This is a genomic window from Nitrospirota bacterium (assembly GCA_016219645.1).
Taxonomy (GTDB): Bacteria; Nitrospirota; Nitrospiria; order Nitrospirales; family Nitrospiraceae; genus Palsa-1315.
The window spans coordinates 1-115,343 of record JACRLR010000021.1 but is presented as its reverse complement, the minus strand read 5'-3'; the positions used below and the strand labels follow the sequence as shown (position 1 = coordinate 115,343).

General features: G+C 56.3%; 109 protein-coding genes and 3 tRNA genes (1 of these 112 running past the window's edge). 50 read left to right on the top strand and 62 right to left on the bottom strand.

Annotated elements, in window-relative coordinates; all coding sequences use genetic code 11:
* From HZB34_10820 to der, 8 genes are all read right to left on the bottom strand, one after another.
* Nucleotides 1-120: the 5' end (the start) of a leucyl/phenylalanyl-tRNA--protein transferase gene (locus HZB34_10820; GenBank protein ID MBI5316453.1), read on the bottom strand. It extends 576 nt beyond the left edge of the window; only the first 120 of its 696 coding nucleotides appear in the window; it begins with the start codon at nt 118-120; its stop codon lies off the left edge, out of view.
* 423 nt (nt 121-543) lie between these two features.
* The gene (locus HZB34_10815) at nt 544-2,256 is read right to left on the bottom strand and encodes a hypothetical protein (protein ID MBI5316452.1); all 1,713 of its coding nucleotides are present in this window, start codon (nt 2,254-2,256) and stop codon (nt 544-546) included.
* 204 nt (nt 2,257-2,460) lie between these two features.
* Nucleotides 2,461-2,826 (bottom strand): cupredoxin domain-containing protein, encoded by a 366-nt coding sequence (locus HZB34_10810; GenBank protein MBI5316451.1) that lies wholly within the window; start codon nt 2,824-2,826, stop codon nt 2,461-2,463.
* A gap of 32 nt (nt 2,827-2,858) precedes the next feature.
* The gene (locus HZB34_10805) at nt 2,859-3,164 is read right to left on the bottom strand and encodes a zf-HC2 domain-containing protein (protein ID MBI5316450.1); all 306 of its coding nucleotides are present in this window, start codon (nt 3,162-3,164) and stop codon (nt 2,859-2,861) included.
* Nucleotides 3,161-3,781, bottom strand: coding sequence for an RNA polymerase sigma factor (locus tag HZB34_10800; GenBank protein ID MBI5316449.1), 621 nt, complete (start codon nt 3,779-3,781; stop codon nt 3,161-3,163). Before HZB34_10800 ends, HZB34_10805 begins: the two co-directional genes overlap by 4 nt.
* A gap of 105 nt (nt 3,782-3,886) precedes the next feature.
* Nucleotides 3,887-4,723 carry a hypothetical protein gene (locus HZB34_10795; protein ID MBI5316448.1) on the bottom strand — a complete coding sequence of 279 codons (837 nt, stop codon included), beginning with the start codon at nt 4,721-4,723 and terminating at the stop codon, nt 3,887-3,889.
* Between the two features lie 145 nt (nt 4,724-4,868).
* Nucleotides 4,869-5,333, bottom strand: a complete 465-nt coding sequence (locus tag HZB34_10790) for a hypothetical protein (protein ID MBI5316447.1) — start codon at nt 5,331-5,333, stop codon at nt 4,869-4,871.
* Between the two features lie 162 nt (nt 5,334-5,495).
* Nucleotides 5,496-6,851, bottom strand: a complete 1,356-nt coding sequence (der, locus tag HZB34_10785; protein ID MBI5316446.1) for a ribosome biogenesis GTPase Der — start codon at nt 6,849-6,851, stop codon at nt 5,496-5,498.
* Between the two features lie 33 nt (nt 6,852-6,884).
* Here der and HZB34_10780 point away from each other — a divergent pair, with 33 nt between their 5' ends.
* The 4 genes from HZB34_10780 to holA all read left to right on the top strand — a co-directional run bounded on the left by HZB34_10780 (nt 6,885) and on the right by holA (nt 12,105).
* Entirely contained in the window at nt 6,885-7,661 is a 777-nt protein-coding gene (locus tag HZB34_10780; GenBank protein MBI5316445.1) for an HAD hydrolase-like protein, read from the top strand.
* 201 nt (nt 7,662-7,862) lie between these two features.
* The gene (locus tag HZB34_10775) at nt 7,863-10,298 is read left to right on the top strand and encodes a leucine--tRNA ligase (protein ID MBI5316444.1); all 2,436 of its coding nucleotides are present in this window, start codon (nt 7,863-7,865) and stop codon (nt 10,296-10,298) included.
* A 24-nt stretch (nt 10,299-10,322) separates the two neighbouring features.
* Nucleotides 10,323-10,976, top strand: a complete 654-nt coding sequence (locus HZB34_10770; protein MBI5316443.1) for a hypothetical protein — start codon at nt 10,323-10,325, stop codon at nt 10,974-10,976.
* Between the two features lie 13 nt (nt 10,977-10,989).
* Nucleotides 10,990-12,105 carry a DNA polymerase III subunit delta gene (gene holA, locus HZB34_10765; protein ID MBI5316442.1) on the top strand — a complete coding sequence of 372 codons (1,116 nt, stop codon included), beginning with the start codon at nt 10,990-10,992 and terminating at the stop codon, nt 12,103-12,105.
* Here the strand turns inward: holA and rpsT are convergent.
* Entirely contained in the window at nt 12,077-12,355 is a 279-nt protein-coding gene (gene rpsT / locus HZB34_10760) for a 30S ribosomal protein S20 (protein ID MBI5316441.1), read from the bottom strand. The genes holA and rpsT overlap by 29 nt on opposite strands.
* Before the next feature lie 85 nt (nt 12,356-12,440).
* Here rpsT and pyrF point away from each other — a divergent pair, with 85 nt between their 5' ends.
* Both pyrF and HZB34_10750 read left to right on the top strand, forming a co-directional pair.
* Nucleotides 12,441-13,154 carry an orotidine-5'-phosphate decarboxylase gene (pyrF, locus tag HZB34_10755; protein ID MBI5316440.1) on the top strand — a complete coding sequence of 238 codons (714 nt, stop codon included), beginning with the start codon at nt 12,441-12,443 and terminating at the stop codon, nt 13,152-13,154.
* Nucleotides 13,155-13,292: 138 nt separating this feature from the next.
* Nucleotides 13,293-13,369: transfer RNA gene (locus HZB34_10750), tRNA-His, on the top strand.
* Between the two features lie 259 nt (nt 13,370-13,628).
* On the opposite strand, the gene HZB34_10745 is transcribed toward HZB34_10750, so the two are convergent.
* Nucleotides 13,629-15,173, bottom strand: coding sequence for a hypothetical protein (locus tag HZB34_10745; protein MBI5316439.1), 1,545 nt, complete (start codon nt 15,171-15,173; stop codon nt 13,629-13,631).
* A gap of 508 nt (nt 15,174-15,681) precedes the next feature.
* On the opposite strand from HZB34_10745, the gene HZB34_10740 reads away from it, so the two are divergent.
* The 10 genes from HZB34_10740 (at nt 15,682) to HZB34_10695 (ending at nt 27,116) form a co-directional block, all read left to right on the top strand.
* Entirely contained in the window at nt 15,682-19,497 is a 3,816-nt protein-coding gene (locus HZB34_10740) for a hypothetical protein (protein ID MBI5316438.1), read from the top strand.
* A 206-nt stretch (nt 19,498-19,703) separates the two neighbouring features.
* Nucleotides 19,704-21,188 carry an amidohydrolase family protein gene (locus HZB34_10735; protein MBI5316437.1) on the top strand — a complete coding sequence of 495 codons (1,485 nt, stop codon included), beginning with the start codon at nt 19,704-19,706 and terminating at the stop codon, nt 21,186-21,188.
* A 57-nt stretch (nt 21,189-21,245) separates the two neighbouring features.
* Complete coding sequence (locus HZB34_10730) at nt 21,246-21,617, top strand: four helix bundle protein (GenBank protein MBI5316436.1); 372 nt, start codon at nt 21,246-21,248, stop codon at nt 21,615-21,617.
* Between the two features lie 75 nt (nt 21,618-21,692).
* Nucleotides 21,693-22,376, top strand: a complete 684-nt coding sequence (locus tag HZB34_10725) for a TIGR00266 family protein (GenBank protein MBI5316435.1) — start codon at nt 21,693-21,695, stop codon at nt 22,374-22,376.
* A gap of 126 nt (nt 22,377-22,502) precedes the next feature.
* Nucleotides 22,503-23,636 carry a M48 family metallopeptidase gene (locus tag HZB34_10720; protein ID MBI5316434.1) on the top strand — a complete coding sequence of 378 codons (1,134 nt, stop codon included), beginning with the start codon at nt 22,503-22,505 and terminating at the stop codon, nt 23,634-23,636.
* 14 nt (nt 23,637-23,650) lie between these two features.
* Nucleotides 23,651-24,133 carry a metallophosphoesterase family protein gene (locus tag HZB34_10715; protein ID MBI5316433.1) on the top strand — a complete coding sequence of 161 codons (483 nt, stop codon included), beginning with the start codon at nt 23,651-23,653 and terminating at the stop codon, nt 24,131-24,133.
* Nucleotides 24,134-24,261: 128 nt separating this feature from the next.
* Nucleotides 24,262-24,696 carry a DUF2384 domain-containing protein gene (locus tag HZB34_10710; protein MBI5316432.1) on the top strand — a complete coding sequence of 145 codons (435 nt, stop codon included), beginning with the start codon at nt 24,262-24,264 and terminating at the stop codon, nt 24,694-24,696.
* An 8-nt stretch (nt 24,697-24,704) separates the two neighbouring features.
* Nucleotides 24,705-25,166, top strand: a complete 462-nt coding sequence (locus tag HZB34_10705) for an RES domain-containing protein (protein MBI5316431.1) — start codon at nt 24,705-24,707, stop codon at nt 25,164-25,166.
* A gap of 170 nt (nt 25,167-25,336) precedes the next feature.
* The gene (locus HZB34_10700; protein ID MBI5316430.1) at nt 25,337-26,212 is read left to right on the top strand and encodes a hypothetical protein; all 876 of its coding nucleotides are present in this window, start codon (nt 25,337-25,339) and stop codon (nt 26,210-26,212) included.
* Between the two features lie 325 nt (nt 26,213-26,537).
* Nucleotides 26,538-27,116, top strand: a complete 579-nt coding sequence (locus tag HZB34_10695) for a DUF3332 family protein (GenBank protein MBI5316429.1) — start codon at nt 26,538-26,540, stop codon at nt 27,114-27,116.
* An 88-nt stretch (nt 27,117-27,204) separates the two neighbouring features.
* Here HZB34_10695 and HZB34_10690 read toward each other — a convergent pair whose 3' ends face one another.
* Nucleotides 27,205-28,119, bottom strand: a complete 915-nt coding sequence (locus tag HZB34_10690; GenBank protein ID MBI5316428.1) for a hypothetical protein — start codon at nt 28,117-28,119, stop codon at nt 27,205-27,207.
* Nucleotides 28,120-28,559: 440 nt separating this feature from the next.
* Between HZB34_10690 and HZB34_10685 the strand changes: the two genes are divergently transcribed.
* From HZB34_10685 to HZB34_10655, 7 genes are all read left to right on the top strand, one after another.
* Nucleotides 28,560-29,012: a PEGA domain-containing protein gene (locus HZB34_10685; GenBank protein ID MBI5316427.1), complete on the top strand. Its 453-nt coding sequence runs from the start codon at nt 28,560-28,562 to the stop codon at nt 29,010-29,012.
* A gap of 229 nt (nt 29,013-29,241) precedes the next feature.
* Complete coding sequence (locus HZB34_10680) at nt 29,242-29,751, top strand: DUF3015 domain-containing protein (GenBank protein ID MBI5316426.1); 510 nt, start codon at nt 29,242-29,244, stop codon at nt 29,749-29,751.
* 22 nt (nt 29,752-29,773) lie between these two features.
* On the top strand, nt 29,774-31,717 hold the full coding sequence (locus HZB34_10675; protein MBI5316425.1) for a DUF4105 domain-containing protein: 1,944 nt from the start codon (nt 29,774-29,776) through the stop codon (nt 31,715-31,717).
* 155 nt (nt 31,718-31,872) lie between these two features.
* Nucleotides 31,873-32,199, top strand: coding sequence for a TRL-like protein family (locus HZB34_10670; protein ID MBI5316424.1), 327 nt, complete (start codon nt 31,873-31,875; stop codon nt 32,197-32,199).
* A 103-nt stretch (nt 32,200-32,302) separates the two neighbouring features.
* Nucleotides 32,303-32,956: a hypothetical protein gene (locus HZB34_10665; protein ID MBI5316423.1), complete on the top strand. Its 654-nt coding sequence runs from the start codon at nt 32,303-32,305 to the stop codon at nt 32,954-32,956.
* Between the two features lie 229 nt (nt 32,957-33,185).
* Entirely contained in the window at nt 33,186-33,947 is a 762-nt protein-coding gene (locus HZB34_10660; protein MBI5316422.1) for an alpha/beta hydrolase, read from the top strand.
* Between the two features lie 308 nt (nt 33,948-34,255).
* Entirely contained in the window at nt 34,256-35,131 is an 876-nt protein-coding gene (locus HZB34_10655) for a VacJ family lipoprotein (protein ID MBI5316421.1), read from the top strand.
* 103 nt (nt 35,132-35,234) lie between these two features.
* On the opposite strand, the gene HZB34_10650 is transcribed toward HZB34_10655, so the two are convergent.
* Together HZB34_10650 and tdh are read right to left on the bottom strand one after the other, a co-directional pair.
* Nucleotides 35,235-36,425 (bottom strand): glycine C-acetyltransferase, encoded by a 1,191-nt coding sequence (locus HZB34_10650; GenBank protein MBI5316420.1) that lies wholly within the window; start codon nt 36,423-36,425, stop codon nt 35,235-35,237.
* Between the two features lie 103 nt (nt 36,426-36,528).
* Entirely contained in the window at nt 36,529-37,563 is a 1,035-nt protein-coding gene (gene tdh, locus HZB34_10645; GenBank protein ID MBI5316419.1) for an L-threonine 3-dehydrogenase, read from the bottom strand.
* Between the two features lie 315 nt (nt 37,564-37,878).
* On the opposite strand from tdh, the gene HZB34_10640 reads away from it, so the two are divergent.
* From HZB34_10640 to HZB34_10620, 5 genes are all read left to right on the top strand, one after another.
* Complete coding sequence (locus HZB34_10640; protein MBI5316418.1) at nt 37,879-38,847, top strand: energy transducer TonB; 969 nt, start codon at nt 37,879-37,881, stop codon at nt 38,845-38,847.
* Between the two features lie 11 nt (nt 38,848-38,858).
* Nucleotides 38,859-39,458 (top strand): polyisoprenoid-binding protein, encoded by a 600-nt coding sequence (locus HZB34_10635; protein MBI5316417.1) that lies wholly within the window; start codon nt 38,859-38,861, stop codon nt 39,456-39,458.
* A 160-nt stretch (nt 39,459-39,618) separates the two neighbouring features.
* Nucleotides 39,619-40,623, top strand: a complete 1,005-nt coding sequence (locus HZB34_10630; GenBank protein ID MBI5316416.1) for a zinc-dependent alcohol dehydrogenase family protein — start codon at nt 39,619-39,621, stop codon at nt 40,621-40,623.
* 203 nt (nt 40,624-40,826) lie between these two features.
* Nucleotides 40,827-41,642 carry a 3'(2'),5'-bisphosphate nucleotidase CysQ gene (locus tag HZB34_10625; protein MBI5316415.1) on the top strand — a complete coding sequence of 272 codons (816 nt, stop codon included), beginning with the start codon at nt 40,827-40,829 and terminating at the stop codon, nt 41,640-41,642.
* Between the two features lie 330 nt (nt 41,643-41,972).
* The gene (locus HZB34_10620) at nt 41,973-43,724 is read left to right on the top strand and encodes a type II/IV secretion system protein (protein MBI5316414.1); all 1,752 of its coding nucleotides are present in this window, start codon (nt 41,973-41,975) and stop codon (nt 43,722-43,724) included.
* A 29-nt stretch (nt 43,725-43,753) separates the two neighbouring features.
* Here HZB34_10620 and HZB34_10615 read toward each other — a convergent pair whose 3' ends face one another.
* The 9 genes from HZB34_10615 to HZB34_10575 form a co-directional block, all read right to left on the bottom strand.
* On the bottom strand, nt 43,754-44,068 hold the full coding sequence (locus HZB34_10615) for a PilZ domain-containing protein (GenBank protein MBI5316413.1): 315 nt from the start codon (nt 44,066-44,068) through the stop codon (nt 43,754-43,756).
* Nucleotides 44,069-44,091: 23 nt separating this feature from the next.
* Nucleotides 44,092-44,586, bottom strand: coding sequence for a hypothetical protein (locus tag HZB34_10610; protein MBI5316412.1), 495 nt, complete (start codon nt 44,584-44,586; stop codon nt 44,092-44,094).
* Between the two features lie 182 nt (nt 44,587-44,768).
* The gene (locus HZB34_10605) at nt 44,769-45,926 is read right to left on the bottom strand and encodes a pyridoxal phosphate-dependent aminotransferase (protein ID MBI5316411.1); all 1,158 of its coding nucleotides are present in this window, start codon (nt 45,924-45,926) and stop codon (nt 44,769-44,771) included.
* 110 nt (nt 45,927-46,036) lie between these two features.
* Nucleotides 46,037-46,600, bottom strand: coding sequence for a lytic transglycosylase domain-containing protein (locus HZB34_10600; GenBank protein ID MBI5316410.1), 564 nt, complete (start codon nt 46,598-46,600; stop codon nt 46,037-46,039).
* A gap of 335 nt (nt 46,601-46,935) precedes the next feature.
* Complete coding sequence (locus HZB34_10595; GenBank protein MBI5316409.1) at nt 46,936-47,397, bottom strand: LOG family protein; 462 nt, start codon at nt 47,395-47,397, stop codon at nt 46,936-46,938.
* Between the two features lie 441 nt (nt 47,398-47,838).
* Nucleotides 47,839-48,459, bottom strand: coding sequence for a peptide-methionine (S)-S-oxide reductase MsrA (gene msrA, locus HZB34_10590; protein ID MBI5316408.1), 621 nt, complete (start codon nt 48,457-48,459; stop codon nt 47,839-47,841).
* A 131-nt stretch (nt 48,460-48,590) separates the two neighbouring features.
* On the bottom strand, nt 48,591-50,228 hold the full coding sequence (locus HZB34_10585; protein ID MBI5316407.1) for a hypothetical protein: 1,638 nt from the start codon (nt 50,226-50,228) through the stop codon (nt 48,591-48,593).
* A gap of 134 nt (nt 50,229-50,362) precedes the next feature.
* Nucleotides 50,363-51,706 carry a TldD/PmbA family protein gene (locus tag HZB34_10580; GenBank protein ID MBI5316406.1) on the bottom strand — a complete coding sequence of 448 codons (1,344 nt, stop codon included), beginning with the start codon at nt 51,704-51,706 and terminating at the stop codon, nt 50,363-50,365.
* The gene (locus HZB34_10575; GenBank protein ID MBI5316405.1) at nt 51,703-53,169 is read right to left on the bottom strand and encodes a TldD/PmbA family protein; all 1,467 of its coding nucleotides are present in this window, start codon (nt 53,167-53,169) and stop codon (nt 51,703-51,705) included. Before HZB34_10575 ends, HZB34_10580 begins: the two co-directional genes overlap by 4 nt.
* Before the next feature lie 79 nt (nt 53,170-53,248).
* Here HZB34_10575 and HZB34_10570 point away from each other — a divergent pair, with 79 nt between their 5' ends.
* Together HZB34_10570 and HZB34_10565 are read left to right on the top strand one after the other, a co-directional pair.
* Entirely contained in the window at nt 53,249-53,557 is a 309-nt protein-coding gene (locus HZB34_10570) for a transcriptional regulator (GenBank protein MBI5316404.1), read from the top strand.
* A 134-nt stretch (nt 53,558-53,691) separates the two neighbouring features.
* Complete coding sequence (locus tag HZB34_10565; GenBank protein MBI5316403.1) at nt 53,692-53,907, top strand: hypothetical protein; 216 nt, start codon at nt 53,692-53,694, stop codon at nt 53,905-53,907.
* A gap of 64 nt (nt 53,908-53,971) precedes the next feature.
* Here HZB34_10565 and HZB34_10560 read toward each other — a convergent pair whose 3' ends face one another.
* The 14 genes from HZB34_10560 to HZB34_10495 form a co-directional block, all read right to left on the bottom strand.
* Nucleotides 53,972-54,874, bottom strand: a complete 903-nt coding sequence (locus HZB34_10560; GenBank protein ID MBI5316402.1) for an NAD(P)-dependent oxidoreductase — start codon at nt 54,872-54,874, stop codon at nt 53,972-53,974.
* Nucleotides 54,875-55,068: 194 nt separating this feature from the next.
* Nucleotides 55,069-56,748 carry an energy-dependent translational throttle protein EttA gene (ettA, locus tag HZB34_10555; protein MBI5316401.1) on the bottom strand — a complete coding sequence of 560 codons (1,680 nt, stop codon included), beginning with the start codon at nt 56,746-56,748 and terminating at the stop codon, nt 55,069-55,071.
* A 114-nt stretch (nt 56,749-56,862) separates the two neighbouring features.
* Nucleotides 56,863-57,030: a hypothetical protein gene (locus HZB34_10550; GenBank protein MBI5316400.1), complete on the bottom strand. Its 168-nt coding sequence runs from the start codon at nt 57,028-57,030 to the stop codon at nt 56,863-56,865.
* Nucleotides 57,030-57,785: an alpha/beta fold hydrolase gene (locus HZB34_10545; GenBank protein ID MBI5316399.1), complete on the bottom strand. Its 756-nt coding sequence runs from the start codon at nt 57,783-57,785 to the stop codon at nt 57,030-57,032. Before HZB34_10545 ends, HZB34_10550 begins: the two co-directional genes overlap by 1 nt.
* On the bottom strand, nt 57,782-58,501 hold the full coding sequence (locus tag HZB34_10540) for a hypothetical protein (GenBank protein MBI5316398.1): 720 nt from the start codon (nt 58,499-58,501) through the stop codon (nt 57,782-57,784). The genes HZB34_10545 and HZB34_10540 overlap by 4 nt, the downstream gene beginning before the upstream one ends.
* A gap of 10 nt (nt 58,502-58,511) precedes the next feature.
* Entirely contained in the window at nt 58,512-61,751 is a 3,240-nt protein-coding gene (locus tag HZB34_10535; protein MBI5316397.1) for a hypothetical protein, read from the bottom strand.
* 785 nt (nt 61,752-62,536) lie between these two features.
* Nucleotides 62,537-64,012, bottom strand: a complete 1,476-nt coding sequence (locus HZB34_10530) for a YdiU family protein (protein ID MBI5316396.1) — start codon at nt 64,010-64,012, stop codon at nt 62,537-62,539.
* A 45-nt stretch (nt 64,013-64,057) separates the two neighbouring features.
* Entirely contained in the window at nt 64,058-64,402 is a 345-nt protein-coding gene (locus HZB34_10525) for a DUF2294 domain-containing protein (GenBank protein MBI5316395.1), read from the bottom strand.
* Between the two features lie 318 nt (nt 64,403-64,720).
* A complete protein-coding gene (locus HZB34_10520; protein MBI5316394.1) occupies nt 64,721-65,548 on the bottom strand; it encodes a universal stress protein in 828 nt (275 codons plus the stop codon).
* A gap of 99 nt (nt 65,549-65,647) precedes the next feature.
* The gene (locus HZB34_10515) at nt 65,648-67,240 is read right to left on the bottom strand and encodes a SulP family inorganic anion transporter (protein ID MBI5316393.1); all 1,593 of its coding nucleotides are present in this window, start codon (nt 67,238-67,240) and stop codon (nt 65,648-65,650) included.
* A 63-nt stretch (nt 67,241-67,303) separates the two neighbouring features.
* Nucleotides 67,304-68,203, bottom strand: coding sequence for a universal stress protein (locus tag HZB34_10510; protein MBI5316392.1), 900 nt, complete (start codon nt 68,201-68,203; stop codon nt 67,304-67,306).
* A 115-nt stretch (nt 68,204-68,318) separates the two neighbouring features.
* Nucleotides 68,319-69,827, bottom strand: a complete 1,509-nt coding sequence (locus HZB34_10505; GenBank protein MBI5316391.1) for an NADH-quinone oxidoreductase subunit M — start codon at nt 69,825-69,827, stop codon at nt 68,319-68,321.
* Nucleotides 69,828-69,829: 2 nt separating this feature from the next.
* Nucleotides 69,830-71,845 carry an NADH-quinone oxidoreductase subunit L gene (locus HZB34_10500; GenBank protein MBI5316390.1) on the bottom strand — a complete coding sequence of 672 codons (2,016 nt, stop codon included), beginning with the start codon at nt 71,843-71,845 and terminating at the stop codon, nt 69,830-69,832.
* Complete coding sequence (locus HZB34_10495) at nt 71,842-75,105, bottom strand: DUF2309 domain-containing protein (GenBank protein MBI5316389.1); 3,264 nt, start codon at nt 75,103-75,105, stop codon at nt 71,842-71,844. Before HZB34_10495 ends, HZB34_10500 begins: the two co-directional genes overlap by 4 nt.
* Nucleotides 75,106-75,867: 762 nt before the next feature.
* Between HZB34_10495 and HZB34_10490 the strand changes: the two genes are divergently transcribed.
* The 6 genes from HZB34_10490 (at nt 75,868) to HZB34_10465 (ending at nt 82,209) form a co-directional block, all read left to right on the top strand.
* Nucleotides 75,868-76,929, top strand: a complete 1,062-nt coding sequence (locus HZB34_10490) for a hypothetical protein (protein MBI5316388.1) — start codon at nt 75,868-75,870, stop codon at nt 76,927-76,929.
* Nucleotides 76,930-77,347: 418 nt separating this feature from the next.
* On the top strand, nt 77,348-79,042 hold the full coding sequence (locus HZB34_10485) for a glutamine--tRNA ligase/YqeY domain fusion protein (protein MBI5316387.1): 1,695 nt from the start codon (nt 77,348-77,350) through the stop codon (nt 79,040-79,042).
* 142 nt (nt 79,043-79,184) lie between these two features.
* A complete protein-coding gene (locus HZB34_10480) occupies nt 79,185-79,859 on the top strand; it encodes an ABC transporter substrate-binding protein (GenBank protein ID MBI5316386.1) in 675 nt (224 codons plus the stop codon).
* 99 nt (nt 79,860-79,958) lie between these two features.
* On the top strand, nt 79,959-80,162 hold the full coding sequence (locus HZB34_10475) for a DNA gyrase inhibitor YacG (protein ID MBI5316385.1): 204 nt from the start codon (nt 79,959-79,961) through the stop codon (nt 80,160-80,162).
* Nucleotides 80,163-80,356: 194 nt separating this feature from the next.
* A complete protein-coding gene (locus HZB34_10470; GenBank protein ID MBI5316384.1) occupies nt 80,357-81,400 on the top strand; it encodes an NAD(P)-dependent alcohol dehydrogenase in 1,044 nt (347 codons plus the stop codon).
* An 89-nt stretch (nt 81,401-81,489) separates the two neighbouring features.
* Nucleotides 81,490-82,209: a DUF433 domain-containing protein gene (locus tag HZB34_10465; protein ID MBI5316383.1), complete on the top strand. Its 720-nt coding sequence runs from the start codon at nt 81,490-81,492 to the stop codon at nt 82,207-82,209.
* Nucleotides 82,210-82,275: 66 nt separating this feature from the next.
* Here the strand turns inward: HZB34_10465 and HZB34_10460 are convergent, their stop codons facing one another.
* Both HZB34_10460 and HZB34_10455 read right to left on the bottom strand, forming a co-directional pair.
* Nucleotides 82,276-83,076, bottom strand: a complete 801-nt coding sequence (locus tag HZB34_10460; protein MBI5316382.1) for a hypothetical protein — start codon at nt 83,074-83,076, stop codon at nt 82,276-82,278.
* On the bottom strand, nt 83,063-84,151 hold the full coding sequence (locus HZB34_10455) for a hypothetical protein (protein ID MBI5316381.1): 1,089 nt from the start codon (nt 84,149-84,151) through the stop codon (nt 83,063-83,065). The genes HZB34_10460 and HZB34_10455 overlap by 14 nt, the downstream gene beginning before the upstream one ends.
* A 152-nt stretch (nt 84,152-84,303) precedes the next feature.
* Here HZB34_10455 and HZB34_10450 point away from each other — a divergent pair, with 152 nt between their 5' ends.
* Nucleotides 84,304-84,477, top strand: coding sequence for a hypothetical protein (locus tag HZB34_10450; GenBank protein MBI5316380.1), 174 nt, complete (start codon nt 84,304-84,306; stop codon nt 84,475-84,477).
* 296 nt (nt 84,478-84,773) lie between these two features.
* Here the strand turns inward: HZB34_10450 and HZB34_10445 are convergent, their stop codons facing one another.
* The 8 genes from HZB34_10445 to gltX all read right to left on the bottom strand — a co-directional run bounded on the left by HZB34_10445 (nt 84,774) and on the right by gltX (nt 94,449).
* Nucleotides 84,774-85,664 carry a hypothetical protein gene (locus HZB34_10445; GenBank protein MBI5316379.1) on the bottom strand — a complete coding sequence of 297 codons (891 nt, stop codon included), beginning with the start codon at nt 85,662-85,664 and terminating at the stop codon, nt 84,774-84,776.
* An 11-nt stretch (nt 85,665-85,675) separates the two neighbouring features.
* Nucleotides 85,676-86,851 carry a restriction endonuclease subunit S gene (locus tag HZB34_10440; GenBank protein MBI5316378.1) on the bottom strand — a complete coding sequence of 392 codons (1,176 nt, stop codon included), beginning with the start codon at nt 86,849-86,851 and terminating at the stop codon, nt 85,676-85,678.
* 789 nt (nt 86,852-87,640) lie between these two features.
* Entirely contained in the window at nt 87,641-88,384 is a 744-nt protein-coding gene (locus tag HZB34_10435) for an SAM-dependent DNA methyltransferase (protein ID MBI5316377.1), read from the bottom strand.
* 92 nt (nt 88,385-88,476) lie between these two features.
* Entirely contained in the window at nt 88,477-89,988 is a 1,512-nt protein-coding gene (locus tag HZB34_10430) for a putative DNA binding domain-containing protein (GenBank protein MBI5316376.1), read from the bottom strand.
* A gap of 26 nt (nt 89,989-90,014) precedes the next feature.
* Nucleotides 90,015-92,432 (bottom strand): DEAD/DEAH box helicase family protein, encoded by a 2,418-nt coding sequence (locus tag HZB34_10425; GenBank protein MBI5316375.1) that lies wholly within the window; start codon nt 92,430-92,432, stop codon nt 90,015-90,017.
* A gap of 358 nt (nt 92,433-92,790) precedes the next feature.
* Nucleotides 92,791-92,864: transfer RNA gene (locus tag HZB34_10420), tRNA-Gln, on the bottom strand.
* 53 nt (nt 92,865-92,917) lie between these two features.
* Nucleotides 92,918-92,991, bottom strand: a tRNA-Gln gene (locus HZB34_10415).
* 36 nt (nt 92,992-93,027) lie between these two features.
* Nucleotides 93,028-94,449, bottom strand: a complete 1,422-nt coding sequence (gltX, locus tag HZB34_10410; GenBank protein MBI5316374.1) for a glutamate--tRNA ligase — start codon at nt 94,447-94,449, stop codon at nt 93,028-93,030.
* 125 nt (nt 94,450-94,574) lie between these two features.
* Between gltX and HZB34_10405 the strand changes: the two genes are divergently transcribed.
* Nucleotides 94,575-95,279, top strand: coding sequence for an FAD-dependent oxidoreductase (locus HZB34_10405; protein ID MBI5316373.1), 705 nt, complete (start codon nt 94,575-94,577; stop codon nt 95,277-95,279).
* A 6-nt stretch (nt 95,280-95,285) separates the two neighbouring features.
* On the opposite strand, the gene HZB34_10400 is transcribed toward HZB34_10405, so the two are convergent.
* Entirely contained in the window at nt 95,286-95,702 is a 417-nt protein-coding gene (locus HZB34_10400; protein ID MBI5316372.1) for a 2Fe-2S iron-sulfur cluster binding domain-containing protein, read from the bottom strand.
* Nucleotides 95,703-95,866: 164 nt separating this feature from the next.
* Here HZB34_10400 and HZB34_10395 point away from each other — a divergent pair, with 164 nt between their 5' ends.
* From HZB34_10395 to arfB, 9 genes are all read left to right on the top strand, one after another.
* Nucleotides 95,867-96,301 (top strand): Rrf2 family transcriptional regulator, encoded by a 435-nt coding sequence (locus tag HZB34_10395; protein ID MBI5316371.1) that lies wholly within the window; start codon nt 95,867-95,869, stop codon nt 96,299-96,301.
* Nucleotides 96,301-97,518, top strand: coding sequence for an IscS subfamily cysteine desulfurase (locus HZB34_10390; GenBank protein MBI5316370.1), 1,218 nt, complete (start codon nt 96,301-96,303; stop codon nt 97,516-97,518). The genes HZB34_10395 and HZB34_10390 overlap by 1 nt, the downstream gene beginning before the upstream one ends.
* A gap of 48 nt (nt 97,519-97,566) precedes the next feature.
* The gene (gene iscU / locus HZB34_10385) at nt 97,567-97,965 is read left to right on the top strand and encodes a Fe-S cluster assembly scaffold IscU (GenBank protein MBI5316369.1); all 399 of its coding nucleotides are present in this window, start codon (nt 97,567-97,569) and stop codon (nt 97,963-97,965) included.
* A gap of 22 nt (nt 97,966-97,987) precedes the next feature.
* Nucleotides 97,988-98,344 carry an iron-sulfur cluster assembly accessory protein gene (locus HZB34_10380; protein MBI5316368.1) on the top strand — a complete coding sequence of 119 codons (357 nt, stop codon included), beginning with the start codon at nt 97,988-97,990 and terminating at the stop codon, nt 98,342-98,344.
* Nucleotides 98,345-98,606: 262 nt separating this feature from the next.
* Nucleotides 98,607-99,323 (top strand): Fe-S protein assembly co-chaperone HscB, encoded by a 717-nt coding sequence (gene hscB, locus HZB34_10375; GenBank protein ID MBI5316367.1) that lies wholly within the window; start codon nt 98,607-98,609, stop codon nt 99,321-99,323.
* 8 nt (nt 99,324-99,331) lie between these two features.
* Nucleotides 99,332-101,152, top strand: coding sequence for a molecular chaperone DnaK (dnaK, locus tag HZB34_10370; protein ID MBI5316366.1), 1,821 nt, complete (start codon nt 99,332-99,334; stop codon nt 101,150-101,152).
* Nucleotides 101,153-101,208: 56 nt separating this feature from the next.
* Nucleotides 101,209-101,421 carry a Fe-S cluster assembly protein IscX gene (iscX, locus tag HZB34_10365; GenBank protein ID MBI5316365.1) on the top strand — a complete coding sequence of 71 codons (213 nt, stop codon included), beginning with the start codon at nt 101,209-101,211 and terminating at the stop codon, nt 101,419-101,421.
* Nucleotides 101,422-101,779: 358 nt separating this feature from the next.
* On the top strand, nt 101,780-102,004 hold the full coding sequence (locus HZB34_10360) for a hypothetical protein (protein ID MBI5316364.1): 225 nt from the start codon (nt 101,780-101,782) through the stop codon (nt 102,002-102,004).
* A gap of 124 nt (nt 102,005-102,128) precedes the next feature.
* Nucleotides 102,129-102,539 carry an aminoacyl-tRNA hydrolase gene (arfB, locus tag HZB34_10355; protein ID MBI5316363.1) on the top strand — a complete coding sequence of 137 codons (411 nt, stop codon included), beginning with the start codon at nt 102,129-102,131 and terminating at the stop codon, nt 102,537-102,539.
* A gap of 82 nt (nt 102,540-102,621) precedes the next feature.
* Here the strand turns inward: arfB and HZB34_10350 are convergent, their stop codons facing one another.
* Nucleotides 102,622-103,401, bottom strand: a complete 780-nt coding sequence (locus HZB34_10350) for an enoyl-ACP reductase (protein MBI5316362.1) — start codon at nt 103,399-103,401, stop codon at nt 102,622-102,624.
* Nucleotides 103,402-103,810: 409 nt separating this feature from the next.
* Between HZB34_10350 and HZB34_10345 the strand changes: the two genes are divergently transcribed.
* Entirely contained in the window at nt 103,811-104,017 is a 207-nt protein-coding gene (locus HZB34_10345) for a hypothetical protein (GenBank protein MBI5316361.1), read from the top strand.
* 73 nt (nt 104,018-104,090) lie between these two features.
* Here the strand turns inward: HZB34_10345 and HZB34_10340 are convergent, their stop codons facing one another.
* The 12 genes from HZB34_10340 to HZB34_10285 form a co-directional block, all read right to left on the bottom strand.
* Nucleotides 104,091-104,606, bottom strand: a complete 516-nt coding sequence (locus tag HZB34_10340) for an NUDIX hydrolase (GenBank protein MBI5316360.1) — start codon at nt 104,604-104,606, stop codon at nt 104,091-104,093.
* Nucleotides 104,607-104,696: 90 nt separating this feature from the next.
* Nucleotides 104,697-105,797, bottom strand: coding sequence for a glycine cleavage system aminomethyltransferase GcvT (gcvT, locus tag HZB34_10335; GenBank protein MBI5316359.1), 1,101 nt, complete (start codon nt 105,795-105,797; stop codon nt 104,697-104,699).
* A gap of 8 nt (nt 105,798-105,805) precedes the next feature.
* Complete coding sequence (locus HZB34_10330) at nt 105,806-106,174, bottom strand: FKBP-type peptidyl-prolyl cis-trans isomerase (GenBank protein MBI5316358.1); 369 nt, start codon at nt 106,172-106,174, stop codon at nt 105,806-105,808.
* Nucleotides 106,175-106,211: 37 nt separating this feature from the next.
* Nucleotides 106,212-107,414, bottom strand: coding sequence for an FIST C-terminal domain-containing protein (locus HZB34_10325; protein MBI5316357.1), 1,203 nt, complete (start codon nt 107,412-107,414; stop codon nt 106,212-106,214).
* A gap of 56 nt (nt 107,415-107,470) precedes the next feature.
* The gene (locus HZB34_10320) at nt 107,471-107,698 is read right to left on the bottom strand and encodes a hypothetical protein (GenBank protein MBI5316356.1); all 228 of its coding nucleotides are present in this window, start codon (nt 107,696-107,698) and stop codon (nt 107,471-107,473) included.
* A gap of 104 nt (nt 107,699-107,802) precedes the next feature.
* A complete protein-coding gene (locus HZB34_10315) occupies nt 107,803-108,969 on the bottom strand; it encodes a P1 family peptidase (GenBank protein MBI5316355.1) in 1,167 nt (388 codons plus the stop codon).
* A 22-nt stretch (nt 108,970-108,991) separates the two neighbouring features.
* Nucleotides 108,992-110,389 carry an MBL fold metallo-hydrolase gene (locus HZB34_10310; protein MBI5316354.1) on the bottom strand — a complete coding sequence of 466 codons (1,398 nt, stop codon included), beginning with the start codon at nt 110,387-110,389 and terminating at the stop codon, nt 108,992-108,994.
* Complete coding sequence (locus tag HZB34_10305; GenBank protein ID MBI5316353.1) at nt 110,386-111,234, bottom strand: TIGR00730 family Rossman fold protein; 849 nt, start codon at nt 111,232-111,234, stop codon at nt 110,386-110,388. The genes HZB34_10310 and HZB34_10305 overlap by 4 nt, the downstream gene beginning before the upstream one ends.
* A 56-nt stretch (nt 111,235-111,290) precedes the next feature.
* Nucleotides 111,291-111,728: a hypothetical protein gene (locus tag HZB34_10300; GenBank protein ID MBI5316352.1), complete on the bottom strand. Its 438-nt coding sequence runs from the start codon at nt 111,726-111,728 to the stop codon at nt 111,291-111,293.
* 1 nt (nt 111,729) lies between these two features.
* Nucleotides 111,730-112,122 (bottom strand): outer membrane protein assembly factor BamE, encoded by a 393-nt coding sequence (gene bamE / locus HZB34_10295; protein MBI5316351.1) that lies wholly within the window; start codon nt 112,120-112,122, stop codon nt 111,730-111,732.
* A 14-nt stretch (nt 112,123-112,136) separates the two neighbouring features.
* A complete protein-coding gene (locus tag HZB34_10290; GenBank protein MBI5316350.1) occupies nt 112,137-112,658 on the bottom strand; it encodes a GNAT family N-acetyltransferase in 522 nt (173 codons plus the stop codon).
* Nucleotides 112,659-112,663: 5 nt separating this feature from the next.
* Nucleotides 112,664-113,281 carry a DUF502 domain-containing protein gene (locus HZB34_10285; protein ID MBI5316349.1) on the bottom strand — a complete coding sequence of 206 codons (618 nt, stop codon included), beginning with the start codon at nt 113,279-113,281 and terminating at the stop codon, nt 112,664-112,666.
* Between the two features lie 158 nt (nt 113,282-113,439).
* Between HZB34_10285 and HZB34_10280 the strand changes: the two genes are divergently transcribed.
* Complete coding sequence (locus HZB34_10280) at nt 113,440-113,730, top strand: hypothetical protein (GenBank protein ID MBI5316348.1); 291 nt, start codon at nt 113,440-113,442, stop codon at nt 113,728-113,730.
* A gap of 451 nt (nt 113,731-114,181) precedes the next feature.
* Here HZB34_10280 and HZB34_10275 read toward each other — a convergent pair whose 3' ends face one another.
* Entirely contained in the window at nt 114,182-114,553 is a 372-nt protein-coding gene (locus HZB34_10275; GenBank protein ID MBI5316347.1) for a hypothetical protein, read from the bottom strand.
* A 93-nt stretch (nt 114,554-114,646) separates the two neighbouring features.
* On the opposite strand from HZB34_10275, the gene HZB34_10270 reads away from it, so the two are divergent.
* Nucleotides 114,647-114,889 (top strand): hypothetical protein, encoded by a 243-nt coding sequence (locus tag HZB34_10270; protein ID MBI5316346.1) that lies wholly within the window; start codon nt 114,647-114,649, stop codon nt 114,887-114,889.
* A 279-nt stretch (nt 114,890-115,168) separates the two neighbouring features.
* On the opposite strand, the gene HZB34_10265 is transcribed toward HZB34_10270, so the two are convergent.
* Nucleotides 115,169-115,343 (bottom strand): nitrate oxidoreductase subunit beta (locus tag HZB34_10265; protein MBI5316345.1); only part of this gene is annotated, 175 nt, incomplete at its 5' end.

The window sequence follows — 115,343 nt, the reverse complement described above, 5'->3', positions numbered from 1 at the left end:
GTAGGCTTCGAGCAATCGCTCTGGCCTTAGATCTCCCCCGACTGCGAGCAGACCCTCAGGGGTGGACAGATCAACGGGCGGGAAGCGCAGATCAGACGGGTTTGCACTGAGCCTGAACATGGCTCAACAAGTTACGCGACACGACGTCAAAAGGCTACGGTTTCTAGCAGGCTGCGGAAAAACTCGGTTCACACACACAACGCCGATAGAATCCTCCAAGGGCGCTGATGTCAAAACCGTTGCGGGATGGTCAAAAAGGCTCGTTTTCTCTCTAGGGATGGGGGCTGATTGATCTTCCACTGCGCGCGGCTTTCTCACCCGCCCACCCACTGGCAGATATTTTTCACCCCCCCAACCCTCCGATTGCTTCGCAATCGATTTCCCGGGACGTGCCATTAGCCCTGGCGAGGGCCTTCCAAATCTCTAAACTTCGATTTAGGGAGTGGCCAAGGCTGCCCTTTACTGCGCGCATCGAACGAGCACCGTTTCATCGTGCGCGTTCTGCGAGCAAGAAGGGCACCTGGCCGCTCCCTCCCCATCCCCTCACCCTTTCTTTTCTTCTGCCTGTGCCAGCAACGGACGGAAGATGGGATCTGCATCCAGCACCGCCTTCAATGACTCCGCCCCGATGAAGAATTGCCAGATCTCCGGAGTCTGCCCGGGAACTTCAGCAAACCAACGTTTGGCTTCTGTCAATCGCTCCAGAAGCGCCCGATTGTCCCGGTCCGGAGTGAAGAGCAAGCTGTAGGCTTTGCTGTATTCGGCCAAAAACTTATCGAGCGGCAGGTCGGCGAGCGCGAGCGCCTCGTCGGCATCCTGATAGGCAACCCGAATGTCCGGGTCGTCGAGAATACGGTTCCAGGCCACTTTGCTGATGCGGGACCAGGCTAGCTGGAGTAGCGCTTCAGCTCTGCCGGCTCTTTGCTCCACAGGGATGGCCTTGACCAAAGACTCATGGGTCTCGATCGAGGCTGTTTGATCGTTGTTCCAGCGATAGGCTACACCTAACTGAAACCGGTTATCGAGTCGTTCCGGCCGTACTGCAGCCAAGGTCTTCATGGCCGAGAGCATACGGTACAGGTAGTCGGCGGTCGTCGGTTTGTCGAATCCTCCCATCTCCATCCCCAAGGAGAGGTCCATGCGCACTGATTGGGCATAGATATTCCAAAAATGCTCGTTCACAACCAACGCAAGCGCTGGATCGCCCACCGTGAGCTTGTGAAACGGAATGGCCTCGCGCAGAACGACAGCATAGAGGTGTCGGCTCAATACTGTGAGGGCGTCGGCCTGATTCGGGTCAATGATGAGCACACGATTCAATAGGGCCACTTGGTCACGCAGTTCGGGAAGGGTGGCGGCGTGAGCGACTCCGGCGGTCAAGATACCCGGGACGTCGGTCGGCCCCCACCAAACCAGTGAGTCGGAGAGGGCACGACTGGTTTCCGTCACAAACGGGATCTTCTCCCGGTCGCCACTGCCGAACAATGCCCCGCTGGTGACGGGAAGGTTTACGACCGCCCTGTCACCCGCGAAGCCGTGTTTCTTGAGCCCGGAGAGGACAACCCACTGGATGGTGATCTCTTTCAGCGCACGCCTGGTCCGCTTAATCGTATTGGTCCATTTGACCGAGCCGGCAGCATAGGTCAACGGAGCCGTGAGGGGATCCTGGTAACTGATGGACAATTTCACCAAGGTCGTCGGCACCGATACGATCGGGCCATTCGGTCGAAGACGGAATGAAGCAGAGGGAAGCGGCTTACTTCCGACAATGCGAACATGGAATCCAGTTCCAGGTGGCTTAAGACCCAGCGAGTCTGCTACGAAGGCTGATGCGGGATAGCTACTCACGTCTTCGCTGAAAAAGACCAATTCGCCACTACTGGGCCACACAACCTCCATACCGACATCGCTTCGGGCCAGTGTGGGGGCGTGTACGCCTTTCAGGCCCTGCCAGCAGGAGTCATACATCGAGTCAGCGTCTGACGGATAGGTCTTGATGCCATGCGGGGAGGTAGTGACAAAGGGATATTGGCAGGCAAAGTCGAGCTGGCCGACGACAACCTTATTTCCCGCTCCCATCGCTTCTGCATAACGCAACGCAGTCGCTTCAGCTGAGGTGACGACCTGCTTAGACTTCTTGGTGGCGGCCGATGCCGATGACGTGTCGATCAAGGTCGTTGCAGTAACCATCGATAGAATTCCGGCGAGGAACAGGATACTGAACCAGTCACGTTGGAAGGTATGCAAGCACGGCATGTCAGACAAACTCCTACTAAAATGACGAGAAGAACGCGATACTGTATCACGCTGCTTTGAATACCTGGAAGAGGCCATGGGTGCGCCCGTTCCCATGCATCGCACTCGACACCCGTGAAGCGTGAATCGTGAGGCGTATCTCGCGAGCTAGGAAATCTTCCGCCTACGAACGACGAGGTACGATGAAGGCGACCCCTCTCTTTCTCATTCAACTACGATTGTGGCCTGCATGTTATGACCCGGCATGTCGCACAGGTAGGAGAGAGTTCCAATACGTGCCGGCGTAAACTGAAATTCAATCAGGCCATCAGGCGGGATGATCACTTTCTTGAGCCCTTCCGGGCCGAACTCTGGGGCTCCGTTACCGCTCAGGGTGAGGTCGTCACTGAGGAAGAGCTCCTTGGCTACTACGGTATGGAGTTCTGTGTCGTAGTTGCGGAACCGGAGCAGGGTCTTGCGACTATGATGTAAGTGGATCTGTTGTGGGATGAACACCCGCGAGCGGATCTCCACGGTGACCGATTCCATCTCGGCCTCGGCTGAAAGCGCAGTGATTGGAATGGCCAGCATCCAAACCAGACATATGAGCCCGAACGCTCCTTTCACCGTGCATTAGCCGCGGTGAGGATCGCGCGACGCATCTTCATCCGGTCAACTGACGTCAACTCCGGGGCTGACCGATGTCGACAGAGTGTGACGGTCTGCTGGAGGGACGCGATAAAAACTTCGCAATTCGGACAGGCCCCCAGATGCCGGCGTATCTCCCCGCAAATGTCGGATGGAAGTTCGTCGTCGATATAGGCAGACAACTGCCGGAGAAGATCCACGCACCGGCCTTCGCTATGCGTATGATGGTGAGATAAGGACCTGGAACGTTTCTTTGGCGTCACCGTCTTTTTCTTGTTCATGAGCGCAAGCCTCCCGATCTCTGATTACCGTGCTCGGTAATGCCGCGGGCGCTAAGCTCTCGCCGCACAAACAAGCGTGCTCGATGCAGTCTCGACTTTACGGCGCGCTCATTCACGCCCATGATGGTCCCCACTTCCTTGGCGCTCAATCCTTCCATGTCGCGGAGCACCAGAGCCATGCGATATTTTTTCGGCAGTTTGTCGATCGCCTGGTCGAGGGCCTCCCGGAGTTCCTTGTTCTGGAGTGCTTCTTCGGGACTGAGCCCGCTCATTGGAATCTGGAGACGAAACTCTCCCTCTGAAGTAGGCACGAACTCTTCAAGCGACAGCTCATGCTCCGGCTCTCCTTTACGCTTGCGCCGCATCCGAATGCAGGCCCGCGAGGCGATGGTGTAGAGCCAGGTGGAGACCTTCGCCTCGCCTCGAAAATCTTTCAGCCCCTGATAGGCATTGAGAAAGGTCTCTTGAACGAGATCCTTTGCCGACTCTGTCTCGCCGCACAGGCGGTGTGCGTACCGATAAATCAGATCAACATGGTCTCGATACAGGCTATCAAATCCTTCGAGCCCTTGCCTGACTGGATGTTGGGGAGGCTTTTTTGAAGCAGCTGCGCACATGGCTGGGACGAAGTCTAGGGAGCGAAATGATCCCTGTCAAGCAACCGTCGTGGCTGTATCGCCGTTGGTCTTCCTGCCAAAATCGTGCTGTTGATTGGTTATCGGTTAGTGGGTCAGTGAGGCACCGCGATTGGGGGTCGCGGTCTCAGGGGATCGAACCGTGACTGTCACCTGCTCGCGGTCAATGTGCACCGTCAAGGGCTGTCCCACCTTCACATGAGGAACCCCGATCTTCGAATTAAGCATGACGAGGCCGATAGGTGTGCGGACAAAGACGAAGTTGGATTTGAGCTTGGACACGGTTCCCGAGAGGAGGAGAGATACGTCGGCGCTGGCCTCTGGAGCCTGACTGACTTGAAGATCAAATTGTAGGTCGTGCACTCCGCTGATCGTATTGGTTTCATCGACTTCTATGGTCAGCGGATCTCCCTCGCGATAATCAGCAAGGCGTTCCTCTTGCGTGCCGACATGGACAGTCTGGTCACCGTCAGGCCCCCACCAACGTAACGTTTTCGAGACATCAGCCCCGGACGGCATCGGCCCACTGAGATAGCGGTGGACCAACGATCCGTCGGCCCTCTTTCTGATCTCAACGATGCAATGGCGGTCGTGCAGCCAAAAACGTACTTCTTGCGAGGCTTTGAGATCCTTCAGAGTTGTCTTGGAAGTGAGCGTTAATAATCCTATCGGGGTCTTGAGAAAGACGATACCTGCCTTGGTCCGCCACACAGATCCTTGTAATTTTATAAAGGGATCGACCGGGGCCTGGGCAGTCGCAGCAGGAGACTGAGCAAGAGATTCAATTGCTTGGGGTGAAGCCGTTTCGGCTGGCCCAACTGGTTCCTCGGCATAGATGGGACCGCAGAGAGTGGCGACGGCCACCCCGGCGCAGAGGGCCTCGATGGCACGTCGCTGAAGCCTGCTGGGAAAGGAATCGCGCATCCCCGGACCTCGTTTGTCGTGGCAATCCGCAGGGCGAAGAGTCCCTCTATATCTGAAATCCGTCACCAGATTGAGCGAATACCATGATGTCTCAGAGGGAGTCAAGGTGAAAACCGGTCACGGCAGTGGTTCAGAAGGCGTTGCCCTATGAAAGTGCGTGACTGACTGAAGCGAGTATGTCGGCCGATAATTGGGAATGCCGTGGGTTCTGAGCTGTGCAAGGCATTGATGACAGAGGGGTGAGGGTCAGGATGACCCGAATCTCTCGATTGGTTGCATTGGGCACACCAAATCCCGTGAGCAAGAGCGCTGGTGTGACCATATGGCATATGCGGCGCATTTCGAACTGTGCCCAGTCCTGTGCCTCGACCCGGTGTCGAAGTTGTACCAGGACATCCCCGCAGAATTCCGTGAGGATAGATGGCATAGATTCTGGCGCCATCTGCGGCCAGAGCTCGTGGGACGTACCGAACAACGCCATGAGCGCACGAGCTGATCCATTCATGTGCAGGATACGAGCGGACGAAGAAAATACGATCATGCCTGAGTCAGGGGAAGGAAGCAGGAGTCGCGGAGAGTTACCTTGGTTTTGCAGAGCTGATCGCGGCATAGAGATCCTTTCGGAAAAATGTTCTTCGGGTTGTGCAAGAGTTGCACCCAAACCTGAGATGCAAAAAGGATAACTACCCTGCGAATACCGACCATAACGTGGCACTCAGAGGCCGTTGGCGCACAATTAGGGTCGAAGAGCGGCGGAAATTGGACCACGCCCTTATTTCTTTCGAACCAGTATGCGAATCGGGGTGCCCTCGAATCCATACTCCTCGCGGAGTTGATTCTCGAGAAAGCGCAGGTAGGCGGGTGTGATATTGTCCGGGTGCCCGACAAACAACGCAAAGACCGGCGGTTGTGTCGTAACCTGGGTCATGAAGGCTGATTTGGTGATCTTCGTCGGCTTGCCTTTTCGCACCGGCAGCGGGTGGGTGGTGAGAATGTCCTGGAGAAACTTGTTCAAGGCTCCGGTCGGGATCCGTTTTGAGAAAGCTGCGACTACCCTGTCAATGGTAGGAAAGAGCTGGTCAAGCGAGTCGGGATGAGCTGCCGAGGCGAAGAGGACCGGGGCCCAGGTCAAAAAAGGAAATCGACGACGAAGTTCCAGCTCGACCTCCTGCCGGGCCTGGTTATCGCCTTCCCGAAGGTCCCATTTATTGACCAGGAGGATGCAGGCCCTTCCCTGCTTAATGATGATCCCGGCGATTTTGGTATCCTGCTCAGTCACGCCTTCCGTAGCATCGAGCAACAAGATCCCGAGGTCGGACCGACCGATCGCCAGGTGCGATCGGACCACACTATAGCCTTCGATCCCTCTGTCGATCTTTCCACGCCGACGAATTCCAGCCGTATCGGTGAAGACATACCGCCGTCCCCGATGGAGTGCGATGGAGTCAATCGAATCCCGAGTCGTTCCCGGCACATCGCTGACTACGACTCGATCTTCCCCGAGTACGGCATTGACCAGGGTGGATTTGCCGACATTCGGGCGCCCCACGACAGCTATGCGAGGCATGGCCGTCTGTTCAGGGTTCTCATCTGGGGCCGGGAGGAACGGGTAGATCGCATCCAGCAGTTCGGAGACACCGATACCATGCTCCGCAGAGATGGGATAGAGCGTCTCTGTGCCCAATTGATAGAAGTCCGCCACAAGCATTTCAACCTTGGGCTGGTCGATCTTGTTAACCACGACAAATAACGGCTTCGGTGTCCCGCGCAAGAGACGGACCACTTCCTGGTCCGGAGTCGTCAACCCAGTGCGACCATCCATGAGCAGGATCAGAATGTCCGCTTCCGCTATAGCAAGCTCGGATTGACGCTTGATGAGAACCAACATGCCTTCAGAGGCAGACGGGTCCAGGCCCCCTGTATCAACCAGGCGGAACGGCCGATTCCGATAGGTGGCATCGGCATAGTTACGATCCCGCGTGACACCAGGGACATCGTCCACGATAGCCGTTCGCTTGCCGAGAATACGATTGAAGAGGGTCGACTTGCCGACGTTGGGGCGGCCGATAATGGCCACAATCGGAATGCGTAAGGGGTAAGGGGTAAGGGGTAAGGGGTTGGAAGTCATGGTGAAACCGGAGAAACGAAGAACTGAAAACTCGTGTTGGACCGTAACACAGGAGTTTCGACAAAGACAACGGCTCTCGTGTTCGTCCCTGGCATTCGCTATACTCTGCTCGTGACCCCTTACCCCTTACCCCTTACCCCTCACGTCGTCGACTGGAGCCAGATCGACGATGTCCTGCTCGACATGGACGGGACTCTGCTCGACCGGCATTTCGACAACTTTTTTTTCGAAGAGGAGCTGCCCCGTCGTTATGCCGCACTTCATGATCTACAGCTTGAGGAATCTCGCGACACACTACTGGAAATGTACCGCTCAGTCGAAGGCGAGTTAGCCTGGACTGATCTGCATTATTGGACCAGGCGTGTGGGGATCGATGTCGTCGCCTTGCATCGGGAATTGGATCACATGATCGGATTTCTTTCGGGTGCGGAAGAATTTCTGCAACACCTACACCAGCTGGGAAAGAGGGTGACGATCGTGACGAATGCCCATGAATCGGGCGTAGCCATCAAAGTCGCCAAGACCGGGCTGGACCGGCATGTCGATCGAATTGTGAACGCGTTTGAAGTCGGGTATCTGAAAATGCGTCCGGAGTACTGGCCCAGTTGCCAGCGGTTACTGGGATTCGACGTGGCAAGATCCTTCTTCATGGACGATGATGAGCATTGCCTGACTGCAGCAAAAGAATTTGGCGTCGCCCATCTCATTCATAGTGCCAAGTCGAGTTCTCAACTGCCCCCCACCCCGCTCACCCAGTTCGTCTCGGTCACAGATTTTTCACCGCTATTCAGCAGACGGCCCGTGGTCTAGCAGGATGCTGAAGAATCCCGTTATTTGGTTTGTCTCGTTTGTTTGGTTAAACAAGACCAACTACATGAACAAAACGAACCAAATGAACCGGATAAACCGGGCCTGTGCCGTGTGAGCCCGACCCCTCCTCGATTCTTGTTGCTCCCGTAGGTCTATGTTAGAGTCCTCCCTCTTTTCTATGGATCGGCAGCCGGTTGCTGTATGAGCAAAACCTACAATCACCAAGCCCTCGAAGAGAAATGGCAGGCCTATTGGGAGCAGCACCGGACTTTCCGTGTGGCGGAAGACCAGACCAAGCCAAAATTCTACTGCCTTGATATGTTCCCCTATCCCTCAGGGTCGGGACTCCATGTGGGTCATTTGGAAGGCTATACTGCGACAGACATCGTGTCCCGCTACAAGCGGATGAAGGGATTCAACGTGCTGCACCCGATGGGGTGGGACGCGTTCGGACTGCCAGCAGAGCAATACGCCGTAAAGACCGGGGTCCATCCTGCCATCACGACAGCCCAGAACATCGAGACGTTCAAACGCCAGATGAAACGTATCGGCCTTTCTTACGACTGGGAGCGTGAGATCAGCACCATCGATCCCGATTATTATCGCTGGACTCAGTGGATCTTCTTGAAATTGTTCGAACGGGGGCTGGCCTACGTGGCGGAAGTGCCGGTGAATTGGTGTCCGGCACTGGGGACGGTGCTCGCAAATGAAGAAATCATCGATGGCAAGAGTGAAGTCGGTGGGTTCGATGTGGTCCGCAAGCCAATGCGTCAATGGGTATTGAAAATCACGGCCTATGCCGACCGACTCCTCGAAGATTTGAAGCTGGTCGAATGGCCTGCCAGCACGCTGGAAATGCAGAAAAATTGGATCGGCCGATCAATCGGGGCAGAAGTCGAGTTCGATTTGGCTGGCGCCACCGGAACAGTTCGGGTCTATACGACAAGGCCCGATACCCTATTCGGTGCAACCTATATGGTGTTGGCACCAGAACATCCGTTAGTGAAGGTCGTCACGACTGCCGAATGTCTCACCCTGGTCACCGCCTACTGCGAGGCGGCGTCCAGAAAAAGCGATCTCCAACGGCAGGAACTCGAAAAGGAAAAGACCGGGGTCTTCACCGGCGGGTATGCGGTGAATCCGGTGAACAATGAGCCGCTACCCATTTGGATTGCCGACTATGTATTAATGGGCTATGGGACCGGGGCCATCATGGCTGTACCAGCGCACGACGAGCGCGACTGGGCCTTTGCAAAAACCTATGATCTGCCGATCCGTGAAGTCATCGCCGGCGGTCAGGTAGAACAGGCGGCCTTTGTCGCAACCGACAAGGGGACTGTCGTCAACTCCACAACGCCGGATGGAAGCTTTACCATCGATGGACTGGCGCCGAGTGACGCGATCCCGAAAATTACGTCCTGGTTAGAGTCACGTGGGAAGGGCCGCAAGGCAGTAAACTACAGGTTACGGGATTGGCTCTTTGCCCGTCAGCGGTATTGGGGCGAACCCTTTCCGATTGTGTGGGTAGATGGCCAAGCCCTTCCGCTTCCGGAAGAGCAGCTGCCGGTGCTATTACCCGAAACCAGCAATTTCAAACCGTCCGGAAGCGGCGAAAGTCCGCTTGCAAATCTCACCGACTGGCTGACGACCACTGACCCGGTCAGCGGGGTGCCGGCACGTCGCGAAACCAACACCATGCCTCAGTGGGCCGGCTCCTGCTGGTACTACCTCCGATTTATCGATCCGAGGAATCAAGGTTCGTTGATCGATCCGACCAAAGAACGCTATTGGATGCCGGTGGATCTCTACATCGGCGGGAGCGAACATGCAGTGTTGCATTTGCTCTATGCGCGGTTTTGGCACAAGATTTTGTTCGACATCGGGGTGGTCAGTACACCGGAGCCGTTCAAGAAATTGGTGCATCAGGGGATCGTGCTGGGAGAAGACAACCAGAAGATGTCGAAATCACGCGGCAACGTAGTCAATCCAGACGAGATGATGGATCACTTTGGAGCCGACGCGGTGCGGCTCTATGAAATGTTCATGGGCCCGCTGGAAGCCGTGAAGCCCTGGAGTACGAGGGGCGTAGAAGGAGTGACACGGTTTCTCGAACGGGCCTGGCGGCTCATGGTGAATGAAGAGGGGCATGTCTCAAGTAGTGTGGTGGAGACAGTTCCTACCCTCGAACAGCAACGGTTGCTCCATCAGACGATCAAAAAGGTGACGGAGGATATAGAAGCGTTGCGGTTCAATACCGCCATCTCCCAGATGATGGTATTTACCAATGAGATGACGAAGGCCGAGCAGCGTTCCCGTGGCTTGCTCGAACCATTCGTCTTGATCCTGGCGCCTTTCGCCCCCCACCTGGCGGAAGAATTATGGGAAGTGCTCGGTCACCAACCAAGCGTTTCTCAGCAACCTTGGCCGATCTTCGATCCAACCCTGACGGTAAGTGATCGGTTGACCATTCCGATCCAGGTGAATGGAAAGTTGCGGGCCAAACTCGACGTGGAGACCGATGCGACGAGGGAGCAGGTCGAAGGGCTGGCTCTCGGGCAGATTGCGGAGTGGCTGCAGGGCAAAGAACCGAAAAAGATTATCTATGTCGAAAAAAAACTGATGAACTTCGTCGTTTAGGCGACGACGCGAGAAGAGCGCGAAATGCGAGACGTGGACAAACAACGTGCCCCGCGGGATCTGATTCTTGCTTGTCGAGCAAGTCTCGCTAGTCTCGCATGTCTCGCGCTCTTGGTCGGCTGCGGCTACCAATTCCGTGTAGAGGGAGCGGGACCCACAATCGGAAGCACAACGGCGGTATCATCTTCCACGTCACCGCCACCCCGGCTGATAGTTCAGACCTTGGAAAACAAGAGTTTTGAGCCAAACCTGGAAACCCGCTACACGAACTACCTGCGGCATGAATTTTCTTCCGGCAGTGGGGCTCAGATTGTTGCGGATAGTGAGGCGGCTGATCTCGTACTCTCCGGGCAAATTCTCTCAGTGATCATGCCGACGCTCAGCTTCAGCCGGACCACTACGCTCGAAAGCCGAACAGAGGTCGTGGTGGTGGTCAAGGTGGAGGAGACGAGGACAAAACGTGTCGTGTGGACACAAACGGCGAAGGGCGCCTCGGAGTTCTTCGTGACAACCGACCTAAATTTCAACCGAGCCTTACAGAACCGGGCGTTGGAACAGGCCGGCCGTTTTATCGCCGAGGACTTGGCGTCCCGTTTTCTGCTCCTGTTGGAATCGGGACAGCTGACGAAGCCTGCCCTGCACCCAGCGTCGGACAACGAGGACGCCACCGCCAAGTAAACTGGATATTCCTATGGGTTCTGCCATTTCTCATGCCCAACTCAACGCACAGCTTGCGCAAGGAACGGTGGTGCCGTTGTATGCGGTGGTCGGTGAAGAAGATTTGCTGCGCGACATGGCTCTGGGTGCGCTGAAGACCGCGCTATTAGGGGAAGGCGAGAGTGATTTCAACTGCGATCTGTTCTATGGGGATGACTCGAGCGGGACAGAAATTGTCACCTGTGCCTCGGAAGTCGCGGTGTTCTCGGCTCGGCGAGTGGTAGTGGTACGGGCAGCAGATAAACTCCCAGCCCGGGAGTGTGAGGCGCTCCTTCCCTATTTGAAGGAGCCGAATGATACCACTGCCATGATTTTCGCTGCACCGAAACTCGATGGACGGCTCAAGTTCACGCAAGCCCTCACACGGACTGCGGTGATGGTTGACTGCTCACCCCTCAGAGAGGCGCAGTGGCTTCCTTGGCTGAAACAGGAGGCTGAAAGGGTCGGGATCAGACTTCATGAGGACGCGATCGAGCTACTGAAAGAAGCCTGTGGCGGCTCACTCTACTCCGTTCGTCGCGAACTGGAAAAGCTGGCTGCGTATGTCTCCCCAGGCCAGGCTGTCACCGCGGTCGATGTCGCCGCCCTTCGGGGAACGGAGCCCGGCGCGTCGGTATTTGATCTGACGTTGGCCATCGGGGAAAGCAATCGTGGGCGGGTGTTGGCGATTCTGGCTAGGAATCTTGAAGCAGGGGAGGCTCCACTGAGAATCCTTGGCTCACTCGCCTGGCAATATCGGAGACTGTGGAAGGCCAAGGAAGTCCTCCAGCAAGGAGGTCGTGAGGGGGAAGTTGCGAGGACCCTGCGCATGGATCCTTCCAAGGTGCGCGCCTTTCTCGAACAGTTCCCTGACCTTCATTTACATGAGGCACTTCGGTTATTTCTGGATGCCGACGCCAAGCTGAAGGGTGGAAGTGCTGGGCGCCCTGTACGAATTCTTGAGGACCTATTGTTGCACTTATGCGATCGTATGAGGCCGAACGCACCCCCACCCTCGTCGAGACGTGGCTCTGATGCACCGCAACCGGTGAGGGCAAGAACGATCTCGAATGTGCGTACGATTACGAAGGGGAGGACGACAAGGAATTGACGTGGAGCGTAAGACGGGCAATCCGGCGCGATGCTGTGTTCGGCTTTATCACACCTTTCGTCACAGCCTTGCCGAGGGCCGACGTGGCTTGGCGCAGAGATACCTTCGCATCCTCGACTTTCTTTTCGGCCACCGCCGCTTGGACTTTCTTGACGAGGCTCTTGAGGGCACCCAGCGTTGCCCGGTTCCGGGCCTGCCGCTTCACGGACTGGCGAGCTCGACGAATCGTCGATTTGTGTACAACCGGCATAGTAGACTCCTCTAGGAAAGAACGCACTTGTACCACACGGTTCTCCGACGCGTCAAGGTGAACCATTCCTCAAAAGGACAAACCTGTGTCAACCATCATAGCCCGTGACCGTTTAATCTTGGCCCTCGACGTTCCCTCACGCGACGAAGCGGACCGGCTTCTCAATCGCGTGCAGGATCAGATCGTGTTTGTGAAGGTCGGTCTCGAACTCTACACAGCCGCCGGACCGGAGATGGTGCAACGCCTGATCGCACAAGGTAAGCGGGTGTTCCTGGATCTCAAATTTTTAGACATTGAGGAAACAGTTCGTCGAGCCACAGCTCGGGTTGCGGCGATGGGAGTGGAATTCTTGACGGTTCATGCAAACCGGAAAGCGCTGGCTGCAGCCGTCCAAGGCCGTGGAGACTCTCGGCTGAAACTATTGGCGGTGACGGTACTGACCAACTTTGACAGCCAGGATCTCCGTGAGATGGGAATTCAACGGACTGTCCAGGACTTGGTTACCGCGCGCGCCCTGTTGGCGTCCGAGATGGGCTGTGACGGGGTTGTGGCCTCGGGCGAAGAGCCGGCGATCCTCCGCCCCAAAGTCGGTCCACGATTTCTGATCGTCACGCCCGGTGTCCGTCCGATCGGCAAGGATGTCGACGACCACGCGCGAGCCACCACGCCGACCCAGGCAATATCAGCGGGAGCTGACTACCTGGTGGTGGGGCGACCTATCAGGGATGCCTCGGATCCTGCTGCCGCCGCCGCCGCAATCCTCTCAGAGATGCAGGTGGCTTTTGATGCGCGGGGGTGATGAAAGTCAGTGGCAACTGGTCAACAGTCAATTATGCGCCAATGACAAATGACCCTTGATCAATGACTGCTCCCGGATGCGGTTGCGGCGGCGATTCCTCCTTTGTTATGATCGCTCCTCTTCAGTCACTCCTGCATGGTGGGTGTAGCTCAGTTGGTTAGAGCGCCGGATTGTGGATCCGGAGGTCGCGGGTTCGAAACCCGTCATCCACCCCATACAACCGGTTACTGATCCCCATAATTGTTACTGTGGTTTGTTAACGCCACACGGTGTTGCGACCGCCCACGCTACATCGCTCAGGAGCGTTTCTGGTCCTGCCAAGACCCGCTTCACTGGGAACGGTACGTTGCGACGTTTCGCGTCGAATCCTTTAATAATGTGGATTGTAGACTTCTGCCTTTGAAGAAAGTATGGACGATCCAATTGTGAGATTCTGCGACCAAGACGGCGATTGTCGACGCTATTGACCGGAGATTACTCAGGGCGCACGGGCGGATGGAGCGGAGCAGATGGATCTATCGTATTCGGAAGGGGGCGGGAAGTTCCATTCGGGCGTTCGAGTTTTTCAAGAACCTCTTGTTTGAGCCTCGTGGGTTCTTCAACATGGCTCTCGCGCTGAAGAACGTTGAGGTCTTTTCCCTTCCGGGCATTCAGTTCGACGACATCCGTATCATCCCGGACGATTTGAGGCGTCAAGAAAACGAGGAGATTGAATTTGTTTGTCTGACGGCTCTGGGATCGAAACAGCCAGCCCAACAAGGGAATGTCTCCAAAAAAGGGAATCTTATTTTCAACTAACACAATGTTGTCCCGCACGAGCCCGCCAATCACAAGAGTCTGCATGTCCTTTGCGATGGTAGTGGTTTCCATGGACCGCTTCGTGGTGGTGGGACCTACCGGTACAGAAGATGTGCCGACCCCGATAGTTTGGGGTCCGGGCTGAACGGCTGTGAGCTCTTGCTTAATCTCGAGCCGGACCAGGTCATCTTCCAGCACTTGCGGAGTGATTTCCAGTGTGACGCCGACATCTTTCCGCTCGATCGTGACAAGGGTGCCGCCCGTGATTCCTTGGGCCTGCCCGGTTGGGAATGGAACATTCTCGCCAACGACAATCTTGGCTTTCTGATTATCTGCCGCAAGAACTTGCGGGGTCGAGAGAATGTTTGTATCAGTGAGACTCATCAGCAGGTGCATAAACGCGCGTATGTTGATGGTATTCAGGACGGACACTCCGCCACTCGCACCCCCGGCTATTCCAAGTATGGTCTGGGCGACGGAGGCCAAATCTTCCGGTGCGCGATTTAATCCCCCGATTGCCCGAGTGGAGCCGCTCTGCCCGGCTGCAAGAACCTGAAGCGGATCGGTCCCGATTTCTCTCAGCCGGTCCACTTGGACTTCCAGGATGACGGCTTCGACAAAGACCTGTTTGCGTTTGGTATCCAGATCTCGAATCACGGACTGCAACCTGGTATAGGCGCTTTTGGTCGAACTGATGATGATCGCGTTCGTGGCCTTGTCCGCAAAGACCTGGACGGGGGCTTCGAATTCGCTCAAGGGTCTGAACAATGGTCGTGCGCCCGGTGCCGTTTGTGCCACGGTCTGAGATCGAGCGACGAGATTGGTCAGGATGGCGGCAAGGTCCGTCGCGTTGGCGTTTTTGAGCTTGTACACGAACGTCCCGCGTTCCGGAGGAAGGTCCCCCATCGCCACGATCTGATAGACACTCCCTTTCGGAACGACAGCCAGACGGCTGACTTCGAGCGCTGCCACGAACATGCTGTACGCTTGGTCGGGCGTGACTTTGGTAGGGGAATACACGCTGATTTTTCCCCCGGCCTTTTTCACAACCTCGTCTAAGACAAAGTTCTTGCCGGTCAACTCGCTAATAAATCGAACAAAAACCGATAGTTCGACATCGTTGAAATCAAGAGAGACCCGCCCTGATGAGCTCCCTCCAGACTGAGCCCGCAGGGGGAAGGGCAGCAGAAACCCACTCACCACAACCAGCAGACAGATCATGAAGATCCGGCTGCTCCGCCTCAAGTTTCTGAAAAGTGAAAGGTCCATACTTCTTAGAGCAATGTTTATTGAGAAACCGATCCCTCCACAACGTCGAGCATGAACAAGGGACTCGTGGACGGTACCACAAGGCCTGTATCGACACAACAAGCCTTCCGTACTGGTTGCAAGAGGGCCCGGATGCTTCTCGCACCGGCACTCTTCCCGTACCGTTGCTCAGAAGCTCCGACAAATCGTCCCACGGGAACTTTCTTTCGGCAGCAATTTCTTGGATCGCATGTCCATTTTTGACAGATAACCAAGAAGCCGAGGAGGCGCCTAGTTCCTAACACATGAATAATGAAGGACATTCAAATTGATTTCCAAAACTACTATGGCACCGGGATTGCACTTGCCCATCCAGTTTGCCCCCCCCTCACGACCGTGAGAAACACAACAGATGGCAATCTTGTGAGAAATGGGATGGGGAAACACTTCGCATCCTTCGATGATCTGCTAAGGTTGTAACGTGCGGACCGATAAGAAACCCCTCCAAAAATCTGATAAAAAGCCTCTATCCCGGGTACACAATCGGGGTGTTGTCGGTTACAGCAAGAAAAGCGCGCTCCTCGAAGAAGCCATCACCCACATGAATACCGGCAAGTACGGCCGGTCGTCTGCGGCGCTAAAACAGCTGCTCGCACTTGATCCTCATAACACAGAAGCTCGACGACTCTTTGCCACATTGCATCTACGACTAGGCAGTCTTGTCCCAGCTCGACAAGAGTTTGAGTCTCTTGCCAAAGAAGCAATCGAACGGCAGGACTTCTGGTTAGCTGAATCCTTGTTGCGTGAATACTTGGCTGCCGGACCTCGATGCATTCCGTTCCTTGAGCTATTGGCCCATGTGCATGAGGGAAAAGGGGACGCCGTTGCTGCAGTGACGGAATTGGGCAAGGCAATTGAGATTCTCCTAGAGGATCCGGACTCAGAAAACCCCGGGAAGCCTTCCCAGCTCTATACAAAAGTGAGAGAACTGGCACCAGCCAGCTCTGTTGCCTGCCAGTTTGCTTCTCTCTTCGACATACAAACAGGCGAACTTCTTGTTCCCCGTCCGCTGACTTCTGTCACAGTGAAATCCTTGGAGGTAGATGTTTCGCAGCCCAAGGACACCTCACCCACCGCTGAAGAACCCAGAGCCGTCGATGTGATGCCGTGGGAACAGCTGGATGGGGTTCCTCTGAGCCATGAGATCCTGCCATCCATTCCGTCGAATTCCGTTATCGAATCACTGCCGGATGCTCCGGACACTCTCATAGCCACAGCGCCAACCGGTTTGGCTCCCCAGGAAACGGTTGTCTCGCCATCCGAATCTTCTGGGCCAATCCAGGAGGCCAATGGCTCTAATCAGGATACGGTTACATCGACTTTATCCGAACCACCTCCTCCATCGAATGGAGATCGGCATAGTGGGATGGGAGAGACGATCATCGAACCTTCGATCTTGGTGGACGAGGGCCTTCCCCCTAGCACCCTAGAGAAGCATGCAGTGGAAGATGGGAGCGGGAATGTCGTTTCCGCCAATTCATCGGGGCTATCTTCTCCTATGCCCTGGGAGCAGATTGAGAACTCCACCATCAAGATTGAGGAGGGAGCAGCCCTTACCCCTCAGCCTGAATCTGTCTCAGATCAGTTGGCGGATCGAGCACCGGCCCCAGACCTGACGGAGCCGAGCGAATCGATCTTTGCCGCAGAGCCGTCAACCACACCCGCAGAGCTTCCTGAACCCGAATCCCTGACTCCACCCGTTATCCCTCAACCCGAATCTGTCTCAGATCAGTTGTCGGATCGAGCACCGGCCCCAGATCTGACGGAGCCGAGCGAATCGATCTTTGCCGCAGAGCCGTCAACCACACCCGCAGAGCTTCCTGAACCCGAATCCCTGACTCCACCCGCCTCTGACTCTTCGTCCAGTGCACCACCTTCATGGTACACCGCCTTCGATGCCACAGAGCCATTCTCCGCAGGAACTTTGTCGTCGAGTTCGCCTGCCACACCATCCAAGCCGGATGCAAAACTACCGGATACGAGAGAAACGGAATCAACCTCTGAACCGCCCGTTTCGCTCAGCGATTCCGAGTCATTGCCATCGACTCATCCTTCGACTGTAAGTGAAGCAAGTGAACCGCTTGATAGAACAGAGGCAAGCCCGGAAGAACCCTCACGGGCAAAGGAGCCGCCGGTTGTTTTGAGCGAGACCTCGAGCTCCTTCATGGTGGACCTTCCAGCGTCGCCTCAGTCAGCGTCCGTCGAACCAGCTCGTGTATCTGAACCGGTTTCCACAGAGAACCAAGAAATACCCGATAGAGACTTCCGCAAGGCTGCGGTCCCGCCGCTCTCTCCAGCACCAAGTGATTCGCCATCGGCTTCCACTGCCTCAACGGATACATTGACCCAATGGAGCACTGGGGAAGTTGCGGTTCAGCTCCATCGTCTGTCCGAGAAGAAACGAAACTGGGACAAGGAGACTGGAGAGGAGGCCCCGGTCGTTCAGCCGGCTCCCTTACATCTGGTTGAAGAATCCTCTGAACCGGTCGCTGAGCTGTTGCGAAGTGGTGGATGGGCGTTGGCTCCTTCAGAGGCTGTAACCCCTGCCGTTGAAGCAGCGGCCCCCATTGTGGAAAAGGTTATTCCTCAAGAAGATACGCGACCTGATTGGGTTCGGGCGAGTGAATCGATCACCTTTGTGGATCCTCTTCCATCACCTTCCACAGCGTGGCAGGATTCGAGTAGCGAATCCTCTCACGTGACAGGAGGGACTGATCTCTCAGTCGCTGCATCGGCCGTTGATGTGCTATTTAATTCAACTGGAGAGAATAGCCGGATACTCGCGGATAATCATGTCGCATCGCCAAGGCCGCGCCCGAGGCGTGCCGGGCGGGTGGCTCGGATCCGAATCGGTATTTCGTCATTTATCGGAACCTGTTTTTCGACGACGCGATCAATCGTCTTGCTGTGCGTGGGGTTGACGCTCTCCTCTGCTCTACTGGTGGCAATTGGCATCGGAGCGATTGGATTGGCTTGGATCGTGATGGAGACTCCCCCCTCGTCGGTCTATCACGACCTGACACTGAGTCCTCCACAGGCGAGCACTGATTCAAGAAAAAACGGATACTTCTTGCTCCTAGGCTTTGAGGCTCCTGCGGAACAGAATCCTCTCCAAGCGGGTTACGAACGCAAGGCTGAAAGGAACGATCTCCAAGCGGCGAACGCCTGTATGCGGGGTGATGAGGGTAAAGGGACGGCAACCACCGGAGCCTCGCCCAACATAGTCCGTGGCTGGTTCACCACTGCCGACCCAGCGGCACAGCTAGCGCTGCAGACTACAGCAATACGATCAGCGGCAGCTCAAGAATCGCTTGCCCTTAGGCGCTATCGACAATGGCTTTCGATGCCGTTTGAAGATATCGGATATGGGCAGATCTTGAGCCCGAACTGTGCCCTTATACTGCTGGCCCATCGGCTCTATCTCGCAGAGGGATTTGCGCAGGACACCAACACCGGTCTCGAACGACTTGAAACCGATATGAGATCTTGGCGCGTCGTGCTGGAACAGTCGAAGACTCTGATGATAAAAATGCTCGCAGCGACAGCAGTCGAAGACAATATTGCCATCGCATCCGGACTCTTGATCCGGCAGAATCTCGATGGGGAAGCCATCGGTCGTCTCGACAAGATCGTCCGTCCCCTCGATCCGGTTGAGTTGTCGCTCCGCTGGCCGATGCAGAGCCATCTCGCGTGGGCGACGAAGGCCGTGACGACAAGGTTGAAGCACGACAAGACCGACGAGCGCCCCCTACACGTTGCGCTTGCCGCGGCGATGCCCCTTCCCATACAGCGGCGATCCAATGCCTATGCGGACTACTACGAGGCGGCGAGCAAGTCGGTAGCTGAAGGGCGTTACACCAACCTGCCGAAACCGTCCAGCTTTATTCGGACTCCCGCTGTCAGCACGTTGGACTACTTGGCAAACCCGATCGAACACATCATCGGAATTGAACCGCTCCCCTCATGGGATCCCTATGTCGGGCGTATGGTGGAGATCGACGCACGGCTCCGTTTGGCAAGCCTGCAAGTCTGGATCAGACGAGGGGCGCAAGAGGAAAGCGTGCTTACGCGTCTCGCAAAGGCAGGACAGGCCTACTATGATCCCTTTACCGGTCTTCCCATGCTGCTCGATCAGGAGAGGGGCGTGATGTATAGTATCGGACAAGACGGCAAGGATCAGGAAGGCGACTCCCTGCACGATGTCGTCGCAACAATTCCCAAGTTCAATCGATCGTAAACGAGAGCGCTGCTCCCTGTTCCCGCCCCGGTCCAAATAATCCACTACACCCTTTCGAAGCCGGAGATTTCTGATTTCCCCCTCGTCATGGATTGATTTCTACGTCAAAGAGCCGGATGGGATGGGCTATCTGGTTAGGAGATGCTTGACACTGACGGTAGTATTTCACAGAATCGCGCACAGGCCAGTGCAGAGGATAATCCGCCATGGCGCCTCTCCAACATCCCGCTTGGAAAAGCCTCGTAGTACAACAAGGCAAAACCCTTCGTTCTGCGGTACCGACTCAGAGCGTCTCAAACGGGGAGTTTGCGCCCTTTGGCCAGACCGCAGACCAAGCTCGCGTTGAACAGATCGCAGCAGCGATAATTGAACAATCCGCCGCACGACAGGGCCTTACCCGCAGAGACTTTCTCAAAACGACGAGCGGAGTGGCCGGTGCGTTGCTGGCGATGAATTCGGTCTTCGGACGGTTCTTCGACATAGGAGAAATCGAGTTATTCGAGTCTGCCGCCTTTGCAGAACAACAGGGAGACCCCTACTTCATCTTTGACGTACAGACCCATTATGTGGGATCTCATTACGACCCCACGGAGGCGGAGAGCCATCGCAGAGGAGGAGTGTCCAAACAGGCATTGCTATCTCTGCGCCGCAGGATCCGCGAAGCGGGACTTAACCCCAAGCTGGCAGGCGATACAGGTACACTTGACGACCTCTCCTGGCGCAACTTTGTGAAAGAAGTCTTTCTCGACAGTGAGACAAATATCGGACTGATCAGTACGCCACCAGGACCCTATCCGCAAGAGGCCGTTGTACCGCCGCAGGAGATGGCGCATATTCGCGATGAGGTGAATCGTGTTGCCGGTTCCCAGCGCATGTTGGCCCATGGACTCGTCACACCACAGCTTGGCACAGCAGATCTCGACTTCATGGCCCTACAGGCGGAAACTCTCAAGGTCGAGGCCTGGAAGTGCTATACCGGATCCTGTCCAAAGGGATTCGATCGGGGCTGGTGGATGGATGATGAGCGGATTGCCTATCCCATGTTGGAGCAGGCACGCAAGCTCAACGTAAAGAGGGTCTGTGTCCACAAGGGATTGCCGCTTGGCCCCGTGCCGGACTACAACCACCCAAGGGATTTGATCAAAGCCGCGAAGGATTTCCCCGACATCGACTTTTTAGTCTATCACTCGGGGCTCAAGAGCACGGCAAATATGAACGAGGGCGCGCTAAGGACGGGCGAGATTCCCTGGACGACCGAGTTTTGCCGCATGAAACAGCAAGAGCCGGGAATCAGCAATATCTATATGGAACTCGGCTCGACCTTCGGCCAGCTTGTGACAACTCAGCCGTCAGCCTGCGCGCATCTGCTGGGGCAGATTATTCAAACATTCGGTGCCGATCATGTGCTATGGGGAACTGACTCGATTTGGTACGGGACGCCGCAATGGCAAATTGAGGCATTCAGACGATTTCAGATTCCCGACCAACTGCTCGACAGGCATCGCTATCAACCTCTCACACGACGGGTGAAGGAGCAGATCTTTGGACTCAACGCGGCCAGAATTTTTGGAATCGATGTGAAGGCAAAACGGCATGAAGTGCCCAAGGATGCGCTAGGCCAAATCAGGATGAGTTACCTCGATGAAGGACCGGAACCGAGTCACCGAGTGTATGGATGGGTAGCGGGGTAGATGCCGTGAGGCGTTAGGCGTAAGGTGTGAGGCGATATCTCAGAAAGCGGCCAAGACATGGACAAGCCGCATAAAAAACTAGACCTGTGGAATACAGCTCTGGAACTGGCGGTCGACCTTTATCGTGCTACAGAAGGCTTTCCCAAGGACGAACGCTATAGTCTCACCGACCAAATCCGAAGGGCTGCTTTGAGTGTTCCGAGCAATGTTGCCGAGGGAGCAGGTCGTCAAACCCGAAAAGAGTTCATCAACTACCTACACATGGCGCAAGGGTCGCTGAGCGAATTAGATACTCAACTCGAACTTGCAAAAAGGCTTGGGTACGTTGAGCACGACAATTGGCTGATCTTTGATCAGCAAGTTGAGCGAATTGACAAGATGCTTAGCGGGCTCATTCGTCATCAGAAGGCTAACAGCGGTAAGCACTAATGGCGGACATTGGTCGGGAGTATTTTGCGCCTTACGCCTGACGCCTAACCCCTTACGAATCGGGAGGATCGATGCATGAAGTCTGAAATTCTATATCCAGGGGCATTTCCCATGGTGCGGGTGGAATTGGCAGCGGGTGAGAACATCAAAGCTGAGTCGGGCGCGATGGTAGCCTGTTCCCCGACCATCGACATTGAAAGCAAGATGGAAGGTGGTTTTCTTGGAGCCCTGTCTCGAAAGTTCCTGACAGGAGAAAAATTCTTTTTCCAGACCCTACGCGCCAGCCGCGGCCCTGGTGAAGCCTTGCTGGCGCCGACCGTGCCGGGGGAAATTGCCATCTTGGAACTCGATGGTGTGAACGAGTACATGGTGCAAAAAGACGGATTCCTCGCCGGCGCCGACGGGATCGTCATCGAAAGCCAAATGCAGAGCATGAGCCGTGGATTGCTGGGCGGCGAGGGCTTCTTCATTCTGAAAATCAGCGGGAAGGGGATGCTCGTTCTGAACAGCTTCGGGGCCATTCACAAAATCGAACTGAAGCCCAACCAGGAATACATTGTCGACAACAGCCACCTGGTGGCCTGGTCCACGACGACCTCCTACAATATCGAAAAGGCCACCTCCGGTTGGGTGGCCAGCTTCACCTCGGGCGAGGGGTTTGTCTGCCGGTTCCGAGGGCCAGGACTCGTCTATATTCAAAGCCGGAATCCGGGAAGTTTTGGGGCGTGGATACGGCAATTCATCCCAGTAAGTGAGTAGTGAGTAGAAAGTGGGAAGTAGAGGAATCGAGGGGGAAACGGAATATGGGGTGTAAGGGGATAGAGGAATGAGTGACAAGACAAGCACCGCGTTACCCCGCTGTCCCCTTACCCCGGTTCCCCCGCTATGAGTCCCAACGCCCTCTGTTTCGGCGACGAGTTTCCCGCTGCCGGCGTGCCATGTCTTGTTCAAATCGAGGGACATGGACTCACCGTCACTTTTGAGCCTGATACTGCCGACGGCCATCAGGAGCCCGTTCTTTTTTCAAGCCTCACTGTCTCGGCAGGGGGCCTGGACCACGACCAACTTGTCGTGAAGTGGGCCGGGCAGAAAGGGGAGCGGACGCTCTATTTAAAGAACCCTGATGTGATTCGCGCATTCCGCCAAGCGGCGCCTGATCATTTGAGTCACTCCTTTGCGCAGGCTGCGGAGCAGGTGCGTCAGGTGCGTCACCGGCGCCGGCTCGTCTGGAGCATAGTTGGCGGGGCAATCCTGTCTTCGGTGCTGGGACTTTGGTTCGGGGCCGATATTTTGGTCGATATCGCCGTGAGCCGGATTCCCGTGGAGTGGGAACAAAAACTTGGCGAATCAGCCTATCGAGATTTTCTCAGCCATCAGGAGGTCGTCAAAGAGGGGCCGGGGGTTGCGGCAGTTGAGGAAATGACCCATCGCCTGACCGAGCAGATTCTGAACAATCCCTACAAGTTTCAAGTGACTGTGGTAAGGAGCGACATCATCAATGCATTCGCTTTACCTGGCGGGTTTGTGGTGGTCTTCACCGGGCTCATGAAAAAGGCGGAGAGCGGTGAAGAAGTGGCGGGTGTGCTGAGCCATGAGTTGAACCACGTGCTGCAGCGGCATGGGCTCGAACGGACCGTCAAAAATCTTGGGCTGTTGACAGTGGTGGCCATTGTGTTCGGCAATCAACAGGGACTCGTCGGAATGATGAAGCAGCTCGGACTTGAACTACTCACGCTCAAGTTCGGCCGGGAGCAGGAGACCGAAGCCGATCTAACGGGATTGCAGCTACTCCAGCGGGCGAAGATCGATCCCTCCGGCATGATCCGGTTTTTCGAACGCCTCTCGGAAAAAGACGAAGGACGGATGGAATGGCTCTCGACACATCCGATGAGCGCCGCCAGGGCCGAACGATTGAAAGCGGAGCTTGCTGCCCTGCCGAAAACATCACCGGCGCCTTTTACGTTTGACTGGAAACAGATACAGGCCTCCCTCGGATCCCAGCCAGTCGCCGCTCCATGAACCGGCGGAAAACCATTCGGATCGGGGTGATCGCCGATACCCATGGATTATTCGACCTGGCAGTTCAACGACATTTCAAAGGCGTCGATCACATTCTCCACGCCGGAGATATCGGTGATCGGTCCGTAATCGAACAGCTGGAGCAGATCGCACCCGTCACCGCTGTTTTTGGCAATGTCGATGACGACCAGTGCGGGCTGCCGTCCGAGGCCGTGATCAAACTGGCTGGTCGCCGGATCGCCATCCGTCACATTCTGTACGAAAGCGGGAAGCTCACGAAGGACGGGCGAGCGTTTCTTCAGTGTGAACAACCGGACATTTGCGTGTTCGGCCATACCCACCAAGCAAAAACAGGCTGGCACGGGTCGACTTTCCTGTTCAACCCTGGTTCTGCGGGGCCGAAGCGATTCAAACTGCCTCGGGGGCTTGGCATCCTCACGATTGAGGACGGTCGTATCAAGCCCGCCCTGATCATACTGGGCGATCGCGTGGAGTGAAACCAGGCGTCCATTTATACCGCCTCCCGGTGCCGAAAGAAAAGGGGATGCCGATTCTGTATTGCCTTGATTCAAGATGCCATGTGGCAGTACCATAAGTGCAATTTGGCTGACATTGGAGGGATGGCATGCTGCGTACAGCGGACATCGTCGAGGCGCTCGGAGGCCGAAAGGTTTTGAGGCGGCATATCTCGAACTTGAATGAGCTGCGGCAAACCGTGGACGCAGGATTGCCCTATGCGTCGCTCGAAGCGGTGATGGTGAAATTCGGGCTCGCCCGTGGGGAGGCGGCATCTGCCCTGCATTTGCCGCAGCGGACCTTCGCGCGCCGCAAAAAAGAACGCAAGCTTCGTGCCGGCGAATCGGATCGACTGCTCCGGCTTGCCCGTCTTGGCGCGCAGGCTGCGTATGTTTTGGGAAGCGAGGAGAAAGCCGCCAGATGGCTGCGAAGGCCCAACCGTGCCTTGGGCAACGAGGTTCCCTTGGAGCTTCTCGAAAGCGATATCGGGGCCAGGCAGGTCGAGGAAGTCTTGGGGCGAATTGAGTACGGTGTGTATAGTTAGTCCCGGCCATGCGCGTCTGGCGAATCATTCCCAAGCTTCATCTGTCGCAAGCGTTTGATGGCGAGGGGGCTCGACAGTTTGGAGGGCGCTGGAACCGTATCGGTACGCGGGTTGTCTATACTTCTGCGACGTTGTCTCTTGCCGCCCTCGAATTCTTTGTGAACCTGGACCGGGATACGGAGCCCGATCAACTCGTTGCCATCTCCGCCGACATCCCGGATGATTTGCGCATTGGACACATTGAAGTCTCGGACCTTCCGAAGAACTGGCGCAGCTATCCTGTGCCGGAAGAGTTGCAGGATTTTGGAACGGCTTGGGTGGCAAGTGCTTCCACGGCGATGCTGGTCGTCCCATCAGCCGTGATTCCCGATGAGCGCAATTACCTTTTGAACCCCGCCCATCCCGATTTCAAGCGGCTTCGCCTCAACAGGCCCGAGGCATTCCACTTCGATCCACGTATGTGGAAATGAAAGCCGAGCTTCCAATCTCCCTCGCTCTTCCAGGGGTCTAGAAAAGACTCCCTCGTGATGTTTCCGGGTGTTCAGGCTGAAGGTCGACGGCCGAAGGCTAAAAGCCTTCAGCCTATCTACCTGAGTAGTTAGCATAGACGGTGTGAGTATCTTTGAAGACCGAGGCGACTGTGGAAAAGCATTTGACAGAAGAGCAGCACTGGGATCTGTTTCAGCGTCTTTTCCCGAACGGGCTTCATGATCCGTCTCTGGTACAGAAACTGGCGCCCAAGGGATGGGAGCGGTCTCCGCTGGTGCTCGTATATCACCCGACGGCGGAGCAGGTGTATGAAGAAACGTTGCGGCTTCGTGACAATCTCAGGCGGTTGAGGAGGAGGACGTCGCCGCCTGAAGAGGAACCGCAGATCATGCTCGACGCTCTCCGCCGAGAGATGCCGGTTGATGCGCCGAAACCAACCAAGGAGTGCGCTGACCTGCTGGGCTGCTGCTTGTGGGATGTGTTCGCCGACAACCATGATGTGTGCACCGACAAGGGTGCGCTCGTCGATCTGGGATCTTTCCGCGCCGCGGCCGGCTTCATTGCGGACTTTCGACATCGCCGGAGCCACTCCGAGGCACGGCTCACCGAGCGCAGAGATTACATCGAATTCTACCTTGGCACCTGGATGGTCCGGCACCGCGCAGATCTGACGCCGGTCTACGAACTGATCTTTCGTCGTATGCAGCAACTCGGCTTGGATTGGCGGTATGTCCACCCGCGGCTCATGCTTGTGGACCTTCGTCCGCTCCATGAGGCGTTGGAGAGCGAGAACGTTCCAGAAGCGGTCAGGTACGATCCAACGGAGAACTACTGGCGCGAGCGAAGAGAAGCGGCGCGTGATGCCGAGGTGGCCGATCTCCAGCGGAACCTGGATGAGGCCTACAAGGAATCCGTGGAGGAAGCCCGACACGATCTGCCTCCGGCCACGGTGCGTGCGTATCAGCAGGTGTACGGTCGCTTCCCTGCCGGCTGGCCTCCTGAAGGCGAGGGCGAGAATAGCAGTTAACCCCAAGGCGACACGGGAGAGGAAGATGGGGTCAGCTTCTTGACCTTGCATTCAAAGGGTATCAGTGCTTGGCAGAAAAGTGCGAGGTCAAGAACTGACCCCTCTGGCTCCTCTCTTGGCGTCTCGGCGGTTTCGTCGCGAACCCTCGTGAATAATGCGGGCTAGGGTCCGCCGGCCCTAAGCGGTTCTCACTCCCACGCGGGATCGGCCTTCTGACCATTCGGAAGGGAAAGGTCCTACCCAAGCTGATTCGCTTGAGCGATAATGCGAATCAGCAAAATAGATCCACAGATGTGAAGTTGCCCAAGAAGAAAGGAGAGACGGCATGAAGGGAAACACGTTGAGTAAGAGGATTGTCGCGACGATAGTGGTGGGAAGTTTCCTGACGGTCACGACGGGCTGTTACGGATCGTTCAATCTGACCAGAGGGGTCTACCACTGGAACAGCAGCATCAGAGGCAGCAGCGAAGTGAGCGAGAAGTGGATGAAGGAATTCGTCTTCTTCGGCATGATCATCATTCCGGTGTATATGTTCTCAGCGCTGCTCGACGCCTTTATCTTCAATTCCATTCAGTTCTGGACCGGGAGCAATCCCGTCAAGGCCGACGATGCGGGAGGCGATGGAGGGACCCGCATCGTCCGGCTGGGTGGGCTCACTGTGACGATGGCCGAGAGTGATCGAGGCACGGCGGTGACCTATGAACGAAACGGAATCGTCGAACGGCGGGCCATAATCGAAACGAGCGAGACTGGCTATCGTTTGATCGATGAGACCGGAGCCTCGCTCGCGGAGGCGGAAAAGGGACAGGATGGGAGCGTCACTCTCCTCGATCACGACTGCCAGGTGGTCAAACAATGGACCAGTGATCAACTGGTGGCACTGGCGGGAGAGGCCAAGTACTGAGAAGAATCTCATGGTTCAGGGAGGCGGTTTCAGGAATGCTGGTTAGGGGGATTCTTGCGGCGGAAACGTTTGCCATGCAGGCTCCTGTTCATCGTATTAACTTCTCAACTGAAGCTCTGGGAATTAGAATTGATCCTACCCCAACAACTTCTGCCGTCTCTACCGCCACACTTCTGACGTTCACTTCTATAGAATCCAGGCCCATCTCTGCATACGTGCCCATAATCACCGCATCAACACCGAGAAGACTTCCAATTCTCTTTACCGATGCATCATCGAACATGGCCCTCAAAGATAAATGTTGCTCATCCATGACCCTTTGCAACTGTGGACGTTCAATCACTTTCGCCGAGGAGGTCATGTAGACTTGGTTCGTAAGCTTGTCTGTCAGATAGTTGCCAAGGGGTGTGTTCGCATTCTGGGCAGCGTCAGCCAGAGGCAAGATGGCAAGCCGAGAAATAGGATGCCTCTTCATGCCAATTGAAAGCTGGTCTGCCAAGTCTTTGAACTGTGCCTGCATAGGTCCGAGATTAACTGCATGAAGCCTTGTCTCAATAGGCGTCACCGGCATCTCTGGAGCAATCTCATTGATTCCTGCCACACGTCCGTCTACTCCATAGTAGATAGGGAGACGTTTCTTCTCACCAGTCATCAGTTCTGCCGGAGTGAGAATGATCTCAGCGATTCCCAACGTCACCAAGTCATAGATTAGATACATACCAGCTCGAGCTGAACTGGGTTCATTATTGACTTCGTACTCGTAAATGTCAGTCCGCGCTCCATAGCTGGTCGGGTGCGACTCTTTAGGCTGACCCAATTCCAGTTCGACCTCTCCCCTGGTTGAGCCAACGTGCAGGCTTTGCAGATTCGGATCCCTATGCCCACTGAGCGCCATGCCGATCGAACATCCGCTTAGAGTACTTGTCAGCGCAAGACCGGCCATGAGTCTCACGACATACTTGTAGGGACGGTATTCCATCATGCTCTCAGGTGTGGTCTTCACCAGGGGGTCAAAGATGCATTGATCGCACAGGGGATCGCGGTGGGGACGAACCGAGAAGAGCATAGGAGCCTCGTAGGGAGGCGTATTGTAGGAAGGCGTCACGGAAAAGTGCAAGGACCAAGAGAGGAAATGCTGGTATCCGAAGGGAAGTGGTGGTGTTCAAGCTTATTATAGTTGACACTGTTGTTTATGGAAGACTGGGGAGCATGAAGAACAGGATTGAGTGAGGTTCACAGTTGATCGGAGGACGTTGACAATTCAAGAATCTATCCATAAGTTGTTAACCTCTTGCAATCACGCATTTTAGAAGTCCCCTTAGCAGGAACGAAAATAAGAGGAGAAGCATGAGAGGCCTATTGTGCCTGACCGTAATGGGAATAGTCTTTGCTGGTTGCACGAGCGCAGTCTCCCCGGCTAACAAAGGGGGGATGGACCAGAAAATGAGGATTACGTCAGATCCTCCCGGTGCAGAGGTTTTTCTCATGGGCTCCATACCTCTCGGCGAGACTCCACTTCTGGATGTAACGATTGAACGGGCTCAGAATCCGTTCGTGACGCTAAAGAAAGAAGGATATGAAGACCACAATCTCCTCCTGAGACGTCACTATCACGTCGTGCTGAATCCGAGGAAGGCTTCCCCTGAACAAAGAAAGCAGTTTGCACGATTTAAGACAGTGAGGAATCTCACAGTGATGGGTTATCCAGAGGTTCAACAAAATTTGGCCGTTGGGCAGGGAGAATATCTCGCGAGTCTATTGATAACGTTGAGGGTGCCAGAACCTGAGCAAGGCAATGCGATACGTCAGTTACGGGAGTTGATAGCGGATTCAGCGGACCCATTAGATTTTTCGGATAAGGTTCTCGATCGTTTTCATGTGGCACGGTTCTGGTGAAACAGGCCGGACTTAGCGCCTTGAAATGTTGAGGCGGAGCCCCACGGCTTCATAGCCGTAGCTTCCTGCGTAGACGGGTGAAGAAATACGTTGCGTGAGGATCCATTCGTAGAAGCGTGGGAAAGCGACGGGTATTTTTTCTCACCAGAACGTTCTGTTTCGGCTATAATGCGCCCGTCGCATCTTACGAGCAACGGGGAACTATCCACTCACACAAGGAGGAGGGCTTATGGTCAAGAAAGTAATCATGCTATCGGTCGCGGCACTCTTTGGTATGCAGGCAGGCCTCGCAATGGCGGCCAATCCAGACACTGGCCCTGGCTGCGGGCTGGGCAAGCTCGCGTGGGCTGATTATGCGCACCAAAAAAACATCGCGCCGCAGGTGATGATGGCCACTACGAATGGTACGTTCGGGAGTGCGACTTTTGGGATCAGCAGCGGAACATCAGGCTGTACGAACGACGGAAAGGTGATGGCTGAGCACAAGACGACATTGTTCGCTGAGCTCAATTTTGAAAACCTGTCCCAGGAAATGGCACAAGGCCAGGGCGAGCATCTCGCATCACTCGCTACCTTAATGGGTGTGCCGGTTGAGCAACAGACCGCGTTCTTTGCTATGACTCAGGAGCGGTACACCTACTTGGTCAAGGCGGGGGAAGCTTCACCAGTCGCAATGGTGAAAGCAATCAACGACGCAATTGCCGCGCATCCAGTCCTTGCCCAGGCTTCAGCTCGCTAATAATCGACACAGGGCTTCGACCATGAGGTCGAAGCCCTGTGTCTTTCCGGCCCGCTGCTTGTATATCGCTCTACTGTTGTTCACTTTGCTTCTCGCCCCAGTCTTGCCGGTTGATGCTGGTGTGTCTCCCGATAATGCATACCTTGTCGAATTGATCGACAAGGGTCTGCAGGCCAAGCTCGCCAGCGAGCGAGAGTGGCATCTTCTGCTCCACTATAGAGAAAATCTTTTCGGGGGCCATACCAGTGAGCAGGACGACCCGGGATTTTTCATGTCGCCCGATGGGAAAACCGATCCACAGGCAGAACTCGTCGCGACGCTGAGGCAATTCTTCTCCGAGGAACTCATTGGGCGCTCGAAGCAGACGGCTCAATGCGCCTTTATCGCCCGGTACCACTGGTTGCGGGAACGGTTGCAATTCGACGATTCCCGTTTGCCGAAGATGGCATGCGAACGGTTTGACCGCTGGTTCAATGACTTTGAGGCCCAATCGATCACGCTCATTTTCCCCTCTGCCTACTTGAACAATCCCGCATCCATGTTCGGTCACACTTTTCTTCGAATTGATCAGAGGGGCCAGACCGAACAGACCAGAATTCTGGCCTATACGATCAATTATGCGGCGTACGTACCTCCTGACGCTGGAATAGCCTATCCGATCCGTGGCATTTTCGGCGGGTACAGCGGATACTTCTCGACGTATCCTTACTATTTGAAGGTACAGGAATATCGGGACATCGAAAATCGGGATATCTGGGAATATCGCCTCAATTTCTCGGAACATCAAGTACGGCGGCTGCTGATGCACTCGTGGGAAATGGGGAATGCCTCCTTTGACTATTTTTTCTTCAAAGAGAACTGCTCCTACCATCTCCTGGCGCTTCTCGATTATGCCGATCCCACCCTACATCTCACCGACGAATTTCTTGTGTGGACCGTTCCTGCCGACACAGTCCGGCTGATTGCCTCGAAGCCCGGGTTGGTTTCTGACATCGCCTATCGGCCCTCCCGCAGCAACGTGATCCGTCGGAAGCGTGAATCTTTGCCGGGAAGTGAACGAGAACTGGCGCATCGGATCACGCAAGATCTCGGTGAACTCACCACACCCACGTTTGCCCAATTGGGTCTGGCGAAGCAGGCGTTTCTGCTTGATCTTGCGTCGGACTATCTCCGGTATCGGGTCGAGACGACCGATTCCCCGCCGCCCGAGTTGAAGGAGCGAAACCGGGCAATCCTGACTGCCCGCAGCCAACTCCGAATTCCATCTCCGGAGTTCAAGGTGGTGCCCTTTGCGAAACAACCGGAGTTGGGGCACAAGACGTCCCGCACCACGGTGGGCGCCGGCTGGCGGAATGACGATACCTTCGAGGAAATCTCGGTGCGGGCCGGCTATCACGATCTACTCGATCCGGAGGTCGGGTATACGCCGGATGCGCAGATTGAGCTGGCTTCAATAAGCTTGCGTCACTACAACCGCGTCGATCAGACGAGGGTTGAACGGGCGACACTGGCCAATGTCATGTCCCTCTCACCGATTGACTCGGTCTTTCATGCACCATCGTGGAAGATCAATATGGGCATGAATACGATTCGTTTCGGCGACTGTCAGCTCTGCAGCAACGGTGTGGTCAATGGCGGCATCGGAGCGGCGGTGGAATCTCACTGGCTGAAACGGGAAGTCTTCTTCGCCTTTGCAGAAGCAGAAGCGAACTACAGCAATGCGTATGATGAACGACATCGAATCGGTGGTGGAAGTACCGTGGGTATGTTGACGGATCTGACAGATCGATGGAAACTCATGGCGACCGGTTCGTACTTGGGATATGTACTTGGAGACAAGTCCGATGACATCAGGTGGTTTGTCGGGTCGCGTTATACGTTGAGTCAGAACTGGGCGCTCAGGCTCGACTACAACCACCGCGACCGCGACAACGATGTGGTCTTCAGCATGCAGGCGTTCTTCTGAGCGCCTCGACCTCGCCGTCTCGGAAGTCATCGTTTTATCGTTGACATCTTTCCAATACTGTATATACTCGCGCCCATAGTACTGCTACGTACTGAGATGGATACTCAGATTGCTCGCTAACAAGCTCCGGACTCTAACCATCACAAGGAGGATTCATGAAGCAGATAAAAGTTGCGTTGGCACTCGTAGGAATTACGGCGGCAGCGTTTAGCCTGGCTGCCTGTCAGATCGTCGCCTCACCGATGGCTGGTACAACTTTCAACGAGACGAAGTACGGAAACATCGCCACGGCTGAAACCGCTACCACCAAGGAGGGTAAAGCCTGCGGTACGTCGATTCTGGGGGCGTTTGCCCAGGGTGATGCGAGTATCGTTGCTGCCAAAGCCAATGGTGGAATCACGAAAGTCACGTCAGTGGATCATTACGCCAAGAACATCTTGGGGATCTACGGCGAATGGTGCACGATCGTCAAGGGCAACTGATTCTCGAACATCCGCAATCGAAGGGGCCTTTGGGGTAGAAGCCCCAGAGGCCCTTTTATTTTGGCCGGCGCTGCTGACCAAAGTGCGGTAGGGTAGGCTCGAGATGTGGTCATTCCCATTGGCGCTCCCTGTTTTCTTCTCGTTGTCGCTTGCCCTCATGATTGTATTGCTGCAACCCGGCTGGGTTGCAGCCGCTGAGACCGCCGACGTAGATGTTGGCCTGTACGCACTGGGGGCATTTCCATCAGATCAAGGCCTCGTTGCCCAGGGGGGCAACTCCTCGGATGCCAGGATTGCCGATGGGGCTGGAGCCGGTATCAAAGCCGCGGTGTTCCCGCACTATTTTGGAAACATCGTCGGGGTCGGATTGGAGTTTTTCGGTCACGGGAGTGAGATTACATTTTCTTCGTCGGCGCCCACAGGGCCTACTGCTAGTACAAACCTCTGGGTCTTCAATTCGACGGTGAATTTGACTCTTCGCTACCCCGGGAAGGCGTTTGTCCCTTACATCGGGGTCGGGGGTGGTTATTCGAGCGGAGTGCTCACCCATGCCAACATTCCTGGTCGTTCGGACCGTGACTTTGAAGGTTCATGGACGTTGAGCTATCAATTCTTTGGCGGACTGCAAGGCAATCTGACTGAAAAGGTGTTTCTGTTCAGCGAGTACAAATACCTCTCGGCCGACTACCACTGGAAGGAACTCGCGCTGGATTTCCGCTCCCAGTATGCCTTGTTCGGCATCGGGCTGCGTTTCTAGCAGGATGCTGAAAAAGTCCGCCAGCATCGTTCTCGCTTCTCTCAGAGGCTCAACGTACCGAAGCGTACGCCTCGCCTCTTCGCTCGCTGCGGCCTTGCTGGACAGCCTTTTTGAGCATCCTGAGGCTTTTGTGGCATCAACGCCATTCCGTGATGTTCCAACGGTGTGTTATGTATGAACCGAGTGTTTCAGCAGCCTGCTAAATCGGCGTTCTCCAAAGTAAGGCACGATGGGCATCCTTGACCAATTCTTCGTCTATCACCCAGACCCCTGGAAGGATCAGGATTGGAAGGTCCGCAGCAGCTTGCCTCTGGAAGAGGTCTGGTTTCAGTCGGGGGACGGGACGAAGCTGTTCGGCTGGTATGTGGAGGCGCAGGCAGATCGTCCGATCATACTCTGGTGTCATGGCAACGCGGGGAACATCATCAATCGGCTGGAGAATTTGCGCGAACTCTACCGGATCGGATTGTCTGTCTTCATTTTCGACTATCGCGGGTATGGGCGCAGCCAAGGGTCTCCTTCTGAAGAGGGGCTCTATCAGGATGCGATCGGGGCGCATGATTATCTCACGCGAACCAGAATGATTCGTCCGGAGCGCGTCATCATCTTCGGACGTTCACTCGGCGCGGCTGTTGCAGGGGAACTTGCCACGCAGAAGCCTGCCGCTGGATTGATTCTCGAATCGGCGTTTGCGTCCATCGAAGCGGTGGCCAAGTTCCATTACGGGGGACTGCCGGTCCATTGGCTGCTCGGGGCAGGCTTCAAATTAATCGATCGCCTTCCGTATCTCTCGTTGCCGAAGCTGATTATTCACGGCGACAAGGACGACATCATCCCCATCGAGTTGGGCCGGCAGGTCTTCGAGGCAGCCAAGCCACCCAAATTCTTCTACGTCATTGCCGGCGCGGACCATAACAACACCTACCAGGTCGGAGGCGCGGCCTATTTCAAACGGTGGTCTGAATTTGTCCAGACCGCCCTCCAATCCTAGTCTGCGGTCGCGCAGGCGCGCTTCACGCGCCCCTTGTGCATGATGTCTCAAAAAGTGATTGGCGAGCGCACGCGCCATTTGGTAGAGTGCCCGACGGCTAAATTTGCGCGAGACTTGCGAGAAGAGCGAGACGGGCGAAGCGCGCAGAGAGTGACGCGTATCTCGTGAAGCGTGAAGCGTTGGAAGTAGGCGCAAAACATGGAGCGATCGATTCCGAAACGAAATACGCTTCACGCGCGAGAGCAAAGGGTCGTCGATTGCAGCAAGCGCGTTCATGAGGAAAGCAGGTTACTAAGGAGGCCGGGCTGATGATTCTCTGTCGTCTACTAGCGTTCGGTCTGCTGGGTTTCGTGATCGCGCTTGCCAGTGGTTGTGCCGGGAAATCCGGCACAGTGCTGCCACAGGGATTGAGTGACACGACGCTGGTGGCGGGCCAGGCTGCTGCGCCGGCCCCCTCGCCGCCGCCAGGCACCCAATCGGATGAACCGTTCGATCCCTTTGCCAGGGCCGGTGAGGGAGCTGGCGAGGAATATGATCCCTGGGAGCCAGTGAACTCCAACATCTTCGAGTTCAACCTCAAGCTCGATCGCTATGTGCTCAAGCCGGTGGCAAAGGGCTACAATTTTATTATGCCGGATCTGGCTCAGGTCGGGGTCAGCAACTTCTTCTATAACGTTCGCTTTGTCCCTCGTTTCCTGAACAATATCTTCCAGGGGAAGATGAAAGGCGCCGGTATCGAGTTGGGGCGGTTTGTGATCAACAGCACCGTCGGCATTGCAGGATTTATCGACGTTGCGAAAAAGATCGATCTGGTAACGCCGGAAGAGGATTTGGGACAGACACTGGGTTTCTACGGAGTCAAGCCGGGCCCCTACCTCGTGTTGCCGTTCCTGCCACCCTTCACCGTTCGGGATTTTGTGGGATTTGTCGGCGACGTGTTTCTCAACCCGATCAACTGGTTGGTCTTACCGATCATTGAAGTCGAGGGTGTACCCTCCGCAATCGACCACGAGGATCGTATGACGACGAGCATCATCCAGACCGGGTCCCGCGTGGGTGAGGTGATTAATGACCGGTCTCGGAATCTCGAAAAGTTTCAGGGAGTTGAGGAAGCGACGTTGGACCTCTATACAGCCGTCCGCAACGCCTATCTGCAGAAACGCTCCCAGGCAATCGCGGAATAACGAAGCCCGGTTTGTTTAGTTCATCTTGTTGGTCTGGTTTGTTTGGTTGTGAACGAGAGAAACCAGATGAACCAAATAGACCAAATAAACTAAACAAACATTTTTACCGTATCAGGCCCAGTTCCCGACCGACTGTGGCAAAGGCCGCGACGGCTCGCTCTAGCTGTGCCTGCGTATGGGCCGCCGACATCTGGACACGAATCCTTGCCTGACCTTCCGGCACAACCGGGTAACTGAACCCCACGACATAGATCCCTTCCTGCAATAGTCGATCTGCCATTTTGGTAGCGAGTGAGGCGTCACCCAGCAAAATCGGAATGATGGGATGCTCGCCGGGAATCAGTCGAAATCCCAGTGCAGTGAGTTGTGCGCGGAAAAAGGCCGCATTCTCTCGCAACCTGATCCGTAACTGGTCTCCTTGAGCCACGAGGACCACGGCCCGTCGGGCCGCTGCGGCAATGACCGGCGGGAGTGAGTTCGAAAACAAGTAGGGTCGCGACCTCTGCCGCAGCAGCTCGATGACTTCCTTCCGTCCGGTCGTAAACCCGCCTGTCGCGCCGCCCAATGTTTTTCCCAGCGTACTGGTGACGATCTCGATCCGATCGGCGACGCCGAAATGGTCCGGGGTGCCTCGCCCGTTGCGCCCGAGCACACCGGTCGCGTGACTGTCGTCCACGATCACCGCTGCATCATACCGATCCGCCAGCTCGACGATTCGATCGAGTTTCGCGAGATCGCCGTCCATGGAGAAGACTCCGTCCGTCGCAATCAAGCGAAGGCGACACGATACCGCCTCGCGCAGCTTGGTCTCCAGATCCTCCATATCGGAGTGCGTATAGCGGAGCCTGGTGGCCTTGCAGAGCCTGATGCCATCGATGAGGCTGGCGTGGTTCAAAGAGTCGCTGATGACGGCGTCTTGCTCCCCGAGAAGTACTTCAAAAAGTCCGCCGTTGGCGTCGAAGCAGGAACTATAGAGAATTGTGTCCTCGGTACCCAAAAAGGTGCTGAGTGCTTGTTCAAGTTGTATATGAAGATCCTGCGTGCCGCAGATGAACCGGACCGAGGCCATACCGTAGCCATGCTCTTGCAGTCCGGCAGCAGCGGCCTGTCTGATGTCGGAGTGGTTGGCGAGTCCCAGATAGTTGTTGGCGCAAAGATTGAGGACCTCACCTTGAGCCACACGAATCTCAGCCCCCTGCGGGCCAAGGATCTGTCGCTCGGATTTGTAGAGCCCCGCCGCGCGGATTTCTGCGAGTCGTTCTGAAATAGTTTGCTTGAGCGAGTGATACGCCATCTTTTTCGTGAAGCGTTAGGCGTCAGGGGTAAGGCGTGAAACGTGAAGCGCTGGCAAGAACGGAGCACGGGTTTCCATCACCTTACGCCTGACGCCTAACCCCTTACGGAATCAAGACCACTTTCCCGCATTGGCCTGAATTGATCAATTCGAATCCGCGCGCAAAGTCTCTCATCGGAAACGTATGGGTGATCACCGGCTTGATATTGAGTCCTGCCTGGAAGAGACCGGCCAAGCGATACCAGGTTTTGAAGAGCCGGCGGCCTGTCACCCCATACACGCGGATGCCTTTAAAAATAATTTCGTTTGGCAGGTCAAAACACACGGACCCGGTTGGAATACCAAAAAGCGTGACGCGACCTCCGTTCTTCACGGCATTGAAAGCCTGGTGTAGTGCGGTGGGGTTCCCCGACATTTCGAGCGAGGCGTCGACGCCCTCACCGCCGGTGATGTCACGAATGGCGGCGGCGATGCGGTCCGCCGTCTCGGTCTTGGCGTTGAGCGCATGATCGACGCCGACCTGGCGGGCAAGGTCCAGGCGATACGCGCTGGCATCCGTGGCAATGATCATGGCAGCCCCGGCTGTTCGTGCGACGGCAGCAGCGAAGAGTCCGGTCGGACCGCATCCAGTGATCAAGACCGTCTGTCCGGTGAGGTCTTCGACTAAGGCTGCGTCGACTGCGTTGCCGAGCGGTTCTTGAAGGCAGGCGAGTTCCGGTGGGAGGGTAGGCGAAGACTTCCAGAGCACCGTTTCGGGCAGGACCAGGTACTCTGCGAATGACCCGTCTCTATCGACCCCGAGAATACGGTAATTCTTACACACATGCGCCTGTCCGGTTCGACATTGGAAGCAGTGACCACATGTGAGATGCGACTCGGCGGCGACGTAATCTCCCGTCTTGACGAGCGTCACATCCGAGCCGACTTCCACGACTTCACCACACATTTCATGGCCGATGATGCGCGGCGGGTGGATACGGCTGTGCGCCCACGGATCCCAATTGTAGATATGGGCATCCGTCCCGCAGAGAGAGGTGGCCTTGACGCGAACGACCGCATCGGTGGGGCCTGGTTTCGGATCCGGCCTATCGGAGGCGGTCAACCCCGGTCCTGTCGATGTCTTCACGAGGGCTTGCATTATGTCATTGTATACCACTCGCTCGATCCCGCCTACCCTTCCTGGGGGTTGCGCCGGAATGAGCGAGATCGGTAGGATGCTGCCTATCAGGATGCTGAAAAAGTCCGCCAGCATCGTTCTCGCATCGCTCAGAGGCTCAACGTACCACAAGGGTACGCCTCGCCTCTTCGCTCGCTGCGGCCTTGCTGGACGGCCATTTTGAGCATCCTGCATGGGGTACCACTGTTATCCAAGACGCGCAGACCAGTGAAATTTACACGTACCCACAGAGTATTTCCACAGCCTGCTATCCATGCACTGCACTACCGAAATGTTATGTTGTTGGCAGGGGTCTGTTGTGCGGCGGTCGCCTGGCCTGGCCCCATCCTACCAGCACATGCCCAATCATCGTCGCAGACGGCTTCTTCATCCGGTCCCACGAAGCGGTGGGTTCAGTTCGAGTTGAGCCAGGCGGAGTCCATAGGGGACCCGCAACCGGGCAAGCCCGTCACGCTGACAATTTTCCTGAGAGGCGTGACTTCGAGCACAACTCCAGTGGTCGCGATCTGTGAATCGATTGCGTTTCGAGGTCAAACGGTCACTCTTGAGCCAGATGCAGAGTCGATGGCATTGAAAGGAACCGTCATGCTCGAACCAATTCTAATGAGTCGGACTACTGTCCCGCCCAGAGCGGCGCGAGTCCAAGTGACGTTTGCTCGGTCCCGCCAGGAGAAACTCGAACGGTTCATGCAACGGGTCGTGTATCTGACAATGGATCGCTCGGAGCCGGTGAATGAGAGTCATGAGTCGTCGCCTGTTCACCAGGAGGAGTCGCAAAGCGACATCGTCATCTTGCAAGAAGTACAATCGGACGTGGAGCCGGTAGCAACGGGTACTTTAGCCGAGGAGGATCTCGTCCCGTTTCCCTCATCAGGAGAGGGGGAAGCCTACTGGCAGTATGTGAGCCATCTCATCAGCCGAAGTTGGGCCCGCCAGGTCCGTGGAGTCAGGCATAGGCCAACCAGTGAAACGGTGAAGGTCCGTTTCAAATTGTTTCCCAACGGCCGCGCCCAGCTGATCGAGATTGAGAAAGGCTCCGGTGTGCGCGAAATCGATGAGGCTGGAATCTATGCGGTGGTCAATGCTCAACCGTTCCTGCCGTTCTCCAGCGAGCTGGGGGAGGGTGCAGTGGACGTGCACATCCGGATGCGAACCGGTAGTCGGGGACAGTCGCGCGACGTGCAGTCCGTCGGGATTCGGTCAACTGGCAAGTCTCATGCATTGGACCAGCCTTTGAAGAAGTAAGAGGAGGATTCATGCCGAAGATGTGGCTCATGCTTCTATGGCTTGGAGTGCTGGCGTGGTTTCCGCCTGCAGTTTACGCAGAACCGGCTCGTTGGAACCTGGATCATGAACATTCGACGATCGAGTTTCGCATCACCCACATGGTCGTCTCAAAAACTACGGGCCAATTCACAGACTATGCCGGCTACATCGACATGGATGCCGAAGACGGAACGGTGACGGCGATTGAAGCCACGATCAAAGCCGAGTCGGTGAACACCAATCACATAAAGCGGGACGCCCACTTGCGGAATGCCGAATTTTTAGACGTGAAACTGTATCCGACGATCACCTACAAGATGAAAAACTACAAGAAGACCTCAGAAGGCTTTACCGCTATGGGAGACCTGACACTGCACGGGGTGACGAAGGAAGTGCTCCTCACGGGCCGCTATAATGGGTCGACGAAAGACCCCTGGGGCAATACCAGGGCCGGCTTCAGCGCAGAGGGGAAACTCAATCGCAAAGACTTCGGGATGATCTGGAACAAGACATTGGATAATGGCGGGCTTGTTGTGGGCGATGAGGTCCAGATACGACTGGATGTCGAATGCATCAAAGCCAAACCCTAGCAGGCTGTTGAAAAAATCCGCCAGCTTCGTTCTCACTTCGCTCAGAGGCTCAACGTACCACAAGGGTACGCCTCGCCTCTTCGCTCGCTGCGGCCTTGCTGACGGCCTTTTTGAACAGCCTGCATCGTTTTGATCTCCTAGGGAGTCAAAGGCACTGATGATGAACGCGATGGTTCTGGATCATACAGCGGACGTGGGGACCTCCCCGCTACAGTTGCGGGAGATTCCAATACCTGAGCCGGGCCTCGGAGAAATTTTGGTCCGCGTCTCTGTCTGTGGAGTTTGCCGGACGGATCTTCATGTCATCGAAGGTGAGTTGCCAAACCCCGCGCTTCCGCTCATTCCTGGCCACCAGGCAGTCGGGATTGTCAGTCGGGTCGGCGTGGATGTGACTGAACGGAAAGTCGGCGAACGAGTCGGAATCGCCTGGCTGCAGCACACATGCGGCCTGTGCGAATTTTGTGCAGGCGGGCGAGAGAATCTCTGTGAGCATGCCAGATTCACCGGCTATCAGGTCGACGGCGGCTACGCAGAGTATGCGCTCATCCCGGCAGCGTTTGCCTATCCGATTCCGCCGGTGTTCAGTGATGAAGAAGCCGCTCCCCTCCTCTGTGCCGGGATCATTGGCTACCGGGCTCTGCGTCTGAGTGGAATCCAACCAGGCCAACGGCTCGGCCTCTATGGGTTTGGCGCATCCGCGCACATTGCCATTCAGATCGCTCGCCATTGGGGCTGTCAGGTCTATGTCAGTTCCTTGAAACCAGAGCATCAACGTCTGGCGCATAAGTTGGGCGCCGCATGGGTGGGTGGGGCGACGGACAGTCCGCCGGACAAGCTCCACAGCTCGATCATCTTTGCGCCGGCCGGTGAGTTGGTCCCGCCGGCCCTGCGTGCATTGGAACGAGGCGGCACGCTGGCCATTGCCGGTATTCACATGACGCCCATTCCCTCCCTCGACTACGATCGCGAGGTCTTTGGCGAGCGAACCATCCGAAGCGTCACGGCCAATACGAGGCAGGATGGCCTCGATCTGCTTCGGGAGGCTGCTGCGATTCCCATTAAACCCCACAGAGTTCTCTTCCCACTTGAAGAGGCCAACCGGGCATTGCAGGCTCTCAAGTCCGGATCATTTCAAGGCGCGGCGGTCCTTTCGATTTCCGGCTGACGCTGGCAAACCGGTCCCTCTGCTATGGTACAGTGAGCGGCAATGTCACGAGTCCTCGCGATCCGGCTTCTCGCGATAAGCGTTGGGGCCAATGCACCGACCTGGGCGTTGGAATTCACCGCCGATCGCATCACCAACATCGACGGTCGTACCGGCAAAGATGCCTCTTACTCTCTAATGTTCCACTCTATGAGGAGAAGCATATGGAGCGAGAACTGACCCTGCTGGCTGAAACAGTCCGGAAGGCTGGAGCGAAGGTGCGCGAATTGGTCAGGAGTGGATTTGAGGTACAGACGAAATCAGACCACTCGCCGGTCACCACGGTTGACCTCGAGGTCAACCGTATCCTGCATGAGATGCAACGCCGGGAGTTTCCATTGGACGGATGGCTCTCGGAAGAGTCTCCCGACGATTCAGCGCGACTGACTCGTCCACGAGTCTGGATCGTGGACCCCATCGACGGCACAAAGGCGCTGGTGAAGGGAATGCCGGAATTCTGCATTTCTGCCTCGTTGGTCGAACGGGGTGTACCGGTCGTCGCTGCAATCCTGAATCCCTCGACGGACGAGCTCTTCACCGCGGTACGCGGCGGTGGACTGTTCTTGAATGGGGCACGTGTGACGATCTCGGCCGATCAGAAGACTGATCCTGTGATCATGGTCAATGCGTGGGAACTCCGGACCGACCGATGGTCAATGCTCGCCAAGACCGTCCGCTGCCGCCCCATATACTCCATCGCCTACGCGCTGGCCCTAGTCGCCGCCGGTCGCATCCAGGCCGCCTTGACTATCGAGCCGGAAAACGAATGGGATCTCGCGGCAGGAGTGCTGCTGATCGAAGAAAGCGGCGGGACCGTCCGCGACGCAGATGGAAAAGCCTTCGCCTTCAATCAGCCGACACCAAGATTTCGCGGCGTCATCGCTATGGCTACCACAATCGACCGGGATCTACGAGCGCAACTCCAGACCCATGCAGAACATGCCAACGCTCATTCACAGCTACAGCAGCCTGCTCCATAACCAGCGCCTCGCTACCCTCTCCAAACTTGCTGCAGATGCCCTATCTTGAGGGTGCAAAGGCTCGCTCCCATAGTCGATATTGGTTGTGCGCAAGAAAAATGCCTCTATACTTGATCATGCGACGACCAGCCGATCGCGCGCGTGAACAGGTTTTCTAGGCCGGGCACAGGGGGACAAGTGCTCAGCCGGAGGCCTGGGAACACGGAGGCCTATTCGTCGTGATAGGGCTGGGATGGTGTCGGATCGAGCAAGAAACAGACGGCCGTGGGTTGTCAGCCGAGAAGCCAGGCCAATGTCGGTCACGCTCCTGGAACGAACGAAATAGGAACGATGCAAAAGGCAGCCCATAGAGCTATCGAACCACGTGCCTACGATGCCTTGATCCAGGAGGGCCTCATCCGCCAGACGGACCTCGTGAAGGCCATCCAGGAATCCCTGCAGGGAGCGACCGACTTGGAAGGCCTGCTGCTCGAGAAATACCGAATCCCGAAAGCCGCACTCGGCAAAACCCTGAGCGCGTTTTTCGACTGTCCCTATATTCCATACGACGAACGGACCCTGGCTGATCCCCAACTCCTCAATAATCTCAGTAAAGACTATCTCCGAAGGCACCATTGGCTGCCCCTGAAACAGCAGGGTGATATTCTGGATGTCCTGATCGATAACCCCCACGATCTCGATAGAGGTCATGACATCCGGCGCTCATTCCCCGGCATGACGATCCGGTACGCGTTAGGCCTACGGTGCGATATCGAGCGGTTCCTGAGTGACACGATCGGAGACACAGACTGTGGGTCTATTGCGGATACATTGGGCGAGCTGGTCCACGACGCGTACCAGGAACAGTCTCTCGACGTCAATTCCGACGGCATTGACGAGAACGATTCCGCGATCGTACGGCTCGCGAATCAGATCATTGCCGAAGCATTCCGGCATGACGCCTCCGACATCCATATTGAACCCTACTCGGACCGCAAGGAGACGGCCATTCGTTTTCGCGTAGATGGGACGTGCTCCACGTACATGAAGATTCCCGCGATCTATCGGCGAGCTCTGGTGTCTCGTATCAAGATCATGTCCAGTCTCGATATATCCGAACGACGGAAACCGCAGGACGGGAAGATCCGATTCAAGATGAGCCAGGATCGGGAAATTGAGCTGCGCGTAGCGACATTGCCGACCGCCGGCAACAACGAAGACATCGTCATGCGTCTGCTCTCGGCGAAGGATCCGCTCCCGCTCGATGCCATGGAGTTTGCTCCAGCCACCCTTACGAAGCTCCTGGAGATCGCGGAGAAACCGCACGGCATCATCTTGTGCGTCGGCCCCACCGGATCAGGAAAAACGACGACTCTGCATGCTCTGCTTCGCCATCTCAATACAGACGAACGAAAAATCTGGACGGCGGAAGACCCCATCGAGATCACTCAGGAAGGGCTTCGCCAGGTGCAGGTCCATCCCAAGATTGGGTTTACCTTCGCGTCCGCCATGCGATCGTTCTTGCGAGCCGACCCGGATGTCATCATGATCGGTGAGATGCGGGATAGGGAAACTGCTGATGTGGCCATCGAGGCCTCACTGACCGGCCACCTGGTCTTGAGCACGTTACACACAAATGGGGCGGTCGAGACTGTGGTCCGTCTCCTCGACCTGGGCTGCGACTCCTTCAACTTTGCCGATGCCATGCAAGGGGTGCTGGCAAAACGCCTGTGCAAGCGGATCTGTGTCACGTGCAAAGAACTATACCATTTGACGGCGCAGGAGTACGATAAATTGGTGCACGGATACGGTGCGCAGGCCTGGGAAACACTCGGACTGAGTTATGGCGAGAACTTTCAGGTCTACCGAGGGCGTGGGTGTAGCACCTGCAACCAGACAGGCCTCAAAGGTCGGGTTGCCTTGCACGAACTCCTATGCGGATCGGATGAACTACGAAACCTGATCCAGAACCGGGCCAAGACATCGGAAATGCAGAGCCTGGCTGCGAAGGAAGGAATGATTACACTTGTGCAGGACGGGATTCTGAAAGTGCTCGCGGGCCTGACCACCTATGAACAGGTCCGTTCCGTCGCCATGAAATAGCCGGCCATATCTCGCCGTGGTCGACGCCCTCAGGTCGTAGATTCCAGTGCCTTGACAAAGTTCTTCAGCCGTCCCTCTTCTTCAGGACGAATCTTGATAAACTCAACACCGAACCTTGTTGCAGATGACCATCGGACCGCGGCCAGATCGACTTGGATCGGCTCTTCTCCCGCCCGGAGTTGCATCATCATCTGTAGATAGGCAGCAACGTCGGCAATGGTTTCAGCAGTGATGGCACAACCCTCGCCCGACACATTCAAGATCGTACCCTCGCCAGACAGCTGATCTCCCTTGAACGAGACAGGAAATTGTACTGCGAATCGGGTATGTTTACGTCCTTTCATCAGGCTCCCTGCTGGTCATCAGCCTATGGCGTGATATGTTTCCCACGGTTCCGCAGAGTATCGCTGCGATGCGTACGAGAAGCCTTTTTTCGAAGATGAAAGGTTCCGCCCTTGAGCGTCGGTGCCTGATCGGCCCCGATGCGGCTGTACCACCAGCGACCCTCCCCTTCTGAAAAATCAGGCGAGAATTCGACTGCAAACCCTCCGTCCCGGTTATTCTCCTTCTGATACCACTTACCTTGCCAGGTATGACCGACGAACGTATATGTCTCGAAGCGCCCATCCTTCCAGTTATAGCGACCGTTTCCCTCCCCGTCGAGTGTCACTCGATCGACCGCACCATCTGTATCGACATATTCCCATTCACCGGCGAGGACATGGCGGTCACCGGGCTGAGAGCCAGGCGGTGGAGGAGAGAAATCCATGGGAACAGCCTGATGAGCCACCGGCTTGGCGCAAGCAGCGGCGAGCAACGCGGGAACAATAAGGAGAGAGAGTGCGACGTTTCGTAGGAGCATAATGACAAGTCAACATGAATCGCGGCATCCTACTTACCATTTTGATGAAGGTGCAGACAAGCAGTCGAGTGCAACAGGTTAAGGTCGAGGTTAAGGTTAAGCGTCTGTCAGGCTCTGGCTTTCTTGGCCTTAATCTCAACATTGACCTGCCCAAACTCTGCAGGGATATTTCAAACAGACTGTTACCCAAGTCGTGCGATCCGGCTGCAGGCATCGTCGATATCGGCATCGATTTTTGCATAACTGAATCGAATGAACCGACTTCCTCCAGGCCCGGAAAAGAAAGCTTCGCCTGGCACACCGGCCAAGCCGATCGTCTTGAGGAGGAACATCGCCCGCTCTTTGCCCGTTGCGCCGGGCAGACGCGACGTATCGGCCAGCACGTAGTAGGCGCCCTGTGGAATCGACGGGGTCAGGCCTGCCTGAGTCAAGGCCCGGCAGAACCGATCGCGCTTCCGTTGATAGTCGCGGGCCAGGTCGCGGTAGAAGATGTCGGGAAGTTCCTGAATTCCCACTGCGACTGCCGCCTGCAACGGCGTCGGGGCGCAGACATAGAGCAGATCGTTCATCGCTCCGATCGCCTGCGCCCAACGAGCTGCCGCCACACTGTAGCCGATCCTCCAGCCGGTAATGCTGAATGTCTTCGAGTAACCGCCGATGGTGATCGTCCGGTCAGCCATGCCAGGCAGACTTGCCAGGCTCACATGTGTTCGATCGTCGTACAGAAAGTACTCGTAGATTTCGTCGGTGAACAGGAACAGATCATGCTGGAGCGCAACGGCCGCTATGGTTTCCAGTTCTTGCCGGCTGAATATTTTCCCGGATGGGTTCCCCGGCGAGTTCACAATGATCGCCTTCGTTCGGGGAGTGACTGCGCACTCCACATCGGCTGAGGAAAAGATCCAATCGGGAGCCCTCAACTTTACCATCACCGGAACCGCCTCAACCGCCAACAGCGCGCTGATGTGGTACTGGTAGTAGGGCTCAAAGAGGATCACCTCGTCGCCGGGACTGAGCAGCGCCAAGCAGGCACAATGAAACGCTCCGGTCGCTCCGGCACTGATCGTAATGTCTGTTTCGGGGTCAGCCACTATACCGTTGTATTGCGCAAGTTTCTTGGCGACCGCCTGCCGTAGTTCGGGCAATCCGTCGAATCGCGAGTAGATATTCTTTCCTTGCTCCATCGCCTCCGCCGCGGCTCGAATCACCACCGGTGGAACCGGCGTGTCACAAACCCCTTGCGCCATGTTGAGTCCCTTTGCCTGCACACAGGCTTGGGTCATCGCTCGAATCTCCGAATGGGCCAATGTGGCCATTCGTCTGTTGATGTGCCGTTCCATCGTCGCATTCCTCCCTGACCCAAGAACCTCTTTTGTCGCAGAGCTGGTCCGGTTAGGTCAAGGGGGCGGAGCAATCGGCGGGGGAAGTCCAAGGCAGTCAGCAGCCCGTCCTACACGCGCTTATTCTCTTTATTGGGCGAGGGCTTCTGGTGGGAACGGAACATTTCGTAGTTCCGCAATACTTTTTTCACGTAGGTACGGGTTTCCCGAATGCGCGGAACTTTGCGATTTTTGACCCGATGGACCCCTGCATTGTAGGCCGCTAAAGCCAGGGGAAGATCATCTTGGTAGAGATTCAATAGATGTCGCAGTTGCTTGGCGCCTCCTCGGATATTCTGGATGGAATCGTAGGCGTCGCCGACGCGCAACGTCTCTGCGGCAGCCGGGGTCAGTTGCATCAATCCGATTGCGCCCTTGCGAGAGACGGCATGCTGGTGAAAATCAGATTCGGTCTTGATGACCGCACGCAGCAGAGCAGGATCGAGACGGTATTTCTTCGCGTACCAGCTGATGGCCCGGCGGATCTCCGCATTAGAATACCGAGGGTAGGCGCCGTCATAGTCAGGTTTCGTGTGTGTGGGAGTGGCTACGATCAGCAGACAGAACAGAACCAGCGCACAAACTGGGGGTAACAGGCTTGAATAGAGAGGTCTCCTTTCTGTGTTGTTGGCCATGGTGGGCACCTATACCCCATATACAAGAGAACCCACAGAAAGGTCTCAAGATCCATGCCGAACCTGGTCTCCACTAACATGCGGATAGGATAGGGGAAACGACCACTATGCCATCGAGCCAAATGTGGCCCGATCTGGACAATGTGGACGTTTGGGAACTGTCAGCGTGCCCCGCAGGATAGGCGCGCGAGACACGCGAGACTGGCGGGAAAAGCGGGACGGGTGAGATGGGGGCTATGGTTCATCTGGTCTATCTGGTTTATTGTGTTTATCTGGTTAGTTTCGTTCAACCAAACAAACCAGACAGACCGAATAGACCAAATGAACAAGGCTGGCTAGAGCAAATCGCCGATCAGCTTGACCGCCTCTTCCGGAGAGGCAGCGGCATGGACGTGATGCGGCGCGAGGTTCTTGAACAAGTTCACCCCGGCCTTATTGGCTCCCAGAAGAATTACGGTCTTCTTGGCCTTCAACGCCAGTGCGACTTCTGAGACGGTTCCTGTGCCACCGAGCCCACAGGCCACAATGATGTCGCTGGACATCACGTTCACGTTATTGCGGGCCTGGCCCAGGTCCGTCACAATCGCTACATCCACATGCCGAGACACCCCCACCTTGGCATCCGGCAAAATTCCAATCGTCAAGCTGCCGGGCACTGACTTCGCACCCTCGCTGGCCGCATCCATCACACCGCTCGCACGCCCTCCCGTCAATACCACCCACCCTTGGCGTGCAATGAGTTCTCCCAAGACCTTGGCATCAGCCAATTCTCGAATACCGGCCTTAGCCGGACCCATAACGCCAATCACTGGCTTTCTTGTCGATTGTCGGATCGGACGTTTCACGGACCCACCTCCCCGGGCTGGCCCGCATTATTCACGAAGGCTTCTGCTGCAACCGCCGATACGCTGTTCCGACGGGCGCGCTCGCCACTCAGTCGGTCAACATACTGTTCAAGTATGCTTCCCTCCTTCCCGGCTGCGCTTGTCCGTCTCACAATGCGTCTCAGCGGTTTCGTCACGAACCCTCATGAATAATGCGGGCAGAGTATCGGCACAGGTTGCTGGGCTAGAAATATACACCGGGGGAGAAGGAGTTGTCGCGGCGGGACTGGCTCCCTCCGTCGCCTCTGGGCTGAGGAGGGTGCCTGTCCCACCCCTAGGACGGAGACAGGCACCAAAAAGAAGGGTGCCAGTCTCCAACATCGCAGTAGCAGAACCGCGCTTGAATCATGCGGGTTATGGATTTCCCCACAATTCCTCCAACCGCTTGGCGCGACCGCAGTTGTATTTGTAGACCTTGTAACGGAAAGGATTTTTCTTGTAGTAGTCCTGGTGGTACTCCTCGGCCGGGTAGAACTGTGAGGCCATCACGATCTGCGTGACGATCGGCTCATTAAACCGTTTCGACTGTTCGATCGCCTGTTTGGAGGCGTCCGACGCACGTTTCTCTTCCTCTGTCTGGAAAAAAATAGCGGAGCGATACTGGCTGCCGTGGTCGCAGAACTGTGCATTCGGTGTAACCGGATCGACATTATGCCAAAAGGCGTCCAGTAACCTCTGGTAACTCACCTTGGCCGGGTCATAAACGACTTCGACCGATTCCGCATGGCCCGTCCGCCCAGCCGACACTGCTTCATAGCTCGGATTAGCAACCGTACCCCCCATATAGCCTGAAGTCGCGGACAACACCCCTTCGACCTTTTCAAAGGCTTCTTCCATGCACCAGAAACAGCCCCCCGCGAAGTAGGCTTTGCTGGGAATTCCATTTCCCGCAGCCTGGCTGGCCGACTGAACAGTCCAAGATCCTATGAGGAAAATGGCCAGAGCAAAAACTGACAGGGTTGCTCGTCTTCTCATGGGATTGTCCTCCTCACTGATTCAGTCGAATATCGTCGCACAGCCTTACATCTCACGTGCGTGGAGTAGCGGGACAGGCACCCTCCTCAGCCCAGAGGCGACGGAGGGAGCCAGTCCCTTGGACTCGCCCATCACATCCGAGAATTAGACGGACTGTAGTCTGCATGGGCCCAGGCTTTCTTGAAACGCTCCTCTGCCTCAGCAGCCTGATCGTCTTTCTGTTGGATACTGAGGCTCTGGATTAGTCCGGTCAAGGCCCAGCCGTTGTCCGGATGGTGTAGGAGATCCGCGTGATACACCGCTTCAGCTTCGGATGGGCGATCGGCCGACAAGAGCACAGCGCCCAAGTGATGCCGCACGGACAGGGGCCAGAGCGGCGGCTCGGAATAGGGGAGCGCTTCTTCCATTTTGACTGCCTCTTCAAGCAACCGGATCGCGTCATCATAATGTTGACGGCGCGCAGCAAGCTCTCCTGCCAGAACCCGCTCAGCAATCTTGAGAAGCGCCCGCTCAGTCTTTTCTTCTGGCGTACGATCACGACGGATCTGCTTCGTGAGACCGGCCAAGACCACATGTTCCCCTTCAGCTCCGGGAAGCCGACCTGTCGCCACGAGGGCGAGCCCTCGACCCAGCCGCCACATTCCATCCAACAACCGCAATCCCTTGGGAGGCGCTGGCTCCCGGAGTAACTCCTCCCACCGGCCAAACCGTATCATCGAGAAGATCGGCGCCGATAGGTAGAGTTCTTTCCCGCGATCCTTCCGGACCTCCTCCAGTGCGATCGTGGCGGTCAAGTCGCGCGCCGCTTTCAGAGCATCGTCATTGCGCCCCTCCATCATCAAGGAGGCCCAGAGAAAATGGAGATTGTGGGTGTAATACCCGTCTGCATATTCGCCCCCCTGGTTCCGGCCGGCCAGATATAGTTGATCGACATGGGCCGCCTCCTGATTCCGTTCGACCGCTTCGTGGTACTTCCCAAGCTTCATGTAAATGTGGGCGGGCATATGAACAAGATGACCGGCTCCCGGCATCAGACCGGGCAACCGTTCCGCACAGGGCAAAGCCCGTTCCGGCTGCTGTGACGCCTCGACTGCATGAAGGTAGTAGTGGCAGGCTCCTGGATGGTCGGGGTTCTGCGCGAGTACGGACTCCAACGTCGTGACGATCTCCTCGGTGCCCGGCTGTGGTCTCCCGTCCTGCTTCCACAAATCCCAGGGCCGGAGATCCATCAGCGCTTCCGCAAACAGCGTGGCGGCATCGAGGTCATCGGGAAACTGCTGCATCACCAATCGCATGGCCTTCGCATAGGCCTCTTCGAGACCCTTACGCTTCACACCCTTCCGGCCCACGTACCGCGCAGTCAACGCCTCTATATACGCTTGCTCCCGTGGAATCGCGTTGGTTGCCAGCCGTCGGGCCTTCTGAACCATTTCGATCGCACGACGTTCATCTTGCTTCCCCATCTCACTATTGATATTGGGGCCCAGCGCCAATGCAATCCCCCAATAGGGCATAGCCGCCTGCGGATCCTGACGAGCCGCAGCTTCAAACGAACGGATCGCTTCTTCGTGATTGAAGGCATAGACGAGTCGGAGCCCCTGATCAAAGTACTGTTGGGCCAATTCCGATGTAGTGGTGATCGGATGATGGAGGGAACCAAGATCGTCGAAGAGCGGCGAAGCTTCAATCTGGTCAGCAGACGCAGCTTCCACCGGAGAGAACATCACGAGCCAACACATAATACCGATCAGCAAGAAAGTAGCGACCATCGATCCTCGTACAACGTATCTCATTCGAGCGTTTCAAGTTTCATGTTTCTGATTTCAAGTTGTTCGTTTCGAATTGCGGAAACTTCAAGGCCAAACGTGAAACATGAAACGAGAAACTCCACTCCGGGCAAACCTCAGAATCGAGTGACGCTGGAAAAGTTGAAGTCGTTGAGCGTCATCGCCGGCACGAGAAGCTTGCTCGTTTCGGACGTGATGGCTTCAGCCGGATTGGTGAACGCCTCGATCCGGTTGAAGACCCGCAGAGGACTCTCGTGAAATCGAAAATTCTTCACCGCCGACACAATCGCTCCCTTCTCGACGAGAAAGGTGCCGTCCCTGGTCATCCCGGTCAGGGTGAGATCGGTCGGGTTGACCGTTCGGATGTACCAGAAGTTCGTGACGAGGATGGCATGCTCCGCCTGCTTGATCATCTCTTGCAGCGTCGGCAAGGACGATCCCCTCCCTGAGAGGCAGGGGGCATCGAGCGTAGGGATTGGATCGATCCCGTGCGCCTTCGCCGTGAACCGATCGTATGCAAGCTGAGTGAGCACCCCGTCTGAAATCCAGTCAGATGCCATGGTCGGTAACCCCTCGGCTGTGAAACCAATTCCCAGGAGATCCTCGTGCGCCGGCAGATTTCGGAACGTCAGCCGCTCGTCCACGATCAACTTGCCGAGTTTGCCTGAGAATGCACTCGTGCCCTTCTCGTAGGACTTCGCATCGAGCATCCAGAGCAACGAAGACGACAGCCCCGCGACGGCAGCTGGCTCAAGAATCACCGTATAACGCCCCGGTGGCAGTTCGCGTACCTCCAGACCCCGTTTCGCCTTATCGATTGCGGTGAGTGTCCGTTCCTGGATTCTCAAATGGTCGATAGACCGATGGGCCGTTGCGCTCCAGCCAGTGGACTCGCCGGCCTGAGCTGTGAGGCTGAATCGTGCATCGGTCCGTTCCTCATGGGCGAAGAGTCCCGTACTCGCCGCAACACCGACCGATGTAAGCGCCGAAGAGACGATCCCGGCTGCGCCAAGGTTTTCCATCCGGCATTGCCCGATCGCCTCATTCGTATATTCCAACCGACGGGCCGGCCCGGCCACGGCAGTTTCGGCTCGCATTGTCGGAAGCGTCAGATACGATTGTCGCTCAACCGGTGGGAGGTATTCCGGATCGTCCGGCGACAGCTGTGCGATCTCGGTGGCTCTTGTCACAATCTCTTGCACAGCCCCGGCCGTGAAGTCCGTCGTGTTTGCGTTGCCGTGGCGCTGCCCGAACGCCACCATCACGCTCAAAGACCCGCGCCTTGTATCGACGTTCTGGACGATCTGATTGTTGGCAAACCTCGTCGTCCCGCTATGCTGATCGTGCAACGTGACAACCGTGTGGTCCCCGGTCGAACGTTTCAGGACCTGCTCGGCGATAAACTTGAACTCCTCTCGGCTCGTCAACTTCGGCCAGGTCTTGTGGCCAGCTGTAGTCATGATGCGCCAGGCCCCCCAATGACGCTTACGTTGCGAAATCGCGCGTGTGAGGCCGCGTGGGTCATCCAACCGGACTGACCAGGCTGGCCCTTGCCGCACGTGATAAACCCATACCGACGGCGGTGCGAGCGATCCGCAACCGCGTCGCAGCTGCTCCAAAACTCCGGTGTGATGCCATGGTAGATGACATCTCGCACCATGTGTGTTCGTTTCCCGTTTTCGATCAGCCAAAATGCGTCGCCGCCGAATTGGAAGTTATACCGTCGCTGATCGATGCTGAAGGACCCGTGGCCTTCGATATAGATGCCGCGTTTCACGTCGGCGAGCAGATTGTCCAGAGTAGCGGTTCCAGGCTCAAGGCCGATGTTGGCGATGCGGACAATCGGGACACTGCCCCAGCTGTCCGCCCGATTGGACCCGCGTGAGCGGGTCTCCCCGATTTTCGGCGCGACTTCACGGTTTGTGCAATAGCCGACGAATATCCCATCGCGCACGATGTCCCATCGCTGGCACGCCACTCCGTCGTCATCGTAGCCGGTCGCGGCAAGGGTCTCCGGTTCCATATTGTCAGCCACGAGACTCACATGCGGAGAACCGTACCGATAGGTCCCGCGTTTCTCGGTTGTGAGAAAACTGGTGCCTGCATAGTTGGCCTCGTACCCGAGTGCGCGGTCGAGCTCGCTTGGGTGACCACAAGATTCATGCATGGTGAGCGACAGATGCTCAGGATCGAGGACAAGATCGTACAGACCTGGTTTGGTGGTAGGTGCCTTTACCTTCTCGACAGCCTGAGACGCGATGCGCGGGGCCTCGGCGAGGAAATCAGCCTCCTCGATCAGTTCATAACCCATCCGAAGATGCGGAGTATTGAAGCAGCGCGAAGCGAACCGACCGTCATGAACCGCTGTGGCATCGAAATCGCCGCTCGTGGCCAGGAGGTCGAATTCTAGGCGTGATCCTTCAGTTGAGACAAAAAGCTTTCGGTCCTGACGGGCCCAGAGGCTCGCACTGCTCCGCACGACGCCGGGCTGACGATGGACGCACTCCATCGTTTCCAAAAGGAGCGCTGTTTTACTTTCGAGCTTGACGGCAAACGGATCGATCCGCCGCGCCGTGACGACCCGGTCGCGATGAATCGGTTCATCGGCAAGCTTCACTCGTTCACTCGCGAGGGACGCGGAGCCCTTCGCGATTTCGATCGCCAAGTCAGCCACCCGCGGGACCTCTTCCGACGAAAGGACAGAACTAGCGGCAAATCCCCAGGCGCCGTGATAGAGGACGCGGATTCCAAACCCCCTGTCCTGCGTTTCTCGGACGGAAGCAATGCGGCGATCTTCTCCTCGTACAGCCTGGGTTGCACTGTCCAGGAGACGGATGTCACCGTACTCAGCCCCTGAAGCAACCACGCGCTTCAACGCGAGTTCAGCGAGTTCGTCCTGATGAGGCATCGGATGAGCGGGCATAGGCTCATTATCCTGACAGAGGTATCGGCGCTGTTCAACTCACTTGGTTTTCCTCACGCAATCCCCTACGATAGCTTGCATGTTGCCTCCCGAACGGACGCCGCGTCAACGGATCATCGACATGATCACAGGCACCAGGCTATCATCTCGCCAACTGGCACAGATGCTGGGCATCCGCGAGCGGCAGGTTGAGGAACATCTGAGCCATGTCGTGAAAACCATCACGCGAGACACAACGAAACGGTTCATCCTGGACCCGGCATTCTGTCAGGACTGTAACTTTGTCTTTCGCAACCGCCGCCGTCTGACGAGCCCGAGCCGCTGCCCCCAATGTCGGAGCGAAGGAATTGCGGCACCACGCTATGGCATCGATGTGGCAGGATGCTGAAAAAGTCTGCCAGCGGTATTGGGGCAGGTTGAGGTCGAGGTTAAGGTTGAGATGAGGGATGTCAGAATCGTTGCTCAACCTTGACCTTAGCCTCAACCTGTCGTTACGTAATAGGAGAAACTATGAGACCATGGATTCACATAGGGGCTGTAATCTTCTGCGTGACCCTGGCCGCCTGCCGCGGGGGGGATAAGGCGGAGGAAATGCTCAAGACTGCTGAGTTTGAAGAGCGACAACAGAACGTCGCACATGCAAAGCAGATATACGAAGAGCTCGTCCGTCTCTACCCATCGAGTGGACAGGCGGAGTTCGCGCGCGCACGCCTCGACACACTCAATAAAGCCCCGTAGATCCCCCCCTCCACCCAGGGAATGCCCGTCACTTTCAGTAGCGCCACGTCCAGGCTCCTGCGCTTCACGTTTCACGCTTCACGGCTGACGGACTTCCGTCGAGGTAATCCCACAAGTCCGCGCCGCGGTCTGTCCGCCCAATGAGCCACTCACGAAATCCCGGAATGCGAAACGACAGGAGGCTTTGAATCTTGTCGCAGCGGAGCGAAAGGTCGGCGGGCCTGGGGCTCCCAACATGGTTCCGTGCGGAACCTTTGATCAAGTGGCCGTCCAACTCCGGAGACCAGGGCAGCAAGGCTTCTCCGATTTCCCAGCGCGAGAGCCGTTCCCTCCCTCCCAGGTGATAGAGACCAGGCTGCTGGCGGTCGACCAATTCCCATAAGGCCCGTGCAATCACACCGGCAGGAAGGGGGCAACGGAATTCGTCGGCATAGAGTGTCATGTCCCTGCCGGCCTTTGCAGTTCGACACATTTCCTCCACAAAACTCCTGTTTCCAGTCTCCGACGTTCCGGCAGTCAGGACAATCCGAACGACCGTATGTTTCGGATTTGCTAGTACGGCCTCTTCTGCTTCCAATTTTGTCCTTCCATACACGTTGATCGGATTCGGTTCATCCTCCTCGCCATACCAACCGGACCTCCCGTCGAAGACTTCCCCGCTGGACAGAAAGATGAAGGGAATGTCCTGGGAGAGCTGCGCGAGGTAAGCTGTAACCTCCACGTTAATGTGGCGGGCTGAATCAGGATCTATCTCGCAGTCTTTCGTCCTGCTGAGAGCCGCACAGTGGATGAGGAGGTCCGGCTTAAGCGCATGAATCCGCGCTTTCACCTTCAACGATTCAGTCAGTTCAAGTTCTGCGCGGGACAGCCCCTGCACATCCCACTCAGGAGCCCATCGCGGGGCAGTCTTCACAAGGTACTGCCCGATCAATCCCGCCGCCCCGGTGACGATCGCGCGAGGTGCCATCGTGAAGGATTCTCTAACAGGTTGCAGGAGAACTGTGTAGGCGCCCAGCATCGTACTGGCCGGCACGTCACCGGCAGTGGGGTGGGTGGGATGATCCCAACTGCGCGCGTCGAACGAGCACATTCCTATCGTGCGCGTTCCGCGAGCAAGGGGATCGTCCCAGCTACCCCATCCCCTCTTTTTTCAGCGCCCTGCTAGCGTGTCAGTTTTCGGTAGCGAATCCGGTGCGGCTGATCTGCTTCCTTGCCCAGTCGTTTTTTCCGATCCGCCTCATACTCGCTGTAGTTTCCTTCGAACCAGACCACCTTGCTGTCGCCTTCGAAGGCCATGATGTGGGTCGCGATCCGGTCCAGAAACCAGCGGTCGTGACTGCTGATGACGGCGCAGCCGGCGAAACGTTCCAATCCTTCCTCCAGGGCGCGCAAGGTGTTGATGTCCAGATCATTAGTCGGCTCGTCGAGGATGATCAGGTTGGCCCCTTCTTTCAACATGCGGGCCAAGTGCACACGGTTGCGTTCGCCGCCGGAAAGATCCTTCACTTTCTTCTGCTGATCGGTGCCGGCAAAATTGAACCGGGCGCAGTAGGCCCTGGCGTTGATCTCTACCTTGCCAAGCTGGATCGTCTCATGGCCCCCTGAAATGATGTCGTAGACGGATTTGCTCGGATCCAGACTGCGATCCTGGTCCACGTAGCCCAAAGTGACCGTTTCACCAACCTTGATCGTTCCCGCATCCGGCTTTTCTTTCCCGATGATCATGCGGAACATCGTCGTCTTGCCGGCTCCGTTCGGACCGATCACGCCGACGATGCCGCCCTTGGGGAGACTGAAATTGACATTCTCGTAGAGGACCTTGTCTCCGTAGGCTTTACTGACCCCCTTGGACTCAACCACCACATCCCCCAGCCGCGGGCCAGGCGGAATATAGATCTCTAGATCTGCGGCCTGCTCATCCTGTTTCTGATTGACCAATTCCTCATAACGATTGAGCCGCGCCTTGCCTTTCGACTGACGAGCCTTCGGCGACATCCTGATCCATTCCAACTCATGTTCCAATGACTTGCGGCGCTTCGATTCGGCTTTCTCTTCTTTTTCCAGCCGCACCTGCTTCTGCTCCAGCCAGGACGTATAGTTCCCCTGGAAGGGAATGCCATGACCGCGATCGAGTTCGAGAATCCATCCTGCGACGTTGTCGAGGAAATACCGGTCGTGGGTGACGGCGATGACCGTGCCTTTATACTGCTGAAGATGCTGTTCGAGCCACTGGACAGACTCAGCATCGAGATGGTTCGTCGGCTCGTCGAGTAATAAAATATCGGGCTCTTGGATCATGAGGCGGCAGAGGGCGACCCGGCGCTTTTCGCCGCCGGACAGCACCCCCACCTTCGCATCCGGCGGTGGACAGCGCAGCGCGTCCATGGCGAGTTCCAACACATGCTCCAATTCCCACCCGTTGGCCGCTTCGATCTTTTCTTGGAGCTGCGCCTGCTTTTCCAGAAGCTTCTCCAGTTCATCCGGTGACGCCTCACCCATCCTGTTGCTGACCTCATCGTACTCGCGCATCATCGACACGAGTTCCTTCTTGCCCTCTTCGACGATTTCTTTCACCGTCTTGTCCGGATCAAGCTGCGGCTCCTGCTCAAGCAGACCTACGCTATAACCCTTCGAGCGGGTGATCTCGCCTGTATAATTCTGATCGACTCCGGCAATGATCCTGAGCAGCGAACTCTTTCCAGATCCATTGAGACCCAATACGCCGATCTTGGCGCCGTAGTAAAACCCTAGATAGATCTCTCGCAGCACCTGCCGCTTCGGCGGATAGACCTTGCCGACATTGACGAGTGAAAAAATGACTTGCTTGTCGTTGGTGGCCATGGAACGTCCGTTCTCCTTGTAAAGAGCCTTGGTGAAGGGCTCACGATAACAAAAGCTCGCGACACTTCACAACCACGTCGCAGCAGAGCGGGATATTTCTTGGACCGAACGAGGTTAGATTCCGAGTTCTTGCGACAGTCGGACTTCCGATTCGTCGATGATCTCTTCCAGGCAGGTGAAACAGGCAAAGGGGAACCGGTCGATGGGGATGGCGCAGACTTCGCCGACCGGCGATTCGTCCAGCGCCGGCCCGCCGCATTCTTTGTGAATCAACACCAGCATCAGCTCCTCCTTTGGACCAATCGCTGAAACAGTTCCAGATGCTCGGGACTACTGAGTCGATGGTCGCCCATTTTCAAGGTCAGTTCGATGGGGTACTCGGAGTCACGTACTAACAATTCGTCGACGAATTGCCAGCTCATACGCGGATGGATGGCCTGGTCTTGAAGGCCGTGCAAGATGGTTGTCTTAACGCGACGCACTTCATCAAACCGCCTCAACCAATAGGCTTCGCTTTCCTCGACCCATTTCCACGAGAGCAGCCAATCCTTGAGGACGGGGTCATCGTCCCAGGGCATCCAGCCTGTATCATGCCATCGTTTTCGCCGGTCGGCAGAAATTTCCCGAGCTCTGACACCCATGCCATCGAATGCTGGAGCGATGAGAATAAGCTTTTCAACTGTCGAGTATTCTTGGGCCATCATCCAGGCAATCCAGCCACCGAGAGAATTTCCAACAATGGTGATCGGCGGTCCATCTCGCAGCATATTCAACACAAGCCGCGCATCAGCGATCCAATCGGACAGCGTGTAGTCGGTAAATGTGCCTTCAGATTCCCCGAATCCACGCACATCGTAACAACAAAATCCCCAGCCTTTTTCTTTGCACCACTGAGCCAGCGCCTTGCTCTTGTTGCCCCAGCGTTTGGACAAGAACCCCGTGATGAAAAGAATCTGACGGTCTTTTCCCACAGCACGATCTCCACGAATGCGCTTGCCGTCAGGTCCGGTGAGAGAAAACGATTCGAGCGTGCTCATGGTTTTGTCAGCACCTTTGTGAGAAAGACACCGAGTCGTTGGAGAACTGGTTCTGGAATTTCGTGCCCGCCTCGGAACCTGTGCCATTCGACCGCGAGGCCGGACTGGCTCAGTGTATCACGAAGTCGCTCCGCTCCCACGTAGGGCAAGATCTCATCCTGCATCCCGTGGCTTTGAAACACCGGCATGCCTTTGCGTTTCGGTATGAGTGGGCCCCAGATCTGCTGGGCTAGTAAATTACCGGAGAGTTGCACCAGCCCCGCGTAGGGATGATCACTCTGGAGCATCACATCGCACGAAAGCATGGCGCCTTGAGAAAATCCTCCGAGAACGGTCTTGTGCGGGTCTGCGCCGAATGTCCGTTCGACTTCTTTGAGGAACGCCAGCATGGTCTCACGCGCCGGAGCGAGGCCTCTGGGGATTTCGTTCGAGAGATCGCGGATCCGGCCTGCCGCTCGATCCGCTGCGATGCGCGCCATGTCGATCAGCCACCAGGCGCGCGCGTCACTCGGGCCAAAGCTCAATGTGAGCGGACCCTCGGGAATCACAAACCTCGTCCCGGTCGGCACATCCAGCTCGTCAGCCAGCGACAGGAGGTCGTCTCCCGGCGCGCCAAAGCCGTGCAGGAGCAGGACGAGGGGACCGTGACCTCCACCCTTCCCATCCGTGCCGCCGGTAATCCTGGTCCACAGCCCGCCTAGTCGTTCTTCACGCATGAGCAGCCGGTTACTTCATATATAAATACTGGAGCAATGCCACAATGCCGTAGAGCGACGATTCCATTACCGGCTGTTGGTAGAACGGCACGAACGCGCCCTGTTCGTTGGCTTCTACTTCATCGATGACGTACTGGATCTGCTTGACGCGCACATCGTGATCCTTCCCGGTTCCCAACGCTTGGACCATCTGGCGGCTGAGCCCGGCCAGCATGGCGGCTTTCGCCTTGCTGGCCGATTGGTACAATAAGAATGCGCCCATCAGCGCCAGCACAACGTTGAACGCCCAGGAAAAGATCAGCAAGAGCGGGTAATTCCAGATGTCGAAGTAGTCGTTCCGCGCGACGATCATGATCAACAAGGCGATGAACGGGTAGCGGATCAGGCGATTGACCACTCCGGTCCGCTGAGCGATGAGATCGACCACGGCCAAGTATTTCAGTTTGCCGAACTCGGCTTTCTGGGCTTGGCCCAGACCATACTCCCGAAGATATTCTTCTTGAACCTGATCGGACCAGCCGCCGGTCGAAGCGGTCAACCAGCCGATCCACCGTCTGCACAACATGACTGCGTCGAACACAGCCAGATTGAGCAGCACGACTAATCCCACGCTGCTCAGAGTCATCACCCAATCGACCGTGCAACTCAACCGGCCCCGGCAGGGCTGGATTATTTCATCGTCGAGCACCCAATATTCCAGCGGCCACATGATTCCGAGATACAGCAGGAACAGGAGAACCGTCCGCACCACTCGTTGCGACGGCTTGCCGGCCTCGCGATACCAAGACCAGGCTTGGTCCACGGTCGTCGCGGCCCTCGTTGCAGCCGGATGGTAGACCCGCTGCAAGTTGGTCCAGAATGTCCTGGGCGACAACCGGCGGCGGCCCGAATCATCCTCGAACAAAAAGTCCTCGCTGATGAAGTCGCTGTTCTTGATCAGATCGCGCAGGCCCTTCCCCAGCATGACAAGGCAGAGGATGACGACGAAGAGGCGGAGGAGTTCGCCCGGCCAGACACTGACCCCGGCGGTCCAAGAGAAGGGCTCTCCTTCGTCATGATTGGCCAGCAAGGCCGACGCGCCGCCGAACGCGACGAATGCCGCAAACGAAGCCACAACGATGAGTGCCATGACCACCAGCAGACGAGGATTCCGCAACACCCACAACCACAGCCGCTGATTCGTCCAGGCTATGACGCTCATCAGCAGCAGCGCGACGGCCAGCGCCGCCGCGACAGCGGTGTTGTCCAACCCAACCCCCTGCTTTAAGGGCCCCTGGTCATCCGTATAGTCGAGATCCGGCCTCAGCGGATGGACCGTTCGCACCCCCTCCTTGTCCACTGGACTCAAATCCACCGCGCCCTCGCGTCCCACCTCGAAGATTCTGGGATGAGGCCCCGCGTCATAGATGCGGTCTTCCGGCGTGAACTCGACGTGATAGCCGGACGCGCAGGGAGTCGCTGACGGCGGGTGATCGCCCGGTCGACAGACGACGAATTGGACCGCTTGGAGGGCGGCCAGATAAGCCGATGTCTGATAGCTGCTGCGAAAAGGCGGAACGTCGCGTTGAAGCATTCCGTCCAGTTGCAGACCAAAGGGAGAGGCGGCCACCATATTGCGCGTCGATTTGTATTCGCTCTGGTGGAGGTGGCGCGCATCGAGATCGACGGTGAAGAAAATCGCGTGTGGGAATGAAGGGCGGAGCGCCTTGATGATGAGCAGCGAATCGTACGGATCGGTGCCCAGAATTCCGATCGCCCTTGCACCTTCTCCCTCGTCGTGAATGCGCGCCACCAGAGCCCGCACATAGTCGAGCTGACCGGTGCCTTCCGGGCGCTCTCGTTGCGCATCCTTGAGCTGGTCTCCGGCTTTCGCCTTCTCTCCCCGGCCGGCTATCACGCTGTCATCACCCGGCACTTCTCCGTCGAGACCGCTGAGGTAGCTGTAGCGAAACACGTTGAGTGTGAGCGATTCATAGTCGGCGGGGCGTTGAATCTGGAGATCGATGGCGCGCGCGACGGTCGGACACCAGGATTTGATGGTGGTCGGGACGAGAATCTGTTTCAGGTCGGCTTCCGAGAAGGTCGCCACCTTCGCGCAAGCCGCGGCGCGGAACTCGATGGGCAAAGCCCTCCCGTAAAACGAATCCCATTCGCCGATGAGGATGACGGCATCCCAACCCAGCCGAACCTGCCGGCGTTCCAATTCCTCGACCAACGCGCCGAACAACCGATCGTCCGAGCCGACATCGTAAACGAGCCGGATGTTCGCGTTGGCCAGCCGGCGGTAAAACTCCTGCTCACAAGCCTCATAAGTCGTGCAGGCTTCTCCATTGCCGCCTGCTTTCTTGAGTCCATAGGCGAGCAGTCCCTTCATCGCGCTCGTCCATGGCGAGTACAGCTCGATCGCGCCGCCAGTATTCGGCCAGACTCCGACCCCTTCGTGCGAATCGGGATACAAGTCGCCCGCTTCCTGTAACAGCGCGCGAAACGTCGATGAACTGCGCGGGCCCATGATCTTGAACGTGACCGCCTGCTGAACAGCGGGATTCAATCGAACCAGCCTGCGTTTGTCGTCGGTCAGGAGACATTCGCTCTTCTGTTGGGACGCCTGGCACACCAGGGCCTGGGACAGCGATGTCAGGGTCGTCAAAAACCCCCGACTGAGAGATTCGTCCGGTAGCCAGACGACAAGGATGTTGGAGGCATGCGATCCTACTTCTCCGCAGACACGCGTCTTCCTGAGGCGATACCATTCGTAGGGCAGCGCTTCAATGGCTCCTTGCGGTTCCCATTCAACGAATGAGAGATGGCCCTCATCCTCCGGAACATAGCAGGCGACGCCGAGGGCAGTGCCGATGGCGTAGCGATCGCGGATACGCGATTCGGTATTTTCGACGTAGGGACCTCCGCTCGTCGCCACCAGGAGAACGGTGACGCGCTGTCCGTTCCCGGCACGCTCGGCCAGAGCTTGTCTGAGCGGCCCGAGTCGTTGGGCGAGAGTCGGTTCCGGTCCGGCTGTCTTGCCGGTCGGTTTTGACTCTCGGATGCCCCGCTGCACGGCCGCTACCGGATCCTCCCACAGGCGCGCACGGACCAACTGTTCGCCGGTCGTGTGCTTCATTTCCAGCCCGGTCCCGACCGGCCGCGAACTGCGCAAGGGCTCTTTGACCAGCAATACGCCGGCAATGGCCAACACGAGCGTGAGCGCTCCCGCCACCGCCAGTTTCGAATCGCTACGTCCTTTGGCCATAGAACCGTCCCACCGAGCTTGCCCGTCCCTCTCCTAACAGGATGCTGAAAAAGTCCGCCAGCATCGTTCTCGCATCGCTCAGAGGCTCAACGTACCACAAGGGTACGCCTCGCCTCTTCGCTCGCTGCGGCCTTGCTGGACGGCCATTTTGAGCATCCTGCATGGGGCACCACTGTTATCCAAGACGCGCAGACCAGTGAAATTTACACGTACCCACAGAGTATTTCCGCAGCCTGCTAAGAGGGCAGCCTGGTCGACCCTCAAATGCGCGCGTCGAACGAAATACATGCTCCCTCCAAGCTCGCTCGTTATCTCCTTAGGGATGGGGGCTGATTGATCTTCCACTGCGCGCGTCGGGCTAAAGCCCAACTCAACCCTTCCCTTGTATTCAGCGAGGTGGCTGGTGCGGTCTCCATTGCGCGCATCGAGCGACCACCGTTTTATCGTGGGGGCTCTGCGAGCACAGAGACCGTGCCAGCCACCTCGCCATCCCCTCCTCTGTTCCGCGAGCAGGAGGATGACCAGACTGACCTGGCCACTCTACAACAGACTGTGAGGGGAACTGCAAGGTGTTTTACGGGAACAGGCTGGCAATGCCGGTAGGTTCGGCAGACTGATAAGGATGAGAATGCCTGTGTATTGCGATGGAACGACTTTGAACATGGACTTGCTCGTTGAAACGGGAGGCCGCTCCATGAACCCACCGAGACAGTGAGTCGAGCGACCTCCCAGATGGAACACGGATTCTCAGTGGAGCATAAAGAGTGCCGGGTCGTCGGGAAGACTCAGGATGAGCAACTGACCGACAAATGCTTGCCCCAGTTAGGCGGAGGGGCTGCATAAGCGTCCATGCCCGGCTGGTCGCTGTAGGGATTTTGCAGCAGGGTCAAGAGTCTGTCGATCTCGGAGAAGTCCTTTCGCTGCGCCTTCTCGATGGCCTGCTGGGCCAGATAGTTCCTTAAGACATACTTGGGATTGACCAAGTTCATGTGCGAGGATCGCTCCTCGTCTTCACTCTTCTCCCTCCGCAACCGCGTCGCATATCGCTTAGCCCATCCACCAAAGGCCGCACGATCAAGAAAGAAGTCACGAAGCCGCTCATTGCGCAATCCATCCTGGGATGAGAACGATCCCAGGGCGCGGAAGAAGTTTGTGTAATCGACGTGGCTCTGGTGCATAAGGGACAAGAGATCTTGAATCAGTGTGGCATCGTCCTCTTGCTCCTCCCGCAAGCCGAACTTCTCCTGCATCAACTCCATGTAGCGACGCTCGCAGAATGGCGTGTAGCGATCCAGTGACGCTTTCAGATCCTCTTTCGATGCAAGCGGTAGCAGCGCCTGCGCCAGACAGCTGAGATTCCAGAGACCGATGTAGGGTTGTTGATTGAAGGCGTAGCGGCCATTGTGATCGGAGTGGTTGCAGATGAAACCTGGGTCGTAGTCGTCGATGAATCCGAACGGCCCATAGTCCAGCGTGAGGCCGAGGATCGACATGTTGTCGGTATTCATCACGCCGTGCGCCCAGCCGACCGCTTGCCATTGGGCAATCACCTGCGCGGTCCGCTCGACAACTTCGGCGAAGAAGCGGGCATACGGGTCCGCAACACCATTCAAGTGAGGGTAGTGCTGTTCGATGACATAGTCGGCCAGGACCCTCAGATGCTCATGCTGCTTGCGGTAGTAAAAGATCTCGAACGTGCCGAAGCGGACATGCGACGGCGCCATGCGAACCAACATCGCGCCGGTTTCGACCTGTTCGCGATGAACTTTATCGTCACTGCCGACTATACAGAGCGCCCGAGTCGTCGGAATGCCGAGGCCGTGCATCGCTTCACTGCAAAGATACTCCCTGATGGTTGAACGCAGGACCGCACGGCCGTCTCCCTCGCGTGAGAACGGTGTTAGCCCCGCTCCTTTCAGATGCAGATCCCACTTCTCGCCTCGTTCATTCCGCACCTCTCCAAGAAGGATTGCGCGCCCGTCTCCAAGCTGCGGGACGTAGACCCCGAATTGATGGCCGGAATAGAGCATCGCCAACGGCTCCATCCCCGGAGCGAGCATGCCCCCCCCGAACACCGCGGCAAATTCAGGCCTGGCGGCCTCTTCGGGGTTGAGATTGATCAGTGCTGCGGTGGCGGGATTGAAACTCACTAGGTACGGAGCGCTGGAGAAAGGCGTTGGATTCAGTTTGGCATAAAATGCCTGAAGAAGCCTGGAATACGTATTGTCGAAGGTCAGTTCCTCAAGAGGGCGATGGAGCATGTGGTGAGCATGCCAGGGGAACCCTTCGTTTGCAAGACAGAGGGATTACCGGACGGACGGCAGGATTTCCCGATCCATTGTGAAGACGAAAACCTTTTCGCCGATTTGCACATCGATGTCGGTAAAGAGAGTCAATATGTTGGCTCCGGTGATGTCGCTCACCTGCTCGCAGAGCTTATCGCGCCCCTGCGCGATGAGCGTTTGCCTCATCCGTTTGACCATGTCGACGCCATCGGGCGTTTTGGCCAACTGGCGTTCGGCCGGCGTGAGCACTCCCTTGAGCCGAACGACGACGAGGTCCCGAATGATACACGCTTTGACCTCTTCGGGGCCACGGCCCATGAATTCTTGCTCGAACTTGATGATGGCATTGCGAATCGCGTTTTCCATGGATGTTCCTTTGGCAGCGATTATAGGGGCGCACCAGCGGCACAGACAAGTCGCTTGATCACCAATTCTGGACCGTCTGGTTTTTATGGTAAGCGGGCTCTTGCCTTGCGCCTGCAAGAGAATGAGGAAAGTAGCACGAATGAGTGGCACTTCTTGCCAACATGACGGCATCGATACCGTCCGAAAGCAGGATTTCTAAAAGATCTGCAATGCCGAGAATCGCAGATGCACCGCACGGCGTACCTGCAACCTTCTTGGTAGACAGTAGGGATCTATTGTTGCAATACGAGGAGGGCTCTGACACGGATACCGTACGAATCAACGCACGACGAGGACGGAGCGGTCGGCCCGATGCACAATATCCTCTGAGACGCTACCCAGCAGGAAACGACTCAGGCCCTTCCGCCCATGCGAGCTGACCACAATGAGATCGTAACCCTTTCCGACTTCGCAAATAATCTCAGTGGGATCACCCCAACGGACATCCGCAGAAGCCGTGAACCGTGGACCATTCAAGGCCTTGGCTGTGCCATCGACAATCTGCCTGGCCTTGAGAGTACGTTCCTCGTGCGCAACATCGTGTTCGACCATCCCATGCTCGCTGGTGACCGGAGGGGAAGAAACCACGGAGAGGACCGTGAGGGACACGGGGTTCTTGAAGGGATGCGCGATCAGCCACGCCTGCAAACGGGAGGCGTCCTCCGGACCTTCTACAGCCAGAAGGACCTTGGAGATAGGACGAGCTGCTCCTTTGACGACTAAAGTCGGCACCGGTGAATGGACGAGGACACGGTGCGAGATACTGCCGATAAACACCTCAGTCAGCCTGGCCAAATCGCGGGTACCCATAGCGATAAGGTCGGCTTTCACCGTGGCGGCAGTGTCGAGAATAAAGGAAGATGGATCCTGAGCGTCGCACAATGTACGGATAGAAGGAATGTCAGTCGATAGCAGAGCGCGGCATTCTTCGATGTGCTGGCGACCAGACTCCATTGCGGCGTCACGGAGTCTGCCATATTCTTGCATGGCATCCATCTTGGCCCCATGTACAAGAACAACTTCGTCCAACCGATACAGTAACCCGATTTGGTTTACTGCGGGAAGGGTTTCTCTCGCCGATCCCACGCCAAGTACTACACGCATCATTGCTCCCCCTTCTTTTGATGGACCGGAGCTGTGCCCTTCCAAAGAGAATATGACTCTCAGCCTTGATAGGTGGACTTTACTCTCCGGTAATTTCCTTCGTTAGCCTCGCACCAGCGCCGACACGTCACTGTGCGACATGGGCTTGAGGCCCTCTTTCCCAACAGTCGTCACGCTGCCACCAGTCAAGGCGTATTCACCATTAAACAAGTGAAACCGCTCATTCACCGTGTGGTCCATGTAGCTCACACCGCTGTAGTCGATCGTCAGCTTCTTGCCAGGCGGGAGCTTATCCAGTTGGTCGCGCATCGAGACGAAATTGATGAAGCCGTGCGCGCCATTGAGCTTCAGGGCTACGGTGTCGTCCCTCTCTTCCACTGTCGCACCGGCTTTCAGAGAGCGGACGCCGCGTACCGCATTGGTCACGACCGCAATCGCAAACCCAATAATCACGCCCCATAGCAGGTCCTCCGTCACCACAATAATGGTCGTAATGACCATGTAAATCACTTCCTCCTTGCCGATATGCGCGGCATGAATGAACTCTTTCGGATGCGCCAGGCGGAAGCCGATGAACACCAGCATTCCGGCCAGCGCCGCCAGCGGAATCATATTGAGGACACCAGGGATGAGCGCCACGGACAGGAGCAGGAAGAGCCCGTGGAAGAAGTTGGACCAGCGGGTACGGGCGCCGTTCATGATATTGGCCGAGCTACGGACCACTTCCGCGATCATCGGCAGGCCGCCGATAAACGAGGACAGCGTATTGGCTGCGCCCTTGCTGAGCAGTTCCCTGTTCATGTTGGAGCGACGCTTCCACGGGTCCATCTGGTCCATGGCGGCGGCGGTCAACAGGGACTCCAGGCTGGCAACAAGTGTGTACGTAAAGACGAATTTCCAGAACACGCCGGTGCCGACCATGCCCCAGTCAGGGCCCTGGAAGGATCCCATGAAGTCAAGCGGCACCTTGACCAGAAATTGCGGGCCAATGTCGAGCATTTTCGCCAAAGGCACGGTAATCAAGATGACCGCCATCGGCGCCGGCATGAACTTGCCGATTTTCCCAAGGTACGGCCAGACGATCATGATTCCCAAACTAAGCCCGCCGATCAGAGCCACGCTTGGTACCATATTGGCGAAGCTGGAAGGGATCGCCATGATTGTGGGAATCATCTTGCCGGAGAAGGTCACGCCCAGCAGAGAATGTATCTGCTTGGACATGATGATGATGCCGATCCCGGCCAACATGCCGTGCACCACATTCAACGGAAACATGTTGGTGAGCTTGCCCATCTTGGCCAATCCCATGAGAATCTGGAAACCCCCGCAGACCACACCGACAGCCAACGCGTATCGGAAGCCTGCCGCGACATCCACCGTGCCGTCCGGCGTGATGCCCAACTCTTGCACTGCGCCATACACAATGGCGATCAGGCCGGCTGCCGCGCCGTTAATGGTGACGAAGGAGCCTCCCAACAGAGAGCCCAGTATGCCGCCGAGGAAGCCGGTAATCACACCGGCGATGGGTGGCGCACCGGAGGCGATCGCAATGCCCAGACTCAAGGGCAGGGCGATGAGGAACAGAATAAAGCCGGAAATCACGTCGGTTTTGGCGTTTTGTTTGAGTCCCGGAAGATAGTCTAGAGGAACAGGACCGGCATCCAGGACTTTCGCTGCAGGCTTTTCCGATGACATAGTGGTTCCTTCCCTATTCGACTGACGTTGACAATACCGCCCGTCCTCTTCTGATACGTCCTCTTATCCGATGATCAGGACGGGGACGGCGACGCGGTGAAGGACTTTCTGAGCGACGCTCCCGGAGATGAACCGGACCGCGCTCTGAAAGCCATGGGATGCCATAATCACGAGGTCCTGCCGGGCCGATTCCTCGACGATCACCTCAGGCGGATCACCACTGGAAACCTGGCCATGTGCCTTGTAGCACCCTCCTGCAGGGGCGTGGGCAGGTGTCCCGCTGAGCTTTGCCGCGACATTATCCACAAGGTTTTGTCCCCAGCCCACCGAATCCTCATGCAAATTCTCATGAAATCGATCGTGATGGGCCAATGCGCTATCGTTGCGATAGGCCTTGAGCGTCGGCACCACGTGCAACACGGTCGTTTCGACCGGGTCGTGAAAGGGGTTGGCCAAGAGCCAGCGTTGGATTTGTGCCGCGTCGTCGATCCCATTCACGGCGACCAGCACGCGACGGATCTGATCCGGCACCTGTTTGACGACCAGCGTCGAGCAGGGGGCATGGCTGGCGATCCGGTCGGACACGCTGCCGACGGTGAACTCTCTCTCTTCACTACTGAGCCCGCGCGAGCCGGTGACGATCAAGTCAGCCGCCTCCATCTGCGCGGTGTTGATGACCACGCGCGCCGCGTTCCCCAGCTCGCACACTCGCTTGACCACGAGGTTCAATTCAGACGGGATGGATTTCGCCGCCTGCTCCAGGAACTTGTATCCGGAGTCCAGCAGGGGACGCAGCTCTTCCGGAGCCGTTCCTCGGCCTATAGGCTCCTTGTCAGGATACCGCGCAAGCCCGTGATCGACCGCATGCACCAGCGTGAGCTCAACCGGGGTGTAGAGTCGAGTGACCGCATGCACCAGCTCGAATGTCGGATCGGATCGATCGACTGCCACGACCACACGCATACCCTTCTCCTTTCTCAAGCACCGTTGTTTGTCAAGGTCGATGGAGACTGTACCGCCTTGCTGAAACGCTTGGATATTGCACGGACCCGGCGTATGACGAGACGCGCGTGGACGGTCATGGCGCGGTGAACAGTGCCAAGATCCGGAGCGGCTGCATCTGCGCGAAGTCCTGCACGATGGTGGTGACGCTCGCCTGCGTCAGATTCAGAAAGATGCCCGGGTAGAGACCAATGGCAAACACGACGACCGCCATCGGTATGACGGCCACCATCTCGCGGCGAGTCAGGTCCGGCAAGGTGGACACGTAGGGGGTCACAGGTCCCAGCACCAGCCGTTGAAACATCCAGAGCATGTAGGCGGCTCCGAGCACGATCCCCGCCAGGACAAGCAGGACCATGAGGTAGCTATGAGACACGGTTCCAGCCAGGACGAGGAACTCCCCGATGAAATTGCCTGTCCCCGGCAATCCAAAAGACGCCACGGTGAAGATACTAAAGACCACCGCGAATCTCGGCATCACCTGATGCAGCCCCCCATAGTTGTTGATTGTCCGGTCATGCGTGCGGTCGTACAACATCCCGGCGAGGAGGAACAGGGCGCCGGTGGTAATCCCGTGATTGACCATTTGGAGGACGGCGCCCTGGACGCTTTGAGTGTTGAGTCCAAAAATACCCAGGGTGACGAAGCCCATATGCGCGATGGAAGAATAGGCGATGAGTCGTTTGAAGTTAGGTTGCGCGATGGCCATGGCGCCGCCGTAGAGAATGGCCAGCACGGAGAGCCACTGGATAAGCGGGGCGAACGACGTTGAGGCGTCAGGTAATATAGCGATACAGAACCGGAGCAACCCGTACGCCCCCATCTTCAGCAGGAGCCCTGAGAGGATGGCGCTACCCGTAGCGGGCGCCTCTCCATGCGCGTCGGCGATCCACCCATGAACGGGGAGCATGGGCACCTTGATGGCGAATCCTAGGAACAACGGCACAAAGATCAAGAGCTGAACATTCGGCGCATACTTCATCTGCATCAGATCCGGCAGATAGAAGGTATGCCCGAAGTGGTGCAGTGCCTCAATCCCGAGACTCAGCAGCAAGCTCCCCCCCACGCTGAACAAGAGGAACTTGATCGCCGCCTGGGTCCGCTTGGGTCCTCCCCAGAACGCGATCACGAAATACATGGGAATCATCGCGGCTTCCCAGAAGAGCAAAAAGAGGAAGGCGTCCATGGACGTGAACACGCCTGTCACGGCTAGTTCCACCAGGAGGATGAGCAGCATAAAGGCTTTTGTGTTATCAATCCTCCAAGAGACGAGGACGCACAAGGGGATGATAAATGTTGTGAGAAAGATCAGCGGCAAGCTGATGCCGTCCACGCCAACCGCGTATTCAAAGAAGCCCAGCGGAAATGGCACGCGGTCCACAAACTGCATCCCGCCGGCCCTGTAGTCAAAGCTTGCCCACAGCCTCACCGTGAGCCCCAACGTGATCAAGGTGGTGCCGAGGGTCGTCCAGCGGATGATCTCCGCATGGCGGAGCAATGCCACGATGACCATCCCGATGAAGGGGGTCAGCACAATCCAACTGACCAGATGGGGGATCCCGAACAAGCTTGCAGGATTTTCCATGATCACGCTAAGAAATAAATCTCGACCTCCTCGGCCACACCCAGCAGGAACAGGAGAAAGATCAACAGTATCATCAGCAAGCGCATCGCGGCATACGGCACCCCAGGTTTGACGTCAACGGCCTGGTTGCCGCCAAAGACTTTCACGACACGCATCCCGATCTTGTCCGCTGTGTGTACAAGCCAGTCCGAGGGCCGATCGATAAGCCGCACATCCAGGTTTTGCCAGAGCCACGAAGCGAATCGCAGGTACGGGCGGATGATCATGGTCTCGTAGACTTGATCGAAGTACCCTTGATTCAAAAAGAACAGGTAGAGCGCTTTTTTGCGCTCCGCCCACCATGCCGAGGGATGGATCGGAAAGATATGGAAATAGAACGCCGTGGCCCAGCCGGCTATCGCGACGCCGACGCCAAGAAGAAGGCTCACGGGGGACCAGCCCGCGAGCAAAATCCTCTCCAGAGCAGCGGCCCCCTCATGGTGTACCGGAGAAATGAATTCGAGAAAGTCGCCCCAGATCAGAAGGCGGAGCAGGGCGAGTCCTGCCGTAATGGGAATGAGTCCCAGGAGCAGCGATGCCGAAAACAGTTGCGGCCGCATCATCTCCGGTCGAAATCCCTCGGACCAGTCGACGCGACCGGATGGCGTGAAGATCTCCATGGTCCCCTGGAACAGATAGAATGCGACGAAAAACGTCGTTGCCAGCCCCGTGATCCAGAAGGCAACCCGTGCATGGTCGAGATGCGACAGTTCCCACAACTGTTCGTAGGGCCCCCAGAAAATGACGATCGGTGGAATCAACCCCATGATCAGGGCGCCGACGTACAGGCGGACATATTGTCGTGACACCCGTGGTCGCGATGGACCTCCGTGTTCGGCGTGATCGCCGTCGTGTTCACCATGGTGGGCTCCACCGAGATTGTGAAGGGCGCTGCCTGCGGAGAGAAAGAGGAAACTCTTCATGGCGCCATGGGTAAGGAGGTGAAAGATGGCGGCACCGTATGCGCCGACGCCGCAGGCCATCACCATGAACCCCAGTTGGCTGATCGTCGAATAGGCCAGAATGCGCTTGATGTCGAATTGCGTGAGGGCGACCAGGGCGGCAAAGAGGGCGGTCATGCCGCCGATGACCGCCACCACGTTCATGATGCCCGGGGCCAGCACATACAGCGGCGCCATCCGGATCAGGAGGTACACGCCCGCGTTGACCATGGTCGCGGCGTGGATCAGCGCGGAGACCGGGGTCGGGGCTTCCATCGCAAATGGGAGCCAGACGTGGAGGGGAATCTGCGCGGACTTGCCGATCGGGCCCATGAACAACAGCAACGCAATCACGGAGAGGATGGGGGCCTGCCACTCAAGACCGAGCCATCCAAGGAGGTTCACCGTCTGATCGGCGTACTGTGGCGCAGCCGACAAGATCGTCTGAATGTCGAGCGTGCCGAAGGTGGCCCAGGTCAGGTAGATGCCGAATGCGAGGCCGATATCCGCCACCCCATTCACGAGAAAGGCTTTCGTCGCGGCGTCGCAGGCCGACGGACGGCGTGACCAATGGGAAATCAATAGGTAGGAGCACAGGCCCATGATTTCCCAGAACATGAATAACATGAACAGATTCGCGCCCATGACCAGCATGACCATGGCGAAGGTAAAGAGCGCGATCAGTGCGAAGAAGCGGGCGTAGCGCGGGTCCGCCTGCATATATCGGCTGGAAAAGACATGGACCAGGCTGCTGACCCCGGTGACGAGGAACAGCAGGGTCACCGTGACCGCGTCTACATAGAGACCTGCTTCGACGGTCAGACTGCCTGATGTGATCAGGGTATACAACGGGATCGACCTGGCTCCGTTTTGGTACACGTCGATACAGGCCAGGACCGAGAGGATGAACGAGGCGGAGACCGCCGGGATTGCCAGCCGGTGGCTCCCCTCGCCTAACCACCGGCTGCCCAGTGCGATGATCAGGAAGGCGGCAAACGGAAGGGCCGGGATCAGAATATACGCCGTGTTCATCATCATGAGATCTGTGGGGAAATCGCCTTCCAGGTGCCTCCTGGCTGATATTCCGAAAACTCTCCCGTGGTGGGATGGCAGGAGACGAGATAGAGCCACTGATTGTTGAAAAAATTCTGAAGCACCACGTGGCGGGAGATGACCTGGGAGATTCTTCCCTGGTCCGCCTCGATCACGGCGAGCAGACGGAGCGGCTCATGAAACCGGCGAGATCCCGTGGTCAGGGCTTGAAAGGGAAACCCTGTTTGCAGATCGCTGTGTCTTCCGAGCATCACGCCGACTCCGCTGACGACGTTGTGCAAGACTTTGGTCCCGCTCCCGAACACCCAGCTGTCCGTCGCGGAGAAATAATATTGAAAATTGATCATTTGGCAGACGACCAGCGGGGCGGTCATGATGGCTTCCAGCGCCCTGCCGGTTTCGTCCTGGGACTGGTCGTAATTGTGGAGAAAGACCCGACCGTCAAGCTTGAGGCCTCGTGTCAGCGACCGGCGTCCAACAATAAATGCCGCATTGCTGGAGAGCCCCCACTCCGGTCGGACTTGGGCCCAGTCACGGCTGACTTGCGATGTATAGCGGGCGGCAGCCTGGGGCAAGGTCCCGCTGGGAGCCCCCGGCAATCGAGCCAGGCGTTCCTGTGTGTTCAGGAGTCTTGCCGCTTCCAGATCCTGTTGCAACTGGCGCACATCCGGACGGTGCGACTCGGGCAATTCTTCCAGATCAAACAAGGTGACATGGTCCGTGGTCGTATTGTGCTCACCGGCGATAAACCACGTGTCCTCCGGAATCTCGATCCCCTGGTTCCGTAGCTCCTGGCGGACCTTCGGCTTATTGGCCAGGGCTGCCAAGACCCTGGCATTGGGTCCGCCGGGATTCCCTCCGCAGGCCCCGCAGTGGTACGCGGATGCGTACGGGTTGTTCTCTGTGGTGCTCCCATGGCCGCAGAGCAGCACCAAGCGAGCGAACCCTCTCGTCAGGCTCATGACGCGGAGTGCGTTTTCGACCACCGCCGATTTTTCTGCCGGGGAGAACCTGCGCGCCGCGAAATGTTCGAGCGACACATGGTGGTTGCGGGCATTGAGCCCGTACTGATATCGGAGTTCCTCCAATAAGGCATGCTCCTGCTCCACAGAAAGACCAAGCCGCTCGGACGCTGTGGTCTGTCGCATCGCGTGGCCGCAAGCCTCCGGCTCCCGAAGGGCGGCGAGCCGAAATTCTTCGAGGACCTCCTGCGAGAGGGTGACCGTGACGTTCCGACGGTCGATCCGCTGTTCGAGTACCTCGGCGATGCAAGCCCGTTCGTTGCCGTCAATGAAAGCCTCTCGCTCCCGTTCAGGGAATTTCTCTACCGGGATTCGGGTCGGGATCGGTGGGGTGAGCCAGCGACGCAACCCCGTGCGCACCAGCTCATAGGGCTTCACAAGCAGGGTTTTCCCCAACATCGCCAGTCCGAACACCAACCCAAACAGGTCGAACGTGAGATAGGAACTGGCTGGGTTCGCCTTGGCCTGGTGAAACAGGTGCCGAACGAACTCTCTCCAGTGGTCGCCGAGCAGGTAGCGTTGGACCTCGGGGTCCTGAGCCCACCGCGGCTCCTCCTTCACCACATATTTTGGCTTGATCAGCACGGGACAGAGGAGAAGATCTTCCTCACGATTGAGCATGCGGTAGTCGATCGGCGTGCCGAAAAACCCGGCGAATCCGATCGTATCGTAGTCGCCCTGAGCTTCCAGATGACGGCGGAACGGCTTGGAGCGGGCATCGATACAGAACGCAGCTTGCGCTCGAGGTCTCGGACGCTCCTGACTTGTGTCGGCTGCGGATTTCTGCCTCTCGCTCACCAGCCTCGCAATCAGCGAGTGTCGATATTCTGCCTCGTAGGCCTCGTGCCACACAGGACGGAGCGCGTCGGAAGGGAACCGATCGAGCCAGGACAGCAACGACCTGGCATCCGCCGGCGGCAGGTGTTGAAGATCCTCAGGGCGAAGCTCGAGGAATTGAGCCATGTGGAAGAGTCGCCAGACGTCCCGGCAGACGGTTTCCGTGTGCGCGTCGTGTGCATGGGCATGGGAGTTGGCGTCATTCAGATCATGGGATCTTGCGCGTTCGAGGAGATCGGGAAGTACCGAGTTGATGCCTAACGTACTCCGACAGACTTTCTCGGCCAGCTCAGCCTCGTAAAACAGGCGCACGGCCAGGTATTCCAGCGGATCGATGGGGTGACGGGCCTGTTCAGGATAATCCGGGTTCTTGTCTCGCCAGCGAATATAGCCGGCCCAGCCCGGCAACCGGCTGAGGTGCCGGCGCAGGTACTCTTCCCGTTGCTCGTCGGGGACCTGCAAGCGGTGAAGGCTCGACGCGAGGGCATCTTCAGGGCGGTCTGGGAGCGCCTTCACCCTTCGAGCCCAGTCGGAGATCCCGAGAGTCCATCGAGCAGCCTCGCGCGACGCGAGATCCCGCCAGGCCCGATAAAATCCGTGCCTGCGTGAGGGCATCGGCCAATCCGCCATGCCTTCATCCACGAATGCGGCGCACCACTTGATCATGTGTTCGTTGATCGCTTGTTTCAGATCGGAGCCGGTGAGATCGTCGATGATCTCGACGGCGGTGCGGATGCGCTGCTGCGCCGGTCCATGCCCGGCTTGCACAGATCCTCCAGCCTGGGCCCTTGTGGGGGAATGCCCATGGTTGCCGGCCGACCCATCTTCGGAGAGATCGAGCGCCTTCAAGGCCCCGGACCACAGCGAACGAATGTAGACCGCTTCAGGGTCGCGCCCCGCCGCGTGCGATCGCAGCCGATCTTTGATGGACTGGGGAACATCAGGACGGATACGGTGGGTGGCGTCTTCCTCTGTGAGTTGCCATTGCAATAATTTGGGGTCGAGCGGATCGATGCCGTACACACAGTGGACTAGGAGGATCTCTTCAGGATGGAGACTCCGCTCTCCGGCACGAACACCGTCCTGCGATGCGAGCTCCGGCTCCCGCGATCGCAGGGCACTCAAAAGCTCCTGCTCGGAAATCCGTCCCTCGGCGTAGCATGCTCGGTACTCCGCAGTGGATAGATAGCCTTCTCCTCCAATCACCTCCTTCGCTCGCGAGACGGCTTCTTCAAAGGGCAAATGTTCGAACCCGACCAAGGGATTGCGATAGGCGAAGGTACGCAGCGGCCAGTTCGGAGGAATGGCTTCGACCGCCTGTGATACCAGAGCTCGAAGCTCCTCACGCTCTGCCTCGTTCAGTGCAGGCTGGGAGGCGTGTTCCATATGTCTGTCGCTCTTCCCTGGGCCAAATTCCGCACACGCAAGGCCGCCGTCAAGCTGCACACCTTGCTCGGGTTTTGTCACATTAAGTGAATTTGAACGAAATTTAGGCCATACACGAATTCATAGCGCATTGATTGTTCAACATTCAGGTTCCTGGCCCGAGGTAGAAAATCAGCCCTATTCGACTTAAGTTGACAATGCCTACTTGCGACACAAGCGCAAATACTACCAGGAATCCCTTGGGATTGCGGCGTTTGCGGAACACTCAGTGGAAGCAGGATACCGACTGTGTACGCGGCAAGCAGGAGTCATAATAACGTCAGCGTATGGCTTCGGACCGTCTGGGTCTATAAAATTCTGTGTTCGCAAAAAATCACCCTAAGCCTCTCCGAGGCCTTGGAGGGACTCACGAGTGGCTTTTGTTGTACCCGCAGTCGATGTTGTATTGATGTTGTATTATCGTTCTGTAGTGGGCCGGAATTACGAGTGCGTTTTGCATGCCTCCCCTTTGAGATCCAAAAAAACGCTGTACTTGTACCAGCCGCATGATTAGCTGTCAACGTCGCATTTTCCTCTGTCGCAACCGCGGAGAGGGTGACACTCTGGATTCATAACGAAAGTCCTTTGTTTACCATATCAGCACTGGAGACGATTGTGGCCCGAAAAAGTCGCCATATCTGGGCTACGTGAGCGGCGAGGAATTGTTCTTTGGATTTGGAGTTGGACTTGCACCTCATAACGATTTTATTGTAAAGGGTGCCCATGGATACCCACCACAAACCCATTGCCCATCGCATCGAATGGTTGATGCAGCATGCACGTCAGTATTCAGACTCGTTTTCCAGTTCCGCTACTACCATCGAACGGCAGCGCTACATGGCCGAGCATCCCTCGGCGATCGCCGCACTCAAATGCATGGATGGGCGCATCAATCTATCAGTCGACACCCATACGCCGTCCGGCATCATCCAGCCATTTCGCAATCTCGGTGGGGTGTTCGACTTGGGCTGGCCGCATTTGGGCGAGGTCTTGGCTAATTACGTGCATAGCGTGGTCAGCCGGGGTCAGCGGGTGTTGCTTTTGATCACCTATCACTATTCCAAAGGCGACAAGTACCGCGGTTGCGCAGGGTTCAACTACGACACCCAGGCGGCACGCGCCTACACGTACACCATCAAAAAACAGGTCGAGCATGTCTTCGGCATCGACCACGGGACGGTCTATCCCCTCGTCTGCGGATTCGAAACGGACGAGGAGGCGCTTATCCTGCACGGCTCAAACGGCGAGCTGCTCGATATCTCTCAGTTTGCAGTCGAAGAGAAAGATAGCTTGCGGCCGCGCCTGGCGGAGATGTTTCCGGACATGCACAGCCAAATCCGTTATGATCTCGAACCGCTGGTGTTCGGCAACATGGAACGAATCGCTGAGCTCCGGAAGACAGAGCGCGCACTGGATATCGAGCACCACGAGTGGATGATTTGCGTGGGGCGCGGATTCGATTTCTTGCACATGCCCAACCTTGCGCTCATCGTTGGCCCCTACAGCCCCAACCTCGACGATCCGATCGACCGTGCCGCCGGCATCATCGAGGACAACATGCGCGCCGGCCGCATTCCCGAAGATGGTTTTCTGCTGTTGGCCTCGGTCCCCTACCAGGAGGTTGGCGTGGACCGTGCCCGCGCTGAACTGAAGTCTCGTTTTCTTTCTAAGTTTGCCGCGGATGTCATCTATACTAAACATCCACAGCTGGCTCATAAGATGCACATGCGGATTGCCGTACTTGATTGGCGGTCGCGCAAGCTCGAGATCATCGCTCCCGAGTAGCGCCCAGCAATTTCCACTGCCGCCGCTAGCCACCTACGCCAGTAGCATTGTTACCTCAACCATACGCTGCGCTGATGGAAGCAAAGGCCGTCCTCTCCGTCTATCGTGTGTTTGCTTGATTTCGTTCATCTGGTTAGTTTAGTCCAACCCCAAAAAAACCAGACAGACCAGACAAACCCAATAACGGTTTTCTATGTCGGCAGGGAGCGTGCCTGAGGCGGCCTTCTACCATTTCTCATCCCCGGGAGGGATGAATCTCAAATAGTGCCCCTCGACGCATCCCACCGAGAATCTGACAGGCGCGGAAGACAGCAGATTTCTTATATTAAGATTGGGGTAGGGCTTCTCCCTGTAATCCCAACATGATAATGTCCACTTCTATAACAATTAATAAATCCCCGTGAGTCAATGACCCTGCATGACTGAACAGGCTGGCGCTTCAAACTTTATCCGCGACATCGTGGCCGCCGATCACGCAGCCGGCAAACATGGAGGCCGGGTCGTGCTGCGCTTTCCACCGGAGCCGAACGGCTATCTCCATATCGGCCACGCGAAATCGATTTGCCTGAATTTCGGGATCGCGAACGACATTCCCGGCGGCATCTGCCACCTGCGGTTCGACGATACCAATCCGACCACCGAAAATACGGAATATGTCCAGGCCATTCAGAACGACATCACGTGGCTGGGATTCGACTGGCACGGGAAGATGTTTTTTGCCTCGGATTACTTCGAACGACTCTACGAGTTTGCTCTACGATTGATTCAAAAAGGCCTGGCATACGTCGACTCATTGACGGCCGAAGAGATACGTGCCTATCGAGGCACCCTGACTCAGCCCGGGGTAGACAGCCCTTCTCGCAGCCGTTCGATCGATGAAAACCTTGACCTCTTTCGGCGCATGAGGGCCGGAGAGTTCGCTGACGGCGCCTACGTGCTTCGCGCCAAAATCGACATGGCTTCGGCCAATATCAACCACCGAGACCCGGTTCTCTACCGCATCCGGCACGCCGCGCATTATCGAACAGGGAGCGCCTGGTGCCTCTATCCGGCCTACGACTTTGCGCATCCTCTCTCGGACGCGCTGGAGGGGATCACCCACTCGATCTGCACCTTGGAATTTGAAGATCACCGGCCTCTCTACGATTGGGTCGTCGAGCAGACTGAGGCGCCGCACCGGCCGCAGCAGATCGAATTCGCCCGTTTGAACCTGACCAATACGGTCATGAGCAAACGTAAACTCATCGAGTTGGTCGAACAGCAACTGGTGAGCGGATGGGATGACCCACGACTGCCGTCGATCGGAGGACTTCGCCGCCGCGGCTATACCCCTGAAGCCATTCGGGCATTCTGCGACCATATCGGCGTCGCCAAACGCGACGCCATCGTCGAGATGCAGCTACTCGAACACTTTGTGCGCGAAGACTTGAACAAGCGAGCAACCAGAGTGATGGCGGTGCTGCGACCGCTCAAAATCATCCTCGACAACTATCCCGATGGCCAATCCGAGGAGTTGGAAGCGATCAACAACCCGGAAGATCCGTCAGCAGGGACAAGAAAGGTCCCGTTTTCTCGCATCCTCTATATTGAGCGGGACGATTTCCGTGAAGATCCGCCCAAGCAATTTTTCCGGCTCGCCCCGGGACGAGAAGTACGACTCCGGTATGCCTACATCATCAAGTGCGTCGGAGTAACAAGGGACCCACAGACCGGCGAGATTACCGAGCTTCACTGTACCTACGATCCCACGACAAAAAGCGGCGCCTCCCAGGAACAGCGCAAGGTCAAGGCGACCATCCATTGGGTCTCCGAAGCCCATGCGGCGAAAGCCGAGGTCCGTCTCTACAACCCCCTCTTGGTGACGGACCTGGCGAAGGTGCCGCCGGATCACGATTGGACAGCCTATCTCAACCCCAATTCACTGGAGCGGATCACGAACTGCCTGGTTGAGCCAAGCTTGCAGCAGACAACGCCCGGCACAAGGTACCAATTCGAGCGATTGGGATACTTCTGTACCGACTTGGATTCGACTTCTGGCACACTGGTGTTCAACCGCACTGTCTCGCTCAAAGACGCCTGGGCAAAGGTCGAAAAAACTCAGCCGGCCCGGTAATAAATCCGACATCTTCCTCCGCTCTCCGGAATGGACCCGGAACTTCCCTCTCATTCCGCCCTGTTGAAGCCTCCTTTACAGACGCAGCATCCCTGCTACGCTTGAGACTCCCGGAAATACCCAATCGCAGGAGCCATGTATCGTGACGACCATCATCAACATGACGATCCAAAAACTCCCACATCTGCTGCTTCTCTTAGGAGTAATCGCTGGATCGGCCTTCTGGTCTCCTGTGCTGGCCGCCACTTCATCAGACCGGATTGACTCAAGCGCGACAGAAGCGGTGAAGGGCACGATCGACGATCTGATCCGAGTCCTCGATAACGAAACCATGAAGCAACCTGAACGGGCCGAAGAACGACGGCGTGCCATCGAAGGAATCATCAAACAGCGTGTGGATTACGAGGAAATGGCGAAACGTGCCTTAGGGGCCACCTGGGCCAAGGTTTCCTATCGAGACCAGCGCGAGTTCGTCGGCCTCTTCGTGCAACTCCTTCGAGATTCATTTGCGAGCCGCATCACCGACCGCTCTGACGAACAGGTGGTCTTTCTGGGGGAACTTCGGAATGACGCCTTTGCCGAAGTCAAAGCACACATAAAGGGACGGAAGATCGACACGCCGGTCGACTTTCGGCTGATTTACCGTGCCCAGGAATGGCGGGTTTATGACGTCGTCATTGATGGAGCCAGCATCGTGAGCAATTACCGATCACATTTCACCAGTATTATTCGTGATGTTTCATATGGCGGGTTAGTCAAGAAGATGAAAGAGAAGGCCATCGCTATCAAAACCTTTGAAAAATCTCCGTTGCCGTAATCCTCCTTCAGCCATCTGCCATACAGATTTCCCCACGCGTCGAATCTTCCGGAGTTGACGCCGACCGATTCTCGGAATCCGCGTGCTACAATAACGGCCATGATCTGCCCCCTCTGTCACCAATCCAGCACCTGGGAAGGCAACCACTGGCGCCCCTTCTGCTCCGAACAGTGTCAATTGACCGACCTCGGCGCCTGGGCAGCAGAAGACTATCGACTACCAGGTCCCACCATCATGATCGACACTTCGCTCCCCGACTCGATGGAGCGAAACGACGATGCAGCGCCCCGGCAAGAGCATTAAGCATCTGTCTTAGAGCTCCGAGTCCAACTTCCCACAAGGCACAGCCGGCATTCGTCACAGAAGAGTATCCGCTGGCGGCAGGATTCAACGACGACGCGAAACGCCGGCTTGATCCACCCATGACCTGGTTGGCAATCCTGTTGGATCTTGCTATGGTCACGGTTACATCCCCCCCCCAACATGGAGCGACAGCCATGCTATCGACTCACGGTTATGCGGCGATCACCGCCAAAGCCACCCTGCAACCATTCGAATTCGCACGACGGGACGTGGGACCTCATGACCTGCTCATTGCGATCACCCATTGCGGCATCTGCCACTCGGACATTCATCAAGCCCGCGACGAATGGGGCGGCTCGATTTTCCCCATGGTGCCGGGACACGAAATCGTCGGCACCGTGGCGGGCATTGGGTCCGGTGTGAAGAATTTCAGGGCGGGAGACCGGGTTGGTGTCGGCTGCTTTGTGGATTCCTGCCGTACTTGCACAGCCTGCCGTGAGGGATCTGAGCAATATTGCGATGCGGGCATGATCCTGACATACAACGGCCGCGACAAGGACGGCCAGCTGACACAAGGCGGTTACTCTAGACAGATTGTCGTGGATGAGAACTATGTGCTGAGGATTCCCTCAGCACTGTCGCCTGCAGGAGCAGCTCCACTCTTGTGCGCGGGAATTACGACATACTCCCCGCTACGCCATTGGGGAGTCGGGAAATATCACAAGCTGGCAGTTGTCGGTTTGGGCGGACTCGGCCATATGGCTATAAAGATCGCGAAGGCGCTGGGAACTGAGGTCACCGTGCTCAGCACATCCGAACGGAAGCGGCAGGATGCGATGCGATTGGGAGCAACCGACTTCGCCCTCACCTCACAGCCCGAGACGTTTACCAGACTGCAGCGGCGATTTGATTTTGTCCTTGATACGGTATCAGCTCCTCACAACTATAACGATTATCTTCATTTATTGAAGACCGATGGCACGATGATCCTTGTCGGTGTGCCGGACAAGCCAACTCTGCTGGAACCCTTTCCGCTCATTCTGCATCGCCGCCGAATCGCCGGGTCGGTGATCGGCGGGATCCGAGAAACCCAGGAGATGCTCGACTTCTGTGCCGCACACCACATCGAGTCTGATGTTGAAGTGATTCCAATCCAGCAAGTAAACGAGGCCTATGAGCGAGTCCTCAAGGGCGATGTGCGGTTCCGGTTCGTGATCGATCTGGCGTCGTTGAGTTGAGGGGACTGCCACTAGTCCGGTCGGTGGCTGTCTCCGTTTGATTGACTCTTGACCCGTCATCAAGACAGGGCTACAGTGCCTCCCGGACTATGCATCAAAAGGTGGCAGTGTTCGACAAACACTTTGATGCGCGAGAAGTGGCTTCTTACGGCGTCATGGAGGCTGGGCATTATTTGCGCATTCCACGCACGACAATTCGAGACTGGATTTCAGGCCGGCATTACCGCAGCATCACCGGTGTCCGTTTCTCCAAACCGATCATCCAGGTGCCCGATCCGGACATGAAGTTGCTCTCTTTCATGAACCTCGTGGAGATCCACGTCCTCGATGCCATTCGTCGCAAGCATGACATCCCATTAGAAAAAGTCAGAGCCGCGATGAACTACCTCTCGAAGCAATTTCCTTCGAGACATCCCTTGGCCGATCAGGAATTCGTCATCGATGGACTGAACCTCTTCATCAAAAAATTCAGCCAATTGATCAACATCTCTCAGGAAGGACAATTGGCCATCCAAGAAATCCTCCGGGCACACCTCCATCGAATTGAGAGAGACATCAAGGGGATCCCTGTCCGGTTGTATCCCTTTACGCGGAAACGCCACCTCCAAGAGGAACCCAAGGCCGTCGTCATCGACCCACTGATCTCCTTCGGCCGGCCCGTGTTAGTGGGGACCGGCATTCCGACCGCCGTGATTGCGGAACGTTACAAGGCAGGTGAATCAATGGATGCGCTCGCAGAGGATTATGGACGCCAGCGGTTCGAAATCGAAGAAGCCATCAGGTGCGAACTCACCCTCGAAGCTGCCTGAAGCACGGCGCAAGCAGAACAGTGCCTTTCCTACATAATCACGGTACGGCACTGTCTCTATACTCGACTAGCCTCTTAACCCTAACCGAAAAGCTTGGACGAGCTGATAGACAACCGTTCTTCGCCTATCAGATACGAGGGCGGGCTCTTCCCGAAGAGCCGAATTAATTACACTATGATACTCGTCGGTGATTTGCTCTAGAAAGTCTCTGACCATTTTCAGAGCATTAGATGAAACCTTGGCACGAATATCAGCTCCCAACAAATGTGCTCCTGCGTTCTCGTAAGTCACACCGCTCACTTCACCCACTGTTTCAAATCGACGTGCCCCGTTTCCCAGCGACTCATAATGCTCCAAAACGTATACGAGGTCGCGAAGATCTCTGGGAAACTTTCTATCAAGATAGGCAAAGACCTTCAGTACCGCGAAAAGCCACAGTGGGATAACTGGTAGTGTAAGACCTTTCACTATCTCGATGAGCACGGCATGTTCAAACACCTCGGAAAATCCTGTCAGGTTCATCTGGTTCCCGGACTTGCGCCATACGAGAACTTCGTCTGGGCCACCCGTGACTCCATACGGGATTAGGTCAATCTCCGCAGTCCGGAAATGCAATCGATGCTCTTGCTCGCCACGGCCTCGTACGAATCCCAATTTGACGAGATCGGCGATCACCGTCTCCCACTCTGCCCACGAAGACAATTTGATTATATGGTCGGCATCCCTGGTCTCTCGAACTCCGATCTCGGAAGACAGCAAGATAGCCGGCACAAGCGCACCGACAAGTGCGAAGGGTATCCCCTTCTGCTCAAAATAGTTGTGGAGCAGTGTGAGCGCTTCCGCTAAATCACCTTCAATCTTTGGCAATGGATTCTTCCAAGTAGTTTTTATAAATGAGCCGGGCGGTTTCAAGGTCTCGGTCCGTGCCCTGATGCAACAGCTCGGCATAAATCAAAAGAGGATGTGCGGCTCGGGCGTGTTGCTGACTACCGCTCATCTGCAACACACGAGGAGAAAAGCTTTTCAGAATGGTAATGAGTCCTCCAGAGGCTGGTAACCACTTGAGACCCTTTAAGGCCTCATCCTGTCGCCAGAATTCGACAAAAAAGGTGATCATGTTTCCCTGATAGTGATGCATAATTGCATCCGCCCCAACTCCCCCCGTGACACACCAGGACATTCCCTGCTCCACCGCATACCGGCGAAAAGTCTTGACGACAGCATCGAGGTTGTTCGTCAGATCTCGATATTCCCCGACAAAAAGTTTTGGACGAAGACGGCTGGCATAGCCCTGCACCCACCGCTCGAACAATTCCTTTCGACGGATTAAGCGAAAGCGATCTGTCCCGATCGGTTCGAGATACCCTTGTTCTTTGAGATCCCGCTTAACCCACCCTACCGTGCCCAAGGCAACACCATTCACACTTGCGAGGTTCCGATACGGAAGGTTGATGGACTCAGGTTCTATGAGCAGGCCAAAAAGAAGAGCGAGGCCGCTCGGCTGAAAGAGCCTCGTTGGCTTGTCTTTCTGAGAGGCCGGCGGCTTTTTCCCTTCGACATAGAGATATAATTCCGGCGCCCGTTTCAAGAACAGATTCCCTGCTGTATCGATGAAATTGATACCAGCGTTTTTCAGTTGACCAGCTAGCAGCGGATTGACGTAGTCAGCGAGCAACAAAAGTTCCGTTGTCTTGTCCCATCGTTTTCGATCGGCATTCGCCCGGATCAGCAGGTGATGAATAGCCTGTGGACGAAGATGTGCCTTCACCTCAAACAGGTAACGATACGCCCCCCCCTTGGTTTTGATCGTCACCTCGCCATCCCACCCTCGGTCCCTCGCGTTGATCTCTTGCCGGAGATTCATTACACGGAGGGGATGGACAGCCTTCAGCCGCTCCAGCGCTGAGGCGATAATCTGAGATTCTTGCGAAATGGTCTTCATAACGTACGGTAATATAGCACGTTCATGAATCGTGAACAACGTGATTTAGTGAACAGGCTGCTTGAATTAGCCTGGACGGCGACTATAGCGCGCCGTTGAAGCCGCGGTGGAGCATTCACTGAAAGAGGTCATGCAGGCAGCGGCTGGCGCTCATGAAGGCGGGTGCGGCAGCGTTTATCCTGACATCAGGCGATCTGCAAGGCGAAGAAATGGCTCAGATTTTCGTGAAGGCACTCCCCCGAATCACCCGGTTTTTGAAGAACCACGCAAAACCATTCATCGCCAAGATCACAAAAGACGGCTCCGTCTCGCTGCTCTTTCAATAAGTCCAAGCCTTTTTCTGCATGCGAGTCACAATTCTTCACAAAACGCACGGGCATAGAAGGGACTGGAAAGGAGCCCCCAGGATGAAAGAAGTGGATGACACCCGTGCCGATCCCTAGCTTCCGGAGCAGAGACGGGGATGGAACCTGATGATCTTCTGTGCTCGCGCAACGCGCGGCCTCAGAAGGCCCTCGTTGGACGCGCGCAGTGGAAGATCAATCAGGCCCCATCCCTAAAGAGAGAACAAGCGGGTTGGAGGGAGCTTCGGCCCCCAAGAAAAGATTCATCCCAACCCCGTTCACTTCCGCGCATAGCCAAGCTCTCTTAAAATCTCTATCAGATCGTGAACAACGGTCAACGCAAGCTCCGGGGAAACAGACCGGCCTTTTCGCGTAGCCCCTCCAACATGGGTGTATTGATGTAAGAGCCTGAGTTTCTCGGCTAGGTGATAGGCGAGTTCTGGAGATGGCGGCTTGGTCTTCTTCTCTTTTGCTTCGAGAAGGCTCCGGCCCATTTTGGCGAGGGTCGTTGAAAAGTTGTCGTTTGGCGAGATGATCGCTTCAACGATGTTCTTGGCGCTGGTAATCAAGGCTCGGTAAGAATGGCTCAAGACATGACGTTGAAGTTCTTCATAATGTCCGAGAATCTCGGAACGCAAAGGCTCGTTGGTATCAGGAAGAGTTAGCTCAGGAAAACCGCTACTCAGGACAAGGGGGGAAAGTGTCACGACGCTTGAACCGAACGCATCCATCTCCACTCGGAAGACGCGCCAAACATTCGTTCGATCATTGGCCCCAGATACGAAGAACCCGACAGCGCCTTTCTCTGCATCTTGATCCCAGGCCTGACCGCCGCCTGCCGCCACATAATGTGATGAGCTGACGAGCCTGATTTTCCCAGAGTCCTCGATCTGCTTATGTTGGATCAAGTTTTGGTGAAGAAACACCTTTGCAGTTCTATACGGCGGGCCATCTGGAGTATTTACAAAGGCCAGAAGTATCTTCGGCCACGACCCGGACAGCGCGGCGCTGATGGATTGCATTTCCTGTTCAAAGTCCTGACTGGAGGAGAGATAGGCCGCGCGGCGAAGATCTACCTCAACTGGCCTGGTGTAAGAATCGGAGCCCCTCGCTTGGACTATGCGACGGCTAAAGTCCACAAAGAGTTCGTCTCCTATCATCCCAGTCATCACAACCCCTGTTATAGCTCTCCGTTGAAAGCGTGGTGGAGTATGGATTGGAAGAGATCATCCAAGCGGCGGCGGGAGGCGGCTTGCTCAATTTTCATCGCACGGATTTCTGACACGCGGGCGGCGAACTGCTTTTGCAGCGTCAACGGCGGAACTCGCAATCTGAGTCGTTTGATGATGGTCGAGTTCCAGCCTTCCATTATTGCACCCTTTCCAACTGATCGGGTTTGCTGTTTGACGGATGCGTCATGCAAGAACGCTCCCCAAATGAACCGGGGATGTGCTTTCGTTCGATCGAGTGTAATTGTGCAAAGGTGCTTCGTGCTGATGCAAACCGGAAGCCCTTCAGGAGCAATGGAACACCTCCCAACTGTGCCCATGATTGTCACGAGGACATCACCGGGGAAAACGACGAACCGCTTCATCTCTGCGAACTTGGATTCTGGGATGCAACGCGATTTCGTCCAACGGAACTCATTCTCCACTACGTTATCAATGCCAAGAACCGGAACTCCCTCCTCGAAAAATTCCGAGTGACGCAAATCGCTTCCAAATGGTCCGGTGCGAATGCTGCCTTCGTGTGCCGCAGCAAGTTCTGCAACAGTCGCAGTCTGCCAGGTGACTGAACCTGGAGCGTCAGGGCCGAACATTTTGCTGAAGAGGGAAGGGATGAGGGTGGCGGTGCGGCGGTCGGCTTGAGCGCGCAGCTTCCGCAACTCGTCGGTTTCGTCCAGCAACTTCACCAACCGCTCCTGCTCCTCCAGCGGCGGTACGCTCATTTCAATGCTGGCTATTTGCTTCGACGACAAATGCTTCACCGTGACAAACGCGGTGTTGTCCTCGATTTCGCGAAGGTGGTCGTTGATGCCGTAAAAAACGTAACCTGCGTTAAGGTCACGGCTGAAATTCTGGAGACGGCAAACTCGTTGGTTGAGTAAAGCCTTTCCACCCTGCCAGCGGTAGCAGTGGAACTCGCCATCCATACCAATCAAGAAATCGCCATTCTCAACCTCGAATGCAGGGTCGTGTTCGCCATCGTAGAATGTCTCGCTGAATCCACGCGCCAAATCTCGGATGCGAATGATTGGAAGCCCCTTGCCATCATCGTTAAACAGCTCCGACTTGAAGGCGAAACCATTCTGAATCTTCAGCAACTCGCCAAGCGGTTTGTTCGGCCAGCGTTTCATTTCTTCCCGACGATTTGTGCAAGCAAGGCGTTGCCGCGCCGGATGATGTCGTTTTCCAGTTTGAGCACGTCACCGAGAATGTCAGCTGGCTTGTCGTGGTTCACGGCTTCCGTGGTGACGGGCTTGTAGCGGCCAGCTGCGAGGCTCCAGTCGTGCTCACGAATCTTTTCAATCGCCACACGGTAACTGTTGGGACCTTCGTCACGGTTGGACCATTTGGCCAACACGTCGGGAATGTCGTTGGCTTCGATTTGCGTGCGCTTGTCGTCGAGGCTGTACCCGTCGGCGGTCAAATCATAAAACCAGACGCTTTGGGTCGGCTTGCTCTTCTGGAAAATCAACGCGGCGGTGCCGACGCCGGAATAAGGTTTGAACACGCCGCTGGGTAAGCTGATGACGGCTTGCAGGTCGCACTCGGTCAGCAGCAGTTCGCGCAGGCTGGTGGCCGCGTTCGTCGAGCCGAAGAGCACGCCGTTGGGTACGATGACACCCGCTCGTCCGTTTGGTGCGAGGTGGTCGATGAACCATTTGAGAAACAGCAGTTCTGTGGCGCGGGTGTTCAGCTTGTAGTTCAGGTCGGACAGGATGCTTTCGTCCTGCACCTTTCCGGCGAACGGCGGGTTGGCGAGGACGACGTCGAACCGCTGGCCGGGATAGGCGCCGCCGAAGCCGGTGGTGAGCGGGTTCAGCATGGAGACGCGCGCCTTTTCCAATTGGTGAAGATAGAGGTTGAGGATGGCGATTTTCACCATGTTGGCGTCGTTGTCGAAGCCGGTGAACGCGTGCTCTTCAAGAAACTTCCACTGCGCGGGCTTGAGCAGCCCGCCGTCCGCGAGGCCGCGCTTCAGGTCGGCGGGGTTTGGTGTGTTGCCGGAGAATATGGGTGAAGGCTGAGATGAGGAAGCCAGCTGTGCCGCAGGCTGGGTCACAGATCCGATGCTTGGGTTGTGGATTCACGAGTGCCACTATCAGGTCGATGATATGGCGCGGAGTGCGGAATTGGCCATTGGTGCCGGAGGCCGACAACTTGCTCAAGAGATACTCGTACATGTCGCCCTTGAGGTCGTGGCCGTTGTGCGCAGCTAAGTCCATGTCGTGGATGGCTTGCACCACGGCACGCAATGTGGGGCGGTCGTAAATCTTGAGGGTAGCGCGGCTGAAGAGGAGCTTGCCGGTGTCGGTCAGGCTGGGGAGTTCGTGCAGCTTTTCGATAGCGTCACGGACCGCGTTAAAGAGATTGTCCCCGGTCAGCGTAACGAAGTTGCCCCAAGCGTAGCGCGCCCATTTGCCGGAGAAGATACAGGTGTACCTCTTGTCGAGGCTGGCCAGAACATTATCTTTCTCCGTCAGCAGGCGCAGGAACAGAAGATAGGAAATCTGCTCGATAGAATCCATAGGGTTGTTCACCCCACCGGCCCAGAGGATGTTCATGAGCTGATCGACCTTTTGCCGGAGGCCGGAAGAAAAGAAATTCGACGGCGCAGCGAGGGCCTGAGCGACGACGGAATCGGACTGAGTTGGAGGCGTGCGCATGGATGTTCTAGGGTCCTTCCTTAGTCGCCCTCTATGGATCAATGAAGACTTCTGGATAACAACGGTTTTATAAGTCGTTGAATTACCTGACCTTATGTCTTTCCCCTTCGTTGTTTTCCTTCGAGGGTAGAAAACAACTGGGTTGGTGGTGGCATGTTCGGCTTGCAGTACCGCCTGGCGCGAGTGCCTGCCGCCGGGTTGAGGACAATCAAGAGGCCCTGTTCCAGCCACTTCTTAATCTGCTTGGAGGCTGCCAGTACGTTATCGGTTTCCATTGCCTTGCGGACCTCGGTGTTACCGATGGAGCCATGCTGATCGATGTGCCGACTCACCTGTTCCCAGGCAGTCGGCCTATGCTCGTTGAGTAGAAAGACAATTACCGCTTCCTGCTGAACATGTGGACGAGTCAGATAGAGGGGCGGGTATAACCCAACCGCCTGCATGGTGCCGAACATCATGCGTACGCCTTCGCCCGCATCAAGATTCGGTGGTGTGGGAAAGTCTCGGAGATGGTTGACCAGAACTGGATTGCGGGCATGCGTGCCGATGGTACCGATGTTAGTGGCAGTGACAGGACCGACCAGCAAGCCAGGGCTTTCCACTTCAATGCGATCGGAGAAGATACGGATATGCACATCGGCGGGCAATCGATAGTCCCGGTGAATAAGGGCGTTGGTGATGGCCTCCTTGATGACACGAACAGGGTAGCTCTGGACGATCTCGAACCCGAGGGGCCCCATCTGTACTCCGCTGGCCAACTCACTGACCACGTAGTCAGTAGTGTCCTGAATCTGGCGAATGATCGGACCTGAAATCGTTCGCGGCGGCTTGAGCAAGTTGGTGTGCGGATCGGTCTGAACACGATTGCCTCGATAGTGGAATACACGAACAGCTGCCTTACCGCTGAGAAGGCCTGAGGGCTCCTCGCCAAAGAGCAGGACGGCGGCACGGGTTGGGCGTAGCGCTCCATGTGTATCGGGCCTGGCTAGACCAATGTGACGAAGGGCCTCGGCAAGGGGACGTGTGAGCCGACGGTGCTGGGCATACTGCTTCCAGTAATCGGTATCAAGTAGTTCTACATCGATCGGTTCCAATTGTGCCTCGGCAGAAATCGTACCGCGCGCAAAGGACAGATCGTTGATCTCGTTAGCCGTCAACTCCTTATTGCCCTTTTCGAGACGGACCCATGTGCCATCATCCACAATGGAATGGATGCGATTGCTCTTCTCAATTTTCAAGAACACGACAGATCCCATGGTTCCATCACGGAGCGTACAGCCAATCTCTACGGGCAAATATGGGAGCAGATTAGGTTCCGTGATTCGGGACTGAAGCAGTCGGCGAAGTTCGTCCCAGTTGGTCGGGTTCTCCTGAATGCCATACACGCGGGCACGACCCTTGGCTTTGTCTGGATCATCAAATCCAACGGCTATGATACCGCCTTCGGTGTTAGCGAGCGCTACGACGGATTCGAGGACAGTGGTCAATTTGCCCGCCAGTCTCTTACACTCAAACTGACTACTCTCAGGCCATAGAAGGAGGTCATCGATAAGCTTGTCATCGAATGGCGGGGAAGTTTGTGTGGGGTGTACCGTTTGAGGCATCCGCAAACCCGTTTCAAATTAGCTTCTCATTGAGGAGGGCCAGATGATAATTGCGATCCGCCTAACACACTTTGCCGAACGAGTGTGGATTGACGCAAGGCCTCGAAGACTTTTTCTCGATCCTCAAATCGGGCCAGAGCAGAGACGCCGCCTAGCTGGTTGAACTGGCTGGCAGTAAAGAGTGTCATGTCCCCGGCCAGGAAGCGCCGGAGTGCCGTTGAATCTTCGGCCAGAAGTTGCGCTGTGGCGTCCACCCATTTCTGCTCGCTGTAACGGAGATTGAACCGAGCCGCGATGGAATCCACGGTATCGGTAATTATGGCTTCGCGCGTGGGCAACGGCTTGCGACCCAGCGCATTATAAACGAAGGCCGGTGTGGTTGCAGGGACGCCGTAGGAGACGATGAGCTTGTCCGGCGAGTAATACATTTCCGGACGATGGTAGAACCGTTCGTTGAGGATGGTTTCGATGGCGTCGTCGTCCTCGGCTTCAACGGCTGCTTTGAGCGCGGGTGTCTTCTCGACGAACTCCTTAATGTCGCGCTCGTAGCCACCACGGAAGGTCATGATGTCCACCTTCTCGCCATTGGGCCCGACGATACGGACTTCTTGGCTGACAATGGTGTCTATGCCTTCCCATGTTGGAATCGTACGGGCCGGTCTGTCCCGTGGAAAATCCTCCGGTTGACCTTCTGCGGCCACACTGTTGCCGCCATCGACGTGCACATACGAGGCAGTTGCGACGGATGGCTTCTTTTCACGGGGAACCTTCAACGGCAACGAGTAGTCGTATTCTTCCTCGAAGTATTCCGCGACTGCGCAGAAATCGAGAAGGAAGAAGCACGACTTCTCATAGGCTGTGTGGCCTATTGTGAACGTATAGAGTCTGGTCCCCCGGCCTTTGATCTGAATATATTCCGTCGGCGAGAAGACCGGGCGAAAGAGGCCGATATTGAGCAGGTCGCGGCAGTTGTAGCCGGTGGAGAGCATGTCCACGGATACCGCGATGCGCTCTGCGCGTTTGCCGTCGCGGAACTCTTTGGCCAGCACCGACGCCTCAGGAATGCGTGACGTGATGGTCAGCGCGATACCGGGCTGCAGTTCGTTGAAGATCTTCGTGAGGTTGGTCGCATGCGTCTGGTTCACAGCGAAGACGATGGATTTGCCAATAGCTCCAGCGGGATCTTTCTGCGCTTCCTTGAGAAAAGTTTCACACATGAGGCGATTGCGGGCTGGTGTAAAAATCTTCTTTTCCAAATCCTGGATTTTGAAGTTCTCGTCTTGTTCATTGACAACGACCGCCCAGCCGGATTCGGCGAGTGCTTTCGTGGTGATGTCTGAGCGGAGATCGAAAATCTTCGGCAGGCAGAGGAAGGGGCCTTCTGGGTCCTTCACGGCGTCGATGATGTCGTAGCGGTACGTCGGGAAGCCGGGCTTGCAACCGAAGTAGTGATAGGTGTCGCGTAACTGACGAGCTTCCAGGGCCTGGGGGTTCTCTTCGGCCAATTGCTCCATGTTGATGTTCTTAAGATAGGCCTTGGGTGTCGCCGTAAGACCGATGCGAGTGGCCTGAAAAAATTGCACAACTTCGCGGGCATCGCCATAGATGGATCTGTGGGCTTCATCGTTGATGACAAGGTCGAAGTAGAACGGCGTGAACTCTTCGCGGTAGCGGCGGTCAGTCATGAGCGATTGAATGGTGGCCACGACCACCGAGGCACCCAGAAGTTCGCCCGTGCGGCGGGCTGTCTTGTAGATCACCGGCTTGAACTCCGGTAGGACGACGGCGAAGTCTTCAATGGTCTGCTTTGCGAGTTCAATACGGTCCACGATGAACAGAACACGCTCGGCATTGCGGCTCATGAGAAACCGTCGGATAAGTGCGGCACAGAGCAATGTTTTTCCAGTGCCGGTGGCCATTTCAAGGAGGAATTTGCGGAGACCTTTGGTATCGAACAGCCGGGCGATCTCGTCCATCGCTCGAATCTGGTAGCGCCTCAGCTTGAGGTCATGCTTTAAGTGGCGGAGATAGTCGGGTGTGATGATTTCACTTTCGAGCGGCCGCGGCGGTTGAAGGTTCTTTAATCGGACTCGTTCGAGATCTTCCCGCGATGGCAAACGCTCGATACGGTAGGCGTCTCTCTGGTCGGCCCGCTCATAATTCCAAAACCAATGCTCGCGGCCGTTGGACAGAATGATAAAAGGGGCGTTGAGATTTTCGGCGTAACCGCGTGCCTGCTCCTTGGCGTCGTAGGGATCGAGCCCTTCGCGCTTCGCTTCGAGGACACAGAGCACCCGGCCAAGGCTGTCCTTGAGCAGGTAGTCCGCTCGCCCGTTCCCTGTATGCAATTCGAATTGGACTTGCTGGGGCTTCAGCAAATCCCACCCGCTGAACTCTAAAGCTTTGTCGATGAGGATGCGGGAGAAGGCTTCAGGTTGGCTCATTGTCGTGGTCAGACTAGCTTTATGACTTGAATGAATGCCGCCGAAGGATATCCTTTTCCCTCCAAGAAATCACGCTCATCTACTGGGATGCCTTTGGGGTTCGCGCACATGGCCGGAGGAGCGAGGCATCCACCGAGGCTGAGCTGGGAAGGAAAGCTGGAACTGACCAAAGCAACACGGTCGAAGACCGTGGCTGCGGGAATTCCAGAAGGCTTCCACCCGGCGAAGCCCGGAAGGATCGCTCCGGGAGGTCTGTGCGCGAAGCCCGAAGGCATCCCTCTGGGGACTACCAGGTGCGAAGGGTTGGGAGACAAAAAGCAGACGTGGCGTAGGTTGTAGATCGCGGATTGTGAGAAAGTGGCTGGGGGACTAGGAATCGAACCTAGGTAGCCGGCTCCAAAGGCCGGCGTCCTACCGCTAGACGATCCCCCAGCGCGGTACGAAACAGAGGCATAGTTCTGAGAGTACGGGCGGGAAAGATTATTTGGCTGGGGGACTAGGAATCGAACCTAGGTAGTCAGATCCAGAGACTGACGTCCTACCTCTAGACGATCCCCCAACCGACGCTCAACCTAATATACGATCGCTCACTCCGTCAAGCCTGACCGGAATAGGCGCGCTCAATCCCAGCTCGAAGCCGAGCCAATGTTCTATCTCTTCCAAGTACCTCCATCACTTCGAACAGGCCAGGGCTGGCTGTGCGACCGGTGAGCGCCACGCGAACCGGCTGGGCCAGCTGTCCCATCTTGATTGCCTCCTCCTCAACCAGCGTCTTGAAGGCCTCCTCCCATTCCTGCTTGGAGAAAGACGGAATGGTCTCGAACCGCTTCAACAATTTGCCTAGCATCGGAGCTATCGCCGGCGTCAAGAATTTCTTGGCAGCTTCCTCCTCGAACATGACCGCTTCGCCGAAATACGGCTTCACCCACTCGACCATCTCGACCAGCGTCTTCGCCCGTTCCTTGACCAACACAACCAGCTGTGCGAGCCAGTTTTGCGAGACAGCGGAGACCTCGGCTTTCAGGCCTGCATTTTCTAACAGAGGAACGAGCGCCTGAGCCACTTGGCGTGGAGGGCTTGTTTTGATGTATTCGGCATTCAACCACAAGAGTTTGTCAGGATTGAATACCGCTGCCGATGTCTGCACGCTTTTCCAAGAAAACTTTTCGATCAGCTCTTGACGGGTGAAGAGTTCCTGGTCGCCGTACGACCACCCAAGCCGGGCCAGATAGTTCACTATCGCATCGGAGAGGTAGCCCATGTCTTTGTATGCCATGATCGAGGTCGCCCCGTGACGTTTAGAAAGTCTGGCCTTGTCCGAGCCCAAGATCATCGGCAGGTGCCCGAACTGAGGAACTGAAAACCCAAGCGCACCGAAGATCGGAATCTGCCTCGGCGTGTTGGTCAGGTGATCGTCTCCCCGCACCACGTGGGTAATGTTCATCAGCCCATCATCAACCACGACTGAAAAGTTGTACGTCGGGTAGCCGTTCGACCGGAGAATGATCAGGTCGTCCTGAACGCGATTATCGAACTGGATCTTGCCCTTGATCAGATCGTCGACTATGGTCTCTCCATCTTGTGGAGACTTGAAGCGCAGCGCCGCATCGCCGGTCGGATTCGTCAGGCCACGATCACGACAGCGGCCGTCGTATTTGGGCGACAGCCCCTTGGCCTCGGCCTCCTTACGCCGCGCCTCGAGCTCTTCCGCTTTGCATACGCACCAGTACGCGTCACCTTGTTCCAAAAGCTTCATCGCATGGCTGCGATAGAGGTCTATACGCTCGGTTTGACGGAAAGGCCCCTCGTCCCAATCGAGTCCAACCCATGTCATTCCTTCGATAATGGCTTGGATCGATTCATCGGTGGAACGACCCTGATCAGTATCTTCGATGCGGAGGATGAACACGCCCTTCTGCTGGCGGGCGAAGAGCCAGTTGAACAGCGCGGTGCGGACACCGCCGATGTGGAGAAAGCCGGTTGGGCTTGGCGCGAATCTGACTCTGACCTGACTCATGACTCTGTTCCTGTATAATCGTAGAAATGGCCGGTATCTATAGCATGCAGCAAAAAGTGTTGTACAGAATCCCTGACCTTCCTTCCGCACCGCCCTTCTGATAAGAGATCTATCGGGAGATCGTCATGGCAGAATTCACTCAGCAGGCCACGGTCCTGTCGGTCACCGATCTCACACCCCACGTCCGTCAGCTTGTTGTGCTTCCTCAGACACAGAACATCGCCTTCCAGCCTGGTCAGTGGGTGTCTTTGAAGCTGCCTGTCGGCGCGAAGCCTCCCCTCAATCGCGCCTATTCCATGGCAGCCCCCGGTACGACTACCGGCGAACTGACCCTGGTGTTTGATCGCGTGGTCGGAGGGCTGGGCTCCGGCTTTCTCTATCAACTCAAACCCGGTGACAGGGTACCACTCTCCGGGCCCTATGGAAATTTCACCGTTCCAGAGCCGCTCGACCGGGAGCTCTTGCTCATTGCACGTTACACCGGTCTCGTTCCTATACGCTGCATATTGAAACAACTCTATTCCCAGCGACAGACCGGGTCCGTCTTGTTGATTGCTGTGGCCCCTGCAGAAGACGAATTCCTGTTTCATCAGGAATTACTCACGCTGGCTGTGACCAATCCCGGGCTCCGGTATTTGCCTCTGGTCGCTGCCGGCGGTGAACAGCAAGGGGTCGATCTCACACTGTCGATGCTCCGCCCCTTGATCGAAGACGCGCCGAAAGTGATTCCCATGCTGTGCGGGACGAAGGCTTTTGTGCGTCCGTTGCGCGCCTATTTCGTCCAGACTGGGTACGACCGAAAAGAAGTGAAGGTCGAAACGTATGACTGAAGAAAGTCAATGGCCTTCCTTAACGAGGTTCTTATTGACCGCCGGAATCTCGACAAGAATATCCTTGGTCCCGTTTGGCACACATTGGCAACCGAGCCGTGATTGCAGCGTCGTCATCGGCGCTTCTTCCAACTGATCGAATTCATCATCCGTCCCCTCGTTACAACTCTCAAGGCCCTGCTTCACGATGACGTGGCAGGTTGAACAGGCGCAAACCCCGCCGCAGACATGTTCTAAGGCTACTCCATTTCCCATCGCCACATCCAGAAGGCTCCCAGGGAGCCCCGTCGGGCCATAGGGGATTTTTGCCGGGTCGACTTCGACCTTCGTGACTATGCCGTCGGGGGCAATAAAGGTGACCGTATAGGCTGTCCGAGGAAGCTCATAATCAGCTTTTTCAATATAAGGATTGGTTCCGCCCATGTATCTGGTCCTTTCTCAGCCTACTGAGGTCTTGCTGTTGACAGCTTAGAAATGTGCATGCTATTCTTAGTCCGACCTTATTGATCGGAGATCATTATAGTCTCCGACTGTTATGATCGGCAATAGCAATGTTAAAGATTTCGAAAAAAGCAGACTACGCACTCATGGCACTTCAGCACATCGCGACTGTTCAGTTCGGCGACGTGATGCCTGGACGTGTCGTGAATACGAAGGAGATCGCGGAGGAGTACAACATCCCCCTCGAACTGCTGGCCAAAGTGCTCCAAACCCTCGCCAAGAACGGACTGATTGAAAGTCATAATGGTCCCAAGGGCGGCTACGTGCTGGCCCGACGTGCACACCAGATTACAATCGCCCAGATTCTCGAAAGCATCGAGGGCCCCTTGGGTATCACCGATTGTTCTCATGAGAAGGATGGGGAACTCTGTATGCAGCGGGAAAATTGCCATATCCGCACACCGCTCTTGAAGGTCCAGGACAGTATCGCTCAATTACTCAATAGTATGACCCTGCAAGACATGATGGGTGGCACACCCCTCATTACAATCCAGTCTCCCACGGCACAAGGAGTTGAATGATGAAACTGCCGATTTTTTTGGACAACCATTCCACGACACCGGTAGATCCGCGCGTATTGGAAACCATGCTCCCTTACTTCTCCGAGAAGTTCGGGAACGCGGCCAGCCGTAACCATGCTTTCGGGTGGGCTGCAGAGGAGGCCGTCGAAAACGCACGGAAACAGATCGCGAAACTGATCAAGGCCGATCCAAAAGAGATCGTCTTTACGAGCGGCGCCACCGAATCGGATAATCTCGCGATCAAGGGCGTGCTGGACATGTACAAGGAGAAGGGCGACCACATTATTACATCGTCCACCGAACACCGGGCAGTGCTCGATACAGTCAAATCGTTAGAGGGCAGAGGGAAAGCATCAGCGACCTATCTCCCCGTCGATAAATTCGGGATGGTGAATCCCGAGGATGTGCGGAAAGCCATTACAGAGAAGACCATCCTCATTTCCGTCATGCTGGCAAACAACGAAATCGGCACGATCAATCCCGTCAAGGAGATCGGTAAAATTGCCAAGGAAAAGGGCATCCTTTTTCACTGCGATGCGACGCAGGGTGTCGGCAAGATCCCGGTCGATGTCCAGGATATGGGCATCGATCTGATGTCGTTCGCCGCCCACAAGATGTATGGGCCCAAGGGGGTCGGGGCGCTCTACGTGAGAAAGAAAAATCCTCGAGTTCGCATCGTCGCGCAAATGGACGGCGGCGGGCATGAGCGCGGCATGCGTTCCGGGACGCTTCCGGTGCCCTTAATCGTGGGATTCGGTAAGGCCTGTGAAATTTGCGAGCAGGAGATGGCCAAGGAGGCTGCCCGGTTGACTGCGATGCGCAATCGGCTGGAGGCCAGTATCATGGCGGCACTCGAAGAAAGCTATCTGAACGGCCATCCGACCAACCGGCTCCCCGGCAACCTCAATATCTCCTTTGCCTATGTGGAAGGTGAATCCTTGCTGATGGGTATGAAGGATATCGCCCTCTCGTCCGGTTCTGCCTGTACCTCGTCCACCTTGGAACCTTCATACGTGCTCCGTGCGTTAGGTGTCGGGACGGAGTTGGCACATTCCTCGATCCGCTTCGGTCTTGGCCGTTTCAATACGGACGAGGAGATTGACTATACGATCAAGAAGGTTATTGAGGTCGTGACCAAGCTTCGCGAGATGTCCCCGCTGTACGAGATGGCAAAAGAAGGCGTCGATCTGAAATCAGTCCGGTGGGCCGCGCACTAGCGGCAATTGAAAATTTGCAATTGTAAATTATAAATTTCGGAGGTAACCATGGCTTACAGTGATAAAGTCGTCGATCATTTCAATAACCCACGTAACATGGGGAGCTTCAAGAAGGACGAGGAGGGTGTCGGAACCGGCATGGTCGGAGCCCCGGAGTGCGGCGACGTCATGAAGCTCCAGATCAAGGTGCAGAACGATACGATCGTCGATGCAAAGTTCAAAACCTTCGGCTGCGGATCGGCGATCGCCAGTTCGAGCCTTGCCACTGAGTGGTTGAAGGGCAAAACGATCGAGGAAGCCCAGCAGATCAAGAACACCGACATCGTGCAGGAGTTGAATCTGCCGCCCGTAAAAATCCATTGCTCCGTGCTGGCCGAGGATGCCATCAAGGCCGCCCTCGCGGATTACCAGAAAAAGTCCGACGGAGAACTCACCGGGGCGAAGTAACGTCAACGAAGGGAGCGCACCGATGGACACAACGAACGCAGAAACCCAGGCTCCTGTGATCACCCTCAGCGAGGCGGCGCTGAAGGAGGTGAAACGCCTCATCAACGTGCAGGGTATCACTGAAGGGGGGCTCCGCCTCGGCGTCAAGGGCGGCGGTTGCTCAGGGCTCAGCTATACGATCACCTTCGATGAAAAGATCGGCCAGCATGACCAAGTCCATGACTTTGACGGAGTGAAAGTCATTGTCGATGCCAAGAGCGCTATCTATCTTCAAGGCACGCAGTTAGACTTCCAAAAAGACCTGATGGGCGGGAACTTCAAATTCGTGAATCCGAACGCGGAAAAGACCTGCGGCTGCGGGGAGTCCTTCTCGGCATAGGAGCCTGTCCGACATTGCCCTTCGTGACGAGGCAAAGGAGGTGCGACTAGATGCGAGACCGCAGGGCTGGAAAAACCGGAGGCGTATTCACTGGGATACGTTGAGGATTTTTTCAGGCCGAGAACGACGCAGATGGTTGCAGATCGTTTGCCGTAGTAGAAGGGGCAATGTCGGACAGGCTCCCAGAATTGCCAGCAGAGCATCGCAACCGTCCACGGGCATGGCAGGCTGCCGTGCCCGTCTCGTCAGAAGAGGTAACGGAATGGATCATCAGCACACCCACAGTGAAAGCCCTCGTGAGCTACAGATGGCTCGCAGCATGTGCTGGCACTGCCAATCTGAAATGTCCGGTGAATATTTCTGTGATCGTTGCGTCAAGGTCCAGCCGGTGTCGAAGGAACTCGATTATTTTACCTGCCTGGGCATCCCGCGCCGCCTCACGATCGATCAACCCCAGCTAGAAGCCAGATTCTACGAACTGAGCCGCGCGTTTCATCCTGATTTTTATCAGAACAAGAGCGCTGCCGAACAGACCATCAGCCTGGGCAATTCAGCCCTGTTGAATACCGCGTACCGAACGCTCCGTGACCCGATCGAACGGGCTGAGTATCTTCTCGATCTTGAAGCAGGATCGGTGAAACAGATCAGGAATTCTCCTCCCGCCGACCTCTTTGAAGAAATTCTTGAACTCCAAGATACATTGAATGAGTATCGAGCCGCTGACCGAGCGTCAGAAAGAGAGTCGACGCTCTGCGCGAAGCTCAAATTGGAACGGGACATGCTTGAACAGCGGCAACGTGACATGGAGGCCGCCCTCCAGCAGCTCTTTGTCGAGTGGGACGCACTCCAAGATCGCGGCGAGGCGACCAGCCAGGCGAGGACCGAGCGCGACCGGATACTGAAACAGATGCGCGAAAATCTATCCAACCGTACCTACGTCAAGAACATCGTGAGCGATCTCGTCTCAACCATCGGATAATCACCGCCATGGCAGGCATCGTCGGCATCGATCTCGGCACGACCAATTCGTTGGTTGCCTACATGGACAAGGGAACCCCGCGCGTGATCGCAGGGCGGAACGAGCGCACTATGGTGCCATCCGTCGTGGCCATGACCGACAACGGGCTGATCGTCGGCGATCCGGCGAAAGAACACTTGACCCGTAGCCCGGAACGGACCGTCTACTCCGTGAAGCGATTTATGGGAAAGAGTCTTGAGGACGTACAGGGCGAGCTGGCCTATTTTCCCTACCACATGACGGAACAGGGCGGAGTCATCCGGATCAAGCTCGGTGAGAAAACCTATTCGCCGCCGCAGATCTCGGCCATGATCCTGAAGGAACTGAAGCAACGGGCCGAGGCGCATCTCGGGGAAAGTATTACCAAGGCTGTCATCACAGTCCCTGCCTATTTCAACGATAGCCAACGGCAAGCGACGAAGGATGCGGGCATGATTGCCGGGCTCGAGGTGTTACGAATTATCAATGAACCGACCGCAGCCTCCTTGGCCTATGGGCTTCAGCAAAAAACTCAGGGCACGATTGCCGTGTACGACCTTGGCGGCGGGACCTTCGACATTTCGATTCTGAAACTTAAGGACGGGATTTTCGAAGTCTTGGCTACGAACGGCGACACGCATCTGGGCGGGGACGACTTCGACCAGCTGATCGCCGATCTGTTCATCAAAGAAATTCTAGAACGACATGGCCTCGATCTCCGGGCCTACCCCGATCATATGCAGGCCGTCCGTTTGGAAGCCGAGCGGGCAAAGATTCGACTGTCCGATGAACTGAAAACGACGGCAACTCTCGACCTGCCAGACGGCAAAGGAAGATTTAGCAGAGAGCTGACGAGAGATCAGGTCGAATCCTTGACGATGGCCCTGATCGAACGCACCCTGGCTCCTTGCCGCAAAGCGCTCAAGGATGCAGAACTCACTCCCGCGCACATCGATGAAGTAGTGCTTGTCGGCGGGTCCACACGCATGCCGCTCGTGCGGCAACGTGTTCAAGAATTATTCGGGAAAACACCGCACTGCGAGCTCAATCCTGACGAAGTCGTCGCCCTCGGCGCAGCGGTACAGGCCGATATCTTGAGCGGCGGCACTACCGACATGCTGTTACTGGACGTCACCCCTTTATCACTCGGTATCGAAACCATGGGCGGGGTGATGAGCAGCGTCATCCGACGAAATACGACCATTCCAGCTGGCGCCAAAGAGATGTTCACGACCTATGTAGACGGCCAGACCGGTGTGGACATTCACATTCTACAAGGCGAGCGCGAGCTAGCGAAAGACAATCGGAGCCTGGCGCGATTCAGGCTCAAGGTGCCACCTTTGCCCGCCGGTGTGCCACGTATCGAAGTCACGTTCTTGATCGATGCAAACGGCATCCTCAACGTCCTGGCGAAGGACATGCGGACGGGACAAAGCCAGTCTATCGAGGTCAAGCCCTCCTACGGTTTGTCGGACGGTGAAGTAGAGCAAATGATCGAAGATTCATTCAAGTTTGCCTCGGATGATATTTCCGCCCGCAAGTTAATTGAAGCGCGGCTGGACGCCGGTGCATTGATCACGACGACGGAGAAATCCCTCCTGGAGGGAGGCCATCTCATCGCATCGGACAACATTGCCGCCACTCGTGCCGCACTGGCAGCGTTGTCCACGGCCAAAGACGGCACGGATCCTCGCGCCATCCGTGCACGGATGGCGGATCTCGAACAGGCCGCAAAGCCTCTGACCGTTGCACTCTTGAACGATTCGCTCACGAAAGGGTTGCAGGGGAAAAAGGTTTCAGAGGTCACATAGCGACGATCCCGTACCGATGCCGTGGTCAACTTACGACGGGAGCATGAGGAGTGGATATGGATCTGAAGTGGCAGAATGCAGAAGATGTCGCAATCCGTTTAGTCGAAGAACATCCGGAAACGGACCCCTTAACCGTTCGATTTACCGATATGCATGCCTGGATCGTGGCACTCCCTGACTTCAAGGACGATCCGAAAAAATCGAATGAAAAAATCCTGGAAGCGATTCAGATGGCTTGGCACGAGGAATATCAAGACTCGAAGTCCTAACTCAGGCAAACCCCTCTCCTCAAATCAATTCCGAGGCCCTTTGCTTCTCTTGTGGTGGTGCCTTCCCTGGAATACTTCCACGATCGAATGGTGGAAAGAGCCCCCGATAAAAAATGCTCCTAGGCTCCAGAAGTCGTTTTTCCCGATTGTGCTTGTCTCCACACCTGTGGTTCTGCAGCCCACAAGGAGCTCTAACCCATAAACCATTGTAATAATAGTGAATTGATCCTGATCCGATGTGTCAGGCGAGGAGATCTCTCTCTGTAGAGGCAGTTCCCACCCTTCCTTTGGGGCATTGCGGAACAAGAGGGGATTCGGTGATAAAGGAGTCTGATTATTGTTGCATGAGGCCCTTCCCATGTCGAAAATCCTGAATTTAAGTGAGAACACCACTGACGAGGATTTAAGGCATTTGACGACGTTGCTGCTCTATCATCTGGTAGAAAAAAGCGGGGGGCAGGTTCAATTCAAGTTAGAGGACGCCCATCGGGTTCGTGAGAGCCTGACCACCAAGATGGTGCAGATGCAGGTCGGAGATGAGATACGGTTGAGAATTATCAATCGCCTGCCGGAACTTTCCTGACAATCCCCAGAGGGCTACGTTTCCTCCTCACAAAACCACAGCGGACTTTCTTTCTTCCATCAATGTTGGGGATGCCATAACCGGCTCGCTTGTCGCCAAGAGCATGGTGTGAAAGAATGTTCATATGTTATACATCTCACCCCACGTCGCCATCCCCGATTCTGAAATCGACATCCATGCGATGCGCTCTCAGGGTGCAGGCGGGCAGAATGTGAACAAAGTCTCGTCTGCGATTCATTTGCAGTTCGACATTGCCGCCTCGTCGTTGCCACAGTTTTACAAGGAAGAGCTGCTGAAATTGAAGGATAACCGCATTTCAGAAGAAGGGGTGATCACCATCAAAGCCCAGCAGTATCGGAGCCAGGAGCAGAATCGAGAGGATGCGCTCACTCGACTGCGTGAGCTCATTCAACGCATAGCCATCCCACGCAAGAAGCGAAAGGCGACGAAGCCGACGAAGGGATCGAAGCAACGGCGGTTGGAGAGCAAGACCAAGCGCGGGAAACTGAAAATCCTCAGGCGAACACTTGAGTAACCATCGCGCCTGAAGCGTCGCTCGTATCTCGTCTCTCGCAGGACAACGCCTGCGCTTCACGCTTCACGAGATACGCTTCACGTCAGTCCGCTGATGCGAGTGAGCCTAAGATATGATACCCGCCATCGACGTAGATCACTTCCCCGGTAATTCCACGTCCTAGCGGACTGATCAAGAACAACGCCGTGTCGCCGACTTCGCCTTGTTCCGTTGCACGGCGGAGAGGCGCAAATTCCCGGTGGTGATCCACCATCTTGCTGATTCCGGAAACTCCGCGGGCAGCGAGAGTCTTGATGGGACCGGCGGAGATCGCATTCACCCGGATGTTCTTGGGGCCGAGGTCATGCGCCAGATAGCGAACGGTGGCTTCGAGCGCGGCTTTGGCTACCCCCATGACATTGTAATGGGGCACGACCCGTTCAGCACCGAGGTAGGTCAAGGTAACGACCGAACCGCCCTCAGCCATCAACGGCATCATGGCTCTGGTCACAGCCACGAGGGAATAGGCGCTCACGTCGAGTGCTGTGGCAAACCCTTGCCGCGTGGTATTCACGAACTGCCCCGTGAGTTCTTCACGTGGGGCGAATGCGATGGAGTGAATAAGAAAGTCGATCCTGCCGGTTTCCTGTTCTACGCTCCGCACTAATGCGGAGATTTGCGAGTCGTCTCCCACGTCGCAGGGAAAAGCCTTCGCGCCAGGCAAGGTGGCGACCAGCTCTTCGACATTCTCCCTGAGCCGTTCGTTCTGGTAATTGAACAAGAGCTGAGCGCCCTGACCTGCCGCCGATTGTGCGATAGCCCAAGCAATGCTGTGCTTGTTGGCGACACCAATGATCAGTCCCTTTTTGCCTTCGAGTAGCATGGATTTCAATTCCCCTGGTCTAACAGGATGTTGCCACGATCCGCCGACGTCGTTCACCTCGCGTACGACAACCGATGGGCCCCGAGACGGATACGCACTAGCCCTCTGCCAGGCAGGGAAGATAGCACGATTTCCGGACTTGTTCCAGAAAGGACAGTCGAATTCCTGAAGGGGACTGAAACAGAAACAGAGAGGTATTGTACTGGGGCGGTTTAGTATGGGCTCAACCATTCTGCCACAGAAAAACGAAGGCCAAGCCATCCATAGGCAGGCGGTGAACATATGTAATACGTTGATAGATTTACATATTTGCAATCTCAACTAATCGGCATAATGCTTGCTTGGGTTACAGGTCTTAGTACAGATGGTCGGTACAATCTTCCAAACCCTAAACAAGGAGAGATCTATTATGAAGAGCATTTTGATGGCGATCATGGCAGTCGCAGTGGCAGTGACGTTCAGCGCTCCAGCCTTCGCCGGTGAGGAGAAGAAGAAGGACGAGAAGGGCGGCAAGTACGTCGAGACCTACGGCGACGAGAAGAAGAAGGATGAGAAGGGTGGCAAGTACGTTGACACCTTCGGCGAAGAGAAGAAGAAGGAAGAGAAGGGCAAGTAATCCCTTTTCTTTGGCGAGGCTGTAAGCTTGAGGGGGCTCCTACCTAGAGTGGGAGCCCCCTCTGGCTTTTCTCCTATCGACGGCTAAGGCTCAGATACACCGCTTGTAATCCCACGATCGACTTCGCATCTCTGATCGCTCCAGTCTCGATCATCCTGATCGCTTCCTGTAGAGGCAGCTCGATTACTTCGAGGACCTCATCGCGATCGAGCTGTTGTCGACCGGACGTCAGTTCTGTCGCCTTGTAGATGTGAATCACCTCGTCAGTGAAGCCCGGTGCCGTAAAGATGCTGGAGAGGAGATCGAACCTGCCGGCTCGATATCCGACTTCTTCTTCCAGTTCGCGTGCCGCGCAGACAGTGGGATCTTCCCCCGGGTGAAGCTTTCCCGCAGGAATTTCATAGATGAACCCTCCGGCCGCGTGGCGGAATTGCCTGATCAAGATGACCCTGCCATCCTCCTTCAGCGGCACCACCGCGGAAGCTCCCGGATGGCGCACGACTTCCAAGTCGACCGTGTGGCCGTTGGGCAGCGTGACGGTGTCGACGTTCAAGTTCACGACGATGCCCGTGTAGATGTGTTTGGTCATTTCATTTCGTAAGGGGTTAGGCGTTAGGCGTCAGGGGTGTCAATAAATACAACCTTCTCCCCACTCGTCTTACGCCTGACGCTTCACGCCTCACGATTTTTTGCGCTTATAGAACGGCGGCTTCACAATGAATGCCGGAAGGCTCTTGCCACGGATCTCGATCAGGATCGATGTGCCGGGCTCTGCATAGCGCAGCGGCACATAGCCCAACCCGATACCCTTCTGGAGGAGCGGCGAGAGGTTGCCGCTCGTGACCTCGCCGATCGGATGGAAAGCCGTAGGATCGAGGATTCTAAATCCGTGGCGAGGCACGGCCTTCTCAACGAGCTCGAAGGCTACGAAACGGCGAGGCACTCCGGACTGTTTCTGCGCCAGAAGCGCTTGCCTACCGATGAACTCACCTTTCTGAACACTGACGGTCCAGTCCGCATTGGCTTCAAACGGGGTCGTAGCTTCATCCATATCGTTGCCATAGAGCAGATAGCCCATTTCCAACCGGAGAAGATCCCTCGCGCCGAGCCCGGCTGGTTTAACTCCCCAAACCTTCCCCCTGTCGATGAGCAGGTCCCAGAGGCGACCGACCTTGTTCGAGTCGATATAAATTTCATAGCCGAGTTCTCCGGTGTAGCCGGTTCGGGCCAGCAAGCAAGACAGGCCGCCGATCGTGCCATCACATGTGTGATGGAGCTTCAGCCCTTCGAGCGCCGTCGCACCAAGGCTGATCAGCACTTGGCGAGAACTTGGGCCTTGAACAGCCACCTGGGACAATTCGACCGACCGATCTTCGAGGCGAACCGTCTTGTCCTGGGCAAGCTGTGATTGCAGCCATAACAGGATCTTCTCGCGATTCGAGGCATTCACGCACAAGAGAAACTCGTCCGCTGAGAGCCGATAGAGGAAGATGTCGTCTTTGATGCCGCCCTTCTCGTTACAGACCATGGAATACTGGGCTTGAGAGACGGCGAGTTTTCCGACATCGTTGGTGGTGACTCGTTGGAGAAAGGAGACAGCACCGGGTCCGGCGATCCGTACCCGCCCCATATGGCTCACATCGAAGAGCCCGGCATGGGAACGGACTGTATGGTATTCATCCACGACACCGCTGTATTGGATGGGCATCTCCCATCCGGCAAAGTCGACGAGTTTGGCGCCACAAGCTTGATGGTGCGTGATCAGCGGGGTCTGGTGCATCACAGGGTTCACAGACCAAGCAGTTCAACGTCAAAAATCAACGTCGCATGCGGGGGAATGACACCACCGGCTCCCTGCGCGCCATAACCAAGCTTGGAAGGAATGGTCAGTTTTCTCTTCCCTCCCACTTTCATGCCCTTGACACCCTCGTCCCATCCCTTGATGACTCGTCCAGCTCCCAGAGGAAAGGAAAAAGGTTGCCCTCGGTCGACGGAACTGTCGAACTTCTTCCCATTTTCTAGCCAGCCGGTGTAATGCACGGTGACGGTCTGTCCCGCCTCGGCAGTCGCGCCTGTTCCAATCACGAGATCGATATACTGCAACCCCGACGCTGTCGTAACTTCATTTCCCTTCGCACCTGCTTCTTGAAATGGCATGATGACTCCTTTCGAAAACTCTATGCACGGGCTGCTCTCACCGATGTGCCTTGCGAGGGTCAGGCTCCGAGAAAATGACCACACTCGCCGTGTAGCCATGCAGGAAGTTCCGCCCTCCGACAGGGCCGATCTCGCCTTGGGCAAAGAATCCTGCCGCGGGGATGGGGCCGAGCCGCTCTTGCACGGCTCCACTATCGTGATGGGGTCGACCGAAGAGCCCCTCACCGCGCCCGCAACAACTGAACAGAAGGGCCCCGAGAGGGGGATGTCTGTGCGTCGCTCGATCCGTCGCCAGGAGGAGGTGCAAGTCATCGCTTGCAGACTGTGCGTCACGGAGGTGGAACTGGACGGTTTGGCCCTCCTGCACAACGTCCCCGATCGCGACGGCTCCGGTCTGTTGATCCGCTCCGATGAGATTCCGAACAAGGAAGTCGCCCCTCTCGAAATGGCTTCCCTGCTCCTCGATCGCAATGCCCAGATGCAATGCCCTGTGCGCATTGCGGCGGTGGGACCCTTCCAGCGATTCAAAGACATCTTGTAGTTTGGTCAAGGCCGCAACGCCGCCGAGCTCATAAATGAGGTTCTGCTCTGCCCTGGTGACCACAAACCGTTCGCCGATCGGGCGACAGCCTTGCGAGGTGACGGTTCGGACCGTGATCGGTCCTGTGAGTTGCACGCCAACCACGCCTCCGTCGAAGCTCTGATCATTGAGGAGCAGTCGATTCTCCCCCGCATCCTGTCCTCCACCGGCGAGCCCCCCGCCGACTGTGCACCGGGGGTACCGGTCGGTTATGAGGGATAGGACTTCCTGCATCGGTGTTGAAAAGGGATCACCGAGGAGGAGAAAGGTCGAATCTTCAAGCCCCGGCTCCGGCCATCCCTGCAGACGAATCTGGTCTTGCAGATGAGACACGGAGAGCTGAAGGGGAGTCAGGGTGACATCGGGAAGGCACGCGACCCAGAGGGTAAGGGCTGCAGCGGTTTCAATCTCTTCAGAGCCGGCGATGACACCTTCCCCGGAACAACCCAGACAGACCTTCGCCCTCAGCTCTCTCTGGAGCATGGTCGAAATTTCTGAGATGTTGGAGGCATGGTGGGGGGAGAAGAAGAGGAAGGCCAGATCGATAGGGGCTGTACCGATCTGCATCCGTATGGAGTCCGCGAGCTCGCTGGATGCAGCTCTCGTATCGGTCATGCGAGAGAGCGCGGTTGCAAATTGAAGCGTGGCCGGAGAAGTCATGCTTGTGGATTGCTTCGTCACGGTATGAACCTATGGCCCCGTTGGTCGTTGATACCTTAAACTCCTGGATCCATTCGTTCTGGGCGATCCTTCGCCAGCTTCTTATAGTATCGCCACATATAGGAGTGGTAGTCGTCGAGTTGCGCCAGGAGATAATGCAGCTCTGCAGGATCTTCCGTCTCCAGGGCATGAACCATGCGCGATTCCAAGAACTCGGCAAAGGCATGGGTTTTCCCCAACACAGTTATGAGACTCAAGCCGCCACCGAGTTGATACCCGCTCATAGTCATCCTCCAGATGCAAAAGAGTCGCGAGAGAATAGCGAGGCACGAGAGGAAAATGCAAGTCGGGGAATACTCTATTTCACTGGCGGCTGACTCTCTACACGTTATCGTGTGCGCTGATCAAGAATCGCGCGGAGTTTCGCGAGTGAGATCGCCTCGGCACGATGACCGTCGCGGCCCACGACTGTCGTCGCCATGGTCAGCGCATTGAGAATAGCTTCTTCCGTGGCTTCGACTGTCGCCGCGATCATTGGATTCAAGTGCGTATCGGCAAGATGCGCCTGCTGAAACGTCGGCTCCTTGGGATAGTGGGGAATGATATTCGCTGTGGAAAACGCGAGCATGAAGTCTCCGCTGCCATGGCGCGCTGTTGAACCGGTACGTGCAAGGCCTAAGGCGGCACGCTTCGCCAATCGTGTGAGCTGACGTCCATCGAGCGGCGCATCCGTCGCGATCACCACCACGATGGATCCTTCGCTCTGGCCCGGCCGGAGGACTTCTGCCACCGGTTGAGATGCCTCATAGAGTTTCCCAACCGGCATACCTCCGACGACGAGTTCCGGTCTCCGGCCATGGTTGGCATTCACCAGAACCCCGACGGTATAGCCCCCATCTTTCTCTGACAACCGCCGCGAGGCAGTTCCGATGCCACCTTTAAACCCATAGGAGACCATCCCAGTCCCTGCTCCGACTGTACCTTCCTTCACTGGGCCACCCACCGCATGATCGAGCGCAGCCATAACATCCTGCTCAGACACGTGACGGCCTTGAATATCGCTCAGCCGGCCGTCGTCGCATTCGGCAACCACCGGAGTCAGCGTATCGTCATCGATGCCGATCTCCGGATACTGTTTGATCATCCAGCTCATGACACCGTTCGCCACGCGCGGCACATTGAGCGTATTCGTAAGCGCAATCGGGTATTCCAGAAAGCCGGATTCTGCAACCCAGGCCAGCCCAGTCATCTCTCCCGTACCATTCAACACGAAGGCTCCTGCTGGGACTTTCTTGTGCCACACATCGTCACGCGGGATGATGACGGTCACCCCCGTTCGCACCGGCCCTTGGCCCGGTTTCAATGCGCCCTCACCGGAGATGAGGGTTATCTGCCCGACTTTCACGCCCGCGACATCGGTAAGGGCGTTCAGAGGGCCGGCAGGATAGGAACCAATCACAATGCCCAGATCACGAGCACGCTGCCTCGGTTCTTGACCATCCCCTGCATTGGCCGAGAAACCACACACAAGAGCGAAGCACAGCACTGCCAACATGAGGGCGGTCGCCGTCACACGTTCAGACTTCATGCAGGGATCCATAATGAGGGACTGTCACGTCGATGCCGGGATGTTCCGCTCGGATCGCAGCGGCCAGCGAGAGAGCCTGCTTCTCTTCACCGTGCACGAGGAAGATCTTGCCCGGTAGTGGGTCGATGGCTCGCACATAGGCCAGGAGATCGTTGCGATCCGCATGGGCTGAGAGCCCATTGAACTTGACGATCTTCGCCCGGCGTGGTGTAGGCACGCCGAAGATCGGGACGACATCCCACCCTTCGACAAGTTTGCGTCCAAGGGTATGCTCAGCTTGAAATCCCACGAAGACAATGACGTTCGCTTCATCTTGAATGGCGTGCTTGAGATGGTGGACAACACGGCCGCCCTCACACATCCCCGAAGCGGAAATGATGACACAGGGCCCCTTTATGCTGTTGAGGCGCTTGCTGTCTTCCGACGACGAGACAAAACGGATATAGCGGGAAGCGAAGAGGTCGTTGGATGAAGCGAATGTCTTGGTGGTTTCTTCGTCGTAGCATTCCGGGTGGCGACGAAACACTTCGGTGGCCCTTCCGGCCAGGGGCGAATCTATATAGATGGGAATGGGATCGACGCGGCCTTCCCCGACAAGCTCCTTGATCCGCATGATAAGTTCTTGGGTCCGCCCCACGGCGAAGGCCGGGACGATGATCTTGCTCTTATGGAGCTTTGCATGGGCAAGGAGGTCTTGCGCCTTCTTCTTCATCTCTTCGCCGGCCTGTTCATGAAGCCGATCTCCATAGGTCGATTCGAGGATCAGCACGTCGCAGGGTGGTGCCGGTTCAGGATCGCGAAGAATAGGCATGTTAAAGCGGCCGAGGTCTCCGCTAAATACGACAGTGGTGGTATTACCTCGGGCCGTGTATTTCATTCGAATGGCCGCCGATCCCAAGATATGGCCGGCATCCTGAAATGAGGCGGTGATCCGAGGGGCAAGCTTCAGATTGTCGGCATACCTGACGCCTTCGAAACGACGGATGATTGTCCTCACATCGTCGCTGTCGTAAAACGGGCGGACACAGGCTCTTCCACGTCGCGTTTCCTGCTTATTCACGTACCGGCAGTCGTTTTCCTGAACCCGGGCCGAGTCTTCGAGCATGATGCTGGTCAAATCCGCGGATGCGCGGGTGAGATAGACCTTGCCGGAGAACCCGTGGCGAGGCAGGACAGGCAGGGCGCCGGAATGATCGATATGGGCGTGAGAGAGCAGGACGGCTCCCAGTGATTTGGGATCAAATCCGAGGTCTCGGTTTTGCCGGACAGCATCTTCTCGTCGTCCTTGAAAAAGTCCGCAGTCCAGCAGGAGTTTGAAGCCCGGCACTTCCACCATATGGCGGCTTCCCGTCACCGATCGCGCCGCTCCGTGGAAGGAGAGTTTCACGATGAGGATACTCCGTTGCGGCGCGCGATCAGATCCCAGGTTTCCTGGGCCGTCTCAGCATAGTGAAACAGTTGAAGATCCTGCTGGGCGATGAGCCCGTTCTCGACGAGCCATTGCCAGTTAATCAGGCGCTCCCAAAAATCCCGTCCGATCAGTACGACCATCACATTTTCGGTCTTGCCTGTTTGGAGAAGTGTCAGCGTCTCGAACAGCTCATCGAGCGTACCGAATCCTCCGGGAAAGGCAACCAACGCCTTGGCACGGATTAAAAAGTGCATTTTCCTAATGGCAAAATAGCGAAACTGAAAACTCAACTCCGGTGTAATATACGCGTTGGGGTGCTGTTCGTGAGGGAGGGTGATATTGAGGCCGATAGATTTTGCATTCACGTCCGCCGCCCCTCGATTGGCGGCCTCCATAATACCGGGCCCTCCGCCGGTCACAATGACGTAGTCGCAGCGGCCATCGACTTGGCAGGTTGACGACACCAGACTGCCGAATTCACGCGCCACGTCATAATATTTTGAGAGGGCAAGTTGTCGCTGCGAAATCGTCACCCTTTGCCGATTCGTTGGATCGTCTGGGTTTTGAAGGGCCTCCACTTCGGCCATATGAAGGGCATGCTTCGCGGCGGCTGGTTCTTGTAGCCGCGAACTCCCGAAGACGACGATGGTCGATCGGATCCCCTGTTCACACTGAATCAACTCCGGCTTCAACAGTTCGATCCCGATGCGGAGGGGGCGGAGTTCGTCCCGCTGGAGAAACTCTGTGTCGCGATCGGCAGGAATGTAGGAGGAGGATTCAGCGGCAGGATTGATGGCATCCGGATCAGATGGAGGATTCATGCGGCGATTATAAAGAGATTAGAGAGGCCCGGCAATTCTGGATAGGACACCGCATTTTAGAATGGCCAGAACCAGATGACCGGCTCATCCTTAGCTCGTCGGGAGAATCCGTAGGCGCGCACGGTCCACTGAGGATCGAACACCACCTGGAATTGTTCAGGCTTCACTCCGGTCTTGCTCAAAGCCATCCTCGGTGAAATCGGGGAATAGGGCAAGAACAGGCGAGTGATGGCGCCGAAGTCAACAGACGCGGATTTGGTATCACTCCAATAATAGAGCGCCACGAACCCGAAATCGGATTCAGTCACCTCATCCGGGGCTCCGATGTGATCGGCCAATTCGCGTATCGTTGTCTGCCCGACACGAACAAAATTGACCTGTTCCGAGGTTATGACGTCGTTAAGCTTTGCTCGGCGGACGGTACATCCCGCGCAAAGAAGGAAGATGCAGAGAGTGCCAACGATCAATTTGATCAAGTCGAAACGTGCCGCCACGTTAATCACCAAAGGGCCACAGTTTGAATTCTGTGCGGCCAGTGCGTTTGCCGTAGACGACTTCTTCGGCTATCCCGTTTCTGTTGAAAAATACATAGAGGTTATCGCTCTTGACATCCATGCGGATGAAATTCAGTATTAAAAGGATCATCGCCGGCGATTTCCCGTCATAGTAATAGTAGTGAAAGATCTCACGATCGTTGCCTCGGACAATCCGATCCGGGGCACCGATCATTGAAACGACTTCTTCCATGGTCGTCGTGCCTTTCTTGATGGCTGATATGGCGTCGTCTTGAAGCGGCTCGCCGACCGTTCCTCTGGTCACGATACAACCTTGAGTCAGAGCCAGTACCAGGATGACGATGATACCGGCCAGCGGTCTGAGAAGTAACACGAGTCCTCCTTTTGCTAAGCTTCGTTTGGACGATCCTCTAAACCCTTTAGAGATGAGAGAACAAAATCTGTTTCAAACATGGCGTAGGATGACGGGGTGAGTCCCACTTTTCGGTACACTTCCTGCGCAGTGTTATTGCGCCTTTCGACGTACAGACGGACCCCGCAGACGTTAGGCCTTGTCCTGGCAGCGGCTAACACGCTTTCGTGCATCCGGCGAAAGACCCCCTGACAGCGCCAAGCTGGAGCTACGTAGACGCTTTGGATCCACCAAAATGCTCCATTCCGCCAATCGCTCCATTCATATGTGACCATCAGCTGCCCAAGGAGTTGTCGGTTGTCGCCCTGCCCCTGTTCTGCGACGATGAAAAATCCCTGGGCGGGATTCTCGATCAGGGCGGTGGTCCCAAGATGCAGGCGGTCAAGATCAAGGCAGCGGCCTTCTGTTTCAAGAGCCATGGCTGCACTGAAAGACTCGATCGTCGCCGCATCTTCTGGCTTGGCAAGTCGAACGTTGAGTTGATCGAGGGCTGGCATGAAGTTTAGGCCGGTGACTTTGGGGGTTGCAACCATCCGGATTCTGGCTTGTACAGACCAGCGGTGCACTCCATCTTAATGGCTTCCTCCGGGGGCAGGTTGATCGGGCGTACCTGTGGCTGAGGAACAAGTGCCAGGAAACCGGTAAACGGATGGATGGCTGTCGGCACAAAGACCATGAGCAAGCGCGCTGGTGGTGCGACTTGGAGGGACGGCGGCGCAGCTCCCATCACAAATCCGATCGCCCAGAGACCGTCTCGAGGAAAGGGAAAGGCCACCACGGTGCTGCGCCCGAATCGAGAACGGAAATTCAGGAGATCGGTCATCCCCTTGAGGGTGCTGTAGACACTACGCACCAGCGGAACATGCTCGATCCATCGTTCTGTCCCTGAGATTACACGTTGTCCGATTACATGGGTTGCGATGGCGCCGACAATTACGACAATGAGCAGAAACAAGACGAAGCTGACTCCTGGACCCTGCTGAGCTCCGATGTCCCACGGAAGGTCGTGAATCAAATCGTTGAGCGCGTGAAATAGGGTGGAAAAGATCAAGAACGTCGCCCAGGCCGGCAGAAGGACTAATAATCCGGCCAAGGAGTACTTCCATAAGGTCTTTGACATCTCTACCCACTTCCTCCTATCAAGCCGATGCGGCAAGGTGTGTACTGTAGCAGAAACCGCCGATCGAAAGGGGGTCTGTTCGTAAGACTTGATCTCTGTGAGTTCGGTAATTTATTGTATACCTGTTCAGCCCGATAGATTCACAGAAGGGGGATGTTATGGCGGAACGAACGGAAGAAAGGCGCCCGGTCAATATCGACAAGGATCTTCTCGCCATACTCTGTTGCCCCGATACGAAACAGGATGTAAGCCTGGCGGATAGTTCGCTGATTGCCAAGTTGAACGAGGCCGTGAGCCTTGGGCAATTGAAAAATAAGGCGAATAAGCCGGTCACCGAGCCTCTGGATGGAGGTTTGATCAGAAGCGACCGGAAGATTCTGTATCCTATTCGAGAAGACATTCCTGTCATGCTCATCGAAGAAGGAATCCCCTTGGAAGGGGTGATCTAGGGCTCGAGGTCGAAGCTCTAAGTTGCGTCAATCGTCGCTAGGACAGTACCACAGCGAGCGACATTGCCTATTGGTTGTCGGTCTTGGAACCTGTCGATGTCCCACATTGCTGGCAGAGATATTCATAGAGATTCCCGGTCGGGAGTACGAGCAGCAATCGCTGCCTCGTTGGAGTCGCCACTCGGCAGGTTGGACAATAGAGCAGCGAGGCGTTCAACGATCTGAATTGATCCGGCGTCTCTGAGGGATCTGGTCTTGGCCGTCGAGCAGCTCTGGAGAATAGACCGGGTGGTTTACGCGGGAGGCCTGACATAAAAGACTTTTACGTAGATACAGCAGTGACCGCCACTGTCCAGATTCGACCGACTCTCCTATATATGGTAAGGTTCAGCCATGCGTCAAGAGGATCGACGGCTACATTGTACGGGAAGCCCTGCTCAAGACGAGAGGGTTACACCGCCGGCGTCTTGGCTGACTCAATGTCCGTAGCTGTGATCAGGCTAGACAAGTAATCCGCGACAAAATTGAGAGCCTCCTCTCGACCGTCTGCACGACGGCCCTTCTCTCGTCGTTGGACCGACAATTCGTGATCGAGATCGGATTTGACTTCCGTGAGAACCCGCTGGAGGGAAGAAGGGGTCAAGTTCGCATCCATGTCTTCGAGCTCCTGGCAGCGATCAAGCACCCAATTTAACCCTTCGATCCGCCCCGCGTAATGTTCCTGCTCAGCGGTGTCAATCCGTGACATCGTGGTCGCAAAGGTTTGGGCTTCGTAAATGAGATTATAGAAGCTCGTCACTGCTCGTTGTAAAGTTGGATTCATGTCGCTCCTTTAGACAAATTGGTCACCAATGGATTATACATGAGAATGCCCCGACGACAAGGAAAAAATGTTGGGCTAGGTGAATAGGAGAGAATGAAACTCGTTCATGAAGCCATAATAGAGCGGAGCGAAATCCTTGAGGCTCTCGGGGCTCGTTTCTTTAAGACGTTTAAAGAAAAGCACCTGCGCTCGGGGGTTGATCTGTTCCAGGAGCTGACCCAATTGAGCCATGGTATAACTGCTGGCTGGAACGCTGAGGACATAGTGTACGAGGCGTTCGACGAATTGCTGCGCGATATACTCGCTGGAAAGGTAGCCTTCGGGGAGTTTCCCTGAAGCCAGAAACTCATCGAAGGGTATGGCTTGCGCGGCGAACGGGATCGGTGGTGGTTGGGGAGAGGTCACGCCGGTGATACCCCAGCTTGTGATGGAAGAGTAGGCTGATACTTGAACAACTCTACTGAACCCCCTAGCGCGCGTCAAGTGTGCAGAAGAGATAGGATAGCAGAGCCTGAGCCGAAAGACTAGTGAAGGTATAGGAGGTTTTGGGTTATACGGAAGGGGCGGAGCTCAGAAGGAACTCCGCCCCCTGTGAAGCCACGGTCTCGCTGAGGTTTAGAGCCAGTTGACGCGCTCGGCGGGCCGAATATAAATCGGCTCCTCCACCTGAATCCGCGCCACTTCCTTGCCCGACTTATTGAACCCCAGCACCGTATCGTTGTACATCTCAAACCGTTTCCCGTGAATCTGGGTCTCAAAGACCTTCGGCCCCGGAATCACATCGTACCGG

Excerpts from the sequence above, each read along its gene's own strand:
- HZB34_10285 (MBI5316349.1), bottom strand. The coding sequence starts at position 113,281 with ATGTCAAAGACCTTATGGAAGTACTCCTTGGCCGGATTATTAGTCCTT.
- HZB34_10505 (MBI5316391.1), bottom strand. The coding sequence starts at position 69,827 with ATGGAAAATCCTGCAAGCTTGTTCGGGATCCCCCATCTGGTCAGTTGG.
- HZB34_10560 (MBI5316402.1), bottom strand. The coding sequence starts at position 54,874 with ATGGCACCTCGCGCGATCGTCACCGGGGCGGCGGGATTGATCGGGCAG.
- dnaK (MBI5316366.1), top strand. The coding sequence starts at position 99,332 with ATGGCAGGCATCGTCGGCATCGATCTCGGCACGACCAATTCGTTGGTT.
- HZB34_10395 (MBI5316371.1), top strand. The coding sequence starts at position 95,867 with ATGGCACTTCAGCACATCGCGACTGTTCAGTTCGGCGACGTGATGCCT.
- HZB34_10360 (MBI5316364.1), top strand. The coding sequence starts at position 101,780 with ATGTCGAAAATCCTGAATTTAAGTGAGAACACCACTGACGAGGATTTA.
- HZB34_10540 (MBI5316398.1), bottom strand. The coding sequence starts at position 58,501 with ATGCGTGAAGAACGACTAGGCGGGCTGTGGACCAGGATTACCGGCGGC.
- HZB34_10575 (MBI5316405.1), bottom strand. The coding sequence starts at position 53,169 with ATGCCCGCTCATCCGATGCCTCATCAGGACGAACTCGCTGAACTCGCG.
- hscB (MBI5316367.1), top strand. The coding sequence starts at position 98,607 with ATGGATCATCAGCACACCCACAGTGAAAGCCCTCGTGAGCTACAGATG.
- holA (MBI5316442.1), top strand. The coding sequence starts at position 10,990 with ATGGGTTCTGCCATTTCTCATGCCCAACTCAACGCACAGCTTGCGCAA.
- gcvT (MBI5316359.1), bottom strand. The coding sequence starts at position 105,797 with ATGCACCAGACCCCGCTGATCACGCACCATCAAGCTTGTGGCGCCAAA.
- HZB34_10305 (MBI5316353.1), bottom strand. The coding sequence starts at position 111,234 with ATGAATCCTCCATCTGATCCGGATGCCATCAATCCTGCCGCTGAATCC.
- HZB34_10705 (MBI5316431.1), top strand. The coding sequence starts at position 24,705 with ATGCGCGTCTGGCGAATCATTCCCAAGCTTCATCTGTCGCAAGCGTTT.
- HZB34_10530 (MBI5316396.1), bottom strand. The coding sequence starts at position 64,012 with ATGCTCCATCGCCCTCTTGAGGAACTGACCTTCGACAATACGTATTCC.
- HZB34_10390 (MBI5316370.1), top strand. The coding sequence starts at position 96,301 with ATGAAACTGCCGATTTTTTTGGACAACCATTCCACGACACCGGTAGAT.
- HZB34_10450 (MBI5316380.1), top strand. The coding sequence starts at position 84,304 with ATGAAGGCGGGTGCGGCAGCGTTTATCCTGACATCAGGCGATCTGCAA.
- gltX (MBI5316374.1), bottom strand. The coding sequence starts at position 94,449 with ATGAGTCAGGTCAGAGTCAGATTCGCGCCAAGCCCAACCGGCTTTCTC.
- HZB34_10405 (MBI5316373.1), top strand. The coding sequence starts at position 94,575 with ATGGCAGAATTCACTCAGCAGGCCACGGTCCTGTCGGTCACCGATCTC.
- HZB34_10345 (MBI5316361.1), top strand. The coding sequence starts at position 103,811 with ATGAAGAGCATTTTGATGGCGATCATGGCAGTCGCAGTGGCAGTGACG.
- tdh (MBI5316419.1), bottom strand. The coding sequence starts at position 37,563 with ATGCAAGCCCTCGTGAAGACATCGACAGGACCGGGGTTGACCGCCTCC.
- HZB34_10315 (MBI5316355.1), bottom strand. The coding sequence starts at position 108,969 with ATGTTGGCAGTGCTGTGCTTCGCTCTTGTGTGTGGTTTCTCGGCCAAT.
- HZB34_10695 (MBI5316429.1), top strand. The coding sequence starts at position 26,538 with ATGAAGGGAAACACGTTGAGTAAGAGGATTGTCGCGACGATAGTGGTG.
- HZB34_10380 (MBI5316368.1), top strand. The coding sequence starts at position 97,988 with ATGGACACAACGAACGCAGAAACCCAGGCTCCTGTGATCACCCTCAGC.
- iscX (MBI5316365.1), top strand. The coding sequence starts at position 101,209 with ATGGATCTGAAGTGGCAGAATGCAGAAGATGTCGCAATCCGTTTAGTC.
- HZB34_10325 (MBI5316357.1), bottom strand. The coding sequence starts at position 107,414 with ATGACTTCTCCGGCCACGCTTCAATTTGCAACCGCGCTCTCTCGCATG.
- HZB34_10660 (MBI5316422.1), top strand. The coding sequence starts at position 33,186 with ATGGGCATCCTTGACCAATTCTTCGTCTATCACCCAGACCCCTGGAAG.
- HZB34_10665 (MBI5316423.1), top strand. The coding sequence starts at position 32,303 with ATGTGGTCATTCCCATTGGCGCTCCCTGTTTTCTTCTCGTTGTCGCTT.
- HZB34_10675 (MBI5316425.1), top strand. The coding sequence starts at position 29,774 with ATGAGGTCGAAGCCCTGTGTCTTTCCGGCCCGCTGCTTGTATATCGCT.
- HZB34_10730 (MBI5316436.1), top strand. The coding sequence starts at position 21,246 with ATGGACAAGCCGCATAAAAAACTAGACCTGTGGAATACAGCTCTGGAA.
- HZB34_10600 (MBI5316410.1), bottom strand. The coding sequence starts at position 46,600 with ATGGCCAACAACACAGAAAGGAGACCTCTCTATTCAAGCCTGTTACCC.
- HZB34_10430 (MBI5316376.1), bottom strand. The coding sequence starts at position 89,988 with ATGCCTCAAACGGTACACCCCACACAAACTTCCCCGCCATTCGATGAC.
- HZB34_10725 (MBI5316435.1), top strand. The coding sequence starts at position 21,693 with ATGAAGTCTGAAATTCTATATCCAGGGGCATTTCCCATGGTGCGGGTG.
- HZB34_10350 (MBI5316362.1), bottom strand. The coding sequence starts at position 103,401 with ATGCTACTCGAAGGCAAAAAGGGACTGATCATTGGTGTCGCCAACAAG.
- HZB34_10640 (MBI5316418.1), top strand. The coding sequence starts at position 37,879 with ATGTTGTTGGCAGGGGTCTGTTGTGCGGCGGTCGCCTGGCCTGGCCCC.
- HZB34_10470 (MBI5316384.1), top strand. The coding sequence starts at position 80,357 with ATGCTATCGACTCACGGTTATGCGGCGATCACCGCCAAAGCCACCCTG.
- HZB34_10340 (MBI5316360.1), bottom strand. The coding sequence starts at position 104,606 with ATGACCAAACACATCTACACGGGCATCGTCGTGAACTTGAACGTCGAC.
- HZB34_10670 (MBI5316424.1), top strand. The coding sequence starts at position 31,873 with ATGAAGCAGATAAAAGTTGCGTTGGCACTCGTAGGAATTACGGCGGCA.
- HZB34_10585 (MBI5316407.1), bottom strand. The coding sequence starts at position 50,228 with ATGGTCGCTACTTTCTTGCTGATCGGTATTATGTGTTGGCTCGTGATG.
- iscU (MBI5316369.1), top strand. The coding sequence starts at position 97,567 with ATGGCTTACAGTGATAAAGTCGTCGATCATTTCAATAACCCACGTAAC.
- HZB34_10605 (MBI5316411.1), bottom strand. The coding sequence starts at position 45,926 with ATGGAACGGCACATCAACAGACGAATGGCCACATTGGCCCATTCGGAG.
- HZB34_10650 (MBI5316420.1), bottom strand. The coding sequence starts at position 36,425 with ATGGCGTATCACTCGCTCAAGCAAACTATTTCAGAACGACTCGCAGAA.
- HZB34_10485 (MBI5316387.1), top strand. The coding sequence starts at position 77,348 with ATGACTGAACAGGCTGGCGCTTCAAACTTTATCCGCGACATCGTGGCC.
- HZB34_10400 (MBI5316372.1), bottom strand. The coding sequence starts at position 95,702 with ATGGGCGGAACCAATCCTTATATTGAAAAAGCTGATTATGAGCTTCCT.
- HZB34_10440 (MBI5316378.1), bottom strand. The coding sequence starts at position 86,851 with ATGAAACGCTGGCCGAACAAACCGCTTGGCGAGTTGCTGAAGATTCAG.
- HZB34_10745 (MBI5316439.1), bottom strand. The coding sequence starts at position 15,173 with ATGATCTGTCTGCTGGTTGTGGTGAGTGGGTTTCTGCTGCCCTTCCCC.
- HZB34_10655 (MBI5316421.1), top strand. The coding sequence starts at position 34,256 with ATGATTCTCTGTCGTCTACTAGCGTTCGGTCTGCTGGGTTTCGTGATC.
- HZB34_10615 (MBI5316413.1), bottom strand. The coding sequence starts at position 44,068 with ATGAAAGGACGTAAACATACCCGATTCGCAGTACAATTTCCTGTCTCG.
- HZB34_10270 (MBI5316346.1), top strand. The coding sequence starts at position 114,647 with ATGAAACTCGTTCATGAAGCCATAATAGAGCGGAGCGAAATCCTTGAG.
- HZB34_10525 (MBI5316395.1), bottom strand. The coding sequence starts at position 64,402 with ATGGAAAACGCGATTCGCAATGCCATCATCAAGTTCGAGCAAGAATTC.
- HZB34_10625 (MBI5316415.1), top strand. The coding sequence starts at position 40,827 with ATGGAGCGAGAACTGACCCTGCTGGCTGAAACAGTCCGGAAGGCTGGA.
- HZB34_10435 (MBI5316377.1), bottom strand. The coding sequence starts at position 88,384 with ATGCGCACGCCTCCAACTCAGTCCGATTCCGTCGTCGCTCAGGCCCTC.
- HZB34_10490 (MBI5316388.1), top strand. The coding sequence starts at position 75,868 with ATGGATACCCACCACAAACCCATTGCCCATCGCATCGAATGGTTGATG.
- HZB34_10520 (MBI5316394.1), bottom strand. The coding sequence starts at position 65,548 with ATGATGCGTGTAGTACTTGGCGTGGGATCGGCGAGAGAAACCCTTCCC.
- HZB34_10795 (MBI5316448.1), bottom strand. The coding sequence starts at position 4,723 with ATGCGCGATTCCTTTCCCAGCAGGCTTCAGCGACGTGCCATCGAGGCC.
- HZB34_10455 (MBI5316381.1), bottom strand. The coding sequence starts at position 84,151 with ATGAAGACCATTTCGCAAGAATCTCAGATTATCGCCTCAGCGCTGGAG.
- HZB34_10545 (MBI5316399.1), bottom strand. The coding sequence starts at position 57,785 with ATGAGCACGCTCGAATCGTTTTCTCTCACCGGACCTGACGGCAAGCGC.
- HZB34_10595 (MBI5316409.1), bottom strand. The coding sequence starts at position 47,397 with ATGGGTCCGGCTAAGGCCGGTATTCGAGAATTGGCTGATGCCAAGGTC.
- HZB34_10535 (MBI5316397.1), bottom strand. The coding sequence starts at position 61,751 with ATGGCCAAAGGACGTAGCGATTCGAAACTGGCGGTGGCGGGAGCGCTC.
- HZB34_10805 (MBI5316450.1), bottom strand. The coding sequence starts at position 3,164 with ATGAACAAGAAAAAGACGGTGACGCCAAAGAAACGTTCCAGGTCCTTA.
- msrA (MBI5316408.1), bottom strand. The coding sequence starts at position 48,459 with ATGAGAAGACGAGCAACCCTGTCAGTTTTTGCTCTGGCCATTTTCCTC.
- HZB34_10275 (MBI5316347.1), bottom strand. The coding sequence starts at position 114,553 with ATGAATCCAACTTTACAACGAGCAGTGACGAGCTTCTATAATCTCATT.
- HZB34_10610 (MBI5316412.1), bottom strand. The coding sequence starts at position 44,586 with ATGCTCCTACGAAACGTCGCACTCTCTCTCCTTATTGTTCCCGCGTTG.
- HZB34_10500 (MBI5316390.1), bottom strand. The coding sequence starts at position 71,845 with ATGATGATGAACACGGCGTATATTCTGATCCCGGCCCTTCCGTTTGCC.
- rpsT (MBI5316441.1), bottom strand. The coding sequence starts at position 12,355 with ATGCCGGTTGTACACAAATCGACGATTCGTCGAGCTCGCCAGTCCGTG.
- HZB34_10465 (MBI5316383.1), top strand. The coding sequence starts at position 81,490 with ATGCATCAAAAGGTGGCAGTGTTCGACAAACACTTTGATGCGCGAGAA.
- HZB34_10580 (MBI5316406.1), bottom strand. The coding sequence starts at position 51,706 with ATGACTACAGCTGGCCACAAGACCTGGCCGAAGTTGACGAGCCGAGAG.
- HZB34_10720 (MBI5316434.1), top strand. The coding sequence starts at position 22,503 with ATGAGTCCCAACGCCCTCTGTTTCGGCGACGAGTTTCCCGCTGCCGGC.
- HZB34_10290 (MBI5316350.1), bottom strand. The coding sequence starts at position 112,658 with ATGCCAGCCCTCGATCAACTCAACGTTCGACTTGCCAAGCCAGAAGAT.
- HZB34_10550 (MBI5316400.1), bottom strand. The coding sequence starts at position 57,030 with ATGCTGGTGTTGATTCACAAAGAATGCGGCGGGCCGGCGCTGGACGAA.
- HZB34_10710 (MBI5316432.1), top strand. The coding sequence starts at position 24,262 with ATGCTGCGTACAGCGGACATCGTCGAGGCGCTCGGAGGCCGAAAGGTT.
- HZB34_10800 (MBI5316449.1), bottom strand. The coding sequence starts at position 3,781 with ATGTGCGCAGCTGCTTCAAAAAAGCCTCCCCAACATCCAGTCAGGCAA.
- HZB34_10445 (MBI5316379.1), bottom strand. The coding sequence starts at position 85,664 with ATGACTGGGATGATAGGAGACGAACTCTTTGTGGACTTTAGCCGTCGC.
- HZB34_10635 (MBI5316417.1), top strand. The coding sequence starts at position 38,859 with ATGCCGAAGATGTGGCTCATGCTTCTATGGCTTGGAGTGCTGGCGTGG.
- der (MBI5316446.1), bottom strand. The coding sequence starts at position 6,851 with ATGACTTCCAACCCCTTACCCCTTACCCCTTACCCCTTACGCATTCCG.
- HZB34_10495 (MBI5316389.1), bottom strand. The coding sequence starts at position 75,105 with ATGGAACACGCCTCCCAGCCTGCACTGAACGAGGCAGAGCGTGAGGAG.
- HZB34_10515 (MBI5316393.1), bottom strand. The coding sequence starts at position 67,240 with ATGTCATCGGAAAAGCCTGCAGCGAAAGTCCTGGATGCCGGTCCTGTT.
- HZB34_10680 (MBI5316426.1), top strand. The coding sequence starts at position 29,242 with ATGGTCAAGAAAGTAATCATGCTATCGGTCGCGGCACTCTTTGGTATG.
- HZB34_10775 (MBI5316444.1), top strand. The coding sequence starts at position 7,863 with ATGAGCAAAACCTACAATCACCAAGCCCTCGAAGAGAAATGGCAGGCC.
- HZB34_10685 (MBI5316427.1), top strand. The coding sequence starts at position 28,560 with ATGAGGATTACGTCAGATCCTCCCGGTGCAGAGGTTTTTCTCATGGGC.
- arfB (MBI5316363.1), top strand. The coding sequence starts at position 102,129 with ATGTTATACATCTCACCCCACGTCGCCATCCCCGATTCTGAAATCGAC.
- HZB34_10620 (MBI5316414.1), top strand. The coding sequence starts at position 41,973 with ATGCAAAAGGCAGCCCATAGAGCTATCGAACCACGTGCCTACGATGCC.
- HZB34_10475 (MBI5316385.1), top strand. The coding sequence starts at position 79,959 with ATGATCTGCCCCCTCTGTCACCAATCCAGCACCTGGGAAGGCAACCAC.
- HZB34_10810 (MBI5316451.1), bottom strand. The coding sequence starts at position 2,826 with ATGCTGGCCATTCCAATCACTGCGCTTTCAGCCGAGGCCGAGATGGAA.
- HZB34_10630 (MBI5316416.1), top strand. The coding sequence starts at position 39,619 with ATGAACGCGATGGTTCTGGATCATACAGCGGACGTGGGGACCTCCCCG.
- HZB34_10570 (MBI5316404.1), top strand. The coding sequence starts at position 53,249 with ATGTTGCCTCCCGAACGGACGCCGCGTCAACGGATCATCGACATGATC.
- HZB34_10425 (MBI5316375.1), bottom strand. The coding sequence starts at position 92,432 with ATGAGCCAACCTGAAGCCTTCTCCCGCATCCTCATCGACAAAGCTTTA.
- HZB34_10510 (MBI5316392.1), bottom strand. The coding sequence starts at position 68,203 with ATGCGTGTGGTCGTGGCAGTCGATCGATCCGATCCGACATTCGAGCTG.
- HZB34_10280 (MBI5316348.1), top strand. The coding sequence starts at position 113,440 with ATGGCGGAACGAACGGAAGAAAGGCGCCCGGTCAATATCGACAAGGAT.
- HZB34_10735 (MBI5316437.1), top strand. The coding sequence starts at position 19,704 with ATGGCGCCTCTCCAACATCCCGCTTGGAAAAGCCTCGTAGTACAACAA.
- ettA (MBI5316401.1), bottom strand. The coding sequence starts at position 56,748 with ATGGCCACCAACGACAAGCAAGTCATTTTTTCACTCGTCAATGTCGGC.
- HZB34_10770 (MBI5316443.1), top strand. The coding sequence starts at position 10,323 with ATGCGAGACGTGGACAAACAACGTGCCCCGCGGGATCTGATTCTTGCT.
- HZB34_10330 (MBI5316358.1), bottom strand. The coding sequence starts at position 106,174 with ATGCCATTTCAAGAAGCAGGTGCGAAGGGAAATGAAGTTACGACAGCG.
- HZB34_10790 (MBI5316447.1), bottom strand. The coding sequence starts at position 5,333 with ATGCCGCGATCAGCTCTGCAAAACCAAGGTAACTCTCCGCGACTCCTG.
- HZB34_10815 (MBI5316452.1), bottom strand. The coding sequence starts at position 2,256 with ATGCCGTGCTTGCATACCTTCCAACGTGACTGGTTCAGTATCCTGTTC.
- HZB34_10320 (MBI5316356.1), bottom strand. The coding sequence starts at position 107,698 with ATGAGCGGGTATCAACTCGGTGGCGGCTTGAGTCTCATAACTGTGTTG.